The following is a 109,635-nucleotide window of genomic DNA, read 5'->3' on the forward strand; positions in this document are numbered from 1 at the left end:
TTTAATACCATTCACCAAATAAATAGAAACCGGAACACGCTCCCGACGCAATGCGTTCAGGAACGGATCTTGTAAAGATTGCCCCTTAGCCATTCTCTCTTTTCCTTATATGCTTGTTTTGTACTTAGAACCCTGTGGTTCTGAAAATTGCGCACGATACGGTTCAATTGTACACATTCAGCCTGCACTCGCACCAACTACCTGTAACACTTCGTTGAGCGCCTGTTGCGGTTGTTCGCTATCAAGCCAGTGAACACCGTCCCAACCGCGCAACCAGGTCACCTGGCGCTTGGCGAGCTGCCTCGTGGCGCAAACACCTCGATAAACCATTTCATCATATGAAATCTCGCCTTCAAGATAAGACCACATCTGGCGGTACCCCACACAACGAATGGAAGGCATATCCTTATGCAAATCTCCACGGGCAAAAAGCGCCCGCACTTCTGCTTCAAAACCTGAAGCTAACATCTGATGAAAACGCTGCTCGATGCGCTGATGGAGCAGTTCACGGCTCGCCGGGGCGATGGCGAACTGATGCACCTGATACGGCAAAGCGTCTCCTGACGTTTGCGTCAGTTCCGTTAAAGTTTTACCCGAAATGAAAAAAACTTCCAGTGCTCGGGAAAGTCTTTGCGGATCATTCGGATGAATACGCGCAGCAGCAACCGGATCTATCTCCTGAAGCTGCTCATGCAAGGTATTCCATCCGCGCTCTGCGGCATCCTGCTCAATTCTGGCTCTGACCTTCGGATCCGCCGATGGTAACGGCGATAACCCTTCCAGCAAGGCCTTGAAATACAACATCGTTCCACCCACCAGCAACGGGATCCGTCCTGCTGCGGTGATCTCTGCCATTTCCGCTAACGCATCGCGACGAAAATCTGCCGCCGAATACGCTTGCGCCGGATCGAGGATGTCCAGCAACCGGTGTGGCGCGGCGCGAAGCTCTTGCGCATCAGGCTTTGCCGTTCCGATATCCATCCCCTGATAGATAAGGGCAGAATCGACGCTTATCAACTCTACTGGCAAAACTTTACGCAATTCGATCGCTAATGCGGTTTTGCCGGAGGCCGTTGGCCCCATCAAAAAAATCGCCTTTGGCAGGCTGGTTTCTACTACTTCACTCATCTTTCAGGGCGTTCATCGCCGAATGCAAATCAACGGATTGTAACAGGCCACCCGGCGGCGCCTTGACCAGTTGCGGGCATAAACGCTCCACATCGGCCAGGACGGCTATCGCCTGCGCCATATTCCAGTGGTCATGTTCACTCGCCAGATTGCGGGAAATCCACTGGGCAACATCGCCCGCGACCACCGTTTTTTGCAGCGCAAGGTAGCCTATCAGTTCAGGAATCAAGTTTTGTAAATTTTGTTGTCTTAAGGGTAAAGGCACCGCTCTGACAGTGACGTGCTGCGCATCGGATTGAATGTCGATGCCCAGCTCAGTCAGCACCGTCAGGTGAGTTTTCAGCGCCTGTTGTTCTTCTGCGGAGACTTTTAACCGCAGCGGGATCAGCAACGGCTGCGCGCAGATCGGTTCTTTGCCTGGCATAAGCTGCGCCTGGCGCAGCCAGCGTTCCGCTACCGGCAGCGCCAGCAGGCTCAACCGGCCATCCCGCTCCAGCAGCGCGCAATCCCCCGCCACGATGGTCAGTACCCGGCCAAAGCTCTGGCTGTGTCCATCGAGAGTCGCCTGTACCGGCTGCGGTGTCGGTGCTTTGTGCGTGGCAGCGGGCGTATCGAGCAGTTGGCGATAGAGCGCTCCCTGCTGCTTTTGATATCCCGGCTGCGCGTTCGGCCACGATGCCCCGCCCTGCCCGCGGCCTGCGCCGCCAGACGACGGTGCAGTATACGTGGGCGCCGCGGGTTCACGCGCCGTAACAGGTTCGGCAAACTGGTTGCGTCCGGCGGCCACCCGGTTTTCGGGGATCTGCCGGGGCGCGGGCGCGTCGTCTTGCGCCAATGGTAACGGCGCATCCAGTTGCTGTTGCAGTACGCTCAGCACACCCTGATAGATAAAATCATGCACCAGCCGCGACTGATGGAAACGCACTTCGTGCTTCGCCGGGTGAACGTTAACATCCACCTGATGTGGATCGATCTCCAGATAAAGCACAAACGCAGGCTGCTGCTCCGCGCCCAGTTTGTCTTCGCAAGCCTGGCGAATCGCATGATTGATCAGGCGGTCACGCATCATACGGCCATTGACATAGCAGTACTGAATTTCCGCCAGCGCGGAAGTGGTGTGTTTCGGATCGGCGACCCAACCGCGCAGCGACAGATCGCCATGCTGCCACTCAATCGTCAGCGCCTGTTCAAGAAAAGGCGTTCCGCAGATGGCGCCCAGACGGCGTTCCTGCTGACCGTCCGGCTGAACCGCGCGGTACTGGCGCACCATTTTGCCGTTGTGATTGAGGTTGATGGTGACGTCAAAACGCGCGAGTGCGATGCGGCGAACCACCTCATCAATATGACCAAATTCGGTTTTTTCGGTGCGCATAAACTTGCGGCGTGCCGGGGTGTTATAAAAGAGATCAAGCACTTCCAGCGTCGTACCGACCGGATGCGCGGCGGGTTTTACCGTCACGTCCATGTCGCGCCCTTCCGCATAAGCCTGCCAGGCTTCCTGCTGATCGGCGGTGCGGGAGGTCAACGTAAGACGAGAAACCGAGCTGATACTGGCCAGCGCTTCACCGCGAAAACCGAGGCTGATGATCGCTTCCAGATCGTCAAGGGTGGCGATTTTGCTGGTGGCATGCCGCGCCAGCGCCAGCGCCAGCTCCTCTTTTTTAATGCCGCCGCCGTTATCGCGAATGCGGATAAGCTTCGCGCCGCCGCGTTCGATATCGATATCAATCCGCGTGGCGCCTGCATCGAGGCTGTTTTCTATCAGTTCCTTCACCACCGATGCCGGACGCTCTACCACCTCGCCTGCGGCAATCTGGTTCGCGAGCTGTGGCGGCAGAATCTGAATCGGCATGATCGCTCCTTAATTCACCAGCGCGCCCGGCGATGCGGCGCTGGCGGTTTGCGCGCTCTCGCCCTGCGGCGCTGACTGTACCGGATGGGCCGCGAAATATTTCCGCAGACCGCTGTATATCGCATCGGCGATTTGCTGCTGGAATTCATCGCTCGCGAGCAGACGTTCTTCGCTGGTATTACTGATGAAGCCCGTTTCAACCAGAATCGACGGGATATCAGGGGAACGCAATACCCCGAGGCTGGCATGTTCCGGGTGACGTTTATGCAGGTTACCCACGCGCTGCATCTGCCCCAGCACATTTACCGCGACATCATACCCGACGCGCTGAGAATGGCCGAACTGTAAATCCAGCACCGCCTGACTCAGATAGGGATCGGACTGACTGTTCGCCAGCACGTCGCCCGCGCCACCCAGCAGTTCCGACTGCTTCTCATGTTGTTCCAGCCAGCTCGCCATTTCACTGTTAGCGCGACGGTTTGAAAGCACCCACACCGACGCGCCGGTCGCATCGCGATTCGGCGCGGCATCAGCATGAATCGACACCAGGAAATTGGCGTTCTGCTTACGCGCCACATCAGAACGCCCCATCACCGAAATAAAGTAGTCACCGTCGCGGGTCATCACCCCTTTGAACATCGAGTCAGCGTTCAATAGCGTGCGCAGCTTACGGGCAATGGCAATGGTGACGTTTTTCTCGCGCGTGCCGCCAGGGCCAATCGCGCCAGGATCCTGGCCGCCGTGGCCCGCGTCAATGGCGATAATGACTTTATCGCCAGGCGCCACCGGGCGGGCAGATGCCGCAGGGCGAGTCACCGTATTGCTGCTGGTCGCCGCCGTGATGCGATCATTATTGGCTTTAAACGGATTCCGCGCCGGCTCTGATGGACGCGAGACCACCGCAGGCGCTTCGACGCGCTTCGCGACCATGCGCGGTGGCGGCGGTGGCGGCGCGTCTGCATTAATGGTAAAGACGACGGTATAGTTCGCGCCGTTCTGCTGCTTCGCCACGCGTGTCTTACCGTTTTCTGTCAGATCGACCACCAGCCGCAGAGACTGGCTGTCCTTCGGCGTTCCCGAACGGATACTTCGAACCAGGTTATTCCCGCTGAACTGCAGCGGCAGCCCCTGGATAACACCAGTCTGCTTGATATCGAGCGCCACGCTGCGCTTGCCGTCCTGGCTGAAGGAGTATTGCGGATCGCCCATAAAACTGAAGGTGATCCGGGCTTGTTTGTCGCCATTCGACACCTGAATGTCGGATAAACTGGCCGCGGTTGCATGCAGGGTCAGCAGCATCAGTGCAGCCATCAACGCACTTTTAACGCGAAACATCATCCCGCCATCCCTTTTAAATTAACTGGCTAAACGCGCCAGTAATGACTCGCCCAGCGTAGAGACGGCGGTCACCCGCGCCTCCCGCCCTTGTGCCTGGTAGTCTATGTGAATTTCGACATCCGGGTCAGGCAGCACACCCGCGCCCTGTTGCGGCCATTCCACCAGGCAGATGGCATCATCGGTAAAATAGTCGCGGATCCCCATAAATTCGAGCTCCTCTGGATCCGCAAGTCGATAAAGATCAAAGTGGTATACGTTCAACTGCTCAAGCGTGTAGGGTTCGACCAACGTGTACGTCGGGCTTTTTACGTTACCCTTATGCCCCAGCGCCTGCAAAAAACCACGGCTGAACGTGGTTTTACCCGCGCCTAAATCACCGTACAGATAAATCACTGTTGCGCCTGTGCAGGCCTGCGCGATGCGGTGACCCAGTGCTAAAGTTGCCTGCTCGTCGGGTAAAGAAATCACTCGATTAATCATGGTTTACGTCAATTACATCCGGGTTAACAACACGCCTCAGCGTGGAAAAAAGATCAGTCGCCAGCATGCCGCGGGTACCGGAACGCTCAGCCAACACGTCAGCGGCAGCGCCGTGCGCCACACAGCCCGCGCAGGCTGCATCATAAAGCGTCAACGCCTGTCCCAGCAATGCGCCGATAATGCCAGACAGCACATCGCCCATCCCGCCGCTGGCCATTCCGGCATTGCCGGCGTCAATAATACCAAGGTGGCCTTCCTCGTCCGCCACCACGGTGCCCGCCCCTTTCAGCACCACCACGCCCCCGTAGCGTTTTACCAGACGCTGTGCAGCATTTAAGCGATCGTGTTCAACATCTGCCACACGACAACCGAGCAAACGAGCGGCTTCGCCGGGGTGCGGCGTTAATAACCGATTGTGACGTTTATCGGGATTGATTGCCAGAAGGTTCAGCGCATCGGCGTCCCAGAGCATCGGCTTGCGAACGTTTTCGACTTTGCGCAATGCCTGCTGCCCCCATGATTGCTGCCCAAGCCCCGGCCCAATGACCACGACATCGGCCCATTCCAGGCTCTCATCGAGCGATTGCGGCGTCAGTTCATGGACCATTAATTCTGGTCGGGCGGTGATAATGGGAGCGATGTTTTCGACACGCGTCAATACGCGTACCAGGCCAGCGCCCGTGCGCAATGCGGCTTCTCCGGTCATCCGAATCGCGCCGGCGGTGCCGTGATCACCGCCGATGATCACCAGTCGTCCGTGGTCGCCCTTGTGCGACGTCGGGCGGCGAGGCGGCAGCCAGTGCGCCAGTTGTGACGCATCAAAACGGGAAAGGGTGGTCGGTTGACCGGCAAGCCAGCTATCCAGCCCCAACGAATGGTGATGCAGTTTTCCCACCACGTCGCGCGCTTTGCCAGTGAGCAGCCCGGGTTTCAGGGCGATAAACGTCAGGGTATGCGCGGCATGAATCACCGCGCCCGGCGTCGCGCCGGTCTGGGCGATAAGTCCGGAAGGAATGTCGAGCGCCACCACCGGTGCGGAGGATTTATTCGCACGCTCAATAAGACCAGCCACATCGTCACGGGGCGCATTGCTGAGACCGGTGCCGAGCAGGCCGTCGATAATCACATCAATATCCTCCGGCCAGAGAATATCCGGGGCATGGATCACGCCGCCAGCGTTCAGCCAGGCCTCGCGCGCCTCGTGGGCTTCGTCCGGCAGCGGTTTGTCGCTTTCCAGCGCCAGCAGCGTCACGCGAATGCCCTGCGCGGCCGCCAGTCGCGCCACTACATAACCATCGCCACCGTTGTTGCCGTGACCGCATAACACCAGCCAGTGCTGTGCGTCAGGATAAGTGTCGCGAGCAAGGGTAAAAGCCGCCTCGCCCGCACGGAACATCAACTCGTGCAGGGTCAGCCCCAGACTGTCCGCCGCGGCTTTTTCGGCGCGACGCAGGTCATCCGCAGGCCAAATGGAATGTGGTATACTTGCGAGGTTCCTCGTCAATGTATGGTCCGTCATGTCACAGCCCCTCGATCTCAATCAGTTAGCGCAACAAATCAAACAATGGGGCACTGAACTCGGCTTTCAGCAGGTCGGTATTACCGATACCGATCTCAGCGCCAGCGAGCCAAAACTGCAGGCATGGCTGGATAAACAATACCACGGCGAGATGGAATGGATGGCGCGTCACGGCATGATGCGCGCCCGCCCTCATGAACTCGTCCCCGGTACGTTACGCGTGATTAGCGTGCGGATGAACTATCTGCCCGCTAATGCCGCCTTTGCCCGTACCCTGAAAAATCCCGCGCTCGGTTACGTCAGCCGTTATGCCCTTGGGCGTGATTATCATAAGCTTTTGCGCAACCGTCTCAAAAAGCTCGGCGAAAAGATTCAGGAACAATATGCTTCGCTGAATTTTAGACCGTTTGTGGATTCCGCGCCTGTTCTGGAGCGTCCGCTGGCAGAAAAAGCCGGGCTCGGCTGGACAGGTAAGCATTCACTTATCCTCAACCGGGACGCGGGCTCCTTTTTCTTTCTCGGTGAATTGCTGGTGGATATCCCCTTACCGGTGGATAAACCCATTGAGGAAGAATGCGGTCGCTGTGTCGCCTGTATGACCATCTGCCCGACCGGAGCCATCGTGGAGCCCTACACTGTTGACGCCCGCCGCTGCATTTCGTATCTGACTATTGAACTTGAAGGCACCATTCCTGAAGAATTTCGCCCGCTGATAGGCAATCGCATCTACGGCTGCGACGACTGTCAGCTCATCTGCCCGTGGAATCGTTATTCGCAGTTAACCGATGAAGACGACTTTACCCCGCGGAAAGCGCTGCATGCGCCGGAGCTGGTAGAACTGTTCGGCTGGAGCGAGGCGTGGTTCCTGAAAGTGACGGAAGGTTCGGCAATTCGCCGGATTGGTCATTTGCGCTGGCTGCGCAATATTGCGGTTGCGCTGGGGAATGCGCCCTGGGATGAAGCAAACATACATGCGCTGGAAAGTCGGCGAGGTGAACATCCACTTCTTGATGAACATATTGAGTGGGCGATCGCCAGACAGATCGAGAAACGAAATGCCTGCGTTATCGAGGTGCAGCCGCCGAAAAAACTGCGGTTGGTTCGTGTTGTAGAAAAAGGTTTGCCGCGTGACGCCTGATTCATTCACAGCATGTGAATAAAATTAAAAAGGCATTGCGATTCAAGGCTCAGAAAATCGTCAAGTGATCGCAGTAACACTTTGCAATCAAATTTTATCTTTATATATCAATGGAATAGTAATATATAATTCACCCTGCTAACGATTAGTTATTACAGGTCGAGATCTTTTTTCTGTGGATAACTCTGTTCACAAGAGTGTTTCAGGCACGAAACAAAACGCCGCCAGCCGCTAACTGCGCTGTGGATAATCGTAACGAAAAGAAATTTGGAGCGGGAAACGAGACTCGAACTCGCGACCCCGACCTTGGCAAGGTCGTGCTCTACCAACTGAGCTATTCCCGCTTAGGGCGATCTGTATCTTGCGATACTTTCAAATTTTGGAGCGGGAAACGAGACTCGAACTCGCGACCCCGACCTTGGCAAGGTCGTGCTCTACCAACTGAGCTATTCCCGCATAATCTTCGTCTTTCACGCTGCCATTCATTGCAACCTGAAATCCTGTGATTAGGATGGTCTGTATCTTGCGATACTTTCAAATTTGGAGCGGGAAACGGGACTAGAACCTTGTCCACAACTCTTTGATTTGAAAAGAGTTTTCGTTTTTCCCGCAACAGGAATGGACAAGATTATGGACTTATTCTTTCGCGGTGGCAAGTGTTGTGACAACTTTTTTTCTACCGCAGGCTGCTGACGTCCATCGACATCTGGTCTCCCCCCCAGAGCCCTCAGTACCAATCAGGGTGATCGTGCCAGGAAAGCCTAGTACAAGCTACGCTCATACAACCAGCCCGGTCCGCTATCAACCGGGCAGAACACAAGCCAGGCAAGCGCCCGCGCCACAAAGCCGCGCTTCTGAACGCAACACGCAGGGCCTGCCCAAGACAGGCCCTCTGCACGAGCCTTGCCGTTCGCGAACACCAGATCAATGGTCGACTGGTGACTGTGTATGCACGTGAACCTTCGCCCCGTGGCAACGATGATCAACCGTCGTACGATCGTCCAGGAGGCAGGCCGATTCGTTGGTCCTATGTGCAGGCATGAGCAACGATCGGGCGTCAATGATGGAAGTACCCAAGCATGGGAGACCTTCACGACATGGTGTTCTTTCCGGTTCGTTTTCAAGCTCGAATAACAGTGTTCTGTCCGCTGCCGGAGAAGCATTTCAACAACCAAAGGAAGACACACCATGAGGATACGACACCTGCACTATTTTCTGATCGTCGCCGAAGAGCAGAGCTTCGCTCGCGCTGCAGCAAGGGTCCACATCGAACCCTCGCCGCTGTCGCGCGCCATCAAGGAGCTGGAAACCCAGCTTGGCGTCAGGCTTCTCGACCGCACCAAAGGGCGGATACGACTGACCTGGCCTGGAGAGGTTTTCCGTGAAGAAGCGCGCCGCATGCTTGCTTTCATGGACAACGCCCAGACACGCGTTAACTCGGCCTCACAGGGCTACCGCGGCAGGTTGCGAATAGGCCTGGCCGATAGCCTGGCCCAACCGCGGCTTACACGATTGCTCGCCCGTTGCCGTGAGGAAGAGCCTCGTACCGAGATCCGGATCGACGAGATGACGGTGAACGAAATGCTCCAGGCTCTTCGTCATGATCAGATTGACGTCGGCTTCACGGTAGATGGCGAGGCCACCAACGGATGCGTTAAGGAAATGGTATGGACCGAGCGTCCAGCAATTGCCATTCCCACTCACCATCCCTTACTTTCCTTCGATAAGGTTCCCCTTGGCGAAGCCCTTCGTTATCCCATGATTCTTTACCATCCGGAACGATGCGCAGGTGGACATAACGTCGTTCGTCGCTGGCTCAATGATGGCGCATTGATCTCGCCGTCTGTTGCCGAGTATGTTTCAGGTCACGAGCCGATGATCATGCTCGTCGCAGCAGGATACGGCATTGGGCTAGGCCTGGAGTCGCAGATCGCGCTTTACAGTCATCCGGATGTCATCATCAGACCGGTTGCAGACGAGGTTCCCAATACAGCGACGTTCATCGTGGTGCCGGAGAGGCCTGTCTCCAGGGAACTGGAGCGCTTCATAAAGCGAGCACAAGAAATTGGCAGAAGCGGTATCAGCTGATGGTCAGGGCTGCACCGTAAGGCATGGCACCATCAATGGTGCCATGCCTTTTTTGTCCGTTACTCGACCAAAAAAGTCACTTCCGTCAGCATCAGAAAGCCAGAGCAAGACAGGCACTTGACATAAGACACGTCATTTCAAGGACTGAAGCGCAGCACCCGTATGTCAATACCTGCCTGAACATTTTGTCGGACTTTTTTGGTCGCCCCCAAGACGAAAAACACCAGATCTCCTCTGCACAATAAATAAGCAGAGTGATATCCGCTGTCCTTCCCCTTTATCAAGCTGTCACATTTCAGAATATTGGCATTTCCAGGGATCGAGTTGGCAGCGATGAGTTCTGAAATATCACCAGGTTAATTACAACCCATGAATGCGGTGGTCAGCACGATCCTATTGTTTGATGTGTTCTGACGGTGACGCTCTTCTAATGCGGCTGAGACCCAAGAAGATCCACCGAGCATCAAGGAGTGACCATCATGTTTCAACAGAACCCCGCTCCGGCACCGGAGCGGCGCATACTGCGTCGCGCAGAAGTTGAGGCAAAGACGGGCTTCAAACGCGCCCACATCTACAGCCTCATGAAAGAGGGCAAGTTTCCCAAGGCCATGCGACTTGGCGTTCGCGCCGTGGGCTGGGATTCCGCCGAGATCGACCAATGGATCACCGACCGCCTTAAAGAGCGCGTCTGACCCTGCTCCCCATTTCCTTCACGAAGAGGAGCACGTCATGCAGGTGATTTCTGTCATCTCTACAAAAGGCGGGGTCGGTAAAACGACAATCGCCGCAAATCTCGGTGGCTTCATCGCCGACGCCGGACTGCGGGTGCTGCTTCTCGATCTCGACATACAGCCCACGCTTTCGTCGTACTACGAGCTGGCTCATCGCGCACCCGGCGGCATCTACGAGTTGCTGGCATTCAACGAGCGCGACATTTCGCAGTTGGCATCTCGTACGGCCGTCGAACGCCTGGACGTCATTCTGTCCAACGACCAGCATCACCAGTTGAACACCCTGCTGTTGCATGCACCGGATGGCAGATTGCGGCTGCGCAACCTCCTGCCGGCGTTCGAGCCGCACTATGACCTGGTTTTGATTGACACCCAGGGTTCCCGCAGCGTGCTTCTCGAAATGGCCGTGCTGGCATCCAGGTTGGCGGTTTCGCCGGTCACGCCCGAAATTCTCGCCGCTCGGGAAATGCGGCGCGGCACCCTGCAACTCATCCAGGATATCGCCCCGTATCGCCATCTCGGCATTGAACCGCCACCCTTGCAGCTGCTGATCAATCGGGTGCCGGCCGTCTCATCCAATGCCCGCCTGATCCGACAGACATTGCGGCGGATCTTCCGTGAGCAGACGGGCGTCCAGGTTCTGGATACTGAGGTCCCGGCAATCGAAGCCTTCCCGCGAGCGGCAACGCAGAGCATGCCTGCTCATCGCGTCGAGTACCGGCGTCCGACAGGCAGGATTGCCCCTGCCGCACTGGACATCGTTCGGGCTCTGGCGACCGAGTTATGCCCGCACTGGCATGAGCGCTTCGGTCTGGTCACAGGCAAGATCGGGAGGAGACATTCTCATGTCGAACGTCCATGAGCTTGCACGAGGCCACAAGCAACTCCTGCCTCTCATTGAATTTGCACTGAGCGAAGGATGGACCGTTTCCCGCACCGCAGGCGGTCATCTCAAATTCCTCAAACCGGGATTGCCGCCGATATTCACGAGTTCGACGGCCAGCGATCACCGCGCCGGGCGCAACGCCCGCGCCATGTTGCGCCGCGCGAAGCGCCAGAGCGCCGAAGCCCAGCCTGTTGGAAAGGAGACCGGCCATGGCTGATATCTCCGAACAGGAAATGGCTGCCAAGTTGATGAGCGACGGGTTCGGCCGCACAGGTCCGGTGGCCGGCGCATTGACCGATCCGGTCGCAGACACCCCGATGGTCGTAACCCTTGATGAGTTGCGTCCGTACGAGCTTGATCCGCGCCTTACCCGCAACCCACTCTACGATGAAATCAAGGCCTCGATCCGCGAACGCGGCCTGGACGCTCCGCCGCCCATCACCCGAAGGCCGGGTTCAGACCACTACATCATCCGCAACGGCGGCAACACCCGGCTGGCCATATTGCGTGAATTGTGGGCCGAGACCAGGGATGAGCGGTTCTTCCGTATCGGTTGCCTGTTCCGCCCCTGGCCCGAGCGCGGCGAGATTGTTGCCCTGACCGGGCACCTCGCAGAGAACGAACTGCATGGCAGCCTGTCGTTCATCGAGCGCGCCCTCGGCGTCGAGAAAGTACGCGAGCTCTATGAGCAGGAAGATGGCAAGTCGCTGTCGCAATCGGAGCTTGCCCGGCGCCTCAAAGCCGATGGCTATCCTGTGCCTCAGCCCCACATCAGTCGCATGCAGGAGGCCATCCAGTACCTGCTGCCGGCGATCCCGAACGTTCTTTATGGAGGGCTGGGGCGCCACCAGGTCGAGCAACGGCACTGTTGCAAAGTTAGCGATGAGGCAGCCTTTTGTCTTATTCAAAGGCCTTACATTTCAAAAACTCTGCTTACCAGGCGCATTTCGCCCAGGGGATCACCATAATAAAATGCTGAGGCCTGGCCTTTGCGTAGTGCACGCATCACCTCAATACCTTTGATGGTGGCGTAAGCCGTCTTCATGGATTTAAATCCCAGCGTGGCGCCGATTATCCGTTTCAGTTTGCCATGATCGCATTCAATCACGTTGTTCCGGTACTTAATCTGTCGGTGTTCAACGTCAGACGGGCACCGGCCTTCGCGTTTGAGCAGAGCAAGCGCGCGACCATAGGCGGGCGCTTTATCCGTGTTGATGAATCGCGGGATCTGCCACTTCTTCACGTTGTTGAGGATTTTACCCAGAAACCGGTATGCAGCTTTGCTGTTACGACGGGAGGAGAGATAAAAATCGACAGTGCGGCCCCGGCTGTCGACGGCCCGGTACAGATACGCCCAGCGGCCATTGACCTTCACGTAGGTTTCATCCATGTGCCACGGGCAAAGATCGGAAGGGTTACGCCAGTACCAGCGCAGCCGTTTTTCCATTTCAGGCGCATAACGCTGAACCCAGCGGTAAATCGTGGAGTGATCGACATTCACTCCGCGTTCAGCCAGCATCTCCTGCAGCTCACGGTAACTGATGCCGTATTTGCAGTACCAGCGTACGGCCCACAGAATGATGTCACGCTGAAAATGCCGGCCTTTGAATGGGTTCATGTGCAGCTCCATCAGCAAAAGGGGATGATAAGTTTATCACCACCGACTATTTGCAACAGTGCCCGCCGGCAACCGCTTCATACCGCTCGCCTTAGTTCTGTTAACGCTGGCGCTGGCATCACCTTTCTTTGCCACATTTTATACGATGAGCCGTTCTGATTTCATGGCGACGACGGCCTGCTACATGGCTGCGTGTGGCAGGTCTTAAACAACTGAACTGGGCTAGCGAAGGAGTGGGGGCAACAGCAGCTGCGCTGGTAGACTTATCCACAGTTGCTGGTAACAAAATCAGCAATCCGCCCTGGGTCAAATTTCAATCGGCAGGGTGGGTCAATTTTCCATCAGCGCCAACAAATGGTGGTTTCGTCGGGGATGCGCTCCAGGTTCAGCCCGGCAAACTGGCGCAGGATCGTGGTTTCGTACAGCGCTTCCTCCATCGCTGGATCGCTGTAGCCGAACCAGTTCTGCAGCAGATGCACACGCAGCATCGCCATCAACGGGTAGGCCGGACGGCCACCTTCACCCTTCGGATAATGTGGCTCGATCAAAGCAATCAAGCCCTTCCACGGCACCACCCGATCCATCTCGATCAGGAACAACTCCTTGCGGGTTTGCTTGCGCTTGCCAGCGTACTCGGCGTCGGCGAAGGTCATCTGCTTCATCGGGAAACTCGGTGGGTGGGGGCGCGGTATTTTGCCAAATCAGAAAGTCTTTTTCAGAGTTTCCCTAGTGTGCGCTCTCTTGCTTGGATGGCATTACGTTCTGGCCCAACGTTACTGTAGCGAATCCGCAGCAGTATCAATCAAAGCCTCCTGTATCCCGCGTGAAGAAAGACGCTACGTTGCGCCCGTTCTTCCACGGCTTCGCTTGCCGCCCCGCTACGGCAGATTCGAAGTATTCATCGAAATGTCATCCTTTAGAAACAGTGCGTTAACAAGGAATTTCTATCCTTTGCATCGCGAACCGCAATTGTGCGGCCAGCAATATTGCAAAAGGTGATCAAATGATGCCCCATCCAATACAGGACGCCGTGCTGCGGGTCGACCGGTTGAGCGTCGTCTATCCAGGCGGCGTGACAGCCCTACGCGATACCTCGATTGCATTTCGGCGTGGTGAGTTCACCGTGCTGCTTGGTCTCTCGGGCGCAGGCAAGTCGACCTTGCTCCGTAGTCTCAATCGACTCGTCACGCCCACTGGCGGCAGTGTCACCAGCGAACTCGGTGAGCTCGGCAGCGGCTCGGCCTTGCGTCAGCATCGTCGGCGTACCGCCATGATCTTTCAGCACCACCAGCTAATCGAACGTCAAAGCGCACTGGCTAATGTGCTTACCGGTCGGCTGGCCTTTCACAACACGCTCCGCTCGCTGTTTCCTCTGCCGCGTGCCGATCAGGAGATTGCGCTCAGTTGCCTCGCTCGGGTCGGTCTGGCAGACAAGGCGCTAAGCCGGGTGGACAAACTGTCCGGTGGCCAGCAGCAGCGGGTAGGCATCGCGCGTGCGCTAGCGCAACAGCCGGCGATCATTCTGGCCGATGAGCCGGTAGCCAGTCTCGACCCGGCCACTTCGGTCCGTGTTCTCGGATTGCTGCGCGACATCTGCAAGGAAGACGGCATCACCGCCATCGTTTCGCTGCATCAACTCGAATATGCCCGCCGCTTCGCCGATCGCGTCGTCGGGCTGGCCGATTCTCAGATCGTTTTCGATGCCGCGCCCTCGGAACTCACCGATGCGCAGCTTGAGCGCATCTATGCAGGCCGCTCTACGACTCAGCCAGCGAATGCTCCGGCTGAACCACCTGTCATGCTCGAACCTTCACTGGAGATGTCCCGATGAAACGCTTATCCGCGCTCTTATTGACTTGCTTGCTGTCCGCTGTTTCAAGTTTGTCCGCCCTAGCGGCCGATGCCGATCCGGATGTGCTAAAGGTTGCCCTGCTGCCGGACGAAAACGCCTCCGAGCTGATCAAGCGTAACCAGCCGCTGAAGGATTATCTGGAAGAGCATCTGGACAAGAAGGTGCAGCTGATCGTAACCACCGACTATTCCTCGATGATTGAGGCGATGCGCTTTGGCCGTATCGACCTGGCGTATTTCGGTCCGCTGTCCTACGTCATGGCCAAAAGCAAAAGCGACATCGAGCCCTTCGCTGTCACGGTCATCGACGGCAAGCCGACCTATCGCTCGGTGATTATCGCCAATGTGGCGTCAGGCGTGAATGAGTATGCCGACCTTAAGGGCAAGAAGATGGCCTATGGTGACCGGGCATCGACGTCCAGCCATTTGATTCCCAAAACCGTGCTTCTTGAGACGGCCGGTTTGACGGGTGGGCGGGACTACGAAGAATATTTTGTGGGCACGCATGACGCCGTTGCCGTCAACGTGGCGAACGGCAACGCCGATGCGGGTGGGCTGTCGGAGGTAATTTTCAATCACGTAGTCGAACGTGGCCTAATCGATCCGAGCAAGGTGAAAGTACTTGGTTACAGCGGCGAATACCCCCAGTACCCCTGGGCGATGCGCTCGAACCTGAGCCCCGAGCTGAAAACCAAGGTGCGGGATGTATTCGTCGGTATCGACGATCCCGAAGTGCTGCGCAACTTCAAGGCCGAGGCCTTCGCGCCAATCACCGACGCCGACTACGATGTGATCCGCAAAATGGGATCGCTGCTCGGCCTCGACTTCGCCACGATGTGAGCACCGATATGTCTACTCATTACGACGTGCAGGCGCTGCCTGCAGAGCAACGCGAGCACATCCTTCGAGGCTTCGGCCTCGGTTGGTGGCGCCAGCTGGGGCAGGTGGCGATTGTATTCGGAGTGGTGCTGTTGGCCTGCTGGTACGTGGGGCTGCTCGATGCCACCACGCTGCTGAACGGGCTGCCCTCCATCGCGACCCTGGCAGGCGAGGCCATGCCGCCAGACTTTTCGGGCTATCGAAGCTGGATTCGCCCCTTGATCGACACCTTGGCGATGAGCATCGCCGGTACGGCCATCGCAGTGGTGTTCTCGCTGGTGGTGGCCTTCGTTGCAGCGCGCAATACGGCGCCGCACCCCCTTGTGTTCGGTGTTGCCCGGGTGCTGCTCAATGCCCTGCGGTCGGTGCCGGAGCTGATCATGGGCATCATCTTCGTTGCAGCCGTAGGGTTCGGCGCCTTGCCGGGCGTGCTTGCCCTGGGTCTGCATTCGGTCGGCATGGTCAGCAAGTTCTTCGCCGAGGCCATCGAGCACGTCGACGAAGCGCCGGTGGAAGCCGCTCGGGCGGCGGGGGCTACGCCGATGCAAGTGCTGCTGCACGCGGTTTTGCCACAGGTGACGCCGCAGTTCGCCGACGTGGCGATCTACCGCTGGGAATACAACTTTCGCGCCTCCACCGTGATGGGCATGGTTGGCGCCGGCGGTATCGGCTTCGAACTCATGGGCTCGCTGCGCATCATGCAGTACCAGGAGGTTGCAGCAATCCTGCTGGTCATCCTGGCCATGGTCACGCTAGTAGACGCCTTCAGTGGCGTGCTGCGCAAACGTTTCAAATAGGACAAAACATGCTGCCGAAACTCGTTATAACTCACCGAGTACACGATGAGATCCTGCAACTGCTGGCGCCACATTGCGAGCTGGTGACCAACCAGACCGACAGCACGCTGACGCGCGAGGAAATTCTGCGCCGCTGTCGCGATGCTCAGGCGATGATGGCGTTCATGCCCGATCGGGTCGATGCAGACTTTCTTCAAGCCTGCCCTGAGCTGCGTGTAGTCGGCTGCGCGCTCAAGGGCTTCGACAATTTCGATGTGGACGCCTGTACTGCCCGCGGGGTCTGGCTGACCTTCGTGCCTGATCTGTTGACGGTCCCGACTGCCGAGCTGGCGATCGGACTGGCGGTGGGGCTGGGGCGGCATCTGCGGGCAGCAGATGCGTTCGTCCGCTCTGGCGAGTTCCAGGGCTGGCAACCACAGTTCTACGGCACGGGGCTGGATAACGCTACGGTCGGCATCCTTGGCATGGGCGCCATCGGACTGGCCATGGCTGAGCGCTTGCAGGGATGGGGCGCGACCCTGCAGTACCACGAGGCGAAGGCTCTGGATACACAAACCGAGCAACGGCTCGGCCTGCGCCAGGTGGCGTGCAGCGAACTCTTCGCCAGCTCGGACTTCATCCTGCTGGCGCTTCCCTTGAATGCCGATACCCAGCATCTGGTCAACGCCGAGCTGCTTGCCCTCGTACGGCCGGGCGCTCTGCTTGTAAACCCCTGTCGTGGTTCGGTAGTGGATGAAGCCGCCGTGCTCGCGGCGCTTGAGCGAGGCCAGCTCGGCGGGTATGCGGCGGATGTATTCGAAATGGAAGACTGGGCTCGCGCGGACCGGCCGCGGCTGATCGATCCTGCGCTGCTCGCGCATCCGAATACGCTGTTCACTCCGCACATAGGGTCGGCAGTGCGCGCGGTGCGCCTGGAGATTGAACGTTGTGCAGCGCAGAACATCATCCAGGTATTGGCAGGTGCGCGCCCAATCAACGCTGCGAACCGTCTGCCCAAGGCCGAGCCTGCCGCATGTTGAATCCGGTCTGGCTGAAGAGCCTGGTAGCGATCGTTCAAACAGGCAGTTTTCAGAGCGCGGCGAGGGCGTTGGGGCTGGCCCAGCCGACGGTGTCGCAGCACTTGCAGAAGCTTGAAGAGCAGGTCGGCGTAACGCTGGTGCAGCGCAGTCGTAGCGGCTGCCAGCCTACCACACGGGCGCTGGCCTTCATGCCGCATGCGACCGCCTTGCTCGACATGCACGCCCGGGCGCTAGAAGCCCTGCATGGCAATCGTGAGCGCGTCGGGGCCAGCACCAACATCGGCACCTACCTTCTCCAGCCATTCGTGCGCAACTATCTGACGACCGCAAATGAGAGGGGCGAGGTGGATCTGCGCATCGCCGCCAACCCGGATGTGGCCGACCAGCTACTGGCGGGCCAGCTCGACGCCGCGATCATGGAATGGTGGCTACCTCACCCCGACTTCGAACACCGCCTCTGGCGGGTCGAGCCGCTGGTGCTTATCGTCAGCCCCGACCATGCGCTGGCTGAAGCAGGGTGCATAGAACGTGATCGTCTGGTGGACCTGCCGATGCTGGGAGGTGAACCGGGTAGCGGTACCGGACGGCTTCTGACCGAATACTTTGGCGAACTGGGCGTGCCTCGCAGCGGTATGCAGCTAGGCAGCACCGAGGCAGTCAAACAAGCAGTGAGGGCGGGACTCGGCGTGTCGTTGGTGATGGCTTCCGCAGTACAAGACGAAGTTCGCAGTGGCGCGCTGGTAGCTCTTCCCATCCCGGGGCTTGAAAAGCGTCTCCAACTGATCTGGCGCAAACCTCCCGGAAATCTGCACCCGCCGGGATTTGTGCGGCACTTATTGGAGGAGGCAGATCTAGCTGGATAAGGTGATGGATGGTTGCGATCCAGCGCTTGGCTTGTCAGCCTAGGGAAACTCTGAAAAAGACTTTCTGATTTGGCAAAATACCGCGCCCCCACCCACCGAGTTTCCCGATGAAGCAGATGACCTTCGCCGACGCCGAGTACGCTGGCAAGCGCAAGCAAACCCGCAAGGAGTTGTTCCTGATCGAGATGGATCGGGTGGTGCCGTGGAAGGGCTTGATTGCTTTGATCGAGCCACATTATCCGAAGGGTGAAGGTGGCCGTCCGGCCTACCCGTTGATGGCGATGCTGCGTGTGCATCTGCTGCAGAACTGGTTCGGCTACAGCGATCCAGCGATGGAGGAAGCGCTGTACGAAACCACGATCCTGCGCCAGTTTGCCGGGCTGCACCTGGAGCGCATCCCCGACGAAACCACCATTCTCAACTTCCGCCGCTTGCTGGAGAAACACGAGCTGGCGGCCGGCATCCTCGCTGTCATCAATGGCTCTGGGCGACCGCGGCCTGTCGCTGCGCCAGGGCACCATCGTCGATGCAACGCTGATCAATGCGCCCAGTTCGACCAAGAACAAGGACGGCAAGCGCGACCCGGAAATGCACCAGACCAAGAAGGGAAACCAGTATTATTTCGGCAGTGCGACCTGAAAGTCGCATGGGTTTCTGTTCCGCAGGTTAACGCCCGACGGAACCGACTGTTCCACCACTCGTTCCCTACCCAGACAGGCGTGGCCGGTAACAGCCGGGTCTGAAGCTCTGGGGACAATGTAACCGCCGATATTTCGGTAGGTCGAACCGCGAGGCCAGACTGAATCTGCCAGCATCAAGGCGGAGAGGCGCCAGGGATGAACAGGTACCCGCCAACTGCACGGGGGTGATGGTGCTCGCTTGGCGACTGGCTTCTTGCTGGAGGTTAGAGATTGCTTCGGCAATTGCCTTGGTCTGAGCCACATAGCTGCCGGATAGGTTGGCAATCACAATGCAGCAACGCGGTAACTCCAGAGCGGCGCTCATCAGGCAGCTGAGTGTGTAGGTGCTCACGGTAGCCAGCGTACCGCCGCCGATGACAGGGAAGGTGCGAATAAGCAGGTCATTTCTTCCCAAGCTGACTCGCTGATTAAAATTTCGCGGATCTGGGCCGATTTTTTTCCCGCAAACACATCGAATCAGCCTATTTAGGCTATTTTTTCCACCATTTCTGGCGTTATTTCCGGTTTTTACTGAGATCTCTCCCACTGACGTATCATTTGGTCCACCCGAAACAGGTTGGCCAGGGTGAATAACATCGCCAGTTGGTTATCGTTTTTCAGCAGCCCTTTGTATCTGGCTTTCACGAAGCCGAACTGCCGCTTGATGATGCGAAACGGGTGCTCCACCCTGGCACGGATGCTGGCTTTCATGTATTCGATGTTGATGGCCGTTTTGTTCTTGCGCGGATGCTGCTTCAAGGTTTTTACCTTGCCGGGACGCTCGGCGATCAGCCAGTCCACATCCACCTCGGCCAGCTCCTCGCGCTGTGGCGCTCCTTGGTAGCCGGCATCGGCTGAGACAAATTGCTCCTCTCCATGAAGCAGATTACCCAGCTGATTGAGGTCATGCTCGTTGGCCGCGGTGGTGACTAGGCTGTGGGTCAGGCCACTCTTGGCATCGACACCAATGTGGGCCTTCATGCCAAAGTGCCACTGATTGCCTTTCTTGGTCTGATGCATCTCCGGATCGCGTTGCTGCTCTTTGTTCTTGGTAGAGCTGGGTGCCTCAATGATGGTGGCATCCACCAAAGTGCCTTGGGTCATCATGACGCCTGCTTCGGCCAGCCAGCGATTGATGGTCTTGAACAATTGACGGGCCAGTTGATGCTGCTCGAGCAGGTGGCGGAAATTCATGATGGTGGTGCGATCCGGCAGGGCGCTATCCAGGGATAATCGGGCAAACAGGCGCATGGAGGCGATTTCGTACAGGGCATCTTCCATGGCACCGTCGCTCAGGTTGTACCAATGCTGCATGCAGTGAATACGCAGCATGGTCTCCAGCGGATAGGGCCGTCGGCCATTGCCCGCCTTGGGATAAAACGGCTCGATGACTTCCACCATGTTTTGCCATGGCAGAATCTGCTCCATGCGGGAGAGGAAAATCTCTTTTCGGGTCTGACGGCGCTTAGTGCTGAATTCACTATCGGCGAAGGTGAGTTGATGGCTCATGATGTCCCTCTGGGATGCGCTCCGGATGAATATGATGATCTCATATCAGGAACTTGTTCGCACCTTCCCTAATAAAAAGAAAGAAATCTTTAAAAGTCATAAGGAATACAGCTTTCATATGGCTGAAAATAATACTAGTGTTAGCAACCTTGGGAGAGAATTTAATCGCAGCAGATGTTACATTAAAACACTTATTTATAAAAAATACCTGAGGGCGTTTAAGCGAAACACAAAAATTAATATATTCACTGAATTGCTTATCAAGTCTATGGCTGTAAGGGGGTTTAGTCTGGCATCCATAGCTGAGAAAAACTCATTATCGGAAGGAACTGTATCCTCTGTAATTTCATCTTGTTACGGTTTATGCTCATGGCGTAAAAAATGTAAAAAAGATTCTTTAAGACGGCGTCATAAGCAGAAAATATTAAGATTTATACATAATCAATCCATTTCTGTAACGCGAAAGTTAGTCAAGGAAAGTTGTTATGCTAGTTTCTTTTGGCTAAATAAACATGAAAATGGCTGGCTTAATTCCTGTCTTCCTAAAGCAGTACGATGTTATAGAAATAAAAGAGTAGACTGGAGCGAGAGAGATATAATCTCATCATCATTAATAAATGTTGTTTTATCTCAGGGGCAATACCCGATGTCACTTACAAGCCTGGATGCTTTACTGGGGGGGCATAACTGGCTTTTGAAATACAGAGATAAACTACCAATGACAATGACACTTCTCAGGAAAAAGAATCTAATTAAATAAGAGGGAGTGATATGGTTTACGAAAATGAATTGTGGCACAGTTTTCTTCTGCGTTCACAGATAATGTATAACTTATCCAATTGCAGGAACATAATATCTAAGCATGGTGAACTAAGGTACGATGCCTTTCCTCGGCTCGAACTGATTGATATGTACAAATTGCATAGTTTGCAGGATATATATGACATTCTTGCCACAAGAAATGGTTATATACTAACTTCCAATATAGTGTCGTTATCTTCTGGTGTTTACGGGTATTTCAACGCTGTTGAAGATGCCTGTCGAAATAATTTACACATAACTAATTCATATCCATTGGTAAACATCTCAAAGATTCGTTACTGCCATAAATGTATTATTGAAGATATACACTCTAAAGGCATTGGTTATCTTCGTCATAGATGGTTGTTTGAATCTAAATGTGCAGCTCATAGTACCTGTTTATATGAGGTTTGTTTTGACAACTATTTGGATGCAGTGAAAGGACTTAGTGACTTAATTATAAGTGGAATAAATCCTCATGGTTATTGTTCCCTTGTGGTTGACATTTCAAATCCTTTCAAAACTCCAGTGTATTTATTGCCATGTGCCAGGGATAAAATTTTAAAATGGATTTCTGACAATAAAAATGAGCTGGTTTACTTTCTCTTTGACCTCTTTAAAAGTAAATCGCATTCTAGTTTATTAAAGGTTATTGAAGTCAGGATAATGCATAGTAGTTATATTTCTGCGGTGTTCAGGATATTGAGTGAGGTTAATTTTTGTAATTTCAACTCATTTATTACCGATTTATTCGAGGACGTAAGTTATGCCTCTGTTGGACTTGATGATTATTCTGTTAATGTGGATTTTCTCAGGCTAAAAGCCGCAGATTGCAAATTTTGCCGGTTCAATGGTAAAAATTTTTGCTCACTTTTTAATGTAAAGCTTCTTCGCTAATTTTTACTTCATTTATAAACTACTAAGAAAGCTAATAAGATAGGGTTATATATTTTGATTAGGGCGGGAATAAATTATCACTTCCCGAGTATCCCTGGGGGTTACCACCTGAGTATGATGCCGGTTAGCAACAACGTCTAAAAGACCTACGATCACGATAAATGTCACTGGGTCACTCTCAAGCAAAGTGGTCAGGGGTGCTAGATACCAGTACTGCTTACTCAACACGGCCTTGTTTTTGAAAGATGCCGAATCTTGGCAAGAGGCGTATTACAGCCTATAGTCTGTTAATGAGTATTACAGCTTATCTGCTGTAAATCCATTCGTTGTGCTTGTTAACCCGTCGATACGGAAGATCACTTATGAACACTCAATACGCTTTGAAGACCTTGAATCAGTTGCGTCCTGTTTTAATCGGCTTTCGCAAAGCCAATGGACTGACGCAAAGAGATGTTTCTGAACGTTTGGGTGTAACACAGCAAACTTATGCCCGACTGGAGGCCAACCCTGCAAGTGTGGGTTTTGAGCGTTTGTTTAGGGAAGGTGCGAATAAGCAGGTCATTTCTTCCCAAGCTGACTCGCTGATTAAAATTTCGCGGATCTGGGCCGATTTTTTTCCCGCAAACACATCGAATCAGCCTATTTAGGCTATTTTTTCCACCATTTCTGGCGTTATTTCCGGTTTTTACTGAGATCTCTCCCACTGACGTATCATTTGGTCCACCCGAAACAGGTTGGCCAGGGTGAATAACATCGCCAGTTGGTTATCGTTTTTCAGCAGCCCTTTGTATCTGGCTTTCACGAAGCCGAACTGCCGCTTGATGATGCGAAACGGGTGCTCCACCCTGGCACGGATGCTGGCTTTCATGTATTCGATGTTGATGGCCGTTTTGTTCTTGCGCGGATGCTGCTTCAAGGTTTTTACCTTGCCGGGACGCTCGGCGATCAGCCAGTCCACATCCACCTCGGCCAGCTCCTCGCGCTGTGGCGCTCCTTGGTAGCCGGCATCGGCTGAGACAAATTGCTCCTCTCCATGAAGCAGATTACCCAGCTGATTGAGGTCATGCTCGTTGGCCGCGGTGGTGACTAGGCTGTGGGTCAGGCCACTCTTGGCATCGACACCAATGTGGGCCTTCATGCCAAAGTGCCACTGATTGCCTTTCTTGGTCTGATGCATCTCCGGATCGCGTTGCTGCTCTTTGTTCTTGGTAGAGCTGGGTGCCTCAATGATGGTGGCATCCACCAAAGTGCCTTGGGTCATCATGACGCCTGCTTCGGCCAGCCAGCGATTGATGGTCTTGAACAATTGACGGGCCAGTTGATGCTGCTCGAGCAGGTGGCGGAAATTCATGATGGTGGTGCGATCCGGCAGGGCGCTATCCAGGGATAATCGGGCAAACAGGCGCATGGAGGCGATTTCGTACAGGGCATCTTCCATGGCACCGTCGCTCAGGTTGTACCAATGCTGCATGCAGTGAATACGCAGCATGGTCTCCAGCGGATAGGGCCGTCGGCCATTGCCCGCCTTGGGATAAAACGGCTCGATGACTTCCACCATGTTTTGCCATGGCAGAATCTGCTCCATGCGGGAGAGGAAAATCTCTTTTCGGGTCTGACGGCGCTTAGTGCTGAATTCACTATCGGCGAAGGTGAGTTGATGGCTCATGATGTCCCTCTGGGATGCGCTCCGGATGAATATGATGATCTCATATCAGGAACTTGTTCGCACCTTCCATAATTCAATCGCCCGGTTCCTGGCGTGATGATCAACCAGCCCTGAGATCAAATGCTTTCTCTGTTATAAGCATTGATTGTTCGGGTATGAAAACACCGGAGACCCAACCATGAAAAAGATCCTTGTATCCTTTATTGCCATGATGGCTGTCGCTTCATCTGCCTGGGCTGCAGAGACAATGAACATGCATGACCAGGTAAATAATGCCCAGGCGCCTGCCCATCAGATGCAATCATCCGCTGAAAAAAGTGCAGTTCAGGGGGAGAGCATGAAAATGATGGATATGAGCGGTCACGATCAGGCCGCAATGTCCCATGAAATGATGCAAAACGGCAATTCTGCTGCCCATCAGGACATGGCTGAAATGCATAAAAAAATGATGAAATCCAAGCCAGCAGCTTCTAACGAAACAGCAAAATCATTTTCCGAAATGAACGAGCATGAGAAAGCCGCTGTTGTGCATGAGAAGGCGAATAATGGTCAATCTTCCGTTATTCATCAGCAGCAGGCTGAAAAGCATCGCAGCCAGATCACCCAGAATTAACCCGCAGCTCCACTTGTTAGACCCTCATTTGACGCCGAAGTCACTGGCTTACGCTCCCGTCCGGGAGCGTTTTTTTCCCATATATCAAACTTTAACTCTGAAGAGGTGGAAGTATCTGACCAACACTGTCACGTAACGCCAGATAACTACAAAAACACCTTTTTCCTCCTGTAAATTGCAGTTCCTGCAAGAACATCAAGGCATAATGTTGGAACAGCGTGTGATACACACTTAGTATCATGTTTTGTATGTGTTTTTTTTAAAAGTTTACAACTTTAAAGTCTTTTTCAGGTTAAAGGATACAACTTTAATGTCTCTACACAGCTCCAGTAGGTGCCGAGCAGGCGGTTGATGATCCGGGTGACCTCGGTGTCCTCGGTCGGTTTCTGCGAGAGCTGGTTTGACATGGGTTCGATTCCTTATCTATCTCTGCGGGTCGGTGGTGAAGGCGGCAAGATCGCCTTGGGCGAGGCTGCCGATCTCCATGGACGTTGGGCTATTCCTGCCGCGCGAGCGCGGCCAGTGCGTCGCGTACCGGGGCAGTGCCCTGGGTCAGCTCGATGATGGCCCGGTTGATTGTGGGTTGATCGATCAGTTCGGCGAGCGTCGCCGCCACGTCGTCTCTCGGCACGTCGCCATAGGGGATCGCCGGTCCGGCGGTGATCCTGCCGGTGCCCGCGGTATCCACCAGCGTGCCCGGACGCAGGATGACCCAGTCCAGACCACTCTGCGCCAGATATACGTCGGCCTGTTTCTTCACCTTCATGTAGTTCTCGAAGGTATCCGAGACGTGCCTTCCGCGGCCGGCCTCGGGAAAGGCCGATACCAGCAGGAAACGCCGGATGCCTGCCGCCTGCGCCGCCGCGACGGCCAGTTCCAGACCGCGTCCGTCGATGGCATCGGTGCGCTGCGGCCCGCCCTTGCCGCCCGCGCCGGCAGTGAACACCACCGCGTCGCTGCCGGACAGCAGCGAGGCCAGCGCGTCAGCGTCCAGCCCGGTCAGGTCGCCGGCCACCGGCGTTGCGCCCAGCGCGGCAAGCTCGTCGGCCTGATCCGGGTGGCGGTGCATCGCGATGGGCCGATGGCCTCGCGCGGCCAGCAGCCGGGTCAGGCGGCTCCCGACCTTGCCCGCCGCGCCGATGATGAAGACCTTGCTCATATCTTTCTCCCGGGTTTGGGCTGCCGGATCTATCGTGACAGCCCGGACATCGCATTCAAGGCACCATGACCACGCGGCCGATGCGGCCGCGCTCTTCTGCCCGTCGATGAGCGGCCGCCGCGTCGGCAAGTGCGAAGGTCGCGTCGATCGGCACCTTGATCTCGCCGCGCAGGGCCTGCTGGAGCAGATCGTCGATCAGTGCATGGACCTCGGGCTCGCCCATGACGGGGCCGAGCAGGCAGCCGATCACCGTTTGCCGATGGACCAGAAGATGCCCCGCGTCGATCGGCTGGTTGCGGCCACCGAACACGCCCACGATGATGGCGCGTCCGCCGTCCCTCACGGCCTGGAGGCCATCGACCAGCGCCGGCCCGCCGATATTGTCGATCAGAAGGTCGACCTTGTTGCCGCCGAGCAGCGCGCGGATCTGGTCGCTGGCGGGCTGGTCGGTGGTGACGATGGCGTCGGAGAGCCCGTATGCGCGGAGTTCCTCCAGCGTGTCTGCACGCGTGCCGGTGCCGATGACCCGCGCGCCCGCCCTGGCCGCGAGCTGGACGGCGGCCAGCCCCACGCCGCCCGCCGCGCCCTGGATCAGCACGGTCTCGCCCGACCTGAGCGCCCCCAGTTGCAGCGTGTAGGCGGCGGTGCCCGGACCCGACGGGATCGCCGCCGCGACCTTGATGTCGAGGCCATCCGGCACGAGCCAGCTGGTCGCCGCGGGCACGGCGCGCAGTTCGGCGTGCGATCCCTTGAAATTGAACCCTGTGACCTTCTGGCCGACCTTGAAGCCGGTCACCGACCGACCCACCTGCAAGATTTCGCCAGCGGCGGCGTAGCCAAGGATGTCGCTCGGGCCGGACGAGGTGCTGCTGCGGCGCCCGATGAGATCGCCACCTTCAATGCTGATGGCCTCGACGCGGATGAGCAGGTCGTCGTCGCCCGCGACCGGGTCCGGAACCTCGGCCAGATGCAGGACGGAGGGATTTCCAGGTTGTTCGTAGATGGCTGCTTTCATGTCATGCTCCTTTCTTGTGGTATGTCCGGGCACTCACCGTTCGGTGCGCTCATGCCGCCCCAAGCGGGCGGCGTGAAACGGAAAATAATCGCGCCATTCGGCAATTGTGCCGTCGGGCGCGATGAAGAGGCCCATCAGGCGGATCGTCGTCAGCACCGCGCCATCGGTCGGGCGCCGGTGGTCCACGCGCTCAGATCTCCACCACGACCTTGCCGAAATGGCGGCCGCTTTCCTGGAAGCGGAAGGCCTCGGCGAGCTGTTCCAGCGGGAAGCTGCGGTCGATCACCGGGCGGATGCCGGTCTGTTCCATCGCCGCGATGTATTCCTGTTGCAGGCGCCGGCTGCCGACGATCAGGCCTTGAAGCCGCGCCTGCTTTGCCATCAGCACGGTGGTCGGCACCTCGCCGGCGTGTCCGGTCAGCACGCCGATCAGCGCGATGTGGCCGCCCACGCGCACCGCGCGGATGGACTGCGCCAGCGTGCCCGGGCCGCCGACCTCCAGCACGTGATCGACGCCGCGCCCACCGGTGATCTCCAACACCCGTGTGCCCCACTCCGGCGTCTGCCGGTAGTTGATCAGGTGGTCGGCGCCGAGCGCGCGCAGGCGTTCGAGCTTCTCATCCGATGAGGAGGTGGCAATCACGCTCGCGCCCATCGCCTTGGCGATCTGCAACGCCGCCACCGAGACCCCTCCGCTGCCCAGCACCAGCACGCTCTCGCCGGCCTTGAGCGGGCCGTCGGCCACCAGCGCGCGCCATGCCGTCAGCCCGGCGGTGGTGATGGTTGCCGCCTCGGCATGGCTCCAGCCGCGCGGCGCCAGGGTGAAATCGGTGGCCGCGCGCACCGCGACCTCGGTGGCGTAGCCGTCGATGCCGTCGCCGGGCGTGCCCTGGAAGTTGCCAACACTGCCGAACGGCAGGCCATCGGCCCAGTGCGGGAAGAAGACGGAGACCACGTGGTCGCCGGGCTTGAATTCCGTGACGCCTTCGCCCACCGCCTCGACCACGCCGGCGGCGTCGGACAGCAGCACCCGCTCGTCGGCGGCGGGAAAGCCGCCGTTGGCCACCAGCAGGTCATGGAAATTGAGCGAACTGGCGTGTAGCTTCACTCGGATCTGCCCTGGCCCCGGCTGGCCGGGATCAGGCAGGTCGCGTACTTCGAGGCGGTCGAGTCCGCCGGGCGCGCGTATGACAATGACTTTCATCTTGAATCTCCTGCTTCAACACGCGGGCCGCCTCGCCGGGAAGCGGCCCGCAACGGTTAGGCTGTTTCGCCTCAGGCGGCGGCCAGGCTCGCGCTGTCGATCACGAAGCGGTACTTCACGTCGCTCTTGAGCATGCGCTCGTAGGCGTCGTTGATCTGCTGGATGGCGATCATCTCGATCTCGGCGACGATGCCTTTCTCGGCGCAGAAGTCGAGCATCTCCTGGGTCTCGGCGATGCCGCCGATCAGCGAGCCGGCGATGCTGCGGCGCTTGAAGATGAGATTGGCGATGCTCGGCGACGGGTGCGGGTGCTCGGGTACGCCGACCAGGGTCATGGTGCCGTCGAGTTTGAGCAGGCCAGTGAAGGCGTCGAGGTCGTGGCTGGCTGCGACCGTGTTGAGGATGAAGTCGAAACTGTTGGCGTGCGCCGCCATCTCTTCAGCGTTACGCGAGACAATGACTTCGTCGGCGCCCAGTTCCAGCGCAGCGGCGCGCTTGCTCTCGCTGGTGGTGAAGGCCACGGTGTGTGCGCCCAGGGCATGTGCCAGCTTGATGCCCATGTGGCCAAGCCCGCCGATACCCACGATGCCCACTTTCTGGCCAGGACCGACCTTCCAGTGGCGCAACGGCGACCAGGTGGTGACGCCGGCGCACAACAGCGGCGCCACGGCGGCCAGTTGCGCCTCGGGGTGCGAAACCTTCAGGACGAAGTCGTCCTTGACTACGATCTGCTGCGAATAGCCGCCCAGGGTGTGGCCGGGCGCATCATGCGTCGGGCCATTGTAGGTGAAGACCTGGCCGTGCTCGCAATACTGCTCCAGGCCCGCGTCGCAGGCCGGGCAATGATGGCAACTGTCGACCAGGCAGCCGACGCCGACCGTGTCGCCGATCTTGAACTTGGTCACCGCACTGCCGATGGCCGAAACGTGGCCGACGATTTCGTGCCCGGGCACGCAGGGGTACAGCGTGTTGGCCCACTCGTTGCGGGCCTGGTGCAGGTCGGAATGGCAGACGCCGCAGTAGGCGATGTCGATCTTGACGTCGTGCGGCCCCGGCTCGCGGCGAACAATGTCGAGCGCCGCCAGCGGCGTGTCAGCGGCGTGGGTGCCATAGGCTTTTACTGTCATGGTGTTTCTCCTTGGGTTTGATGTGTTTCAGGCGACGCTGGTGTGCAGGCGCACGTCGACGTTGCCGCGGGTGGCGTTGGAGTACGGGCAGACCTGGTGGGTGGTCTCTACCAGCTTGTGCGCGTCGGCTTCGCTAAGGCCCTGGACTTCCACGTAGAGGTCGATGTCCAGGGCATAGCCGCCCTCGGCGGTCTGGCCGATGCCGACCTCGACCGAGGTCCTGGTGGCGGTGGGTGCCAGCTTCAATTGCTTGGCCGCCACCGGCAACGCGTTGTCGAAGCAGGCGGCGTAGCCCATGGCGAAAAGCTGTTCGGGGTTGGCGCCAGCCTTGCCGGAACCGGGCTGGGACATGTCCAGCGCAAGGCTGCCATCGTCCAGCGTGGTGCGTCCGGAACGGCCGCCGACGGCGGTGGCGCGGGTCTTGTAGAAAATCTTCATGATGTCAACTCCTAAGGGTCAAGGGATCGGAAAAGAGCGGACCGGAGTGGTCCGCGACGAATTTCAGGAAGAAAGGCCGGACCAGCGGTCCACGGGGCCGAGCCGATCCGCGTTCTGCACTTCCAGCACCCAGCCGGGGTACTCGCGCAGCAAGGCGCTGGCCGCATCAAGCGCGGTCAGCTCCACCTCGCTCAGCGCCAGTTCGACGGCGGCAAGATTGTCGTGCAACTGCTCCAGGCGCCGGGCGCCGACGATCACCGAGGTCACCACCGGCCGCGACAGCAGCCAGGCCAGCGCGACGCGGGCGACACTGCAGCCGTGCGCCGCAGCTATCGGTTTCATCGCCTCGACGACGTTCCAGGCCCGTTCCTTGTCGACGAACGGGAAGTCGAACTCCGAGCGACGCGCGCCTTCCGGCTTCTGGTGCTCGCGGTCGAACTTGCCCGAGAGCAGCCCGCCGGCCAGTGGACTCCACACCAGCAGCCCGATCTTCTCGGCCTGCAGCAGCGGTACGAGTTCGCGTTCGATGTCGCGCCCGGCAATCGAGTAGTACGCCTGCAGGGTATCGAAGCGGGCCAGGTTGCGCGCTTCGGAGACGCCCAGCGCGCGGGCGATCTTCCACGCCTGCCAGTTGGAGACGCCGACGTAGCGGACCTTGCCCTGGCGCACCAGGTCATCGAGCGCGCGCAGGGTTTCCTCGATAGGCGTGACCGGATCGTTGGCATGGATCTGGTAAAGGTCGATGTGATCGGTCTGCAGGCGCCGCAGGCTGGCCTCCACCGCATCGAGGATGTGGCCGCGCGAAGCGCCCACATCGTTGCGCCCGGGGCCGGTGCGGGTATAGCCCTTGGTCGCCAGCACCACATCCTTGCGGGCGATGCCGAGGTTGCGCAGCGACTGGCCAAGCACCTGCTCGCTGCTGCCGGCCGAATAGGCATCGGCGGTGTCGAAGAAGTTGATCCCGCCGTCGACGGCAGCCTTGACTATCGCGTCGGCCTCGTCCTGGCCGGCGCTGCCGATGTGCCGGAAGATGCCCTGGCCGTCGCCGAAAGTCATCGTGCCCAGGCACAGCGAAGAGACCAGCAAGCCGGTGTTCCCCAGCGTCTTGTATTCCATCGCGATGTCCTCTGTGGTGAGGGCGGCCATGGCTGCCCGGTGGGTGATGCGACGCGCGCCGGCTAGCCGGCGTGGACCGGATAATCCGTGTAGCCTGCCGTACCGCCGCCATACATGGTGGCGGGGTTCAGCGCATTGAGCGGCCAGCCGTGCGCGATGCGCGCCGGCAGATCAGGGTTGGCGATGAACGGGCGACCAAAGGCGATCAGATCGGCCAGCCCCGCCTCAAGCAGGCGCTCGCCGCGCTCGGCGGTGTAGCGACCGGCGACGATGATGCGTCCGCTGAACGTCTGGCGCAGGTCGCGACGAAAGTCCTCGGGCAGTTCCGGGGCGTTGTCCCAGTCGGCCTCGGCGATCGAGACATAGCCGATTCCCGCCTCCTCCAGCACCCTGGCGGCAGCGATGTAGGTCGCGTGCGGATCGTCCTCGACCAGGCCCAGGTAGACGCGATCCTCATCGGTCGTGGTGAACAGCGGCGAGAAGCGCACGCCCAGGCGCTGCGGGCCGACCACGCCGGCCACCGCCTGGACCACCTCGCGCAGAAAACGCAGGCGGTTGTCCAGCGAGCCACCATACTCGTCGTCGCGCTGGTTGGTACGGGCGGAGATGAACTGGTTAACTAGGTAGCCATTGGCGGCGTGGATCTCCACGCCGTCGAAGCCGGCGTCCAGCGCGTTGCGGGCAGCCTGGGCATAGAGCTGCACCAGCTCCTTGACTTCGGCGGTGCTCAGGGCGCGCGGCACTGACGGCGGCACCAGGGTACCGGCGCCGGGGGCAGTCTCTATGAACACGCTGACCCGGTCGGCCGGGATCGCAGAGGGAGCGACGGGGGCCGCGCCCCCCGGCTGCAGCGCGCTGTGGGAGACGCGACCGACGTGCCAGAGCTGGGCGAAGATGATCCCGCCTTCGGCGTGTACGGCCTCGGTGACCTTGCGCCAGCCCTCGACCTGGGCCGGGCTGTAGATGCCCGGGGTCCAGGCATAGCCCTCGCCGCGCGGCTCGATCTGGGTGCCCTCGCTGATCAGCAGGCCGGCACCGGCGCGCTGCTGGTAATAAGTGGCCATCAGCTCATTGGCGGCATTGCCGGGCTGGGTGCTGCGTTGCCGGGTCAACGGCGGCAGCACGATACGATTCTTCAGTGTGTAGCTGCCGAGTTGCAAGGGCCGGAAAAGGCTTCGGTTGCTCAAGATGTTTTCCTTCATGTTGTGAGCAGAACGGGGTTGGGCGCCGCCAATCGTTCCCGCGATGAGAGCGGGAGCGACTGGCCGCCGGCCGGCCCGCATCAGAACGGCGCGTCGATATCGACCACGTCGATCAGCTTGTGGTTGACGAACTCCTTCAGGCCCAGGCCTAGCAGCTCGCGGCCGTAGCCGGAGCGGCGCACTCCGCCGAACGGCAGGTCGGCCTTGGCCATGGTCGGGTGGTTGACGAACACCATGCCGGTGGAGATGCGCTTGGCGACTTCCGCGCCATGTTTGGCGTCGGCGGTGAACACCGAGCCACCCAGGCCGAACGGCGAGTCGTTGGCGATGGCGATCGCCTCTTCCTCATCGGCGGCGCGGTAGATCAGCGACACCGGCCCGAAGAACTCCCAGTAGTAGGCTGGGTTGTCCGGGGTCACGCCGGTGAGGATGGTCGGCTGCACGAAGGCGCCTTGGGTCGGCACCTTGGGTCCGACCTCAGTGGCGGTAGCGCCGTGGGCGACAGCTTGACGAATCTGCTCCTTGATGTCGTCGGCGGCTTTCTGCGAGGACAATGGCGCCAGGGTGGTTGCCGCATCGAAGGGGTCGCCCGCCTTGAGCGCGGCCACGCCCTCGGTGTAGCGGCGCAGGAACTCGTCGTAGATGGCCTCGACCAGGATGATGCGCTTGGAGGACACGCAGACCTGGCCGGCATTCCAGTGGCGACCGAACACCGCCCACTTCACGGTCTTGTCCAGTTCGGCGTCGGCCAGTACCACGAAGGCGTCGGCGCCCCCCAGTTCCAGCGTCGACTTCTTCAGCGCCTTGCCGGCCTGGGCGGCGACCACTGCGCCGGCACCCTCCGAGCCGGTCAAGGCCACGCCGTGCACGCGCGGATCGTTGATGATGGTCTCGATCTGCTGGCGCGTGGCGTAGAGGTTCTTGAAGGCGCCTTGCGGCAAGCCCGCGTCGAGCATCAGTTTCTCGAAGGCGTCCGCGCTCTGCGGCACGTTGGCGGCGTGCTTGAGCAACAAGGTATTGCCAGCGGCCAGCTGCGGAGCCAGGATGCGGGCGATCTGGTAGTAGGGGAAATTCCACGGCTCGATCGCCAGGATCACGCCCAGCGGCTCGTGCACCAGCAGCGCGTCGCCTTCGGCCGGATCGGCCACCGGCAATTTCTCCGGTGCCAGCAGGGCTTCGGCGTGCTTCACGTAGTACTCAAAGATGCGCGCGGACAGCTCGACCTCGGCCAGCGCTTCGGCGGTGATCTTGCCCATCTCCAGGGTCAGCAGCCCCGCATGCGCCTCGGCATTCTCGCGCAGCAGGTCGGCGGCGCGCTGCAGGATCGCACCGCGCTCTTCGAACGAGCGCTCGCGCCAGGCCAGGAAGGCTTCATGGGCGGCGCCGATGGCCTGGGAGACTTCGGCGTCGGTAGCGTCGGGGAAGGTCTTGACGACTTCGCCGGTGTAGGGGTTGGTGGTGGCGTAGGCCATAGCTATGACTCCTTGCAGCAGTGAACGAACAAGTTGCGTTCGGCTCGACACGAGCCGGACGCGGTGGGTTTCAGCGCAGGGCGAAGCCGAGCGCGTTCAGGGCCTCGCGCAGGCGGTGGCGGCCCATCAACGCTTCGGCACTGCCGACGCGCTGCAATGACGTCTGCGACCAGGGCCGGTCGTCGCGTTGCTGGTCCTGCTGGAAGCGGCGCATCAGCGGGTCGTAATGCCCCACCGCGACCGCCTCGCCCGCGGCGTCGTAGTGCTCGCGGTGCAGCACCGCCGCCTGCGCCAGGCGCGGCTTGATCTCGGCCGGGCGGGCCTGATCGGGATGGCCCACGCACATGCCGAACACCACGAAGCTGTCCTGCGGCAGGCCCAGTTCGGCGGCGGCCGCCTCCGGCTGGTTGCGCATGCCGCCGATATAGACGATGCCCAGCCCCTGGGCCTCGAAGGCGACCACGGCGTTCTGCGCGGCCAGCGCGGTGTCGACCACACCGACGGTGTAGCTCTCCAGGTAGTCGATACCGTCGGTCGCCACGCCTTGCGCGGCACCGAGCCGGCGCAGCCGCGACCAGTCGGCGACCCAGGCCAGGAACAGCGGGGCCTCGGCCACGTGCCGCTGGCCGCCTGCCAGCTCGGCCAGCCGCGCCCGCCGCGCGGGGTCGCGCACGGCGATCACGCTCCATGGCTGCAGGTTGGACGAACTGGAGGCCGATTGCGCGGCGGCGATGGCGAGTTCAAGCGCCTCGTCGTCGACCGGCTGATCGGTGTAGGCGCGCACCGAGCGGTGCGCCAGCAGCGCCGCCAGGACGGCGGGAACGGGCGGCAACGGTCGGGTGGCAACCTCCCCGTAGCGGGCCTGCCACGCAGTGGCGGGATCAATTTGTTGGGATGTCATGCCAGATTCCTGTGCGTGTGTGGGAGCGTCGACTCAGGCCGCAGGCGGCGCATCGATACCGTCGAGCAGGACCACGCGGTATTCCGCGCCCTTGAACCGGTGCGCTCGTGCCGCCTGGTAGGCGGGGCTGTGATACCAGGCGCGCGCGGCCTGCATATCGGGAAAGCGCAGGATCACGCCGCCCTCGATCGTCGGGCCTTCCAGCACTTCGAAATCGTCATAGAACGCCAACGGCGTCAGGTCGTGCCCTTCGCGCGCGGCTGGAGCTTCCTTGGCGTAGGTGTCAAGTTCGCCGGCGTCGAGGGTGCGTTCTCGCAGGAAAACCACATAAGCGGACATGTTCAGACTCCTCACAGAAGGGAAAGCAGGGCCTTGGCGGCGTCGGCGGACGAGGCCGGGTTCTGGCCGGTGACCAGCAGGCCGTCGGTCTGCACATGCGAGGCCCAGTCGGCGCCCTGGCTGTAGTGGCCGCCATTGGCCTTGAGCACGTCTTCGACCAGGAACGGCACCACCTCGGTCAGGCCGACCGCTTCCTCCTCGCTGTTGCTGAAGCCGGTCACCCGCTTGCCGGCGACCAGCGGCTTGCCGTCGACGCCCTCGGCGTGGCGCAGCACGCCCGGCGCGTGGCAGACCGCACCGACCGGCTTGCCGGCCCTGACCGCCGCCTCGATCAGGCCGATCGAGGCGGGGTCTTCGGCCAGATCCCAGAGCGGGCCGTGGCCGCCGGGGTAGAACACCGCATCGAATTCGCCGATGGCGACTTCGGACAGCTTGCGGGTGTTGGCCAGCGCCTTCATCGCGTCGGCGTCGGACTGGAAGCGGCGGGTGGCCTCAGTCTGGGCGTCGGGTTCGTCGCTCTTGGGGTCGAGAGGCGGCTGGCCGCCCCTGGGCGAGGCCAGTGTCAGGGTCGCGCCGGCATCGTGGAAGGCGTAGTAGGGTGCGGCCAGTTCCTCCAGCCAGAAACCGGTCTTCCTGCCGGTGTCGCCGAGCTGGTCGTGAGAGGTGAGGACGACGAGAATGTTTGCCATGTGGAAGTTCTCCTTGGAATGATGAAGATGGAAAGATTCAGGCGCCGGCCACGCGCACCACGACCTTGCCGAAGTGCTTACCGGCCAGCAGGTCGATCAGCGCCTGCGGCGCGCGCTCCAACCCCTCGACGAAGTCCTCGCGGAGCTTGACCTTGCCCGCGGCGACCCAGCCGCCCATGTCGCACTGGAAGGCTGTGAAGCCGTCGGCGTAGTGATCGCTGATGATGAAGCCCTGGAGCAGCAGGCGCTTGCGCAGCACCAGGCCCAGCAGCTGCGGCATACGGTCCGGGCTGGGCGGCAGGCCGGTGTCGTTGTAATGCGCGATCAGCCCGCACACCGGCACGCGGGCGCCGACGTTGAGTCGCGGCAGCACGGCGTCGAGCACTGCACCACCGACGTTCTCGTAGTAGACGTCGATGCCCTGCGGCGTGGCGGCCGCCAGTTGCTCGGCGAAGTCAGGCGCACGGTGGTCGAGGCAGACGTCAAAGCCCAGCGCTTCCACCGCGTAGCGGCATTTCTCCTCCCCGCCGGCGATGCCGATGGCGCGCGCACCCTTGAGCCTGGCAAGCTGCCCGACCACCGAGCCGACCGCGCCGGTGGCCGAGGCGACGACCACGGTCTCGCCCGCTTGCGGCCGGCCGATGTTCAGCAGGCCGTGGTAGGCGGTGAACCCCGGCATGCCCAGCACGCTCAGCGCCAGCGAGGGCTGCGCCAGGCTGCGGTCGAGCAGGCTCAGGCCATGCCCGTCGGACAACGTGTGGCTCTGCCAGCCGGTATCGCCGAGCACCAGATCGCCGGGTTGAAAATCGGGGTGATGCGAGACCGCCACCCGGCTCACCGCGCCGCCGCTCGGCACCGCGCCCAGTTCCCACGGCGGCGCGTAGGACGGTGCATCGCTCATCCGCCCGCGCATGTACGGGTCGAGCGAGAGATAGAGCGTCTCCAACAGCAATTGACCCGCGGCGGATTGAGGCAGCGGCCCCTGCTCCAGCCGGAAGTCTTCCGGCTTCGGCTCGCCCACAGGGCGCGAGGCAAGCACGATGCGGGTCTGGGTGATCTCAGTCATGAGTGAGCTCCTTGAGGATGTGAGGTAAAGGCGGCCAAACAAAACAGATACATTGCTTGATTAGACCGGTCGTATAGCTCCCGGACAAAAAAACTGGTGTTTCAGGTGCCGACCGCAGCAGGCAGCCCCAGCAACCCACGCGTAGCGGTCAATGCGGACTCAAGAGGTACGCGGTCGCGCGTAATCTTGGCGCGCAAGCTCGCCCCTAGCCACAATTGGTACAGCGTGGTCGCCATGGCGCTGGCATCCGGCTGCGAGGCAAGGGAGCCGTCTGCTACGCCAGCCTCGATGGCACGGGTCAGGCGCGCAATGATGCGTGCAGTACCATAATCGAGGACGGAACGCATCGCTTCGGAAAGGTCGCTGACCTCGGCGGCCAGCTTGACCGCCAGGCACTTGCCTTTCGGATCGCAGGTTGCCTGGGTCTCCAGCCAGTGCTCGAAATAGGCCATCAAGCGCTCCCCGGCCGACACGTCGGACCGAGCCAGCACGGCATCAAGCGCAGCCAGGTAATCGGTGAAATAGTTTTCCAGCAAGGCCTCACCAAACGCCTCCTTCGACCCGAAGTAATGATAGAACGAGCCCTTGGGCACGCTCGAGGCATGGAGGATTTCATTCAGGCCAACGGCACTGAAGCCCTTACCGCCAATGATGCTTTGCGCGGTAGTCAGGATGTGTTGGCGAACGTCGTTCGTAGTATTGGTCATGCGATGCAGTATATTCCAAATTAGACCAGTCGGCTAGTCCTTAAATGCTCCTGCTCCAAATCACACGCCGATCAGTGGCTAAAAATGGAACATCTCCAACCTAATGTCTTCAGTTTTGCGATATCGGGAGCCCTCTTGTTGCATGGACGCGGGATACGCGCATCGCTGTAGTGCCTGCCCCGGCGGATCCGGACACTCTGCCGCTAAGAATCGGGTTGACCCGGACTGGAACCGCCCCTTTAGCGTTTCTTGGCGGCTTGGGCATGACGTTCTGGTACCACGACTGTCTGGCGACGCGCTACCAAGGGAGCCAGGAAAATGGCCTCCGGGTTGCAGTCGCTGACCTTCCACCGCGACGGCGTGGTCGGCACCAAGGTGCTGGAGGCCGGCGGCTTCTTTGACACCGATCGCGGCGGCGGCCTGGACACCCAGCGCATGGTGGTGTGACTCAGGCCCAGGCTGCGCAGCGACATCGCAGATGACTTAAATAGGGAGAGCCAGCAAATCCCTTTGTTTGCTGATGCTCCCGCCATCAACAGCGATGGTGTCGGTTCAACGTCCCAGAGAACCGACACATGCAACCACTCAGCCACTTTCATCGCCGTCTGGCGGGCGGCGGCCTGCTGATCGCCGCCGTACTGATGAGCGGCTGCGCGACGACAACGCCTCCGCCCAAGGCCGCCCCGATCGCAAAGCCGGCGATCGCACCGACGAAGCCGAATCCGGAATTCGTGCCCGTCGTTCGCTATGGCCGTTACACGCTGGTCGAACTGGCGCCGGCATCGGCACAGCAAGACCTGTTGCTGCAGGTTGTCGATGTCTCCATTCCCGACACGCGCAGCGCGACAGTGGGCGATGCACTGCATCACGTCTTGCTGCGTTCCGGCTACCAACTTTGCCCGGTGGGCGACATCACCGCACTCAACTCATTGCCGCTGCCAGCATCCCACTATCGGCTGGGGCCGATGCTGCTTCGCGATGCCCTGCTGACGTTAGCAGGTCCTGCGTGGGATCTGAAAGTCGATGATGGCGCTCGCCGAATTTGCTTCAACCGCGCTCAGCAGCCGTCATCAAGTCAGACCCAATCCCCCCCGCAGTCAGCCTTGAAGGCTGCCGATCATGTCGAAAGACGTCCGCTCACAACGGAGGTGCGGCCATGACCACCATCCCCGGCTCTCCCCGTCGGTCGCGGGTACCGCTGCTGCGCGTGGCCACCATCACCTGGGTCTTGCTGATCAGCACGGGAGTGGTGGTGAATCACGTGGCGTTGTCCAACCTTGCCACCGAGGCAGGCGGCAGCGCACAGAGCACACAAGTCGCAGCCCTGGAGGCCCGGCTGGCAGAACTGAGTCAGCAGCTCGAAGCGCAGCGTCAGCAGCCCGACATGTTGACGACCACGCAATTCGAGATCGAGCGTCAGGCCATCGAGCAATGGGCTTCCAGGATCGAGCAGGCCCTCGGCGAACGGCTGACGGCCGAGAGCCTTGCCCCGTTGCATAGCCGCATCGAGCAACTGGAAGCCCGCCTGGCGAAAGCCGCTCAGGTCGCACCCGCCCCAACCCGCGCGCAGAAAAACCAGGCCTCCAGGCGCAAGGCGGCGGTGCCTCCATTCAAGGTCGTTGGTCTCGAAATGCGGGGCGGTGAACGCTTTTTGTCGATTCAGCCCGCGAGGGGAGCTTCCTCGCCACTGACCGGCGTTTTGCGGCCCGGTGAATCCGAGGCTGGCTGGCGGCTGGAAACCATCGAAGACCGCACCGCCGTGTTCCAGAACAACGGTCAGGTTCTTCGCGTGGTAGCGCCATAGGAGGGCCAGATGAACCGCATGATCATTTCGCTTGCCCTGGCTACCAACCTTGCCGTTGGCGTCATCTCCCCCGTATCAGCACAGAACACCCGCACGTCCACGTCACCTGCTGTACCTGATCAGGAACAGGCGACAACTGCGAGCAACAGCGAGGAGAAAAATGCTCGCGACTGGGGGCTGCGCCTGGAGGAATGGACACGTTACCGGGAGGTGATGCGTGGTCCGCTGGGCATTTTTTCCCCCAATCTCGATCCGCTTACCGCGCTCGGCATCGAGGCGCGTTCAGATGAAGAGCGCCGGCGCTACGCCGAACTGCAGGTTCAGGTCGAAGCGCGGCGTGTCGAGAAAACACTGGCTTACCAGCGTGCTTATGACGCTGCCTGGCAACGCCTGCATCCGGGCATGCAGCGCGTCAATCTGCCGGGGGCCAACCAGACTTTCAGCGCAACCGGTGTGCCGGGCGATGCGAACCGGTTGGCCGTATTCATCAAGGACGGTTGTGCCTCATGCGGCCAGCTTGTCCAGCAATTGCAGACCTCCGGGGCTGAATTCGACCTCTACATGGTCGGCAGCCGCCAGGATGATGCCCGCATCCGCGATTGGGCCAAGCGCGCCCGGATTGACCCCGCCCGTGTTCGTAGCGGCTCCATCACCCTCAACCATGATGCAGGCCGCTGGTTGTCGCTGGGCCTGCAAGGGGATCTGCCAGCCGTCGTGCGGCAGATCGGCGGCGAATGGCAAAGGCAATGAACCGCTATGCACGCCTGCTTGCAGTTCTGGCCGCCTCGATCGCCGGAACCGCGCTCTCCAGGGCACAGGAGATACCGCCTCCTGCCTACCAGGTCGCGGCGCAGCGTGCGGAAATTCCGTCCCCGGTGCTCTATGCCGTTGCGCTGCAGGAGAGCGGCTTGCGGCGTGGTGGCCGACTGGTCCCATGGCCCTGGACCCTGAACGTCGCTGGAACCGCCCGCCGTTTCGGTAGCCACGCCGAGGCATGCAACGGGCTGAACAAAGCGTTGCGCGAAGTGCCGCCAACCCGCATCGACGCGGGACTGGCTCAGATCAACCTGGGTTATCAGAAGCATCGCTACAGCCACCCCTGTGACCTGCTCGATCCATATCGCAACCTCGCGATCGCGGCCGAAATCCTGCGTGAACAACATACGCCGGGCGAAGACTGGTTGCTCGCGATCGGCCGCTATCACCGCCCGGCTGGCGGCGCTCCCGCCGCGCGCTACCGGCGCAGCGTCAGCCAGCACCTGGCGCGCGTGGTCGGTCCTTCCCGTGCTGACGCTTCCACCAGGAGGAATACCCCATGAAGCATACCTTCACTGCCGTTGCCGCGAGGCCGATTCTTTGCGCCCTGTTATGTGCCGGTGGTCTGCCAGCCCTGGCAGGCCAACCGCCTCTCGTGGTAGTCGAGGACCATGGAGGCAGGTCGGCCTTGCCTTATTACCAGGCGCTGGACCTGCCACCACGCCAGGGTCAACCGGACCCGCCGCGGATCTCTGTGCCGCCGTCCGCAGACAAGACCTTCAGCGAAGCCGATATGCTGCCCGTGCGCTCGGAGCGGCTGTCGCCCGGCGATGAACCTCGCAGGGTGATCCAGGCACCAGGCCTGGCACCCGTTTTCCTCATCGGTGATGACAAACGCTCCCGCGCCTGGCTGATTGAGCGCAAGGCGGCGCTGCACGAAATCAGCGCCGTCGGTCTCGTGGTCAATGTCGGATCGGCGGAGACACTTACTGGGTTGCGCAAGCTGGCTCCCGAGCTCACGTTGTCTCCGGTATCGGGTGACGACCTCGCGCAGCGGTTGGGACTGCGGCATTACCCGGTCCTGATCACCGCCACCGGCATCGAGCAGTGAGTGCGCCATCATGGCCCAGCCTCATGCGGTGGAAGTGCTGCTGCGGCCAGCGGTGGAGCTATACACCGTTGCGGTTTGCGCCGGCGCCGCGTTGGTGTGCATGGTGGCACCCTGGTCGCTGGCGTTAAGCCCGCTGCTGGGCTTCGCCAGCGCTATGGCATTCCTCGTGTTCGGCGGCATCCGCTTGCGCGAGGCGATGGCTATCTTGCGATACCGCCGCAACATCCGCCGCCTGCCTCGCTATGTCATGACCAGCCGGCAGGTGCCGGTCAGTCGGCAACGCCTGTTTATCGGCCGCGGTTTTCGCTGGGATCAACGCCACACTCACCGGCTGATGCAAACCTATCGACCGGAGTTTCGGCGCTACGTCGAACCCACGCCGATCTACCGCCTTGCCCGGCGCGTCGAAGAGCGTCTGGAGTTCGCGCCGTTTCCGCTTTCAAAACTCGCTCGGGTGATTGCATGGGACAGCCCATTGAATCCCGCGCGACAGCTGCCCCCAGTGGGAGGCACGCCACGCCTGCACGGCATCGAGCCGCACGAGATCGACGTCACCCTGCCGCTCGGCGAACGCGTCGGCCACTCGCTTGTGCTGGGAACCACCCGCGTCGGCAAAACTCGCCTGGCCGAATTATTCATCACGCAAGACATCCGTCGGCGCAACGCCTCCGGTGAGCATGAGGTCGTCATCGTCTTCGATCCAAAGGGTGACGCAGACCTGTTGAAACGGATGTACGTCGAGGCCAAACGCGCCGGGCGTGAGGGCGAATTCTATGTGTTTCATCTCGGATGGCCCGACATTTCGGCCCGCTACAACGCTGTGGGACGCTTCGGCCGCATCAGTGAAGTGGCGACCCGCATCGCCGGGCAGCTTTCCGGGGAAGGCAATAGCGCTGCATTCCGTGAATTTGCATGGCGGTTCGTCAACATCATCGCCAGGGCCCTGGTGGAGCTGGGGCAGCGGCCGGACTACCTGCTGATCCAGCGGCATGTCGTGAACATCGACGCGCTGTTCATCGAATATGCCCAACGCTACTTCGCAATCCATGAGCCGAAGGCCTGGGAGATCATCGTTCAGTTGGAGGGCCGGATCAACGACAAGAACACTCCACGTCACATGATGGGCAGGGAGAAGCGCGTGGTGGCGCTCGAACAGTATCTGTCTCAGGTGCGCGTGTACGACCCCGTGCTTGATGGCTTGCGGTCGGCAGTGCGTTATGACCGCACCTATTTCGACAAGATCGTCGCGTCGTTGTTGCCGTTGCTTGAGAAGCTCACCACCGGCAAAACCGCACAGCTGCTCGCCCCCAACTATTCCGACCTGAACGACCCGCGGCCGATCTTCGACTGGATGCAGATCATCCGCAAGAGGGCGGTCGTTTACGTTGGCCTGGATGCCTTGTCGGATGCAGAGGTTGCGGCGGCGGTCGGAAACTCGATGTTCAGCGACCTGGTATCCGTCGCTGGACACATCTACAAATTCGGGATTGATGACGGCCTTCCCGGCGCGGCTACCGGGGTGAAAATTCCCATCAACGTCCACGCGGACGAATTTAATGAATTAATGGGCGATGAGTTCATTCCCATGGTCAACAAAGGTGGCGGCGCGGGACTCCAGGTCACGGCCTATACCCAAACGTTGAGCGATATCGAAGCACGCATCGGCAACCGCGCCAAGGCTGGCCAGGTCGTCGGCAACTTCAATAATCTCTTCATGCTGCGGGTACGCGAAACGGCCACGGCAGAGCTGTTGACCAAACAGCTTCCCAAGGTCGAGGTTTACACGACTTCGCTGATGAGCGGTGCCACCGATAGCTCGGATATTCGCGGCCAGACGGACTTCACCAGCAACACCCAGGATCGCATCACCACGACAAGCGTGCCGTTGATCGAACCCGCGCATGTGGTGTCTCTGCCCAAAGGTCAGGCGTTCGCATTGCTGGAGGGCGGCAACCTGTGGAAAATCCGCATGCCGCTCCCGGCTCCCGACCCAGACGAGGAGATGCCGCGGGATCTACAGCAACTCGCCGGGTACATGCGTCAGCACTACGTCGAAGCCGGCGACTGGTGGGAAAACCAGGGACTTCCCGGCCTTCAGGATGAGCCCTTGCCGGACGACCTTCTCGACGGTTTCCGGCACATTGCCACAGCTGAAGACGAAGCGGCTCTGCCATGAGCGATCCGGCCGCGACAGTGCAACGCCAGCAGAACCGCCAGCAGGGGCTGATCGCCGGCATCATCACGCTGCCGTTTCGCCTCTTCGGCGTACTGTGCGGCTCGCTCCTTCTGTGCATCGTCATCGAGTGCGTGGGCATGCACCTGTTCTGGCCGGAACAGGGATGGCGGCACGCACAGGGAATGCTGGACTACGAGCTGGCGCAGCTCTCCGGCCACTTCACCCGTAGCGCTCTCGTACAGGAGCCGGGGCGCACTGCCCATTGGCTGGTCGAACAGGCCCACGAGTGGATCTTCGTCAAAACCGGCCTGCTGGAATGGATGCGCAATGCGGCGAACCAGGCCAGCGCTCCCAGCCATGGCGCAGCGCGGGATTTTCGCTACTACATCAGCCAAGCCTATGTCTGGGTGGAAAGCTACCTGATCGCCGCGGCGTTCACGACCCTGGTGTTCATCGTGCGCCTGATGGTACTGGTGCTCACCTTGCCGCTGTTCCTGATGGCGGCCTTCGTCGGGCTGGTCGACGGCCTCGTGCGCCGCGACATCCGCCGTTTCGGCGCCGGACGCGAATCCGGCTTCATCTATCATCGCGCCAAAGCATCGCTGATGCCGCTGGCGGTGCTGCCATGGGTCATCTACCTGGCGCTCCCATTGAGTGTGAGTCCCTTGCTCATCCTGTTGCCCAGCGCGGTGCTGCTGGGACTGGCGACGGACATCACAGCCAGCAGCTTTAAGAAGTATTTATAGGTGTATTGCCACGATGCAAACTGACACTCAGGTCCGCAAATGTTGATCGGCAATAACGATCAATATTCAATTATTGATCTGCAAAAACATTTATGAAAACCGAAATACTTCTGCCATGATGAAATTTCCACACGGTGCTATCAAAAATAGGGAGCCCGGAGTGGAATAGCGACCAACACCATGGAAATCCGCCCGCGCTGTCATTGGTGGGCTTTCCCCTCCGGCCATTGATGGCCTTTCCGGCAGACAAAAAGAACGCCAGCAAGGAGGGCAAATGCTCATTCTGACGCGCCGCGTCGGTGAAATCATCCGTATTGGGGACGATATCACCGTCACCGTCCTGGGGGTCAAAGGCCAGCAGGTGAAGTTCGGAACCTCTGCGCCGAAGGACGTGAATGTTCACAGAGAGGAAATCTATGACCGGATTCACGGCGAAAGAGTTTCGGCTCTTTCTGGAAAGAACCTCTATTAGACAGAAGCTATGAATACAGGCGCAATTTTGCGCCTGCTTCTCTTTTCAGTTCGTGGGTCGATCAACCCAGCAGCGTTTTCGCAAGCGACATCTGTTCATGTTCGAAGGCAGGCGCGAAATCGTCCAGCTCGTTCGAGCGCAACCCCACCGCGGCACTGAGCGCGACCTTCCGCCAATCCAGAACGGCTGCATGCACTTCGGCCAGCACGGCCAGTGCATCGCTCCTGCTCAACGAAAAATACGCGCTTCGGGCCAGCAGCATCTCAAGATCGGTGATCGGCCCATCCTCTTCTGACAGCCAGGTCTTGGATTCCCTGTCCTTGTCGGGGAAGGGATTGACGTCGAAGGCCGGCGCCAGTCGCCAGAGCCCCCGTTCGACATGCAGAAAACCATGGTTCTGCAGGTGGTCATCCACATTGGTGATCAACAGGTTGAAGACCAGGCGCCGCCACAATTGCTGCACATCGGCGGTCGGCGCATGTCCCAGCGAGCGGATAACGTCCGCGATCTCGGTGTAGCTTCGATCCTCTTCGCGCGAAGCCTGCAACAGGGATGCGGCCGACTGATACGGTATGCGCCCGTCGGCACCATCGCGATCGAAGCGGCGGATGATCGCGACCGGTATGCCGTCGAGTTCCACGATACGGGCAGGCGCAGCGTCGATGCCGACACGTTGCGCCAGGCACAGGGCCAGCACCTCTCCGCGTGTCACGCTGCGCGTATCCCCCACGCTCGGGAATTTTCCGATGGCCAGCGCGCCATCCTCGTCGACCACAGTGCTCTTGGGCCGCATGCCGCCAAGAGACGTGCCCTTGCCCTGCAGGTAACGCAGATCCTCGGTGCTTTCCTGGCCTTGCTCGACCGCACGGCTGGCGCTGTAGATGCGTTGCAGTTCCAGAAGCGGCGGTGTGCTGCGCCTGCCGTCCTCCACCGTCCGACAATAGCGGCCATCCTGGTCGCGCAGACGTAAGGCGCCAACCCGACTGAAGTCGTCAACCGCAAGCAGGTAGTCCAGCTCGGTCAACGGGGCGAGCGCTGCGTTGTCCTTGCGGCGCCTGGCGTGGTCCCGCGCGATGACCCTGCGTCCCCATGCGTCCGGAGCCGTATCGGCAAGGGCGAAGTGAAAGACGGAATCATGTGCTGACGGTGCCCTGCGCGGTTGATACCCGGCGTGAAGACCGAGATCGGCGGACACATTGAAGCCGGTCGGGTTTGCCAGCCAGTTCTGGTCGTAGGCGAAGGTGGTGTTTTCGCGGCGGCCCTGCTTGACGTAGACGAGGGTGCCGACTGGCGTGCCCGCCTTGCCGATGCAGACCTGAATCTGCTGACGTATCGAAACAGCCGATTTCATAGCGCCCCCGATTTGCCCGGCTTGCTACGCACACGCTGGGGCAGGTTTTCGTCCATCAGCGTCAGGCCGATGTCGTCACGCGCCGTATCCAGCAGGCCAGCCAGCGCCTGTATCTCACCGAAGACATGCAGTGCGCGGGCAAAGAAGTGGATGGGCACGCGCACATCACCTTTTTCCATGCGCCGGACGGTGGACACGGATGCGCCCATTCGCTCGGCCAGCGAGGCCTGCGAAATCCGGCGGCGCCTGCGTGCCAGCGCGACGTCGCTGCCGAGCTTGCGGATAGCACGCTCGACAGGCAGCGGCAATGGAACATCTACTTTACCACTCTCAACGGAGTGACTATCTGGTTTATGTGTTTTCATGAGGCGGATTATTGCATTCCACCGCCTAATTTTCAATAACCGCTCTCAAGGGAGCGCAATTGTCAGATTTGCACTCCTGTCGGGATGCTTATCTGCGGTGGAAGCACCTTTCCCCCTGGTATTCCGCAAGCGGTTCCGGAGCAAGCGAACACGCCACATTCGATCCCTGTTGACCCCCAGCGAGCACCCACAGCCGACAGCGGCCGATACCACGTGGGCACGTCCGGACAGGCATATCCCCCGCATCCCAAGAATGTGGTGAGCCGGCAGTTCTCATTGTTTGCGGCTTTCACACGCTCACCGCCGCAGCATCAAGCCATTACGCATCAACGGGGAATGCACGATGGCACGGTCCTACCGCCCGGCACTTGCAAGGCGCAGCACGCTCGCAGCACTGCTGATTGTCGGCCTGTCGACGGCTCTACCGGCAGTCGCGGCCGACGACAGCACTGAGAAGGAGCACCTGGCGGCAGTCGTTCGCCAGCTGGACCTGCTCGATCGTCTCGCGAAGCAGTCCGCTGCGACCGCATCGCAGGAGCGCGCCCGCTATCACTTCGACTACACCCGCCTCACGGCTGACCTGCAGCGCATGCGGACCGGCATCAATGACTACCTGACGCCGCAGCGCGCCCAACCGCGCGACCCCGCGGCGTTGCAGGGCGACTACCGACAGGACTCCGAACAGGAGCCGAAGAAATGAATGCCAGCCAGATCACCGCCTTTCAGGCCAACGGCGGCTTCACCCCATCCGCCGTCTCCGTCGTGCTGGTCGGCGCTGTGTTCGCGGTCCTGCTGCTGTGGGGCGCGTGGGCACTGCGTACCGCCTATGTCGGCTGGTCGGAGCAGCGGATTTCCCAGCGTCAGTTCCTCGGCGTCGCGGTGCGTTTTGTCGCGATGTACGTCGTGCTGACTTTTTTCCTCCTCTCGTAACGCAAAGGCTCACATCATGAATCCGGTTTCGCACCCCTTCCGCTCCGCACGCATCGCCGCCCTGGCGTCCCTGCCGGCGTTTGCCATGCTGAGTTCGCTCGCTCAGGCCCAGGGCCTGCCCACGCTTGAAGACCCGTCGCGCGGCACGGGCTCGGGCATCATGGATACGCTGCGCAACTACGGCTACGACATCGTGATGCTGATCGCCTTGCTGGTGGTCGCATCGATGTTCGTCGGCGTTTGCTATCACGCTTACGGCACCTATGCCGAAATCCACACGGGCCGCAAAACGTGGGGCCAGTTCGGTCTGACAGTCGCGGTAGGCGCCGTCCTCCTGGTCGTCGGCATCTGGCTGCTCACCGAAGCCACCGGCGTTCTGTGAGGTACGAGCATGCCTGAGCATCAGGACGTCCGGCCTGACGGAACGGTAGCGTTCCTGCCGCATCGCCTCAACCGCCATCCCGTGGTCGTTCGCGGCCTCACGGCCGATGAACTATGGGTGTGCGCGGGCCTGTCGGGCGCGGCCGGCCTGTCGGTGGGCATTCCGATGGCGATCATCTTCTCGATGATCGCCATCGCGCCCACCGCCATCGTGCTTGGCATCGCCGCCGGCGTCTTTGCCGGCGGCGGCATGTTGCGCCGCCAGAAACGCGGCAGGCCCGACACCTGGCTTTACCGGCAGATCCAATGGTGGATCGCACGACGGCATCCGGGCATTGCCCAGTTCGTCGGCGGGCGGGACCTGGTGACCCGTTCGGGCTACTGGACAACCAGGCGGAGGGCCGCCTCATGAGCCGGTTCAAGAACGAGATCACCCATCTGCAGGCGCATATCAAGACCCTGCGCCTGGGAGCGGGCGCTTTGCTGCTGGTGGCCCTGGTCATGGGGATCGGCTGGTGGAATGCGCCGCGCGACCTGACCATTCACGTGCCGCCGGACCTGCGCTCGGGCAGCACCAGGAAATGGTGGGAAGTGCCGCCAGAGTCGGTTTATTCGTTCTCGTTTTATATCTGGCAGCAACTCCAGCGCTGGCCCGTCAATGGCGATGAAGACTATTCCCGCAACATCCATGTGCTATCGCCTTACTTCACGCCATCCTGCCAGAGCTTCCTGCGCCACGACTACGAATATCGCCGCACGGCCGGCGAGCTGCGTCAGCGCGTGCGCGGTATCTACGAGATCCCCGGCCGGGGCTACGGAGAAGACCCCACGCTGCGCGTCAAGGCCGTCTCGGACCGCGACTGGATCGTCACGCTGGATGTGACAGCAGATGAATATTACGGCTCCGAACAGGTCAAGCGGGCGCTGGTGCGCTACCCCCTCAAGGTCGTGCGCTCGGATGTCGATCCGGAACGCAACCCGTTCGGTCTGGCCATCGACTGCTACAGCGGCGCGCCGCAGCGCATCACCACCCCTGACCCTGTGCCCCCGACCGGAGCGACATCCGGCGGCCTCGGCGGCCCATTGGGAGACACGCCATGAAACACGTCCTCTATCTCCTCGGCATCCTGGTCACCGCGGGACTGCCCACTGCGGTCCAGGCGCTGGAAATCCTGCGCTGGGAGCGACTGCCGCTGGCTGTGTCCCTGCATGTGGATCGGGAGCGCGTCGTCTTTATCGACCGCAACGTCCGTGTCGGCGTCCCGGCATCGCTGGCCGGCCGCCTGCGTGTCCAGAGTGCCGGTGGCGCGATCTACCTGCGTGCCAGCGAACCGATCGAGCCCACGCGACTGCAATTGCAGGACGCCGATAGCGGTGCGTTGATCCTGCTGGACATTGCCGCCGAAGCTGCACCGGCAGGTCAGGCACCGCTGGAGCCCGTGCGCATTGTCGAGGCCGAGGGTGCGCCCACCCGTTACGGCGACCTGACAGTGGCAGCAACGGCTGACGACGACACGCAGGATACGGTGTCTCGCACAGCTCGCGAGACGCCGGTGCCCGTAGTGCTGACACGCTATGCCGCCCAGAACCTCTATGCGCCCCTGCGTACTGTCGAACCGGTATCCGGCATCACGCGCGTCAATCTGAAACGCAACCTGCCGCTGGATACCTTGTTGCCGACCCTGCCGGTACGCACCCGGGCGCTCGCCGCTTGGCGGCTCGATGGCCTTTGGGTCACGGCTGTGCGCCTCACCAACACCTCGAAACGCTGGCTGTCTCTCGACCCACGCGATCTGCAAGGCGACTTCGTGACGGGGGCCTTCCAGCACAACACGCTGGGGCCGGCCGGCACGCCCGATGACACGTCCGTGGTTTATCTGGTGACCAAAGGACACGGCCTGGCTGAATCGCTGCTGCCAACGATCAGTCCCGTCAACGCGGCGCTGAACCTGCCGGAGCCGAAGGCACCGACCGCCAAGAATGGAGGCCGTCATGAAAGGTAATGGCCTGCTCAAGTGGCTGATGATCCCTATGGCGCTGTTGCTGGTCTTTGTCGGCGTGAAGCTGTTTTCCGGCGGGGGTAGCCAGCCCGGCCGCGATGGCGGAACACAGCTCACGCCGGAAGAAGCCAGGGCGCTTGGCATCGAAGGCGACACGCCGCGGGATACGGTGGCGACCTTGGTCGGCCAGGTCCGGCAGCTGCGTACCGAACTGCAAACCGCGCTCACCGACAACAAGACCCAGAAAGCGGAGAACGAGCGCCTGCGCCAACGCGAGGGCGCCATCGATCGCCGTATCCAGAGTGCCCTGGAAACTGAGCGCAATCAGTTGAAGAACGACCGCGAGCAGGTCGCCAGCGAACGCCAGCAAACTCAGGGTCTGCTGCAGGATCTCCAACGCCAGTTCGAGAACCTGAGCAACAAGAGCGGACATGCCGATCTGCCGGTCGGGCTGGGACTGGAGCCTGGTGACGGCCCCGGAGCCGATGGCGTGCGCTGGATCGAGCCGGAAGATGCCCGCAGCGACGACAAAAGCCGCACCCCTGGCACAGCCGGGAACTTCACATTCCCGACCAGTTTCGGCCCGGCACAGAAAACGCTGGATACGACGAGGGATGCAGTCGTCGACGCCGGCAGCAAGGCAACCGGCGTCTCCACGGCGAAGCCCGTCTATACCGTACCTACGAACGCCACGTTGATGGGGTCGATTTCGATGACGGCGTTGATCGGGCGTGTGCCTGTCGACGGGACCGTGAACGATCCATACCCCTTCAAGGTCCTGATCGGTCCGGACAACCTTACCGCCAATGGCATCGATATTCCCGATGTCGCCGGTGCGGTCGTCAGCGGAACGGCGTCGGGCGACTGGACGCTCTCCTGCGTGCGCGGGCAAATCCGTTCGGTCACTTTCGTGTTCCATGACGGCACCATCCGCACGGTGCCCGAGGATGGCGAGCGTGGCGGCAACCGCCAGCAGAGCAACAACGCCAACGGCAACAGCACGCAGGACGGCCTCGGCTGGATCAGCGATCCCTACGGCATTCCCTGCGTGAGCGGTGAACGGCGCAGCAATGCCCAGCAGTATCTCGGCACTCAGGCACTGATCACCGCTGCCGGGGCAGGTGCGGCATCGCTGATCAAATCCGACAACGGCAGCGTGGCGGTAGTCGCCAACAACAACGGCTCGCTCGGCACGGTCGGCATTTCCGGCAACGAAGCGATGGGCCGCATCCTCGCCGGTGGCGTCCAGGACATGTCGCAGTGGGTGAACAAGCTCTATGGCCAGGCGTTCGCGGCGGTGTACGTCAAACCCGGCGCCAGGGTCGCGGTTCATCTCGAACAACCCCTCACCATCGATTACGACCCGAAGGGGCGCAAGGTCGATCATCGTCTCGGAGGTGCTTCTGATGCACAGGATCTGGATTAACGGCCTGGCGGTGCTGGTCATTGCCGTAGCGCTTGGCGGCTGCTCGACCAGCAAGGAAAAACTGCTGCCCCACGATGGTCAGACCATGATGGACATCTGGAACGAGGAAACCGGCGGCAGCGCCCGCGGCGGTCAGGCCGCACGGCAGTTGCTCGACGCCAGACAATCGCTGCGCCGTCCGCTGACCGAAGTCGATGTGAAGGCCGCACCTGCGGTCAATGCCAGCTATACCCGCACGGCGCAAAACGAGATCTACCGGCAGTTCCAGCGCCTGCCGAACCCCGATCTCACCCTGTACGTGTTTCCGCATCTCGCGGGCACCGATCCGGTGCCAATTCCCGGCTACACCACTGTCTTCCCGCTGTACCAGCGCGTGCAATACGCCATGCCGGGCGAACGGACCGAGGACTACTGATGGGACCGTTTTTCAAACGCCGCGCTACGGCGACAGAGGTCAATAGCGGCTCCTCGCCAGATGCTCCATCGGATGCCTGGGCTCGCTATCTTGCGTCACTGGAGGCACACGGAATCCCTGAACCCGGCAAGCGGGACACAGCCAGGCACAGGCCAGCGACACTGGCCGATGAGCAGGCGCTGTACGACGTTTCGCCGTCCTTTGCCGACCTGCTGCCGTGGGTGGAGTATCTGCCGGAATCCAGGTGCATGCTTCTGGAGGACGGTGTTTCCGTCGCGGCATTTTTCGAGTTGATGCCGATCGGCACGGAAGGACGGGAAGCATCCTGGCTGGCTCAGGTCCGGGACGCGCTGGAAAACGCGCTGCAGGACAGTTTCGACGAGCTGGACGAGTCACCATGGGTGGTGCAGTTGTATGCCCAGGATGATGCCGACTGGAACCGCTATCTTTCCACGCTTGAAAACTACCTTCAGCCCCGGGCCAGGGAAAGCGAGTTCACGAAGTTCTATCTCCGTTTCTTCGGCCACCATCTGCGCGCCGTCTCCCGGCAGGGAGGGCTGTTCGAGGACCGCACGGTCACGCGCTTGCCCTGGCGCGGGCAGACGCGACGTGTCCGGCTGGTCGTCTATCGGCGCGTCGGCAATGCGCCGGCCCGGCGCGGGCAATCCCCCGAGCAGGCGCTGAATGTCGTCTGCGAACGCCTGGCTGGCGGCCTCGCCAATGCCGGTGTGCAGGCGCACCGCCTCGATGCCGCCGCGATCCACGCCTGGTTGCTGCCCTGGTTCAATCCAGGACCGGCGCTGCTGGGTCCGACAGACGAAGACCGCGAGCGCTTCTATCGCCTGGCTTCCTATCCTGAAGACACCGAAGAAGGCGAACTGGAACTTGCCAGCGGCACTGACTTCGCGCAGCGGCTGTTTTTCGGCCAGCCGAGATCCGATGTCGAGAACGGCCTCTGGTTCTTCGACGGCATGCCCCATCGAACCATCGTGCTCGACCGTTTGCGCACGCCGCCGGCAACCGGCCATCTGACCGGAGAAACCCGCAAGGGGGGCGACGCCATCAATGCCCTGTTCGACCAGATGCCCGAAGACACGACCATGTGCCTCACCCTGGTGATCACGCCGCAGGACACTCTCGAAGCCCATCTGAACCATCTGGCAAAAAAAGCGGTCGGCGAAACCCTGGCATCGGAGCAGGCGCTCAAGGACGTGCAACAGGCACGCGGTCTGATCGGCAGTTCGCACAAGCTCTACCGCGCTTCGCTGGCGTTCTACCTGCGCGGCCGCGACCTGGCCGATCTCGATATGCGCGGCCTTCAGCTCGGCAATGTCCTGCTCAATGCGGGCCTGCAGCCCGTGCGTGAGGAAGACGAAGTTGCCCCGCTCAACAGCTACCTGCGCTGGCTTCCTTGCGTCTACGACCCCGGCAAGGACAAACGGCAGTGGTACACGCAACTGATGTTTGCCCAGCACGCGGCCAATCTGGCCCCGGTCTGGGGGCGCAGTCAGGGAACAGGCCATCCCGGCATCACCTTCTTCAATCGCGGCGGTGGCACCGTCACCTTCGATCCGCTAAACCGCCTCGATCGGCAGATGAATGCGCACCTGTTCCTGTTCGGGCCCACCGGCTCGGGCAAGAGCGCCACCCTGAACAACATCCTCAACCAGATCACCGCGATTTATCGCCCACGGATGTTCATCGTGGAAGCAGGCAACAGCTTCGGCCTGTTCGGCGATTTCGCGGCGCGGCTGGGCCTCACTGTGCATCGCGTCAAGCTGTCGCCCGGCGCTGGCGTGAGCCTCGCACCGTTTGCCGATGCCTGGCGACTGGTGGATACGCCAAGCCAGGTGCAGACGCTCGATGCGGATGCGCTGGACGACGACGCAGCAGAAGAGGAATCGGCGGAAGGCGACGAACAGCGTGACGTGCTCGGGGAACTGGAAATCACTGCGCGGCTCATGATCACAGGCGGCGAGGACAAAGAGGAAGCCCGAATGACGCGGGCCGATCGCAGCCTGATCCGACAGTGCATTCTTGAGGCCGCACAGCGTTGCGTGTCGGAGAAGCGCACGGTGTTGACCCGCGACGTGCGCGATGCGTTGCGTGAGCGCGGCCGTGATTCCACGCTGCCTGAAACCCGCCGCACGCGCTTACTGGAAATGTCGGATGCCATGGATATGTTCTGCCAAGGGATCGATGGCGAGATGTTCGACCGGCCCGGGACACCGTGGCCGGAAGCGGACATCACCATCGTCGACCTGGCGACGTTCGCGCGCGAGGGCTACAACGCGCAGCTTTCGATCGCGTACATCAGCCTCATCAACACGGTCAACAACATCGCTGAACGCGATCAGTTTCTCGGCCGCCCCATCATCAACGTGACAGATGAGGGCCATATCATCACCAAGAACCCGTTGCTCGCGCCCTATGTCGTGAAAATCACCAAAATGTGGCGCAAGCTGGGGGCCTGGTACTGGCTAGCTACACAGAACCTCGACGACCTGCCGAAAGCGGCCGAGCCCATGCTCAACATGATTGAATGGTGGGTCTGCCTCAGCATGCCCCCCGACGAGGTAGAGAAGATCGCCCGTTTCCGCGAACTCAACCCGTCACAGAAAGCCCTGATGCTCTCAGCCAGGAAGGAGGCAGGCAAGTTCACGGAAGGGGTGATCCTGTCCAAGTCGATGGAACTGCTGTTCCGCGCCGTCCCGCCCAGCCTGTACCTGGCGCTTGCCATGACTGAGCCGGAAGAGAAAGCGGAGCGCTACCAGCTGATGCAGCAGTTCGGCATCAGCGAGCTCGATGCCGCCTTCAAGGTCGCGGAAAAAATCGACCGGGCGCGCGGCATCAACTCTTTGCCCCTGGACGCATTGGAGTGAACCGGGAAGTGGCCGGCGTGTTTCCGTTGGAACGGCCGGTCAGACCAGTTCCATTTCATCCGGTGCCGCGGGCCTGTCATCAGACACCTTGCCGATATCCGGCAGGGCAATCACTTCATCCGCCTGCATGGGATACGCCAGTAGATACCCCTGAAGCGTATCGCAGCCGAGGCTGGTCAGAAATTCCTGCTGCTCGGCCGTCTCCACGCCTTCGGCTACGACCCGAAGATCAAGCGTCTGTCCCAGGGCGACGATGGCCGAGACGATGGCGGCATCCTCTGTGCCGCAAGCAAGGTCGTGTACGAAGCAGCGATCGATCTTGAGTTCCGTTGCGGGCAAGCGCTTGAGGTACAGCAGGCTGGAATAGCCCGTCCCGAAATCGTCGATGGAGATGCGGACGCCGATGTCATGCAGCTTCTGAAGGATCGCCTGACTGCTATCGACGTCACGCATGGCGGTCGACTCGGTGATTTCCAGCACCAGCCGGTGCGGTTCCAGCCCATGGCGATCCAGAGCGCCGCGCACTGCGTCCACCAGACCCGAATGCGCGAGCTGCACCGCAGACAGGTTGACCGCGATAGTCCAGTCCTCACGTCCTTCATCCCGCCACGCGGCCATCTGCCGGCATGCCTCGTTCAGCACCCACTCGCCGATCGGCACGATCAAACCTGTCTTCTCGGCCAGCGGAATGAAGCTCGCCGGGCCGAGCATGCCATGGGCGGGATGCATCCAGCGCAGCAGCGCCTCCAGGCCGGTAATCGGACCGTGGGGCGCGGTGAACTTGGGCTGGTAGTAGAGAGCCAATTGGTTGCGCTTCAGCGCCATACGCAAGTCCTGCAGCAGTTGCACCTGACCGTGCGCATTGGCGGTCATCGACGCCTCGAAGAAGCAGTAGTCGTCGCGACCTTTCCCCTTCACGTGATACATCGCCGCATCGGCATTGCTCAGCAGTTCGTCCTGGTTTTCGCCGTTGCCCGGATAGATGGCGATGCCGATGCTGGTCGAGACATGAAGCTCATGCCCTTTCACCAGGTACGGTTCTCCGATCGCCGCCACCAGCTTGCTGGCCAACACTCCGGCATCGGTTGGTTCGTCCACCTGAGCCAGGACCACGAACTCATCACCGCCGACGCGCGCAACGGTGTCACTGCCGCGGGTGTTCTCCACAATGCGTCCGGAAGCCGCGACAAGGAGCATATCGCCCAGCAGATGACCGTAGGCATCGTTGACCGCCTTGAAGCCGTCCAGATCCATGAACATCAGCGCGAAGCGGCTTTTCTCGCGGCGCGCCCGCTCCATGGCCTGGTTCAGTCGATCCTCAAGGAGGACGCGATTGGGGAGCTTCGTGAGGTTGTCGTGCAGGGCGAGGTACGTCAGCTCCTGATTGGCTTCTGCCAGTTCTTTCGCCAGCAATGCCGTCCGGGATTCCATGCGCTGCTCGAGCACCGAGACGATCAGCGCGATGGCCAGTACGGCCAGCACCGCGAGAATGATGGTCAGGGCGAGCCAGTGTGCATGCACACCGCCTTGCGCCGCGCCGCAAATGCTGCCTGCAGGAAAGTTCGCGGCGGCCATGCCGATGTAATGCATGCCCGCGATCGCCAGCCCCATGACGATCGCCGCGAGGAGGCGAAACAGAGTGGCCTTCGCGAAACGATGGCGCAGTACGAACTTACACCATATCGCCACTGCAGACCCGCAAATAGCAACGAGAACAGACAGTCCGAGCAGCGTCGGGTCATAAACGATGCCAGGCATCATCCGCATGGACGCCATGCCCGTGTAATGCATGCCCGCTACCCCGCCACCCATAACAATGGCACCGGCGGCAAGTAGCCGGTGGGTCAACGTTTCTTGCGTGACGATCCAGAGAGCAAAGGCGGACGCGGCGACTGCGAACAGGAGTGACAACAGCGTGATCAGCAAGTCGTAGCCGAGATCGATCGGCAGATCGAAGGCCAACATGCCAATGAAGTGCATGGACCAGATCCCGATCCCCATGGTGCAGGCACCGCCTGCCAACCACCATCGGGCGGGACGCCCGGAAGATGTCGCGATACGGCCTGCAACAACCAATGTGGTATAGGATGCCAATATGGCAACCGCCAACGAGAACAGCACTAATGGGCTGTCATAGCTGCCATGGAGCATCTAAATAATTCCCCTTCTTGAAATTAATTCATCACGGCAATTCAACTAATTCCGTAATGCCACTACAAAGTCTCCCACTTTAAGAAGGGATCGAGCACCAACCAAGTGCATTTCCAGCCATCTGAGTGTTATAATAATAAGAACAGGTGATTCTCATCACACACCGCCCAAGATGCGGTCGCGCTTCCCAGCGCCGTTTTTCCCTCCTCGCCGTTGTCGGATTTCAGCGCCGCCAGGCCACATGACCGGAACTGGATATTCAAAATATATCGACGGGTTCGGCCCGAACTTGAATCGCAGCCCAATCCAGTCAGACAGCACCGGCACCTGACCCGGACACAGCGGCACCGAGCCATTTGGACATCGGCTTTCTGCATCGTGACCAGATAGACGCACCGGGCCAACCAACAACCCGGTTCGGTCAAGTTCGCTTTGTTTGCACCAGGAACGGGACGGTTGTGTTCGACTGTGGTGACGAACCGGTGTGAAGCAACCCGACCTTGCGGTGGGCGATCAGGAACCTGTCATGCAATCTTCTCTTTTCTCTCGTTTTCCCCTTCGCCGCATGCTGGGGCCCCTGATGGCTCTCGCGCTCACCTTGTTGCTTGTGGCGACCTGGTATTTGACGAGCCAATCCGGCTCACCTGCAAAGACCGGTGCGGGCAACGCCGTCTCGCAAAGTTTTCAGGCGGGACCGCCATGGCGTTACGGCAAGGCCGACGCGCGCTTTACGCTGGTGCTGTATGCCGATCTGGAATGCCCATACTGCAAGAGCTACTACCCGCTGCTCAGGGCATGGGTCGACCGGAATCCGGAGGCGAACCTGCAATGGCACCATCTGCCGCTCCCCATGCACGAGCCCGCCGCAACACGACAAGCCCGGCTGGCCGAATGCGCGGGAGAGGCCGGGGGCCACGCCGCGTTCTGGCAGGCGGTTACCTGGATCTATCAACAAACCCGCAGCGACGGGGCCGGCATACCTGAAAACATGCAATACCCGGCACTCACCCCGGAAATCCAGGCCTGCCTGGACAGCACACGCACCGAGGCAATCATTCAGGCGCAGGCGAACGAAGGTTCGCGTGAAGGCGTTACCGCGACCCCGACGCTGAAGCTCAGCGACAACCAGAGCGGCCATACACTTGTCCTGCCCGGTCCCGTCGAAGGCGACGCACTGTTGTCAGCCCTGGATTTGCTATCAAGCGATCGCGACACCGGCCAGGGAAAGAATGCCGGGACACCCGACGACGGCGTTGGCAACGCCCCCAGATAGCTTGCGGCTCTCAAGGAAAAGCGAGATCTAATCCCATGACTTCGAATAGTCATGGTCCTTGAACAGACCAGGCAGGCCGGACACCTGCTTGAACCGCAACACCTCATCATCATCCATGCCCAACTCGCGGGCCACATCGCCCTCAGTCCATCCTGTCTGCAGAAGCCTGACCACGATGTCGGTCATCGGCAGCACGGAATAGACACCGCGAGCGCGGTTGTGACGGATGGTGGCGGCGATCCGGTCTGCCGTTGCCGCGCGCCCGCTTCTGATCGAAACCACCGGCAGGTAGCCGTGCAATCGTTTCCTGATCGGCCCCTGCTTCTTGCCGATCTTCTGACGGTGGAAACCATCGACCACGACATGGCTTTCTTCCTGCTCGCGATGCGTGACGATGGGCTGGGTGAAGCCATCGGCGTCGATCGACAATTCGAGCAGCTTCATTTCCGGCGTCGCGACGGAATTCGGGTTGTAGTCATTGGCCTCAACCTGTTCGCCCCGGACCCATTGAACGCAGTCCACCGGCTCATCGGCGAACGGGCTATGCTCGTGCAGCCGCAGCCGGATCTGGTTGATGGCTTCGACTCGCTTCGCCAGCGGCAGGCTGTCCAGTTCGGTGAACAGGGCTTCGGCCCGGTTCGTCAGGTTGATTACTTGTGGCATATTTCTGTCTCTCCAAAGTCACCCAGCTTCCGCGGGAGGACTGAACGTTGAATCCGTGCGGTTCGAGGAACCTTGCAGCAGCCTGCTGCACGCGCGCCGTGCAGATCAGACCCAGGCCATCGACATGTTCCAGAACCTGGCGGCGCAGTTCACCGAACAAACCCCGGCCGCGCGCCTCAGCGCGCAGGTAGCCTTCGCGCAGGCGCACGATATCGGAGCGCTGCTCGATGCTGATGAAGCCCAGAACGCGAGCCTCGCCCTTGCGGCGGACGATGAACCAGCGGTACAGCGGCCCATCGTTGAGCGGATAGCCTCCGCATTCGCGCCGCACGCTTGGGCTGGCGAAGAAGTAGCCCATATGGGAAAAGAACGCCGCCTCGCCATCGGCCGAGCGTATCTGGGCGAATTCGTATTTTGCGAAGGGCTTCATGATGATTGCCCCTCGATCAGCGCCAGCGTGTCGATGTCCTGACGAGCGAAACCGAAGGACAGTGAGCGCGCCATGTCCTGCTTGAGCAGCGACAGGGCGACACGACGCCAGGAGGGTTGGGCCTTGCGGTTTTCCAGCTCAGGAATGCCGGCATCGGGCCAGGAAGACAGCGGGTAGTTGTGCTTCTCCCACCAGTCGATGAAGACCCCGATACGACGCTGATAGACCTGACGCAGCGGCCCCGGCATGCTTCGCAGCAGGAATTCACAGTATTGCCGCCAGGTATCGAAAGTCGGCGGCAACCCCATCCCGCCTCGATAGCCGAGGAAACGCTGGCGGCTGTACCGCGCGGCGTAGTTCGCGCCGGCGACACGCTGCACGACGCGGAACCAGGTCTCGGGCTCCAGCTTGTGGAACAGATCGAGTCCCTTGCGCTAGTCGTCTCCGTAAGGCTGGCAAATACGCATTTGCGAAAACGGCAGGTCCGCCAGATGCATGCGATCGTAGAGCCGGTTGAAGGCATGGCCATGATCTGCGACGTACCGCCAGAGGTCCTCGAACCGCCAGTCGTAGATCGGAAAGAAGGTAACGGCGCGGCTGTCCGGCTGGTCCTTTGCGCTCCACTGGACCGGCGTATGCGTACCAGGCGGCGTCCAGGCGCGCTTCTTCACCCTGGCACGGCGTTTGACCGCCAGAAAGCGATTGAGCGCTTCATCGGACCGGATGCCGACCAGAAAGGCGGTAGGCACATCCCTTGCGAGCCACTCGTTGAATTCAGGAACGAATTCCTCGAACTCCATCCGATGGCGATAGAAAGGGAACCGCGTAGGATCGCTGATGACGGATGGATGGGTTGGCATCGGCCTGATCCAGTCCGCCTCACGCCCCGGTTCCCATGCGCACCAATAGGGCTCCTGCAGGCTGGAAGCATTGCGCAGATTGATCGGCAGGCAGATCCAGGTCAAGGTCTTGTCGAATGGTGAGATCCGCAGTTCTTCCGTCATGTGCATTCCTCTGGGAGTTTAGCCGTGTCCGAAACCTCAGCAGGCGCCGATGCTACGCATGGCTCCGAAGTGCTGCTTCGCGAAGATATACTATTGACAATTAAATTGGTAACAATACAATTTTAGGCAATCTTTGCAAACCCGCCACATCAGGAGAAACACCATGAGCGCACTGTATTCCACCCGTGTCACCGCCAACGGCGGTCGCAATGGCACCGTCCGCAGCGAGGACGGCCTGCTCGACCTGCAATTGTCTCTTCCGCCGGCACTGGGCGGCAAAGGCGGCGCGACCAACCCCGAGCAACTCTTTGCCGCCGGCTATGCCGCTTGCTTCGGCAACGCGGTCATCCACATCACTCGCAACCAGGACGCGAAAATCCGCGACAACGACGTGGACGTGGTGGCCCAGGTCGGCATGGAGCCCAATGGCAGCGGCGGTTTCGCCCTGACGGTGGCGCTGGAGGTGACGCTGGCCGGGGTCGACCAGGCCAAGGCCGAGGCGATCGTCGCCGAGGCGCACAAGGTCTGCCCCTACTCCAATGCCACACGCGGCAACATCGAGGTGGCGCTGTCGGTGCGTACACGCTGAAACGCCATGACGACGAAGACAGGCAGGTGCGCCGATGAACGCGGAGTGAGCGGAACTACCTCCCCCAAGGAAGACGACCCGCTACTGTTGGATCGTCAGATCTGCTTTCCGATCTATGCCGCCTCAAACCTGCTCACCAGGGTCTACCGGCCGGTACTGGCACCACTGGGTCTGACCTATTCGCAGTACCTGGTCATGCTGGTGCTGTGGGAGCGTTCGCCGATCAGTGTCGGTGAACTGGGCGAGCAACTGCATCTGGACAGCGGGACGCTGACGCCGTTGCTCAAGCGCATGGATCGAGGCGGATTCGTCAGCCGGCATCGTGATCCCGAGGACGAGCGGCGGGTCCTGATCACGCTGACGCCGCACGGAGCCGATCTACGCCACGCTGCGCTGGCTGTCCCGGAGACGCTCTCCAGGCAACTAGGCCTCGAACCGGAAGCCATTGATGGTCTGCGCGATGCCGTGAAGGTGCTGGTGCGGGTGCTGGCCAGCCAGTAACCCGCCCGGGACATCCCGTGCAGATCCACTGCACTTCATTCTTCAACACCAAAGGAACACAACATGGGTACTTCCAACAACATCCAGGACCAAGTCGTGGTCATCACCGGCGGCAGCAGCGGGCTGGGCGAAGCCACCGCGCGCCATCTCGCTGGGCTGGGCGCCAAACTGGTGCTGGGCGCACGCCGGCAAGACCGACTCGACACCATCGTCACAGACATCGTCGCGGCGGGCGGTCAGGCTATTGCGGTGAAGACCGACGTGACCCGCCGTGACGACCTGGAGGCGCTGGTCGCTGCCGGCGTCGAAAAGTTCGGTCGCATCGACGTGCTGATCAACAACGCCGGCACCATGCCGCTGGCGCCACTGAACAAGCTCAAGGTCGATGAGTGGGAAAGCATCATCGACATCAACATCAAGGGCGTGCTCTACGGCATCGCTGCGGCGCTGCCGCGCTTCGAGGCGCAAGGCAGCGGCCACTTCATCAACCTGTCTTCGGTGGCCGGGCACAAGGTGCTGTCGCCTATGGGGACGGTCTACAGCGCCAGCAAGTTCGCTGTGCTCGCGCTGTCGGAAGGCTTGCGCGCCGAAGTCGGCAGCCACATCCGCACCACGGTGATCTCGCCGGGCGCGGTCGATACCGACCTCAAGTTCCACACCACCGATCCGGAGACCGCCAAGGGGATACAGGCGTTCTACGAGGCCTCGCAGATTCCAGCGGACGCCGTTGCCCGAGCGATCGCCTATGCCATCGAACAGCCGGACGAGGTGGACATCAACGAAATTCTGCTGCGGCCGACCGCGCAGGAGCTGTGACCCGGCAGGCGCCACGACAAGGTCTTGCGGCACACCGTTTCACGGTGCTGCCGCAGGGGCCGCAAGGCGACTACGCGCCTGCGGAGATCCCGTTTTTTTGCAACCGCGCACTGCGCGATTAGCCCCCTGATGTCGGCCCAGAGGAACTTGACGGCCGGCATGCGGGAGAAAGCCGCCCGCCCGGGCCATTGATTGGCTGCTGCATCCCGGCGACGCGACAGCGTCCGTATCAGCTCGCATCGCCCGCTGATCGAGGCGCAGCCCGCCTGCTCGATGGGCGGCGCGTTGTTCTCCAACGCCCGCCAGAACTGGCCGCCACTGCGGGCACCGGTGGCATCGGCTCAATTTTCGGCCTGACTTTGCAAGTCGGTTACGCAGTTTTACCGAGGAGGATCCACACATGATCACCATATATCACCTGGGCGTTTCGCAGTCGGAGAGAGTCGTCTGGCTGTGCGAGGAGCTTGGACTTGCCTATGCGCTTCGTCGCTTCGAGCGCGACCCCATGACACGGCTGGCCCCGCCCGAATACAAGTCCATCTCGCCAACCAGAACGTCACCGGTCGTGCGCGATGGCGACATCGTGCTGAGCGAATCGGGAGCCATCATGGAGTACCTCATTCACCGGCACGGTGGCGGCCGCCTGGCGGTTGCGCCGGAGCATGCGAACTACCCCGTGTATCTGTTCTGGTTCCATTTCGCCAACAGTTCGCTCACCGCGATGGAGATGGCCAGAATGATGCTGGTCGCAGCGGGCGGGCGCGATGGCGAAGGGAGTCTTGCGTTCGCGGAGGAGCGGATCGATACCGCCTTCGGGTTGGTCGAAAACCAACTCGGGCGCACCGCCCATATTGCCGGCGAAGCCTTCACGGCCGCCGACATCATGCTGCTATTTCCGCTCACCACCATGCGGCATTTCATGCCCAAGGATCTTGCAGGCTATCCGAACATTCTCGGCTACCTGAAGCGGATCGGCGAGCGGGAAGCCTACCGGCGAGCCATGGCCAAGGCAGACCCTGGCATGCTGCCCCTGCTCGCCTGACGCCGTGATCAAGCCGCTCGGCGCCCCGCCAGCGGCCACGACGCTCTCAGTGCGGCAACCAACCCCGGAGGAACGGCCCCATGACCAATACGACGACAGGCCGCTACCGCGCCAATCTGCAGGGCGAGGTGGACGGCGCCGCGATCTACACTGCGCTTGCAGAGAGCGAATCCAATCCCGACCTGGCCGGCGTGTTCCGGCGACTGGCGGCTGTGGAAGCGGCTCATGGCGAATTCTGGAAGAAACGGATGGAGGCAACCGGGGATCACTTCTCACCCCGCCCCTCTCGCCGTGCCCGATTCGTGGCCTGGCTGGTGCGCAGGCATGGCGCCGCCACCCTGCTGCCGATACTTGCTGCCGCGGAAACCCTGGGCAGTCGGACATACGACGATCAGCCCGAGGCGCGCGCGGCGGGGCTCGCCCAGGACGAGCGTTCTCACGCGCTGCTGATGCGGGAAGCCGCCGGGAGCGGAGGACTTTCCGGTCCCATTCTTGCGATACTGGAAGGTCGCCATCGCGGTGGCGGCAACACCCTTCGCGCCGCTGTACTGGGCGCCAACGACGGACTGGTGTCCAACCTCAGCCTGGTGATGGGCGTGGCAGGCGCCGCGGCGCCGGGCTCGGCCATCCTGTTGGCGGGCCTGGCCGGACTTATCGCCGGCGCCGGCTCGATGGCCATGGGCGAGTGGCTGTCGGTGACCAGCTCGCGGGAGTTCTACCGCAGCCAGATCGCCATCGAGGCCGACGAACTGTACGAGTTTCCGGATGAGGAACGCGAGGAACTGACCCTGATCTATCAGGCCAAAGGCCTGACGGAGCTGCAGGCGCGCGCACTGGCCGACAAGCTGTTGGGCACACCAGGGGCCGCACTGGACACCCTGGCCCGCGAGGAACTCGGAATCGACCCCGAGGGGCTTGGCGGCTCGGCGACCGCCGCGGCCGTATCATCCTTCATGTTGTTCGCGGCTGGCGCCATCGTCCCGGTGCTGCCGTTCATGTTTCTATCGGGTATACCAGCATTGGTTTCCAGTCTGGCCACCAGCGGTTTAGCACTCGGCCTGCTGGGTGCAGGTACCAGCCTGTTCACCGGGCGCGGCACGCTGTTCTCCGCCGCCCGCCAGGTCGCCATCGGACTGGCCGCCGCCGCGGTCACCTATGGCATCGGCGCCATTTTCGGCGTGACACTCGGCTAAGGCACCATCGAGCTTTTGGCCGCTCATCCTTGCCGCGGTCCATCGAGGCGGACTTCAACTCCAGCGATGCCTTGGTTTGTTCAGCGAGCACAATGCGGATAAGGCGGGTTTCCGATTGTTGGCTGACCCGCGGGCACGTTCCGGATGAACTCTGAGACTCCACAACAGCAATCTGTTTCAGGAGTCCGGACATGCTCAACCCGTTTCGCACCCAATCCGGGCCGATACGCTTTCCATCGGCGGTAGCCAGCGCCTTGTGCGTAGCATTGGGCCTGGCCAATCAGGCGACCAGCGCCGCAGAAGTGACCGTTTTCACCGACCGATCCGTCACGCTGACATCGGCGGATAACGCCAATGTCGTTCACCTCGACACTGCACAGGAAATCGAGGCCAGCCTCGCGGCCGATCTGCCCGCCGATCCCCATCGTGCCCAGGCCATCGTCCAGGGACGCCTTCAGCAGGGCGGCTGGCAGCTGCAACGCGCCCTTGCTTCCGCCTGGCAGGGCGTGGCCGATGCCTGGGGCCTCAGCGTTTCAACCGTTCCTGCAGTCGTGGTCGACCGGCGCTACGTCATTTACGGTGAGTCGGACGTAGCGAGGGCGGAAGCCCGTATCGAGGCATACCGGAGGGCGCAGCCATGAAGCGCGCCCGTCGTCTCCGCGCCGCGATCGCGGCCCTGATGCTTGGAACCGCATCGTCGGCCTTCGCGCTCAACACCGCATCGATCACAGCCTCGGCCCTATCCCCCGATTGCCTCGAATACCGGGTCGTCGGGATCTGCTACTGGCTCTTCTGCACCACCTTCGGCTGCTCGGTGCGGACCTCGGTGAAAGTTAGCCATTACGTGCCCGATGCCGTGGTTTCCAGCTACGCCAATACTGGCGAGAACCCGTGGGTAGAAGTGCGTGCCATGAGCATGCCGAACACCACGGCACAGGCCGGCGGCGATGGCACAACGAACCAGGACCACGAAAACAACCTGTCAAAGTTCAAAAACGCTGACGTGATCGGTCACCCCGGCGGGGCTGTCCTGGGTCAGCTCGCCAGTGCTTCGGGCTATTCCTGCGAAGGTGCAGGCACGGCCTTCATGCCATACCTGCTGAGCACGCTCGACACGGTGGCATGGCGCTATAACGTGCCGGAGGCCGTCTATCCGGAAGCACTGATCCCTGGCATGCGCGAGATCGGAGCTCGGACCTCTCTCAACCTGTGGGGCGCCGTCTACCCGAGGGGCGGATTCCTGCATCAGACCGACGACTACAAGAGCGGTGCCGTCGTCGCGCAGCGCGCCGGCGATATCGTCACCCGCCGCGGCCAGATTCACGTCTACCAGCCGCTGCTCGCTACCGCGCGCGACGGCTACTGGCCCGCAGGCGAGCTCGCCGAAGGCGACGCCTCCACCGGCAAGTGGCAGGAACTCACCCCCACGATGTCCAGTTCGTGCGCCGTCTTTCCCCATTCGAACCAGCGCGTCCAGGCCCAGCAAGGCGACTATGCCTGGGCGCTTTGGCGGCCCTACAGCTGCTGCCAGCGCCGCGGACAGACCTTCCTCGGCAGCGTCGACTTTAGCGGAGGGAGCGCACGATGACTTCATCCTCCACTCTCGCACTCAGCAAGCACTTCCGCCGGGGCCTGCTTGTTTGCGCCCTGACGGCGGCATGCTCTGGTGCTGCCGCCCAGACGAGTGTCAACGAATATGGCCTGCAGCATCGCGGCAGCGTCATTGGCGACGATGTGCTGTACAGCATCGGCGGCGGACGGGCGGTATCCATGACGGGCGCGGCAAACATGCGCTCGATCGGCGTCGGCGTTGGCTGGAACAGCAACCTCATTTGCGGCGACATGAGCCTCACCACCACGTTGCAGAACCAGTTGAACGGCATCACCAACGGGTTCCAGACCATCATGTCGAATGTGATCCAGAACGCCACCAGTGCGGTGGCTTCGCTGCCTGCGCTGATCATCCAGCGCGCTGATCCCGGTCTCTATAACCTGCTCACCAACGGTGTCCTGCAAGCCAGGCTCGATTTCGACCGCTCGAAACTCACCTGCAGGGCGATCGCGAACAGGATGGCCGACATGGCCGGTGGCCAGCTCGGCTGGGACCAGCTCGCGGAAGGCATGGCGCTCAAGAAGGCGGTTGCCAGCACCGATGCGGTTTCCGCGATCGAGGAGGCAGAAAGCAGCAAGGGCAATGAAGGCGTGCCCTGGGTCGGAGGCGACAATGCCGGCGGCTCGGGCCAGGCGCCTATCCGCGTGGTCGCTGACGTGACGCGCGCCGGCTACAACCTGGTCAACGGGCGCAGCGTCGATGACACCTCATCCATCGATTCCGGCAGTTGCGGCGACCGACTGGCGTGCCAGACCTGGACCTCTCCGCAGGCTGCCGTCACCTGGGCTACGCGTGTGCTGGGCGAGCAGGAACAACGCACCTGCGAGAGCTGCACCAAGACGCAGACCACGCCCGGCGTCGGTCTGACACCGCTCATTCAGGAAGAGTACGAGACCAAGCTGGAGAGCTTGCAGGAACTGATCTCGGGCAGCAAGTCGATGAGCTTCGACAACCTGCAGGCGGCCAGCAGCACCTCGTTGCCGATTACCCGTGGCGTGATCGAGGCGCTGCGTGATGAACCCGATCAGGACATCCTCGCAAGGCGTCTCGCTTCCGAGGTTGCGCTCGCCAGCGTGCTGGAAAAAGCATTGCTGCTTCAGCGCACGCTGCTGACCGGGCGGATGGAGCCGAATGTGGCCGCGAACGAAATGGCCCAGGAGGCGGTCACGCAGGAGAGCAACATTCTCGACCGCGAGATCAACAACCTCAAGACTGAGCTCGAACTGCGCCGTGAGCTGGCCAACAACTCCCCGATGCAGATCATCCAGCGCCACAGCACCCGGGCTGCGGGTTCGCGGGGTGTGTACCAGGGCGATCCCATCCCCAATCGCCTCGATGAATTGCAGCGCTCGCAATCGGGAGGAAGCAATCCATGATCCCGGCCTGGCTTCGCATGCGGTGGTTGTTCAATCGCCGTGTCGGCTTCGCGTTGCTGTGGACGATCCTGCTGCTTGTTGTGGCGATCTCCATCAACCTGATTGGCATCCGTGTGCTTGGCAGTATCGAAGGCTGGCAGCGCTGGATGGACGACCATACGGGCTATTTCCTGGCCTGGCGTCTGCTGCTTTATGCGGGCCTCGCCTGGGGTTGGCTCTGGATGCGTAAACGGGTCCTGGCTCGCGAACCTGGTACGGAACCACACCAGCGCCTCATCCGTGTCGAAATCGCCGGCGTGGTGGCTCTGGCCGTTCTGGAAGGCAGCCTGCTGCTGCAGTCCACTTGATGAGCGGAGGACACGATGACGCTCTATACGTCCGATTATCTGGAGTATTACCTGACACTGGTTGGGTGGATCGTTCATAACGGCATCTGGTCGGTCCTGGTCGCCAGCGGCTTGTTTGCGCTCCCGTTTATCGCGATCGTCATTCAGGAATGGCTGAAAGCACGCGCGGAGGGAGCTGACGAGGGCAACAAGGGCGTGCTTTCCTCGATGCGGATCGAAAACCGGGTGTTCGTCGCCATCGTGGTGATCATGTTCGCCGGCATTCCGTTCATCGATGTGGATCTCAACACCATCAGCTTCGATCAGTCCCGCTCCAGCCAGTGCCAGGTGAACGTTCCCGCGCCCAGCGATACAGGTTGGGGCCAGTCATTCACCACGCTCAACAACCAGTCGGCCAAGGTGCCGGTCTGGTGGTTTTTCATGCACTCGATCTCCAAGGCTGTCACCGGTGCCGCCGTCGCGGCGATCCCGTGCGGAACCGACCTGCGGCAGATGAGGATGGACATCGACAACACCCGTATCGACGACCCCTTGCTGGCTCAGGAAGTGACAGATTTCGCGCTCAATTGCTACGGTCCCGCCCGAGCCAAGCTGTTCATGAACCGCCCGACTCTGAGCGAAGAGCAGATGGCGGACGTCAGCTGGATCGGCTCCAATTACTTTGTCGACACGCCCGGCTACTACGACACTTATCGCTCAAGCACGCCTCGCGAGTCATGGCCGTACGATGACAGCCGTGATGCGGGGCTGACCGAGGTGCCTAGCGGCGCCGGTTACCCGAACTGCCGGGAATGGTGGTCGGATGGTTCAACCGGACTACGTGCGCGCCTGCTGGCTCAGGTCGATCCCAATCTGCTTTCACGCATGGCGAACTGGGCTGGCTTCATCTCCAGGACCGAGCTGGACGATTCCGTGATCCGCGCCATCGCGGCCCCGCGGCAACAGAAACTGAACCAGGGCGCCGTCTACACCGACTACGGCGGCCAGATCGACAAGACCTTGCCGAATGTCGTTACCCGAGCCGCGGGCGATGTGGGGATGGCGGTGGGTGCCGTGGGGTTCTTCCCGGCGATGGACGTCATGCGTCAGGCTTTGCCCATGGCGTTGTCACTGCTCAAGATGGCGCTGGTGATTTGCATTCCGCTCGTGCTGGTGATCGGCACCTACGACCTGAAGACCGTGGTGACCGTCAGCGTGATCCAGTTCGCCCTGTTCTTCGTGGATTTCTGGTTCCAATTGGCAAGGTGGGTCGACTCCACGATCCTGGACGCGCTCTATGGCTGGGGATGGGGCTACAACCGTCCGATGACCTATTTCGACCCGGTGATGGGGCTGAACAATGCATTCGGGGATCTGCTGCTGAACTTCGTGATGGGAATGATGTTCCTTGTGCTACCAACTTTTTGGGTTACTACGCTTACTTGGGTGGGAATTCGAGCTGCTGGCGTAGTTGCTGGATTGGCAAGCGCAACGAAAGATGCCACTGCGGCTGGAGGAAAAGGACCTAGCGTTATCTCCAGCAAGCTGAAATAACTTAACGCTTACAGATCTTTTTCATCAGGGAAATCGGGGTGGTCCGTGTCGTTATAAGGCACAGGATCGTACCAGGGCATTTCCCTGAGATCATCATGCCTAGTGGATGGCCACTTATCTTCCTCTGCATCAGCGCCTTGTCCGGCTGACCAGGCAACTGCGACAACGAACAGGAGCAGCAAGGCCAGCCAGAAGGCGACGCAGAGGAGAACGCCAAGCACCGCGAGCCTGGCAAGCCATGGGAGAGCCGACGCCACCAGTCCGGGGACGCCTTGCGCAACCAGCCAGCGAGCAGCCTTCTTTTCCAACCGTGTATAACCACGCCAGGCACGCCCCATGCCGCTACCGAGCCGATAGGCCCATCCCTTGTTGTGTGCGTGCGTTGCCATGGTCATATCCTCGCTTCTCACTGTTGCATTAGTTCATCGTCGAAATATCTTCCTGTGTCGTTCGCAGACGGGTTGGAGGCACTGCTTTCTTACTTCAGACCTCCACAAGGGAGCTTTGTTCGTTCTAGTTTCTCAAGCACCTGGATCAACGCTTCCACGGATCGATCACTGTGATGCCACAGTCCACGAAGTCCTTGACGTTGCGGGTTGCCAGGCTGGCGCCTCGCGACTTTGCGATCGCCGCGATCATGGCGTCGAACTGGCTGATCGGCTTGCCCGCCAGTTTGCGTGACGCTGCGATTTCGGCGTAGGCATCGGATGCGTCATTGTCGAAGCCCAGCACCTGTCCGGCCATATCCGAAGCAAAGATGCCGTGAATCGCCTCCATGAGCGCGGCCTTGCGTTGGCCGTCCGGCAGCAGGCGCACGCCATACAGCAACTCCGCCCGCGTGACTGTCGTGGTGAACAGCGCTGAGCGAGGTTGCTGAGCCAGCCAGGTCAGCGCAAGTGCATCGGGAGCTGGGCGAAGTGTCTCGGACAGAACGTTGGTGTCGAGGACGATCATGCATCAAACTCCGGCGGGTTACGAATGGCATCCCGCGCCGGCAGGTCTAGCTCGATCCCGCCTAGCGGCTCTACCCGCGCACGAATAGCCTCGATCAAAGAATTGCCGCGTGCAGTCTCGGTCGATAAAGCCGCCCGCAAGATGTCGCGAGCCTCATCTTCCATCGAACGGCCATGCTGAGCGGCTTGCACGCGCAGACGCGCTTTCAGCCCCTCGTCAATGTTCCTGATGGTCATCGTGGTCATTGCCATGTCGCACCTCCATTAGTCATTGATGACATATTAGTCACCGACTAACGGAAACGCAAGGTGGCAGCTCTCACATCGGCCTGCTTGTGCGACAGCAGGGATCGCATCGGCCGTAGGCGGATATCAATGCTGTGTGGCAGGCATCAGGTCGCCCGCAGTATCGAGATCAACGCGCCTCAACTTCTCCAGCAGATCAAAAAATTCGCGTTCGCCCCCAGAATGCGGGTGAACACCGCACACTGGCAGATGAGAGAGTCGAGCAATAGGCGCTGGTCCAGTGCGGTATCGCATTCCGCTACGCCCGACATGATGAGCGCATACGCGCGTTGCGCGTGAATGCTGGTTCTGTTGTTGTCTGAATGATCCATGTTGTCCCCTCCGTGGCCTTGTTCCCCTGCGCCGCCCGGAATGGAATCCGATAGATGGCGGCGACCCGCAGGGGTGAGAAACCGGCTGATACCAGACCGGCCAGACGCGAACGTCTGCCCTACGGATCGCCATAACGCGACCCGCTGGTATCAAGTTCGGGTTCTCACACCCGGCGCCTATGAGTGGCGCACCGCAAGGATTGCACATCGCAATTTGCTGGAGCAATAAAAAGATCAATTTTTTCCGCTAGATAAGGCCAAATTCTGTCGCAGCCTAGAACTGCCGTACGAAGGCATCTTGGACGACGACAAAGGGACTGCATCCGTGCCGCATTCCTGCTCGCTGGAACTGGCCCAGAGGGCTATATCAAAGGGTTTCGGCAAGGGCAAAAGGTCGTCAAGGGGCAAGGGAATGGGGCCCAAGGGGAATGGGCCTATCCGGAAAAGGAAAAGGCTCCCCGCCGACCGCAATTTCAGGTGCTTTCATGTTCGCGCTGTTCCAACGAAAACGACCCGTGCAGGCCGCTACCACAGCGCCCGCCACTGCAACAAAGGCCAAAGGGCTGATGCGACCGGAACCGGCCGCATCGCTGCTGGCCACCGCGCGCCGGCAGAAGCTGCTGGAGCACATATGGCAGCGAACATCACTCTCGCGTCAGCAATTCGCAGTGCTGTACCTCGGCCCGTTGGAACGGTACGCCGAGTTGGTCCAACAGTTTCCAGCGTCGGAATCGCACCACCACGCCTATCCCGGCGGCCTGCTTGACCACGGGCTTGAGATCGTCGCCTACGCACTCAAGCTGCGACAGTCCCACCTTCTCCCAGCCGGGGCGACACCGGAAGATCAAGCCGCGCAGGCCGAGGCCTGGACAGCCGCTACAGCCTATGCGGCGCTGCTGCATGACATCGGCAAAATTGCAGTCGATCTGCACGTCGAGATGAACGACGGCAGTTTGTGGCACCCCTGGCATGGACCGTTGCAGCATCCATACCGCTTTCGCTATCGGAAGGATCGCGAGTACCGCCTGCACAACGCCGCGAGTGGATTGCTTTACAACTGCGTGCTCGATCGCGAGATCCTGGACTGGCTCAGCAGCTACCCCGAACTGTGGGCGGCGCTGCTTTATGTCCTGGCCGGCCAGCATGAGCACGCCGGAGTATTGGGCGAACTGGTCACGAATGCCGATCGGGCTTCCGTGGCGCAGGAACTCGGCGGAGATCCCGCCAAGGCGATGGCTGCACCGAAGCATACATTGCAGCGCAAATTGTTGGAGGGGCTTCGCTACCTGCTCAAGGAAGAGTTAAAGCTGAATCAACCACAGGCCTCGGACGGTTGGCTGACGCAGGATGCCTTGTGGCTTGTTTCCAAGACTGTCTCGGACAAGCTGCGCGCACATTTGCTGTCTCAGGGCATCGAGGGTATTCCGGCCAACAACACGGCCGTCTTCAATATCCTGCAGGACCACGGCATGCTCCAGGCCACGCCGGATGACAAGGCTATCTGGAAAGCGGTCGTCACCAGCGACACTGGCTGGACCCACACGTTCACTCTGCTTCGGCTTGCACCAGCATTGATATGGGAAGGCAGTGAACGCCCGCCGGCGTTTCAGGGAACCGTGGAAGTGGTGCAGGATGACACCTCTACGGCGGATGCATCCCCCGCTTCACCAAACGTTGCGGAGCAGCCTTTGCCGTCCACCGGCTCGGCAGCTGCTCCAGCGCTCTCCGCTCCTGGACCTGGTACGCAGGCGGCCAGCGTGGATGGCGTCGATGCGTTGCTCGATCTGCTCGGGACACCGGACGTGACGCTGCCGTCGACCACAGCATCTCCGAACGAACCAACTGAGACAGGCACCACGCAGGATCAGGAGCCTGAGCTGCCGCCTGCCGCTCCTTCAACTGCCGAAGTGAAAAACGAAACTCAGGTGCCTCCATCTGGCGAACACTTCATCGCCTGGCTGCGTCAGCATATCAGCACCCGCAAGCTGATTATTAACGACGCTAAAGCCCTGGTGCATACCGTCTCCGATACCGTTTACCTGGTCAGCCCAGGATTGTTTCAGCGCTACGCACAAGAGCATCCCAAAACGGCATTTCTGGCAAAACAGGAAAATGTTGCGGATTGGCAGTGGATTCAGAAAGCGTTCGAAAAGCTGCAATTGCATCGTAAACAGGATAGCGGCCTGAATATCTGGACTTGCGAGGTCACCGGGCCACGGAAATCAAGGCGATTGCATGGCTATCTGTTGGCTGATCCCACACGTCTTTTCGATGAAGTTCCGCCTAACAATCCATACTTGACTTTGGCAACGACCACATCACCAACGGCATCAGGCGTATATTGAGGCGCTGCAAATTGAGTTTGGCGAAATCTACCTTTTTTCAGGTACGGTAATCAAGCTCGGCATGCTGCGCGGCCTTCCATGCCCAGCGGATGAGGATATCCAAAAGCGCAGCCAGCGCCCATCTCCTGGAAAATCAACGAACGAGGAACGAATTTCGGCTGCAACCTGGATCGCCTCCAGCGCACCTTGTAGACCATCACATTGAGGCAAATACCTGCCGCGGGATTTGCCTTCCACCTATGTCGTTCGCCTAACGAAAATCCTGCTCAAATCGAAACCTGAAAATCTTATGAGCACACGTCAACAATTCGGTGTGAATGCATTCACGAAAATATAATCTTTAAGCACATTCTAATAACAATTTCCACCGAGTTACATTTAAACCAAACACCAGAAGCGTCTCCCTCAATTGTCAATTCGGATAAATGCAAGCGACAATCAATGATAAGAAAAAGATATTTAATGCAGTTCAGAAAATGCCAGACCTTGCACACCTTGGAACAGGTCTACAGTCATATGAAAGACCGCGTTCCATCTTCTGAACTAGGAGAATTTGAAGGGGCATGCGACCACCGCCGCGCAGAAATCACCCATGGTCAACTGTGGGACAGAGTTCCCGCATCCGCCTGGAAGAATGTCGAGTAGATGCCACCGATGTAATCTGATGGTGAGCATCAAACGCGATCGGCCTGTCCTTCATTCGCCATGACGCCGGCGCGAACAAGCTTCAGGCACTTCTCTGTCTCTTCGATAAGCAGAGCCGCGCTGCATTCCAGCGCATCTGCAATGCGCAGGATCAGCGCCAGGGTGGGCATGTGCTCACCCCGCTCGATTCTGCCCATGTGCGCGCGTTCGATTCCGGCCATGTTTCCCAGTGCCTCCTGGGCCGTTCCGCGCTCCGTCCTCAACGCCTTTACCGCCATGCCAAACGCCTTGGCCGGCTCCGCCTCAAAACTTGTACTGCCTGTAGGCCGGCCTCGCCTTATTTCACGCTTTTGCATCTACAAAAGCGTGAAATAAGAGCATAAATTAAACCACGTTTAATTAAACGCGGACTGCTATTATCTGGCATTGTCTACCGCATCCTTCTTTACAGGAGAGCCAGCCATGCAATGCCAGCAACCCCCTGAATCGGTACGGATCGCCGTCTCCTTCGGAGCCTTCACCGCAACATTGACGCACCTCTTGGCGAAGCAGCGCGCAGAGGAGCCCGGCACGGCGATATGCCTTACCGAGACTTTGTTTTCCGAGCAGGTCAGCGGGGTGAAGGATGGTCGTTACGATCTTGGATTTGCTGTCGCACCGCCCGCTGAGGCCAAGCTGCAAAACGAGCTGCTGTGGCATGATCCCGGCTTATTCATGAGGCCGGCCCGAAAACGAAGATAGCGGATGGTATTCTCTTGAAAATTCAGTGTGTTCCGCCAAGAATCTGAACCAAGAGAGCCATCCGCTATGGGTGAAAGCCTATCCACCTGGACGCCCTCATGCAACGGCGCTGTCCGTGTTGAGCTGAGCGGCCAGCGCACTACCAGCGACAGCGGCGCTCTGCTGTTGCGTGAGGCCCTCGACAACAGCGGCGTGATTGAGGCGCTGGAAGACAATCTGGTCGATCGACGCCACCCGCTGCGCATCCTTCATTCGCTGGCCAGCCAGTTGCGTACCCTGGTGCTGCAGCGTGCGATGGGCTGGATCGACCTCAGCGATACCGACACGCTGCGCCGTGATCCGCTCTGGCAGCTGGCCTGCAGCGATGCGCGCGGGACAACGCCCCTGGCCCAGGACCGGCCGTCTCAAGCCACGCTGTCGCGGCTGCTGACCTGCCTCGGGCGCTGCGACAATATCGATGCCGTGCACGAAGGCCTGCTGCGACTGGTGATCTGGCGCCTGACCGCGCTGAAGAACGGCGAGCGCCCCAAGCAGCTGACGCTGGACATCGACGGCCTGCCGATCGAGGTCCACGGCCACCAGGGCGGCTCGGCCTATCATGGCCTGTACGGCGCGCGGATCTATTCACCGCTGGTCGCCTCGCTGGCAGAAACCGGCGACATGGTGGGCGGCCTGCTGCGCGAGGGCAACGCCGGCCCGGCCGAGAACGCCGACACCTGGATCCCGCATCTGGTGCGGCGACTCAACGAGAGCACCGGCGCCCAGGTTCGGGTGCGCATCGACGCCGGTTTCACCGACAACGCGACGCTGGAGGCCCTGGAAGAGTGCGACATCGAGTACCTGGGCCGACTGCGCAGTCACTCCGGCCTGCAGAAACTGGCGGCACCGCACCTGAAGCGGCCACCTGGCCGGCCACCCGAGCAGCCTCGCGAGTGGTGCCACGATCTGGAGTATCAAGCGGGCTCTTGGTCGGCACCGCGTCGCGTCGTGCTGGTGGTGCAGGAACGCCCCGATGACCTGCTGCTGCATGCCTTCTTCCTGGTCACCAACCTCGGCAAGTTCGACTGGCCGCCGGAGAAGGTCCTGGCGCTCTATCGCAAGCGCGGCAGCGCCGAGGCCCACATGGGCGAGGTGAAGTCGGCGCTCGACGTGCACCTCTCGTCGACGGATCGCGGTGCCTCCACCGTTCAGGACGTGATGGCCCGCAACGAGGTGAGCCTGCTGCTGAGCCTCTACGCCTACCAGATTCTGCATGGCCTGCGCTGCCTGCTGGAGCGGCAGACTCGGCACGGCTGGAGCCTGAGCCGGATGCGCGAGCAGGTGCTCAAGGTGGCCGCCACACTGAGGCTGCACGCTCGGCGAATCACCGTTCATCTCGGTGCCGCGGCCGACAAGTGGTGGCCGACGCTGCTGAAGGGGCTGCCGAAGCTGACCGCACTGAGCTGACGCTCCTGCGAGACCACCACAGCATCAGTAAGCGAGCGACCGGAGCGGCGGTCGGCGATCACGGCTGCTTGGACGGCCGCAATTGATTCCAAAGAGCTATAAGAAAGCGGGAAAGGGGCCGCATTCTGGCATTACTCAACGACCATTCGCGCTGAAGAAGCCAATCTTGATGAGCGATGCCGCCAGCCAGCACTTTCAGACCGCCCGATCAACGCCCTCGTGAATGAGGCGGGATGATGAGATTGCCGTGGCGGTTCCAGCGCTCTCACCGCTCCTGGAGTTCCCGGAAATCACGCTGGAAAAGGCCGTGCAGTACCCCCTGGTGCTTTGGTCAGCAGAGCACTGTGAGCCCCTTAGCCATCAGATCATGGAATTGTTGAGCTCGGCCACGTCGAAACTCAACGTGGTCGACCACGCGAAATCTTTCGAACTGATGGCCGTTCTGGTCGCTGCGGGCTACGGAATCGGCTTCGCGGGAAAATCACGCATCGATACGGCACGAAAGCTTGGCATCGTGATGCGGCCGCTGGCGGGATCGCCGAACGATCTGAGCACGTATTTGCTACGCGCTCAAAACGCGCCTTCACCATTCACCGAACGGCTGATCGAGCGAGCGCGCAAGCTCGATCAGTCTCGATCAGTCGGTATCACTTAGTTGACCGCCGCAAGTTCTTAAATGGCCTGACTTTGAGCGCAGCCCGCCAGGTCTCAACACAGCGTTGCCAGCAGGCCACTACGCCAGCCGAAGCATCGCCTGGCTGTCCTTCAGCGAAAAACACACCACCATAACGACTTCGTGCAGGTTCTCTGCGGTCACCGCTTCGATGGGGGCAAGCCCCTTGAAGTCATCGTGCGGTCCAGAAAGCGCGCGGTAGATCTCCCACGAGTCCGCATCACGCGCGAACTTGAGAACCGCCTGTATCAGCTTGTGCTTGAGGGGCGTGAAGTGCCAATCCGGGACGCGCTGACCGAGGTTGCCGAGGCTCAGCGCCAACATCTTGCGTCCGCTGATCTCGTAGCTGATCCACCGCCGCGACTTGCCAGCCATTTTTGCAAAATCGGCCGCAGAAAGCAGGTGTGGCGAATTGAAGATATCCAACCGCTCCAGTTGCTCGCGCTGGCTTTCCGACAAGACCGGTGGTGTACGCGGCCCCGTGATCGCGGACAGTCGATGCACCGTGTCCGGCAGCGCAGGCATGCCGACTCCAGGCTTCGAGACCAACACGATAGGGGCAGGTGCAATGGCGACCTCCGCCCCCTCTGGAACTTCATCAGGAACCTCCGGAACACCTTCCAGATGGACGGTCAGGTGCATGCTCGCGGCCTCCACCTGATGCTGTTCGAACAGATCGAGCCGGTCAGCCCAATCCTGCATCATGCGTCGGCGCTGCTCCACGTATTCCGCATGGTTGTAGGCGGCGCTCACCTTGTCAGGATCTGAATGCGAAAGCTGCGCGTCTACCCAGACTTTCGGATAGCCGATTTCATTCAGTGCAGTCGAAATCGTCGCCCGAATGCCATGCCCCGTCAATTGATCCGTATAGCCCATGCGCTTGAGAGCCTGATTGAGTGTGTTCTCGCTGATGCGCTTCTTCAGGTCCCAGCCATGTGAGAACAGGTAGCGCTGAGCAGGTTTGAACTGCTCCAGCATGTGCTGAACGATCTCCATGGCCTGTGCCGACAGAGGAACGATGTAGGGAGGAATGTCGCCGGGCCGCTTGCCCTCCTTGCGCATCTCAAGCTGCAACTGTTTCACAACCTCCGGGGGGATGATCCATAGACCCTGATCGAGATGAAACTGATCAGGTGTCGCCAGCCGAAGCTCCCCCGTACGCACGCCGGTCAGGAGCAGCAGTCGAAGCCCCAGCTGTGTCTGAAGCCGACCATGGTACTTTCTCAGCCGTGACAGCATTGCCGGCAACTCATCCATTCGCAGGAACGGGTTGTGACGAACGGGCGGCATCGGCAACGCCACCACATCCAGATCGAACGCCGGGTTCTGCGGCAGGCCAGGCACGATGATCAGCGCGTATCGGAACATCTGCCTGAACCAGGTACGCACCTTCTCCGCCACGCTGAGCGCCTTCCGACGCTCAATCCTGGCTACGACCTCCAGAAGGTCCGGACGCTGAATTTCGTAGACGGGGCGTTTCCCGAGTGTGGGCAGGATGTCTTTTTTAAAGATGCGAAGGATCTGCGTCAGAGTGCTCTGACGCCCTTCCTTGAGGACGAGCCTGCGGTGCTCGACCCACTTGTCGAACACGGCCTGGAAGGTGTGTTCGTCGGCCAGACGGACAGCCTGGCGCTTCTGCTTGCGATCTGCTCGGGGATTGATGCCCTTGGCCAGCAACGCGCGGGCCGCATCGCGGAGGGCGCGCGCTTCCCGAAGGCCAACCTCCGGATAGGTGCCCAGCGACATGCGCTTCTGCTTGCCAGCCCAGTAGTAACGGTAGTGCCAGGTCTTACCTCCGGTCGGAGAGACCGCGAGGGAGAGGCCGTCGATGTCGCTGACGGTGTAAGCCTTGCCGGTCGCCTTGGCGTTCCGGGCAGCCATATCTGAGAGTGCCATGCTCCAGCTCCTGAACTATGAGTCAGGACTAGATGCTTGTCTCGTTGGCCTCGCTCCTCCAGCAACAATCCGGAAAGCGCCTCATCCGTATTCATGGACTTAAAAATGGACTTAAAAGTCCCGGATGTTGGCGGTTTCCAGCGGACGTCACTGGAATGAAAAAAGGGCCTTTCGGCCCTGTTTTCAATGGCTTGCAGAATTCAGTGGAACTCTACAGAACCAAAATTGGAGCGGGAAACGAGACTCGAACTCGCGACCCCGACCTTGGCAAGGTCGTGCTCTACCAACTGAGCTATTCCCGCATAATCTTCGTCTTTCATGCTGCCATTTATTGCAACCTGAAATACTCGATTAAATTTGACTGCCGTAACGCAACAAATCTGTGTCGTTACGGGAGGCGCATTATACGAGAAAACCGTGGAGCTGCAACCCCCTCAACCGCAATTTTTTGTGTTTTCCGTTTGAGTGATGTTTTTATCAGCAAGATGCACAATTTAGCGCCAAATGCCCGGCGGCGCAAGCAGACCGGGCTTTCGGACCGCGGTGTTACAACTGAATAAAATGCTCGCGATAGTACGCCAGTTCGGCCACGGACTCGCGGATGTCATCCATCGCTTTATGCGTTCCCTGTTTCTTAAAACCATCGAGAATTTCCGGTTTCCAGCGACGAGCCAGCTCTTTCAGCGTGCTCACATCAAGATAACGATAGTGGAAATACGCTTCCAGCTCCGGCATGTATTTAAACAGGAAACGACGGTCCTGGCCGATGCTGTTGCCGCAAATGGGGGATTTACCGGCAGGCACCCACTGTTTGAGAAATTCAATGGTTGCCAGTTCTGCCGCGTGATCATCCTGAGTGCTCGCTTTAACCCGCTCCACCAGTCCACTGCCCGTGTGAGTGCGCACGTTCCACTCGTCCATCAACGCGAGTTGATCGTCAGACTGGTGAACAGCGATGGTCGGCCCTTCCGCCAGAATGTTCAGATTCGCATCGGTCACCAGCGTCGCGATTTCAATGATACGATCGCGCTCAGGATCAAGCCCGGTCATTTCAAGATCGATCCAAATCAGGTTGTTTTCATCTGCACTCATGCTATTTTCCACCATAATTTCACAATCCAGACCCATCAGTGTCCTGAAAGATGACGGGTCGATATTCATCAAAGATAGCGTGTATCATAGAGGTTTTGCCCGTACAGGGCGACCAGGAGCCAGAACGATTGAGTAAAAATAAACTCTCCAAAGGTCAGCAGCGCCGCGTGAAAGCGAATCATCAGCGCCGTCTCAAAACGACTTCGGAGAAGATCGATTTCGATGACAACCTGTTTGGCGAACCGTCCGAAGGGGTCGTCATTAGTCGTTTTGGCATGCATGCTGACGTGGAATCCGCCGATGGAAACATTCACCGCTGCAATATTCGCCGTACGATCCGCTCCCTGGTGACCGGGGATCGCGTGGTCTGGCGACCAGGCAAAGCCGCGGCAGAAGGGGTCAACGTCAAAGGCATCGTCGAAGCGGTGCATGAGCGAACCTCTGTGCTGACGCGTCCGGATTTCTACGATGGCGTCAAACCGATCGCCGCCAATATCGATCAGGTCATTATCGTCTCCGCGATTTTGCCGGAGCTGTCGCTGAATATTATCGATCGTTATCTCGTGGCCTGCGAAACCCTGAACGTCGAACCGCTTATCGTGCTGAACAAAATCGATCTGCTGGACGATGACGGCATGGACTTCGTCAATGAGCAAATGGATATCTATCGCCACATTGGCTATCGCGTACTGATGGTCTCCAGCCGCACCCAGAACGGTTTACAACCGCTGGAAGAGGCACTGACGAATCGCATCAGCATCTTTGCCGGGCAGTCCGGCGTGGGCAAATCCAGCCTGCTTAACGCGCTACTGGGGCTGCATGACGATCAGATCCTGACCAACGACGTCTCCGACAACTCGGGTCTGGGGCAGCACACCACCACCGCCGCCCGTCTGTATCACTTCCCGCACGGCGGTGATGTCATCGACTCACCCGGCGTTCGGGAATTCGGGTTGTGGCATCTTGAGCCGGAACAAATCACTAACGGCTTTGTCGAATTCCATGATTATCTGGGCCGTTGCAAATATCGTGACTGTAAGCATGATACCGATCCCGGCTGCGCTATCCGTGAAGCGGTAGAAAACGGGGAAATCGCGGAGAGCCGCTTCGACAATTACCACCGCATCCTTGAAAGTATGTCGCAGGTAAAAACGCGTAAAAACTTTTCGGAAACCGATAACTGAGAATTATGCTTGCGATGACTGACATTTACGTCCGTCATCGTTAAAATCGGCCACTTTTCTGTAAGATCCGCTGAAAAACGCGGCGGATTGGGAATGATAAAATCATGGCCTGGAGGCTACCTTGTTAAACGATCTTAAACTTTCTCTGCAATACATTCTGCCGAAACTGTGGCTCACTCGCCTGGCAGGCTGGGGTGCGAGCAAACGAGCAGGCTGGTTGACCAAACTGGTCATCGATTTGTTCGTAAAGTACTACAAGGTCGACATGAAAGAGGCGCAAAAGCCGGATACCGCCAGCTATCGCACCTTTAACGACTTCTTCGTGCGCCCGTTGCGTGATGAAGTCCGCCCGCTGAATACCGATCCGAACGTACTGGTGATGCCCGCCGACGGCGTTATAAGCCAGCTTGGCAACATCGAAGACAACAAAATTCTGCAGGCCAAAGGCCACGACTACACGCTGGAAGCGCTGCTCGCGGGTAATTATCAGATGGCAGCGCTGTTCCGCAACGGGACTTTTGCCACGACCTATCTTTCGCCACGTGACTATCACCGTGTCCACATGCCGTGTAACGGCATTCTGCGTGAAATGATTTATGTGCCTGGCGATCTGTTCTCCGTGAATCACCTGACGGCACAGAACGTACCGAATCTGTTTGCCCGCAATGAGCGCGTGATCTGCCTGTTTGATACGGAATTTGGCCCGATGGCGCAGATTCTCGTTGGCGCAACCATTGTTGGCAGCATTGAAACCGTCTGGGCAGGCACTATCACGCCGCCGCGCGAAGGCATCATCAAGCGCTGGACGTGGCCGGAAGGTGAGAGCGAAGGTTCCGTGGCGCTGCTGAAAGGCCAGGAGATGGGCCGTTTCAAACTGGGCTCCACCGTGATCAACCTGTTCGCGCCGGGTAAAGTCGCGCTGGTTGAGCAACTGCAAAGCCTGTCGGTCACTAAACTGGGTCAACCGCTGGCGTTCTCCACCGAAACGAGGGCCACGCCGGATGCAGAGCCTGCGCCGCTGTCTGCCGACGAAATTAAAGCCGAACATGACGCCAGCCCGCTGGTTGATGAAAAGAATGACGAAGGTTAATTCCTGACAAAAAAGGTATCCCGTGCGCCTGATTATCACTTTCCTGATGGCCTGGAGCCTCAGCCTGGGGGCGTACGCAGCGACGGCCCCCGATGCCAAACAAATCGCCCAGGAACTGGAGCAGGCGAAAGCGGCGAAGCCCGCTCAGCCGGAGACTGTCGAAGCGCTCCAGGCTGCGCTGAACGCGCTTGAGGAGCGAAAAGGCTCCCTTGAGCGCGCGAAGCAATATCAGCAAGTAATCGACAACTTCCCCAGACTTTCCCAGACGTTACGCACCCAGCTCAATAACCAGAGCACGGAACCCCGCCAGGTGCCCGTTGGGATGACGAGCGACGCGCTGAATCAGGAGATCCTGCAGGTCAGCAGCCAGTTGCTGGAAAAAAGCCGCCTGGCGCAGCAGGAGCAGGATCGCGCCCGCGAAATCGCCGATTCCCTCAGTCAGCTTCCCCAGCAACAAACCGATGCCCGTCGCCAGTTGAATGAAGTGGAGAGACGCGTCAACGCGCCTGCCGGTAACACCTCGCTGGCGCAGGCGCAAAATCTCAATCAACAGGCTGAATCCGCCCGTCTGAAAGCTTTGGTCGATGAACTGGAGCTGGCGCAGTTGTCTGCCAATAACCGCCAGGAGCTGTCACGACTGCGCTCGGAACTGGCGCAAAAGCAGAGCGAACAGCTTGATGCTTACCTGCAGGGGCTGCGTAATCAGCTTAACAACCAGCGTCAGCGTGAGGCGGAACGCGCTCTCGAAAGCAGCGAGCTGCTGGCGGAAAACAGCGCCAACCTGCCCGCCGGGATCGTTAAGCAGTTCAAAACGAACCGCGAGTTGTCGCAGGCGCTGAATCAACAGGCGCAGCGGATGGATCTGGTGGCCTCGCAGCAACGTCAGGCGACTAATCAGACGCTACAGGTTCGTCAGGCGCTGAATACGCTGCGCGAGCAATCGCAATGGCTCGGCTCCTCAAACCTGCTGGGGGAAGCGCTGCGCGCTCAGGTGGCGCGTTTGCCGGAAATGCCCAAACCGCAGCAACTGGATACCGAAATGGCGCAGTTGCGCGTGCAGCGTCTGCGTTATGAAGAGCAGCTCAACAAGCAGCCGCAGCTTCAGCAAATTCGTCAGGCCGATGGTCAGGAGCTGACCCGCGAGCAAAGCCGCATTCTGGATGCACAACTGCGCACTCAGCGCGAACTGCTGAATTCCCTGTTGCAGGGCGGCGATACGCTGATCCTCGAACTGACCAAGCTGAAAGTCTCTAACGGTCAGCTTGAAGATGCGCTGAAAGAGGTGAATGAAGCCACCCACCGCTATCTGTTCTGGACGTCAGATGTCAGCCCCATCACTTTCAGTTGGCCGATTGAAATCGTGCAGGATCTGCGTCGGCTGATCTCACTCAATACCTTCAGCCAGTTGGGCAAAGCCACGGTGATGATGCTCACCAGCAAAGAGACGCTGTTCCCACTGTTTGGGGCGCTGATTCTGGTCGGGTTCAGCATCAGCTCGCGCAAGCATTTCACCCGTTTTCTGGAGCGTTCCAGCGCCCGCGTCGGCAAAGTGACGCAGGACCATTTCTGGCTGACGTTACGCACCGTGTTCTGGTCGATTCTGGTAGCCTCGCCACTTCCCGTGCTGTGGATGACGCTGGGTTATGGATTGCAGGAAGCCTGGCCTTATCCGCTGGCGGTAGCGATTGGCGATGGCGTGACCGCCACCGTGCCGCTGCTGTGGGTGGTGATGATTTGCGCCACCTTCGCTCGACCCAATGGGTTGTTCATCACCCACTTTAGCTGGCCGCGCGAGCGCGTGGCGCGGGCGATGCGCTACTACCTGATGAGCATCGGGCTGATTGTGCCGCTCATCATGGCGCTGATCATGTTCGATAACCTTAACGATCGTGAATTCTCCGCCTCGCTCGGCAGGCTCTGTTTTATCCTGATTTGCGGTGCGCTGGCGGTGGTCACGCTGAGCCTGAAGCGCGCGGGCATCCCCCTTTATCTCGATAAAGAGGGCGAAGGGGACAACATGGTTAACCGCCTGCTCTGGAACCTGTTGTCAGGTGCGCCGCTGGTGGCAATACTGGCCGCCGGCGTGGGTTATCTGGCAACATCTCAGGCGTTACTGGCGCGTCTGGAAACCTCTGTCGCCATCTGGTTCCTGTTGCTGGTGATCTACCACGTTATCCGCCGCTGGATGCTGATCCAGCGGCGCCGTCTGGCCTTCGACCGCGCCAAACATCGCCGTGCTGAGATGCTGGCGCAGCGCGCCCGTGGCGAGGATGACCACCACGCTTCAAGCCTTGAGGGTTCCGCTGAAGTGGAGGTGAGCGAGGTCGATCTTGATGCCATCAGCGTGCAGTCACTGCGGCTGGTACGGTCGATACTGATGCTGATTGCTCTGGTGTCGGTCATTGTCCTGTGGTCTGAAATCCATTCCGCTTTTGGCTTCCTGGAAAACATTTCGCTGTGGGATGTGACTTCAACGGTACAGGGAGTGGAAAGTCTTGAGCCGATCACCCTCGGCGCGGTGCTGATCGCAATTCTGGTGCTGATCATCACCACGCAACTGGTGCGTAACCTCCCTGCGCTGCTGGAACTGGCGATCCTCCAGCATCTGGATCTAACGCCGGGTACGGGCTATGCCATCACTACCATCACCAAATATTTGTTGCTGCTCGTCGGGGGGCTGGTCGGCTTTTCGATGATTGGCATTGAGTGGTCAAAACTGCAATGGCTGGTGGCGGCACTCGGTGTTGGTCTCGGTTTTGGATTACAGGAGATTTTCGCCAACTTTATCTCCGGCCTGATCATCCTGTTTGAAAAACCGATTCGTATTGGCGATACCGTCACGATCCGCGATTTAACCGGCAGCATTACGAAGATCAACACTCGCGCGACGACGATCAGCGACTGGGATCGCAAAGAGATCATCGTGCCGAACAAAGCCTTCATCACCGAGCAGTTTATTAACTGGTCGCTGTCTGATTCGGTGACGCGTGTGGTGCTGACGGTCCCTGCGCCGTCGGATGCTAACAGCGAAGAGGTGACACAGATCCTCTATACCGCCGCTGAGCGCTGCTCGCTGGTGATCGACAACCCGGCGCCGGAAGTGTTCCTGGTGGATTTACAACAAGGTATCCAGATTTTCGAGCTGCGTATTTACGCGGCTGAGATGGGTCACCGTATGCCGCTGCGCCATGAGATCCACCAGCTGATTCTGGCCGGTTTCCGCGAGTACGGCATCGAGATGCCATTCCCGCCCTTCCAGATGCGCGTCGAAACGATGGGCGGTAAAGCGTCAGGGAAAACCATTGCGTCGGCAGGAAGACGTTCGAGAACGCCGGGGAGTTTGTAAGCGACAACCCTCTCCTGCCAGGGAGAGGGTAAAACAACCACAATTACGCGCGGTCGACCGTAAACGCGATGACATCGCCGATGGTGTCGGCGCCCAGCGCCAGCATGACCAGACGATCCACACCTAACGCCACGCCGGAGCTGTCCGGCATACCGGCACTCAGCGCGTCCAGCAGGTTGTGGTCGATCGGTTGCTGCGGTAAACCTCGTGCGGCGCGCTTGCGGTTATCCTGTTCAAAACGCTGCTGCTGTTCGCGCGCATCGGTCAGTTCGTGGAAACCGTTCGCCAGTTCCAGCCCTTTGTAGTAGACCTCGAAGCGCTCGGCGACACGGTGGTCTTCCGTACTGATCTGCGCAAGAGACGCCTGGCTTGCCGGGAAGTGGTAGATCACCGTCGGGCGATCCTGACCAATGTGCGGTTCAACCCCGGTGACAAACAACAGTTGCAGTAATGTATCCCTGTCTTCTTCGGTGTCGGCGATATTACTCAGATCGAGTTTCGCCGCCGCTTCGCGCAACTGCGTTTTATCCGCCGAGAGCGGGTCGATTTCCAGATGACGCTGGAACGCCTGCTGATAGGAGAGACTTTCCGCGGGTGAACATTCAAGAACCTGCTGCAACAGATCGTCAATTTCGTTGATCAGACGATACATGTCGAAATGTGGACGATACCACTCCAGCATGGTGAATTCCGGGTTGTGGTGGCGGCCCATTTCTTCGTTGCGGAAACTCCGGCAAAGCTGGAATATCGGCCCGCAGCCTGCGGCCAGCAGACGCTTCATGTGATATTCCGGGCTGGTCATCAGATACAGGCTCATCCCCTGCGAATGCCCGGGGCCGACGAAACGGGTCTCAAACGGGAACAGGTTAACGTCTGTGACCGTTGCCTGGCTCATACAGGGCGTTTCCACCTCCAGCACGCCGCGATCAGCGAAGAAGCGTCGAATTTCCGCCATAATTGCTGCGCGTTTTAACAGGTTAGGGATGGATGCGCTCGGCTGCCAGGTTGCCGTCTCGCTCATGAGTTTTTCTCCGGTTGGTGTTAAGGGCACGAAGTCTACTCGCAACCGTCCGGGGAGACAAATTTTGTCCAGCGAAGGTGGGCCAATCCATAAGTGCAGGTGATTTCCGTACGAAATTCATCAAAAGGTGTGATAAATACCCGCACAGATCCCCAAAAAAATCGAACGCATCAAATTTCCCCTGTCGCCATGCGGTTATACTGCCGTCCCATAAAGGAGTAGTGGATACGCTTTCGCAATGGCGGCTTGTTACCGATGAACTACCTTTGGTTAAGCGCATTGCGAAAAAACAATAAACTGGAGGAATGTCGTGCAAACCTTTCAAGCCGATCTTGCCGTAATAGGCGCTGGCGGAGCGGGATTACGGACTGCTATTGCAGCAGCTCAGGCAAATCCTAACGCTAAAATCGCTCTGATTTCAAAAGTCTATCCCATGCGCAGTCATACGGTAGCCGCTGAAGGCGGTTCTGCAGCGGTCGCGCAGGATCACGATAGCTTTGAGTATCATTTTCACGATACGGTTGCTGGTGGCGACTGGCTTTGTGAACAGGATGTCGTGGATTACTTTGTCCATCATTGTCCGACCGAGATGACCCAACTTGAGCAATGGGGTTGTCCGTGGAGTCGCCGCCCTGACGGTTCTGTCAACGTGCGTCGCTTTGGTGGTATGAAAATTGAACGTACGTGGTTCGCCGCTGATAAAACCGGCTTCCATATGCTTCATACCCTGTTCCAGACCTCTCTCCAGTTCCCGCAGATCCAACGTTTCGACGAGCACTTCGTTCTCGACATTCTGGTTGATGACGGTCAGGCCCGCGGTCTGGTCGCGATGAACATGATGGAAGGCGAGCTGGTGCAGATTCGCGCGAACGCCGTGGTGCTTGCCACCGGTGGTGCGGGTCGTGTTTATCGTTTCAATACCAACGGCGGCATCGTGACCGGCGATGGTATGGGCATGGCGCTCAGCCACGGTGTTCCGCTTCGCGACATGGAATTCGTTCAGTATCACCCGACCGGCCTGCCGGGTTCAGGGATCCTGATGACGGAAGGCTGTCGTGGCGAAGGCGGTATCCTGGTTAACAGAAACGGCTACCGTTATCTGCAGGATTACGGCATGGGCCCGGAAACCCCGCTTGGCGAGCCGAAGAACAAATACATGGAACTCGGCCCGCGCGACAAAGTGTCTCAGGCGTTCTGGCACGAGTGGCGTAAAGGCAACACCATTCCGACACCGCGCGGTGACGTTGTGCATCTCGACCTTCGCCATCTCGGTGAGAAGAAACTGCTTGAGCGTCTGCCGTTCATCTGTGAACTGGCAAAAGCTTATGTGGGTGTGGATCCGGTTAAAGAGCCGATTCCGGTGCGCCCGACCGCGCATTACACTATGGGCGGTATCGAAACTAACCAGCATTGCGAAAGCCGCATTAAAGGGTTGTTCGCCGTCGGTGAATGTTCGTCCGTGGGTCTGCACGGTGCCAACCGTCTGGGCTCCAACTCGCTGGCTGAGCTGGTGGTGTTTGGCCGTCTGGCCGGTGAACAGGCGATGGAGCGTGCGTCAACCGCAGGCCCGGCCAACAGCGCGGCGCTTGATGCGCAGGTCGCTGACGTCGAAAACCGTCTGAAAGCGCTGGTCAACCAGGAAGGCAACGAAAACTGGTCGAAGATCCGCGACGAAATGGGTATCTCCATGGAAGAAGGTTGCGGTATCTACCGTACGCCGGAACTGATGCAGAAAACCGTCGACAAACTGGCGGAGCTGCAGGAGCGCTTCAAGCGCGTTCGCATCACCGATACTTCCAGCGTCTTCAACACCGATCTGCTGTACACCATCGAGCTGGGCCACGGTCTGAATGTTGCCGAGTGTATGGCGCACTCCGCCCTGGCGCGTAAAGAGTCACGCGGCGCGCATCAGCGTCTCGACGAAGGCTGTACCGAGCGTGACGACGTCAACTTCCTCAAGCATACCCTCGCTTTCCGCGATGCTGACGGGACAACCCGCCTGGATTACAGCGACGTGAAAATCACCACTCTGCCACCGGCGAAACGCGTATACGGTGCAGAAGCGGAAGAAGCCGAGAAGAAGGAGACGGCGAATGGCTGAGATGAAAAACCTGAAAGTTGAGGTGGTGCGTTATAACCCGGAAGTGGACTCCGCACCACACAGCGCTTTCTATGAAGTGCCTTACGATGAGCAGACCTCGCTGCTGGACGCGCTGGGCTACATCAAAGATAACCTGGCACCGGATCTGAGCTACCGCTGGTCCTGTCGTATGGCGATTTGTGGTTCCTGCGGCATGATGGTCAATAAAGTGCCGAAGCTGGCCTGTAAAACCTTCCTGCGTGACTACCCGAAAGGGCTGAAAGTCGAAGCGCTGGGCAACTTCCCGATTGAACGCGATCTGGTGGTCGATATGACTCACTTTATCGAAAGTCTGGAAGCGATTAAGCCGTACATCATCGGCAACCCGCGTACGCCGGATCAAGGGCCAAACACCCAGACCCCGGCGCAGATGGCGAAGTATCACCAGTTCTCCGGCTGCATCAACTGTGGTCTGTGCTATGCCGCCTGCCCGCAGTTTGGCCTGAATCCAGAATTCATCGGCCCGGCGGCGATTACCCTGGCGCATCGTTACAACGAAGACAACCGCGACCACGGTAAGAAGGAGCGTATGGCGCAGCTTAACAGTCAGAACGGCGTATGGAGCTGTACTTTCGTGGGCTTCTGCTCTGAAGTCTGTCCGAAGCACGTCGATCCGGCTGCCGCCATTCAGCAGGGTAAAGTGGAAAGCTCGAAAGACTTTCTTATCGCCACCCTGAAACCACGCTAAGGAGTGCATTATGACGACTAAACGCAAAGCCTATGTACGGCCGATGCCGTCCACCTGGTGGAAAAATCTGCCGTTTTATCGCTTCTATATGCTGCGTGAAGGGACGGCGGTACCGGCAGTCTGGTTCAGTATTGTCCTGATTTACGGCCTGTTCGCATTGAAAAACGGTCCTGAATCCTGGGCAGGTTTCGTGGGCTTCCTGCAAAACCCGGTGGTGGTGATCCTTAACCTCATCGCCCTGGCTGGCGCATTGCTGCACACCAAAACCTGGTTCGAACTGGCGCCAAAAGCGGCGAATATTATCGTAAAAGATGAAAAAATGGGGCCAGAGCCGATCATTAAAGGGCTTTGGGTGGTAACGGCGGTGGTCACCGTTGTCGTGCTGCTTGTCACCCTGTACTGGTAAGGAGGCTAACGTGATCAATCCAAATCCAAAACGCTCTGACGAGCCCGTATTCTGGGGTCTGTTCGGCGCAGGCGGCATGTGGAGCGCCATTGTTGCACCGGTGATGGTGCTGCTGGTGGGGATCCTGCTTCCGTTGGGACTCTTTCCGGGCGATGCGCTGAGTTATGAGCGCGTGCTGGCGTTTGCTCAGAGCTTTATCGGTCGCGTGTTCCTGTTCGTGATGATCGTGCTGCCGCTGTGGTGCGGTTTACACCGTATCCATCACGCAATGCACGATTTGAAAATCCATGTGCCAAGCGGCAAATGGGTCTTCTACGGTCTGGCCGCTATCCTGACGGTAGTGACGCTGGTCGGCGTGATCTTCCTGTAATCTCCCTGCCCTCTTACGTCGCAGTAAGAGGGCAAATTTCTTCTGCCATCACCTCTTTTTTCCCTATTGCGTTCTACACTTAGCTAAAAACCTCGCAAGGAAGAAATCATGCGTGTGCTCTCTGCCATCATGTCCGTTGCCGTTGCGTTTTTGGTTGTTGCCTGTAGTAACCCGACACCACCGCCTGGCGTCACTGTCGTCGCCCCCTTCAACGCCCAGCGCTACCTCGGCACCTGGTATGAAATCGCCCGTCTCGATCACCGTTTCGAAAGCGGCCTGCAAAAGGTCACCGCGACTTACAGTCTGCGCAATGACGGCGGGCTGAACGTGATCAACAAGGGATATAACCCGGACCGCGGCATGTGGCAAAAAACCGATGGCGTGGCATATTTCACCGGATCGCCGGACAGAGCCGCGCTGAAGGTGTCCTTCTTTGGCCCCTTCTATGGCGGCTATAACATCATTGCGCTGGATAACACCTACCAGCATGCGCTGGTCTGTGGACCGGATCGCGACTATTTGTGGATCCTCGCCCGCACGCCCACCATATCAACAGAGATGAAACAGCAGATGCTGGATGTCGCGACCCGGCAGGGTTTTGATGTGAGTAAGCTTATCTGGGTAAGACAGACGCCTTAGTGCGCACTGAGCTTCAGGCCGATAATCCCGGCGACAATCAACACCAGGCTCGCGATGCGCGCCACGCTTGCGGATTCACCAAGCAGGATGATGCCAGTGATTGCCGCGCCGACTGCGCCAATGCCCGTCCAGACCGCATATGCCGTACCGACCGGCAGCGTTTTCATCGCCCAGGAGAGCAGCGCGACGCTGGTAATCATCGCCACGGCGGTGATGACGCTCGGCACGAATCGACTAAAACCATGAGTATATTTCAGGCCGACGGCCCAGACGACTTCAAGAAGACCTGCAACAACAAGAATTAACCAGGACATAGTGGCTCCAGTGTGGGGCCGTCCCCGTAATGAGATACGCTTACGGGTCGTCCCGTAAGGTGGTTGAAGTGGTTCATTTTACCTCGTGAACGCAGAGATTCAAGACGTTTGACTTAAGTCACGGAATTTTAGCGTTATACCCGGAAATGGGCCTGTTTAGCGGCTTAGATTCCGCCTTTATTCCGCATCGACTTCTTTATGATGGAAACTTCGTCAGTCAGCCTCATTCATTTCATTACGAAGCCAGAATGTACAAGATTCTATTACTTGATCGATGCCACTTCAGCCGTCAGGGGCTGGAATCCTGGCTGATGCAGGTCAATGCTTTTGCGGCCCCGCTTTCCATCACCAGCCTGAGCAGTTTATTGCTGGCAAAAGAACATATTGAAGGCTGGCAGCCGCATTTAATTATTGCCGACCTCAGCGGTTTTGCGGCCGAGCGCCATCAGATCCCGTTGATCTCTTCACTGATCCGTAGCTCCTCTCCCCGCTCGCGGCTGGTGCTGTTGCAGTACGATGATTTTACGTCGACAGATCTGCACGACGCCTCATGGGCGATCCTCGACAAGAAAATCGCCCTGACCGATATGATGAACATTGTGGATGGCGCGTTACGCTCAAGCCCTGGTATTAACCATGCACGCACCGTTGCCCCGCTGCTGACGCGGCAGGAAGAGAAAGTGCTGTCGTTGTGGATGGAAGGAACGAGCCACGGTGCCATTGCCCGGATGCTGAACATCAACGGGAAAACGGTCTATACCTATAAACGCAATATTCGGCTCAAACTGAAGGTCGAGAACCGGTTTTCACCGTTTCTTTCCGCCGCCGAAAGAAGAGGATAACGGCACGGCAGAACCGCCGCACCGCTTGCTGCCGGTACTACTGCTGCGCCTTCGTCGCCGCACCAGAGATCGCGCTCCCGCCTTCAGAAATATCCTGTCCGACGCCGCGCGTTGTATTACATGCAGTCAAGAGTGAAGAAAGCACTAAAACAGAGAAGATTGCTGCAATTGTTTTCTTAACCATAATATCTTCCTTTTATAGCCCGTGTTATTTGTGCCTTATAAGCATAGACAAAATCCCGGAAAAGAAAGAGAAAGGCGTAGATTTTAGGAGAATGAGAGGGGTCAGGCGCAGCACGGGGCTACGCCTGATAATACATCACATGAATTACTTCACGCGGGATACGTATTCGCCAGAACGGGTATCCACTTTGATGACTTCGCCAATCTGGACGAACAGCGGCACTTTCACCACAGCGCCGGTGCTCAGGGTTGCCGGTTTGCCGCCGGTACCTGCGGTATCACCTTTCAGGCCAGGATCGGTCTCAACGATTTCCAGCTCGACGAAGTTCGGCGGGGTCACGGAGATAGGCTGACCGTTCCACAGGGTCACGATACACTCAGCCTGGTCCAGCAGCCATTTTGCGTTATCACCAACGGCTTTCGCATCTGCAGCCAGCTGCTCGAAAGTCTCGTTGTTCATGAAATGATAGAATTCGCCGTCGTTGTACAGGAAGGTCAGGTTCATATCGACAACGTCTGCGCCTTCGGCAGAATCAGTAGACTTGAAGGTTTTCTCTACGCGGGTACCGGTCAGCAGGCGGCGCAGTTTAACGCGCGCAAATGCCTGGCCTTTACCGGGTTTCACGAATTCACTGGATTCGACCGCATAAGGTTCGCCGTCCATCATGATTTTAAGACCGGCACGAAAATCGTTGCTATAGTAAGTCGCCATAAGGCCCTCTGAATTTGAAAACTTGGTAGCTTAGCCAAAAAATGGCAGACATTGTAACCCTAAACACCCTTTCCAGAGAAGATTGGTTATCGCAACTTGCCGATGTTGTAACCAATCCGGATGAACTTCTGCGTCTTTTAAATGTAGACGCTGATGCACAGTTGTTGGCCGGACGGGACGCAAAACGCCTGTTCCCGCTGCGTGTTCCGCGTGCGTTCATCGCCCGCATGGAGAAGGGAAACCCCAACGATCCGCTTTTGCGTCAGGTACTTACCTCAGAAGAGGAGTTTGTCGCCGCCCCTGGTTTCTCCACCGATCCGCTGGAAGAACAACACAGCGTAGTTCCCGGACTGCTGCACAAATACCAGAACCGGGCATTGCTGCTGGTAAAAGGCGGTTGCGCGGTAAATTGTCGTTATTGTTTCCGTCGGCACTTTCCCTACGCCGACAATCAGGGCAACAAGCGCAACTGGCAGACCGCGATGGCGTATATTGAGTCTCACCCGGAGCTGGATGAGATCATTTTCTCCGGCGGCGATCCGCTCATGGCGAAAGATCATGAAATGGACTGGCTGTTGACACAACTGGAGGCGATCCCGCACGTGAAGCGCTTACGCATTCACTCGCGCCTGCCGGTGGTCATTCCTGCGCGCATTACGGACGCGCTCACGGCCCGCTTTGCACGCTCTTCGCTGCAGATATTGCTGGTCAACCACATTAACCACGCCAACGAAATTGACGATACGTTCCGTGCCGCAATGGCCCGACTGCGCGAAGCGAAGGTGACGCTGCTGAACCAGAGCGTGCTGCTGCGCGGCGTGAACGATAACGCCAGAACGCTGGCCGATCTCAGCAACGCGCTGTTCGATGCGGGTGTCATGCCCTATTACCTTCATGTGCTCGATAAAGTACAGGGCGCCGCGCACTTCCTGGTCAGCGATGACGAAGCCCGCCGTATCGTCCGCGAACTGCTGACGCTGGTCTCAGGCTACATGGTGCCAAGACTGGCGCGGGAAATCGGCGGAGAGCCGAGCAAAACGCCGCTCGATCTCCAGCTTCGCCAGCAATAACCACCCACTGCTTTTTGCAAAAATAAATTCATGGGAAATTCTTCCATGAATTTATTTTGCATCCCGCTTCAATATGCTATTTTACCGTCACTGTAATACAGTATCACTTCATTAATTTAATCTATATATAACGCCTACATTATTTATTTAAATAATGTTCAGGGAGTAACCATGCTGCTCATGATAAAAGGAATTAACACTGGTGTTATTCGTCACGATAATAACTTTCTGGCTCTTGCGCTCAAAGTTAAATATCAAAGAAATAAAGAGGCGATATTTTTCTTTCCGCCGCTGGTTCTGAGAGACGTGTTGATTGCGCTCGAACACCGTCTCTTTCAGCACGCCAGCCTTACCGGCTTGCCGCAGGAGCAGCTGGAAAGAGCAAAACGCAGCGCCGTGAAGAAGATGCACGGCCATATTCCTGAACTGACCGGGCCAGAGCTTGCGCAGGCGGATATTTCACGGCGTGTGGAATCTGTCGCGTTGACAGAAAATAGTGAAAGCCGTTTATTATTCACGTTAACGATGAATGACGAAGCGCAAACGCAATTATGCGTTGAAGAAACACAAATTGAACTGCTGGTCATTGCCATCGTTCAGGCGATTAATAATGCAGGAATGCATGAACTGGCGATACGCCTTTCCTCGCTACTCGATTTCCTGCCATTATATGATGTGGATTGCCGTGAAACGGGCGAACTGGAATATGACAGCTACGATCAACCCGACTGGAAACAGACGCTGTTCAGCCACTATCTGGCGTTGATATACCGGTTTTCTGATCATGAGGGCAAAGACTTCACCTGCGGCGCAGTCATTAAAACGCGCAGCAACCCGGATTCCGAAGAGGCAAAAGCGATATCACGCCGGTTGATGAATTTCAGCCCACGGCTGAGTAAACTGAAAGGTCGTGCCTGTCAGGTCTTTATTCGCGCCATCCCTCACACGCCACAACAGGCATTGAGTCTGGAGCAGTGTTTACGCGCACTGCATCACCTGCGGGCCAGCATTCCGCAAAACTAACGGCGAACAGTAACCGATGCGCCCTCAAGCGTGAGAGGGCGCAGCATCTGCATTACCCAAAAATCAGTTCGGGCATTTATAAACCTGACCAATCATCTCGCTGTCGGTCGGCACAAAGCTTGAGAGCATGCCTTGCGTCGGGCTGCTGACGCCATAAATCACATTGCCGCCCATTACCGCGGCCTGGTTACGCAGCGCGTTTGCCGCACCGCGCATAGAGCCGCCCTCTTCGCCATGCTGACCAGAGAGCCAGTTGCTCTGCTTACCGGTCGCCGTTCCTAACAGCTGACAATCCGCCGCCGGTTTATCTTCAACAAAGCGAACGTTCTGCCCGCCTGCGGTCAGTTCACTGCTGGAACTGCAACCTGCCAGCAGCAACGCGGCACCGACGATCCCTGCACAGACTTTTACGCGCATGTTATTCCTCGTTATCAATGAGCTGGACACAACTTGTCCGTGTTGAACGTTATACTAAAAAGATGACCAAAAGAAAAACCCCCAGCCATTTCTGACCGGGGGTTTTTCAATTCTCTGTGACAGAGTGAGCACCCAACGCATCTGCAGCCTGAAGGATGCCGGGTGCGAGGGGGGCATGATTACATCATGCCGCCCATACCACCCATGCCACCCATACCGCCAGCAGCACCTAAGTCAGGCGCATCGCCTTTCGGCAGGTCGGTCACCATGCACTCGGTGGTGATCATCAGACCAGCCACAGAGGCCGCATACTGCAGCGCAGAACGGGTCACTTTGGTTGGATCCAGGATACCGAAGTCGATCATGTTGCCGTATTCTTCAGTAGCGGCGTTGTAACCGTAGTTACCTTCACCCGCTTTTACCGCGTTCGCCACAACAGACGGCTCTTCACCGGCGTTGGACACGATCTGACGCAGCGGCGCTTCCATTGCGCGCAGCGCAACTTTGATACCGACGTTCTGATCTTCGTTCTGAGCAGTCAGGTGAGCCAGTTTCGCTGCAACGCGAACCAGCGCCACGCCACCACCGGCAACCACGCCTTCTTCTACCGCCGCACGGGTCGCGTGCAGGGCGTCGTCAACGCGTGCTTTCTTCTCTTTCATTTCCACTTCAGTCGCTGCACCAACTTTGATGACAGCAACGCCGCCTGCCAGTTTCGCTACGCGCTCCTGCAGTTTTTCGCGGTCGTAATCAGAAGTCGCTTCTTCGATTTGTTTGCGGATCTGACCAACACGGCCCTGAATAGCCGCTTCGTCGCCCACGCCATCGATGATGGTGGTGGTGTCTTTGTTGATCACAACGCGTTTAGCCTGGCCAAGATCTTCCAGGGTCGCTTTTTCCAGCTCCATACCGATCTCTTCAGAGATGACGGTACCGCCAGTCAGGGTAGCGATATCCTGCAGCATCGCTTTACGACGGTCGCCGAAGCCCGGTGCTTTCACCGCAGCCACTTTCACGATACCGCGCATGGTGTTAACCACCAGCGTCGCCAGTGCTTCGCCTTCAACGTCTTCAGCGATGATCACCAGCGGCTTGCCTGCTTTCGCAACAGCTTCCAGCACTGGCAGCATTTCGCGGATGTTGGAGATTTTTTTATCAGCCAGCAGGATGAACGGGCTTTCCAGTTCTACGGCGCCAGTTTCCGGCTTGTTGATGAAGTAAGGAGAGAGATAACCGCGGTCGAACTGCATACCTTCAACTACGTCCAGTTCGTCTTCCAGGCCAGTACCGTCTTCAACGGTGATCACGCCTTCTTTACCGACTTTGTCCATCGCTTCTGCGATCAGTTTACCTACGGTTTCGTCGGAGTTCGCGGAGATAGTCCCTACCTGAGCGATGGCTTTAGAGTCAGAGCACGGTACGGACAGTGCTTTCAGTTCTTCAACCGCAGCAACGACGGCTTTGTCGATACCACGTTTCAGATCCATCGGGTTCATGCCCGCCGCAACGGCTTTCAGACCTTCTGCGATGATGGCCTGCGCCAGAACGGTAGCGGTGGTGGTACCGTCGCCTGCAGCGTCGTTCGCTTTAGAGGCAACTTCTTTCACCATCTGTGCACCCATGTTTTCGAACTTGTCTTCCAGTTCGATTTCACGTGCTACGGAAACGCCATCTTTGGTGATGGTCGGTGCACCGAAAGATTTATCCAGAACCACGTTACGGCCTTTCGGGCCGAGGGTAACTTTCACTGCATCTGCCAGTACGTTTACGCCGCGGAGCATTTTCACACGAGCGTCGTTACCGAATTTTACGTCTTTAGCTGCCATGTTCTTATTTCCTCAAATTCTCGTGCGGAATTACGCTTCAACAATTGCCAGAATGTCGCTTTCAGACATGATCAACACTTCTTCATTGTCGATCTTCTCAGATTTCACACCGTAGCCATCATTGAAAATCACGATGTCGCCGACTTTAACGTCCAGTGGCTGCACAGTACCATTTTCCAGGATGCGGCCCTTACCGACAGCGATGATTTCGCCACGCGTTGATTTACCTGCTGCAGAACCGGTCAGAACGATGCCGCCAGCGGATTTAGATTCAACTTCTTTACGTTTGACGATCACACGATCATGTAACGGACGAATACTCATTGATAGCTCTCCTTTGAGAAAGTCATTATCAGTTATGGATGGCGCCGGGCCGTAAACGGTTTTCCGGCTAGTGACCAGAGAGATGGGGATAAGTTTTTAGGCCTTCAAGGGGCAACAGGAAAAAAATTTTTCTTAATGTTTCAGAGATCCCATTTCATTGCACTGAAGAAAGAAATATCCGCTTAAAGCCTGAGGCCAATGGGATGTGATACGCTTTATCTTCTTTGTTTTTTGCAGGACCTGGGTGGTCGATTAGCATGGGTGGATTAAAGCAGGAGCTTGGTCTCGCGCAAGGGATTGGTTTGCTGGCAACATCGCTGTTGGGGACCGGCGTTTTTGCTGTTCCGGCGCTGGCGGCACTGGTTTCCGGGGATAACAGCCTGTGGGCCTGGCCGGTGCTTATCGTTCTGGTTTTCCCCGTCGCCATTGTGTTCGCTATTCTCGGACGTCATTTTCCCAGCGCCGGCGGCGTGGCGCACTTCGTCGGGCTGGCGTTCGGCCCTCGTCTGGAAAGGGTCACCGGCTGGCTGTTTCTCTCGGTCATTCCTGTCGGTTTACCGGCTGCCCTGCACATCGCTACTGGCTTTGGTCAGGCGCTGTTTGGCTGGCATGATGAGCAACTGCTGTTTGCGGAGTTCGGCACGCTGGCGATTGTCTGGTGGGTGGGCTCTCGCGGCGCCAGCTCCAGCGCCAATTTGCAAACGGTAGTCGCTGTGCTCATCGTCGCGCTCATCGCCGCCATCTGGTATTCCGGCGGTCTTTCCGTCGCGGCGATCCCCTTCCCGGCGGTCAATGAAATCAACGTCCCGCAGCTGTTTTCCGCCCTGTCGGTGATGTTCTGGTGCTTTGTCGGGCTGGAAGCCTTCGCGCATCTGGCGTCGGAATTTAAAAACCCGGAGCGGGACTTCCCGCGTGCGCTGATGATCGGCCTGCTGCTGGCCGGCACCGTTTACTGGGCCTGTACGGTCGTCGTGCTGCATTTCAACGCTTATAGCGCGGATCGCGCGGCGGCGGCCTCGCTTCCGGGAATTGTCGTTGACCTGTTCGGCGTTAAGGCCTTGTGGATTGCCTGCGTGATCGGGTATCTCGCCTGCTTCGCCAGCCTGAACATTTATATTCAAAGCTTCGCCCGTCTGGTGTGGTCGCAGGCGATGTACTCACCGCAAAGCCGCCTCGCCAGGCTCTCCCGTCGGCATCTGCCGATCAACGCGCTGAACGCTGTGCTGGCCTGCTGCGCGCTGAGCTCGCTCTGCGTCTACTGGCTGAAAATCAATCTCGATGCGCTCATCGTCTACGCCAACGGTATTTTTATCATCATCTATTTGCTGTGCATGGTGGCGGGGTGTCGGCTGCTGACAGGGAAATACAAACTGCTGGCGGCGGTTGGCGGCGCGCTGTGTCTGCTGTTACTGGTGATGGTGGGCTGGAAGAGTCTCTACGCCATTATCATGCTGGTCGTGCTGTGGTTCGTGTTACCGAAGCGTATAAAAATGCCCGGCTGAGTGCCGGGCAGTTACTGTCAGCGGTCGTCTTTATGGTCGAGGCGATCGCGATCGTCATCTTTGCGCTGATATTCCCCTTCAAAGGTGTTTCCTCCGTCATTTCCGCCGCTAAAACCGCCAGCGGACATCGCGGAAAAACGCAGGTAAGGCATCAGTTTCACCGTCAGATGGTTCTGTACTGGCGGCAGCAACAGCAGCAGCCCCAGGAAATCGGTGAAGAAACCCGGCAACAGCAGTAACAGACCAGCGATGATGATCGACACGCTTTTAATCATCTCTGCTGCCGGGCTCTCACCCGCCGCCATTTTCTGCTGCATCAGCATGAAGTTCTTGAAGCCCTGGTTACGCACCAGCGACATCCCGATCACGGAAGTGAAAATCACCAGCACCAGCGTCAGCAGGACGCCCAGGGTATGGGCCACCTGGATAAAAATAGATATCTCAACGTAAACGTAGAGAAAGAAGGCAATAAACGGTATCCAGCGCACTGGCTTCTCCTTTAAAAATAGGGGCGATGTCGCCACTGCCGGTATGGGTTTGCGATTCGCATTGACTTGTAGTGGTGGTGAAGTGGCGGATTTCAAGCGGTTCGCAACGTTATTTTTGCCGAAAATCATAAAGCGGTGACTCATTTCACAGATTAATGATTCTTATGCGAAACAAGCCACAATAAGTGATCCAGATTACTGCAATTCGCTATCATCAGCATATGATCGTGGGCACCAGACCGATTAAGGAAATAATCGTCGGTCAGAAAACGCACATAGTCTCATTAATTTTGTGTGTTTGGTGAATTCATTGGCAGCTTGAAAAAGAAGGTTCACATGTTAAACAACATTCGTATCGAAGAAGATTTGTTGGGCACCAGGGAAGTTCCAGCGGACGCATATTATGGGGTCCACACTCTGAGAGCGATTGAAAACTTCTACATCAGCAACAGCAAAATCAGCGACATTCCTGAGTTTGTACGTGGCATGGTGATGGTTAAGAAAGCCGCTGCGCTGGCTAACAAGGAACTGCACACCATTCCTAAAGGCATCGCGAACGCCATTATTGCCGCATGTGACGAAGTTCTGAATAACGGAAAATGCATGGATCAGTTCCCGGTTGACGTCTACCAGGGCGGCGCAGGAACCTCCGTAAACATGAATACCAATGAGGTGCTGGCAAACATCGGTCTGGAACTGATGGGACACCAGAAAGGTGAATACCAGTACCTGAATCCGAACGATCACGTCAACAAATGCCAGTCGACGAACGATGCGTACCCGACCGGCTTCCGTATTGCGGTTTACGCGTCCATTCTCAAACTGGTCGACGCGGTGAATCAACTGGGCGATGGTTTCCAGAATAAAGCCGTTGAATTCCAGGACATCCTCAAAATGGGTCGTACCCAGTTGCAGGATGCGGTACCGATGACCCTCGGTCAGGAATTCCACGCCTTTAACGTTCTGCTGAACGAAGAGACCAAAAACATTCTGCGTACCTCTGAATTGCTGCTGGAAGTTAACCTCGGCGCAACGGCGATCGGTACCCGTCTGAACACGCCGGATGGCTATCAGCACCTGGCGGTGCAAAAGCTGGCCGAAGTCAGCAACCTGGCGGTGATTCCGGCAGAAGATCTGATTGAAGCCACGTCTGACTGCGGCGCTTATGTCATGGTTCACAGTGCGCTGAAACGTCTGGCGGTGAAACTGTCCAAGATTTGTAACGACCTGCGCCTGCTCTCTTCGGGTCCGCGTGCGGGTCTGAACGAAATCAACCTGCCGGAACTGCAGGCAGGCTCCTCTATCATGCCAGCGAAAGTGAACCCGGTGGTGCCGGAAGTGGTCAACCAGGTGTGCTTTAAAGTTATCGGTAACGACACGACCGTCACCATGGCCTCTGAAGCCGGTCAGCTGCAGTTGAACGTGATGGAGCCAGTGATTGGCGAAGCGATGTTTGAATCCATTCACATCCTTACCAACGCCTGCTACAACCTGCTGGAAAAATGCATTAACGGTATTACCGCGAACAAAGAGGTGTGCGAAGGTTTCGTCTACAACTCTATCGGTATCGTCACCTACCTCAACCCGTTCATCGGTCACCACAATGGCGACATTGTCGGTAAAATCTGTGCCGAAACCGGTAAGAGCGTCCGTGAAGTGGTGCTGGAACGCGGTCTTTTGACCGAAGCCGAACTGGATGACATCTTCTCTCCGCAGAACCTGATGCATCCGGCATACAAAGCAAAACGTTATACAGACGAAAATGAACAGTAATTTTAGTTCAGAGTAAAATGAGAGAGGCATGTCAGAAATGACATGCCTTTCTCGCTTTTATTGGATACTAAAACACAACATTTAATTATCCAACGCTCAACAATCAAGGAAGCAGTTATGTTAGTCATCGAACTCATCATCGTGTTAGCGGCAATCTTTGTCGGCGCCCGGCTGGGGGGAATTGGCATAGGTTACGCAGGAGGACTAGGGGTTTTAGTCCTGGCGGCCATCGGCGTGAAACCGGGGAACATCCCGTTTGACGTTATTTCCATCATCATGGCCGTTATCGCGGCTATTTCGGCAATGCAAGTGGCAGGGGGTCTTGATTACCTCGTTAATCAGACTGAAAAACTTCTTCGTAGAAATCCCAAATACATTACTATTCTGGCGCCGATCGTCACCTATTTTCTGACGATTTTTGCCGGTACTGGTAATATTTCTCTGGCAACGCTGCCGGTTATCGCTGAAGTGGCGAAGGAGCAAGGGATTAAACCTTGCCGTCCGCTCTCCACCGCAGTGGTTTCGGCGCAGATCGCTATCACCGCATCGCCGATCTCCGCGGCTGTGGTGTATATGTCTTCCGTCATGGAAGGTCATGGCATCAGCTACATCCATTTACTGTCCGTGGTCATTCCGTCCACGCTGCTGGCAGTGCTGCTGATGTCCTTCCTGGTCACCATCCTGTTCAACTCTAAACTGTCTGACGACCCGGTGTATCTGAAGCGCCTGGAAGAAGGGCTGATTGAACTGCGTGGCGAAAAAGAGCTGGTTATCAAACCGCGCGCGAAACTCTCCGTACTGCTGTTCCTGCTGGGTGTGGTCGGTGTGGTCATTTACGCGATTATCAACAGCCCGAGCCTCGGACTGGTGGCAACGCCGCTGATGAACACCACCAACGCTATCCTTATCATCATGCTGAGCGTGGCAACCCTGACCACCATTCTGTGTGGCGTGGAAACCGACAGCATCCTGAACTCCAGTACCTTTAAAGCCGGTATGAGCGCCTGTATTTGTATCCTGGGCGTGGCGTGGCTGGGCGATACGTTCGTTTCCAACAACATTGACTGGATCAAAGACACAGCGGGTACTGTGATTCAGGGCCATCCGTGGCTGCTGGCGGTGATCTTCTTCTTTGCTTCCGCGCTGCTCTATTCTCAGGCAGCAACGGCTAAAGCACTGATGCCGATGGCGCTGGCGCTGAACGTCACTCCGCTGACGGCAGTGGCGTCTTTCGCAGCGGTATCCGGTCTGTTCATTCTGCCGACTTACCCGACGCTGGTCGCGGCGGTACAGATGGACGACACCGGGACGACCCGTATCGGACGCTTTGTCTTTAACCATCCGTTCTTTATTCCTGGCACCATGGGCGTGGTCTTCGCCGTGTGCTTCGGCTTCCTGCTGGGAAGCTTCATGCTGTAATCTCACCCCTACGGGACGCTCCGGCGTCCCGTTTTCTTAGCTTTACACGTCACCGCTTAGTCGTTTTCCTCTCTCGCTGGTATAGTAATCTCCTGTTCTTTTTCAGGCTGTTCGCTCTGATGAGGTGTCTATGCCCGGTGAAAGCCATGGTACTGCTGTCGTAGTTGTTCTCTGCACTGCCCCCGATGAAGCCACCGCGCAGGATCTGGCGGCGAAGGTGTTAACTGAAAAGCTGGCTGCCTGCGTTACGCTGCTGCCAGGCGCCACGTCGCTGTACTACTGGGAAGGAAAACTTGAGCAGGAATACGAAGTTCAGATGCTGCTGAAGACCAACACGGAACATCAGCAGGCGCTGCTGGATTGCCTGAAATCTCATCACCCGTATCAAACCCCTGAATTACTGGTTTTGCCCGTCACCCACGGAGATAACGATTACCTCTCATGGCTCAACGCATCTTTACGCTGATCCTGCTGCTGTGCAGCACGTCCACTTTTGCCGGGCTGTTCGATGCGCCCGGCCGTTCTCAGTTTGTACCTGCCGATCAGGCGTTCGCCTTTGATTTTCAGCAGAACCAGCACGACCTGACGCTCTCCTGGCAGATAAAAGACGGTTATTACCTCTATCGCAAACAGATCAACATCGAGCCGGCCGACGCCAGTATCGCGCCGCCGCAATTGCCTGCCGGTGAGTGGCATGAAGATGAGTTCTACGGCAAAAGCGAAATCTACCGCGAACAGTTGAATCTGCCGCTAACCCTCACTCAGGCCGCGAAAGGCGGTACGCTCACGGTCACGTATCAGGGCTGTGCCGATGCCGGTTTTTGCTATCCGCCAGAGACTAAAAAAGTGCCGTTGAGCGAAGTGGCGCCGCTGTCCGCCACGCCGCCCGCCAGCACGCAACCGCAACCGGCGGTGAAGACTGAACTTCCCTTCTCCGCCTTGTGGGCGTTGATTATCGGCATTGGTATCGCCTTCACCCCTTGCGTGCTACCGATGTACCCATTGATTTCCGGGATTGTGCTCGGCGGCAAAGAACGCCTTTCTACCGCTCGCGCGCTGCTGTTGGCGTTTGTTTATGTGCAGGGAATGGCGCTGACCTACACCCTGCTCGGGCTGGTCGTCGCCGCGGCCGGGCTTCAGTTTCAGGCGGCGCTGCAACACCCTTACGTGTTAATTGGGTTGTCGGTGGTGTTTATCCTGCTGGCGCTGTCGATGTTTGGCCTGTTCACGTTGCAACTGCCCTCAGCGCTGCAAACTCGCTTAACGCTGATGAGCAACCGCCGTCAGGGTGGCTCTCTGGGTGGCGTTTTTGCGATGGGTGCCATTGCCGGGCTTATCTGCTCGCCGTGCACCACCGCGCCGCTGAGCGCGATTCTGCTCTATATCGCCCAGAGCGGGAATTTGTGGCTCGGCGGCGGCACACTCTATTTGTATGCGCTCGGCATGGGGCTACCGCTGATTTTGGTCACTGTGTTTGGCAACCGTCTGCTGCCGAAAAGCGGTCCGTGGATGGAGCATGTCAAAACCGCATTTGGCTTTGTGATCCTCGCCCTGCCGGTTTTCCTGCTCGAACGCGTCATTGGTGAGGTCTGGGGCTTGCGGCTGTGGTCGATACTCGGCATCGCCTTCTTCGGTTGGGCGTTTATTACCTCGCTCAGCATCAGCAAACCGTGGGTCCGCGTCCTGCAAATTTTGCTGCTGGCGGCGGCGCTGGTTGGCGCGCGTCCGTTGCAGGACTGGGCGTTCGGGACGTCCACCGTTCAGCAGCAGGCGCACCTGAACTTTACGCGCATCAGCACGGTTGAGGATCTCAACCAGGCGCTAACTCAGGCGCAGGACAAAACCGTCATGCTGGATCTCTACGCCGACTGGTGCGTGGCCTGCAAAGAGTTTGAGAAATATACCTTCAGTGATAAATCCGTGCAGCAAGCGCTTGAAAACACAGTTCTGCTGCAGGCGGACGTGACCAAAAACACGCCGCAGGACGCAGCACTGCTCCGCCATTTACAGGTACTCGGGCTTCCCACCATTTTGTTCTTTGACGGAGCCGGAAAGGAACTGACCGGACAGCGCGTGACCGGATTTATGGACGCTGAGGCCTTTCGCGCGCATTTGCAGAAACTGCCTCAGTAAACGACACTTTGAGTGAGATATAGGGAGGAATGTGCCGTGCAACGTGAAGATGTGCTGGGAGAAGCCCTGCAATTACTTGAAATACAAGGGATTGCCAACACCTCGCTCGAAATGGTGGCCGACCGCGTTAACTACCCGCTCGACGCGCTCATGCGTTTCTGGCCAGACAAAGAAGCGCTGTTGTATGACGCGCTGCGCTACCTCAGCCAGCAAGTGGAAACCTGGCAGCGCCAGTTGCTCTTGAATGAAGAGCTGAGCATTGAGCAAAAACTGCTGGCGCGCTACGCCGCGCTGACCGAGTGTGTCAGCAACCACCGTTATCCGGGCTGTTTGTTTATCGCCGCCTGTACGTTTTACCCGGATCCTGAACACCCTATCCATCAACTGGCGGATCAGCAAAAACGCGCCGCGCATGACTACACGCATGAGTTACTGACTCAGCTTGAAGTCGATGACCCGGCGATGGTCGCAAAGCAGATGGAACTCATTCTGGAAGGCTGTTTAAGCCGGATGCTGGTGAACCGCAGCCAGGCGGATGTCGACACCGCACAACGTCTTGCAGAAGACATTTTACGCTTTGCCCAATGCCGCCAGAGCGGTGCCCTTACCTGAAATGCGCGGTTTGCGGCCAAACTGCCGCAAAGTTAAGCAAACGCGCTGTTTTTGCTGAATTTGGGTTGACGAGGGGCGCTGATTACGGTTTAATGCGCCCCGTTGCCCGGATAGCTCAGTCGGTAGAGCAGGGGATTGAAAATCCCCGTGTCCTTGGTTCGATTCCGAGTCCGGGCACCACTATTTAGAGAAACCAGCCTTAGGGCTGGTTTTTTGCTTTCTGAGGTACGGACTCTCCATCGAACGTCGTTCGATTATTCGCCGCTCGCGGCTCACCCCTTCGGGGCCAGCGCGCAAGCGCGCTGTTCAACGCCTTCGGCGTTAGTCCGAGTCCGGGCACCACTATTTACCACCGGGCGGCGAGAAGCCAATGTCATTGAAGAGTTGAAGGGGTAGCTCGTGAAAAAAATATAGAAATAACGAAAAATAGTTTCTTTGAAATATATCCCGGTGAAATAACTCTTTATGAACTATCAGCAACCGAACAAAAAAAAAATCAAATCAGCCCCCCATATTATTCCATTCTGTAGTGGGTTGGAAACTCTCATATAGAACATACTTCACTATGCACGGCATAAGCAAAATGAACCACCACGGCTATTGTAATCACCTTTCAATCAGACAGTTGTAATCATTAATGACAGGCGCCCACTTCCACTCCCGGCTGACCATCATTAGTAATCAAGCCATCACTCAAATTGATATTAGAGCCAATTTAATACACTCCTTCAATAATATCACCTTAGCAATGCAAAATTTTATTTTCCATTCCAAACTATCCATGTTATTTTTTTGCACTGAGGACACTGATTAACCACAGAGAAAAGGTATGTATGAGAGTAATTTGATTATTAACGAAATACAAGCGGATAAATTGATGGCATTGCTGCTCGACAAAGCAGTTGTTGGTGTTAAGGATCAGATTTTAGAGTCAATTGCCAGAATAGAAGATGGTGCTACACGCCTGACTTATTATACTTCATGTTTTACTGATAACTATCAGGATGTTTGTTCGAAGTTAAAGTTCGAGGATGCACGTTTTGCTGAGGGGCTATATCAGTTAATCAGGGATCGCCAGATTGTTTACGATTTGATGAGTATATATTTCAAAGAAATATTCAAATATAAAACATATCAGCAACTGGAATTTATAAAGGAACAATTGATTCAGATGGGGTTAAACGTTTCCGCCAATAGCTTGACAGCTGAATCCTTCACATTCGGGATCACCTCTTCGGTTTGCCTGGGTCTGGGATTTAGCCCTGTTGTTGTTGGAAGAGTTCGCGCTCTGGCGGGCGGTGTAGTAGGTGTTGCAGGGCTTTATGGTTATGTACAACAAGCAGCGGAAAGCGCGGACAGGCTTAAGCTTCAAAGCCCAATATACTACAACGCTCTCTCTCTCAGAAAGTTAGATATGATGTATTTTATTGTGGAACCTGTGTTCATAAAAGCACGAGCCTTTCAACATCAATCTTTCTCAGATGTTCAGATAGTGAATATAATTTCCAACATGATGAAATAACATGATCAACTTTCTGAAAAAATTACTAAGATCCCAGAGTTCATTCTTTGTAAGAACGTATTTACCTGCAATCATCATACTTATATTTCTGATGTTTGCAGTTAATTTATTTCCCTCATTCGCCATAGAAGCTACCGGAATATTTGCTGTCATTGTTTTTATTTTTATATTCATTACAGCCAAACCTTCCAAATGAAAATTTAAAACCTCCCCATTATCAGGGAGGTCTGGCATTACAAAGTTAACATCGTATCCATATCACCTCTTCAACCGACATCACCCCTTCACTCGTCCGTATCCAGCGCGGTTTTTTAGTATCCGCCGCGAAGAACCAGACCAGTTCACACAGTAAGCCGGTTAAGGTCTTTTCTATCTCGGGTACCAGTACCTGCCCGGACAGCAGTTTTGCCAGCGTCAGACAATAATCACAAAGCAACTCAGAATCGGGGTCAAACGCGGGTTTCAGGGGTGGAAGCGTATCAATCGTCAGACTTTCAAGCAGATGGTGCGGCACAGGGTCGTTCAGCGTTGGTTGTAACAAGGTCAGGCACGCGCTGAGGCGCGCGCACAGCGCCATTTTCAGCGCCGGATCGTCGTTTTCAATCAGGGTTTCGGCGAATTTTTCACAGTGATCGGCAAGGACAGTGAAATCCGTCCGCGTGCTGAAAGGAACAGAAAGTAACGGGTGAGTCTGGGCAGGGATCGTAGCCATCGTGGCAGCCTCCTGTAACGGGTGTATACCCACCACCAGAGGTTCCAATCTCATTGGTGGTGGACTGAACGAGGTTGGAACTACCGGCGTTACAGGAAACCGGCGCACCTTGCGGTGCCCCCGCCCAGCCCACCATTGGAGTGTAGCCGTGCGCACGACACAAAAAAGACGCTGGCGCGTCATGTGTCGCCTGTAACACTATTCCAGGGTTCCAATCCCGACACCTGATTTTGCAGGTGCGGAGGAAAGATACTGTTATCGGTTACAGGTCGCAAGCGGTTTCATGACGGCAAGCGGAGCAGAGTACAGATCCGGAATGCTGCTCGCAAAACACATGAAATCCCCTTAATCCTTATCCGTATACCGATATCCGTACTGGTTATACCCGTAGCCATAATAATCGCTGGCGCGCCTGACCACGCCGTTCAGAATCGCTCCTTTGATATTGATCCCACTCTGCTCCAGGCGTTGCACACAGACGCTGATCTCTTTGACGCTATTCAGGCCAAAGCGCGCAACAACCAGGCTGGTGCCGGCTGAGCGGCCAATCACGGCGGCATCGGTCACCACGAGGATCGGCGGCGTATCGATAATCACCATGTCGTAATGTTCGTTGGCCCAGGTCATGAGCTGGCGGAAACGGGCGCGCATCAGCAGCTCTGCCGGGTTGGGGGGAATCTGGCCGCGGGTGATCACGTCAAATCCCCCTTTGTGAAACCGCTGCACAGCCTCTGTCATTTCCACCTGACCGGAAAGCACCTCTGACAGGCCGACCTCGTTCCTGATGTCAAACATGTCGTGGACGTATCCCCGGCGCATATCACCATCAATAAACAGGACTTTCAGGTCAGACTGCGCAATTACCGCCGCCAGCGCCGTGCTGACGAATGTTTTACCACTGTCCGGCGTGGCGCCGGAGATCATCAGGATATGACTGGTGGTTTCCATCATCGCGAAATGCAGGCTGGTGCGCAGACCGCGGATTGCCTCGACCGACAGATCGATCGGATTATCGACCGGTAAAAACGGAACGTTGCGGGTGTGGTGACGTAAGCGCGATGAGAAAAAATGCTTGCGCCGCACCTGAGCTTTCTTCACCAGCCACTCTGACAACGGCACGGTGGCGTACACGTTAATCCCCTGCTCTTCGAGTTGCTCGGGTGATTCAATTCCCCGGCGCAACAATGTGCGCAGCAGCACCAGCCCCATAGAGAAAAACAGGCCCAGCAGCAGACCCAAAATCACAATCAGCGCTTTTTTCGGCTGGATGGGTTCCGGCTGGGCCATCGCCGGATCTATGATGCGGACGTGACCAATCGCGCTCGAGCGGGCAATGCTCAGCTCCTGCTGGCGGTTAAGCAGTTGCAGATACACAATGCGGCCAGACTCAACATCCCGGCTGAGACGCAGCACTTCCTGTTGCGTCTGCGGCATCGCCGACACGCGTTTGTTGAGGCGCGTTTTCTCCTGCTCAAGCGTCTGGCGCTTTTCCAGCAACGCGCGGTAGGTCGGGTGATCTTTCTTGTAGAGTTGGGAAATCTCCGCTTCGCGGAAGGTCAACTCGTTCAACTGGTTATCGACATTGACGATCTGCTCAAGCACGCTTTTGGCTTCAAGGTTAAGATCGACCGAATCCTGCTGTTTACGGTAGGCGTTGAGTTTACTCTCCGCCTGATCCAGTTCGCTACGCACCTGCGGCAGTTGCGCCTGCAGAAACTCCAGACTCTTTGAATCCTGCGCCGCCTGGCGAGCGATATTCTGCTGCAGATAGTTACTGGCGATGCTGTTAAGAATACACACAATGTTATCCGGGTCGTCCCCGGTGATGGTCAGCCCCAGCATGCCGCTGTCTTTGCCGCGCTCTTTCACCGAAAAACGCCGTTGCAGGGCGTTAATCGCTTCCAGTTCAGTCAGTTGCGTTAGCATAAATTCGGTTCCGGACGCGGCCTGAATCTCCGACACGTTCAGAGCGAGCTCACCCTGAACGAGCAGTTCACCCACCACGCCCGTGGCAGAGAAATCCGCGCCTTCCAGCCGATAATGCGCACTGTCTTCCACCGTCAGCACGATCCGCTCCGCGCGCCCCTCACGGCGCGGAATACTCATCCCGCGCAATGCAAGCCGACCGGGGATTTCCCCCGTCAGCCGCGCCCAGCCACGGCCCACCAGCGGGAAATAGCGTTGCGCCACGACGTTACGCAGGCTCAAATCATCAATGGTCTTGCCCAGAATCATGCGCGACTGCAGGAGTTCGATTTCCGGTGCGGAATCCGGCGATGAACCGGGAAAATCCTGACTCAGGCTGTCCAGCAGCGCATTCCCCTGCTTTTGTTCCACCTGCACCAGCGCATCTGCCTGGTAAACGGGCGTGGCAAACAGAGCGTATGCCAGCGCGCACAGCGTGAACAGCATGGTCACACCGGCAATCAGTTTCCAGTGATCGAGCAGTTCGAAAAACAAGCGAACCAGATCGATCTCATTGTCGCCCGCAGGCGTAGTCTGAGGGTGAAGGTTTTTCGTCGACATAAAACAACGTATCTCGTGTGATTAGCTGAGCCGCTTCGCCCATTCCTGAGAGGCCTGCGCCAGCAGACCGTAAACATGCTCAAACGCCTCACGGCTTTTGCCGTAAGGATCGGGAATTTTTTTACTGTCCAGCCACTGACCAAAAAGCAGCGTTTTTCCCCGCACGTCGGGGGCCATTACCGTTACCTGCTCAATATGCGCAGGCTCCATTACCAGGATCAGATCGGCATCGCGCAACATGCCTGCCGTGACTTTGCGGGTGACATGCCCTGCCAGCGACAGTCCATGACCCGCAGCCACCGCCATCGCGGCAGCGTCTGCCGGTTGCCCGCTCACGCCATAAGTGCCTGCCGACTCCACGTTCATCATCGGCAGAGCCTGTCGCAACAGCCGTTCGCCGATGGGCGAGCGACAGAGATTTCCGGTACACAGCACCAGAATGGAGCGGAACCTTAGTTTGGCCATGCGCGGACGTACCGTACGGTTTCCGTCAGGTCATGAACGCCGGTGATGGTCGGCACCAGTTGTGAAATCACGCGGTTCCAGCGCACGATCGGCGCGGCGGTCACATAGACGATGTCGTAAGGCTCCAGCTGGAATTCCGTACTCAGCACCATGGCGGAAGCGTCCTGTGCATTGAGCTGATAAATGCTGGCGATTTTTCCACTGGCGGAATTTCTCACCGAACGGATAACAAAAATGCCGGTGGCGTCAGACATGTCCTGCCGCAGGCCGTCGGCGTTGCCGAGCGCTTCCGCCAGCGTCATGCCGCTGCGATCCATCTTCAGCGTGCTCTGCTTACCCACTTCGCC

114 protein-coding genes, 4 tRNA genes and 5 pseudogenes (2 of these 123 cut by a window edge) are annotated in these 109,635 nt (G+C 58.7%); 69 read left to right on the forward strand and 54 right to left on the reverse strand.

From position 1 onward, the window contains the following. The 6 genes from hfq to nnr form a co-directional block, all read right to left on the reverse strand. A protein-coding gene (gene hfq / locus QMG90_RS19595) for an RNA chaperone Hfq (RefSeq protein WP_283281375.1) crosses the window boundary here: on the reverse strand, window positions 1-93 show its 5' end (the start). The gene continues 219 nt to the left of window position 1, outside the view; only the first 93 of its 312 coding nucleotides appear in the window; it begins with the start codon at window positions 91-93; its stop codon lies off the left edge, out of view. 84 nt (window positions 94-177) lie between these two features. Continuing rightward, entirely contained in the window at window positions 178-1,128 is a 951-nt protein-coding gene (gene miaA / locus QMG90_RS19600) for a tRNA (adenosine(37)-N6)-dimethylallyltransferase MiaA (RefSeq protein WP_283281377.1), read from the reverse strand. Next, on the reverse strand, window positions 1,121-2,980 hold the full coding sequence (gene mutL / locus QMG90_RS19605) for a DNA mismatch repair endonuclease MutL (RefSeq protein ID WP_283281379.1): 1,860 nt from the start codon (window positions 2,978-2,980) through the stop codon (window positions 1,121-1,123). The genes miaA and mutL overlap by 8 nt, the downstream gene beginning before the upstream one ends. A gap of 9 nt (window positions 2,981-2,989) precedes the next feature. Continuing rightward, window positions 2,990-4,318 carry an N-acetylmuramoyl-L-alanine amidase AmiB gene (amiB, locus tag QMG90_RS19610; protein ID WP_283281380.1) on the reverse strand — a complete coding sequence of 443 codons (1,329 nt, stop codon included), beginning with the start codon at window positions 4,316-4,318 and terminating at the stop codon, window positions 2,990-2,992. 18 nt (window positions 4,319-4,336) lie between these two features. After that, complete coding sequence (tsaE, locus tag QMG90_RS19615; RefSeq protein WP_283281382.1) at window positions 4,337-4,798, reverse strand: tRNA (adenosine(37)-N6)-threonylcarbamoyltransferase complex ATPase subunit type 1 TsaE; 462 nt, start codon at window positions 4,796-4,798, stop codon at window positions 4,337-4,339. Continuing rightward, a complete protein-coding gene (gene nnr, locus QMG90_RS19620) occupies window positions 4,791-6,317 on the reverse strand; it encodes a bifunctional ADP-dependent NAD(P)H-hydrate dehydratase/NAD(P)H-hydrate epimerase (protein ID WP_283281383.1) in 1,527 nt (508 codons plus the stop codon). Before nnr ends, tsaE begins: the two co-directional genes overlap by 8 nt. Here nnr and queG point away from each other — a divergent pair. Then, entirely contained in the window at window positions 6,316-7,455 is a 1,140-nt protein-coding gene (gene queG, locus QMG90_RS19625) for a tRNA epoxyqueuosine(34) reductase QueG (protein ID WP_283281384.1), read from the forward strand. The genes nnr and queG overlap by 2 nt on opposite strands. Window positions 7,456-7,723: 268 nt before the next feature. Here the strand turns inward: queG and QMG90_RS19630 are convergent. Then, window positions 7,724-7,799: transfer RNA gene (locus tag QMG90_RS19630), tRNA-Gly, on the reverse strand. Window positions 7,800-7,835: 36 nt separating this feature from the next. After that, window positions 7,836-7,911: transfer RNA gene (locus QMG90_RS19635), tRNA-Gly, on the reverse strand. 732 nt (window positions 7,912-8,643) lie between these two features. Here QMG90_RS19635 and QMG90_RS19640 point away from each other — a divergent pair. From QMG90_RS19640 to QMG90_RS19660, 5 genes and pseudogenes are all read left to right on the forward strand, one after another. Further along, a complete protein-coding gene (locus QMG90_RS19640) occupies window positions 8,644-9,543 on the forward strand; it encodes a LysR family transcriptional regulator (protein ID WP_023102554.1) in 900 nt (299 codons plus the stop codon). A 479-nt stretch (window positions 9,544-10,022) separates the two neighbouring features. After that, window positions 10,023-10,235: an AlpA family transcriptional regulator gene (locus QMG90_RS19645; RefSeq protein WP_012248278.1), complete on the forward strand. Its 213-nt coding sequence runs from the start codon at window positions 10,023-10,025 to the stop codon at window positions 10,233-10,235. A 37-nt stretch (window positions 10,236-10,272) separates the two neighbouring features. Then, on the forward strand, window positions 10,273-11,136 hold the full coding sequence (locus QMG90_RS19650) for a ParA family protein (RefSeq protein WP_023102553.1): 864 nt from the start codon (window positions 10,273-10,275) through the stop codon (window positions 11,134-11,136). Further along, the gene (locus tag QMG90_RS19655) at window positions 11,120-11,377 is read left to right on the forward strand and encodes a hypothetical protein (protein ID WP_023102552.1); all 258 of its coding nucleotides are present in this window, start codon (window positions 11,120-11,122) and stop codon (window positions 11,375-11,377) included. The genes QMG90_RS19650 and QMG90_RS19655 overlap by 17 nt, the downstream gene beginning before the upstream one ends. Further along, window positions 11,370-12,020: pseudogene (locus QMG90_RS19660) on the forward strand (ParB family protein); the annotation flags it as partial. The gene QMG90_RS19655 and the pseudogene QMG90_RS19660, both read left to right, overlap by 8 nt. Window positions 12,021-12,073: 53 nt before the next feature. Here the strand turns inward: QMG90_RS19660 and QMG90_RS19665 are convergent. Both QMG90_RS19665 and QMG90_RS19670 read right to left on the reverse strand, forming a co-directional pair. Next, window positions 12,074-12,778 (reverse strand): IS6-like element IS26 family transposase, encoded by a 705-nt coding sequence (locus tag QMG90_RS19665; RefSeq protein ID WP_001067855.1) that lies wholly within the window; start codon window positions 12,776-12,778, stop codon window positions 12,074-12,076. Window positions 12,779-13,131: 353 nt separating this feature from the next. Beyond that, window positions 13,132-13,440: pseudogene (locus tag QMG90_RS19670) on the reverse strand (IS5/IS1182 family transposase); the annotation flags it as partial. Between the two features lie 341 nt (window positions 13,441-13,781). On the opposite strand from QMG90_RS19670, the gene phnC reads away from it, so the two are divergent. The 6 genes and pseudogenes from phnC to QMG90_RS19700 all read left to right on the forward strand — a co-directional run. After that, a complete protein-coding gene (phnC, locus tag QMG90_RS19675; protein ID WP_012637488.1) occupies window positions 13,782-14,609 on the forward strand; it encodes a phosphonate ABC transporter ATP-binding protein in 828 nt (275 codons plus the stop codon). Beyond that, window positions 14,606-15,469, forward strand: coding sequence for a phosphate/phosphite/phosphonate ABC transporter substrate-binding protein (phnD, locus tag QMG90_RS19680; protein ID WP_004152695.1), 864 nt, complete (start codon window positions 14,606-14,608; stop codon window positions 15,467-15,469). The genes phnC and phnD overlap by 4 nt, the downstream gene beginning before the upstream one ends. An 8-nt stretch (window positions 15,470-15,477) precedes the next feature. After that, window positions 15,478-16,305 carry a phosphonate ABC transporter, permease protein PhnE gene (gene phnE / locus QMG90_RS19685; RefSeq protein WP_004152694.1) on the forward strand — a complete coding sequence of 276 codons (828 nt, stop codon included), beginning with the start codon at window positions 15,478-15,480 and terminating at the stop codon, window positions 16,303-16,305. A gap of 8 nt (window positions 16,306-16,313) precedes the next feature. Further along, window positions 16,314-17,324 carry a phosphonate dehydrogenase PtxD gene (gene ptxD / locus QMG90_RS19690; RefSeq protein WP_004152693.1) on the forward strand — a complete coding sequence of 337 codons (1,011 nt, stop codon included), beginning with the start codon at window positions 16,314-16,316 and terminating at the stop codon, window positions 17,322-17,324. After that, window positions 17,318-18,187 (forward strand): LysR family transcriptional regulator, encoded by an 870-nt coding sequence (locus QMG90_RS19695; RefSeq protein WP_004152692.1) that lies wholly within the window; start codon window positions 17,318-17,320, stop codon window positions 18,185-18,187. Before ptxD ends, QMG90_RS19695 begins: the two co-directional genes overlap by 7 nt. A 107-nt stretch (window positions 18,188-18,294) precedes the next feature. Continuing rightward, window positions 18,295-18,814 (forward strand): annotated as a pseudogene (locus QMG90_RS19700) (IS5-like element ISPst7 family transposase); the annotation flags it as partial. Window positions 18,815-19,395: 581 nt separating this feature from the next. On the opposite strand, the gene QMG90_RS19705 reads toward QMG90_RS19700, so the two are convergent. Further along, on the reverse strand, window positions 19,396-20,376 hold the full coding sequence (locus QMG90_RS19705) for an IS5-like element ISKpn26 family transposase (RefSeq protein WP_000019473.1): 981 nt from the start codon (window positions 20,374-20,376) through the stop codon (window positions 19,396-19,398). A 70-nt stretch (window positions 20,377-20,446) separates the two neighbouring features. Here QMG90_RS19705 and QMG90_RS19710 point away from each other — a divergent pair. From QMG90_RS19710 to QMG90_RS19720, 3 genes and pseudogenes are all read left to right on the forward strand, one after another. After that, window positions 20,447-21,136, forward strand: a pseudogene (locus QMG90_RS19710) (TnsD family Tn7-like transposition protein); the annotation flags it as partial. Window positions 21,137-21,147: 11 nt separating this feature from the next. After that, window positions 21,148-22,074, forward strand: coding sequence for a hypothetical protein (locus tag QMG90_RS19715; RefSeq protein ID WP_000262426.1), 927 nt, complete (start codon window positions 21,148-21,150; stop codon window positions 22,072-22,074). A 362-nt stretch (window positions 22,075-22,436) separates the two neighbouring features. Then, window positions 22,437-22,613: pseudogene (locus tag QMG90_RS19720) on the forward strand (helix-turn-helix domain-containing protein); the annotation flags it as partial. A 146-nt stretch (window positions 22,614-22,759) separates the two neighbouring features. Here the strand turns inward: QMG90_RS19720 and QMG90_RS19725 are convergent. Then, window positions 22,760-23,740, reverse strand: a complete 981-nt coding sequence (locus tag QMG90_RS19725; protein ID WP_000019473.1) for an IS5-like element ISKpn26 family transposase — start codon at window positions 23,738-23,740, stop codon at window positions 22,760-22,762. A gap of 178 nt (window positions 23,741-23,918) precedes the next feature. Here QMG90_RS19725 and pcoE point away from each other — a divergent pair, with 178 nt between their 5' ends. Continuing rightward, complete coding sequence (pcoE, locus tag QMG90_RS19730) at window positions 23,919-24,353, forward strand: copper resistance system metallochaperone PcoE (protein WP_004388336.1); 435 nt, start codon at window positions 23,919-23,921, stop codon at window positions 24,351-24,353. 496 nt (window positions 24,354-24,849) lie between these two features. On the opposite strand, the gene QMG90_RS19735 is transcribed toward pcoE, so the two are convergent. The 14 genes from QMG90_RS19735 to QMG90_RS19800 form a co-directional block, all read right to left on the reverse strand. Further along, window positions 24,850-25,512 (reverse strand): SDR family oxidoreductase, encoded by a 663-nt coding sequence (locus tag QMG90_RS19735; protein WP_023102508.1) that lies wholly within the window; start codon window positions 25,510-25,512, stop codon window positions 24,850-24,852. A 55-nt stretch (window positions 25,513-25,567) separates the two neighbouring features. Further along, window positions 25,568-26,527, reverse strand: a complete 960-nt coding sequence (locus QMG90_RS19740) for a quinone oxidoreductase family protein (RefSeq protein WP_023102507.1) — start codon at window positions 26,525-26,527, stop codon at window positions 25,568-25,570. 33 nt (window positions 26,528-26,560) lie between these two features. Then, a complete protein-coding gene (locus tag QMG90_RS19745) occupies window positions 26,561-26,713 on the reverse strand; it encodes a nuclear transport factor 2 family protein (protein ID WP_158443159.1) in 153 nt (50 codons plus the stop codon). Between the two features lie 4 nt (window positions 26,714-26,717). Continuing rightward, a complete protein-coding gene (locus tag QMG90_RS19750; protein ID WP_023102506.1) occupies window positions 26,718-27,731 on the reverse strand; it encodes a zinc-dependent alcohol dehydrogenase family protein in 1,014 nt (337 codons plus the stop codon). 71 nt (window positions 27,732-27,802) lie between these two features. Next, window positions 27,803-28,858, reverse strand: a complete 1,056-nt coding sequence (locus tag QMG90_RS19755) for an NAD(P)-dependent alcohol dehydrogenase (RefSeq protein ID WP_023102505.1) — start codon at window positions 28,856-28,858, stop codon at window positions 27,803-27,805. Window positions 28,859-28,885: 27 nt separating this feature from the next. Further along, window positions 28,886-29,296, reverse strand: a complete 411-nt coding sequence (locus QMG90_RS19760; RefSeq protein WP_063977413.1) for an organic hydroperoxide resistance protein — start codon at window positions 29,294-29,296, stop codon at window positions 28,886-28,888. 63 nt (window positions 29,297-29,359) lie between these two features. Continuing rightward, window positions 29,360-30,412: an aldo/keto reductase gene (locus QMG90_RS19765; RefSeq protein WP_043086373.1), complete on the reverse strand. Its 1,053-nt coding sequence runs from the start codon at window positions 30,410-30,412 to the stop codon at window positions 29,360-29,362. Window positions 30,413-30,474: 62 nt separating this feature from the next. Next, complete coding sequence (locus QMG90_RS19770) at window positions 30,475-31,614, reverse strand: alkene reductase (protein WP_023112348.1); 1,140 nt, start codon at window positions 31,612-31,614, stop codon at window positions 30,475-30,477. An 80-nt stretch (window positions 31,615-31,694) separates the two neighbouring features. Then, entirely contained in the window at window positions 31,695-33,086 is a 1,392-nt protein-coding gene (locus tag QMG90_RS19775) for an NAD-dependent succinate-semialdehyde dehydrogenase (protein WP_023102500.1), read from the reverse strand. Between the two features lie 70 nt (window positions 33,087-33,156). Continuing rightward, window positions 33,157-33,987, reverse strand: a complete 831-nt coding sequence (locus QMG90_RS19780) for an NADPH-dependent oxidoreductase (RefSeq protein ID WP_023102499.1) — start codon at window positions 33,985-33,987, stop codon at window positions 33,157-33,159. Between the two features lie 33 nt (window positions 33,988-34,020). Further along, complete coding sequence (locus QMG90_RS19785; protein WP_023102498.1) at window positions 34,021-34,326, reverse strand: DUF1330 domain-containing protein; 306 nt, start codon at window positions 34,324-34,326, stop codon at window positions 34,021-34,023. An 11-nt stretch (window positions 34,327-34,337) separates the two neighbouring features. After that, the gene (locus QMG90_RS19790) at window positions 34,338-35,015 is read right to left on the reverse strand and encodes a type 1 glutamine amidotransferase domain-containing protein (RefSeq protein ID WP_023102497.1); all 678 of its coding nucleotides are present in this window, start codon (window positions 35,013-35,015) and stop codon (window positions 34,338-34,340) included. Window positions 35,016-35,052: 37 nt separating this feature from the next. Continuing rightward, window positions 35,053-36,081 (reverse strand): NADP-dependent oxidoreductase, encoded by a 1,029-nt coding sequence (locus tag QMG90_RS19795; RefSeq protein ID WP_023102496.1) that lies wholly within the window; start codon window positions 36,079-36,081, stop codon window positions 35,053-35,055. A gap of 101 nt (window positions 36,082-36,182) precedes the next feature. Next, window positions 36,183-36,788 carry a TetR/AcrR family transcriptional regulator gene (locus tag QMG90_RS19800; RefSeq protein WP_023102495.1) on the reverse strand — a complete coding sequence of 202 codons (606 nt, stop codon included), beginning with the start codon at window positions 36,786-36,788 and terminating at the stop codon, window positions 36,183-36,185. A 318-nt stretch (window positions 36,789-37,106) separates the two neighbouring features. On the opposite strand from QMG90_RS19800, the gene QMG90_RS19805 reads away from it, so the two are divergent. The 9 genes from QMG90_RS19805 (at window position 37,107) to csrA (ending at window position 43,853) form a co-directional block, all read left to right on the forward strand. Beyond that, window positions 37,107-37,235 carry a hypothetical protein gene (locus QMG90_RS19805; RefSeq protein ID WP_257719772.1) on the forward strand — a complete coding sequence of 43 codons (129 nt, stop codon included), beginning with the start codon at window positions 37,107-37,109 and terminating at the stop codon, window positions 37,233-37,235. Between the two features lie 128 nt (window positions 37,236-37,363). Next, the gene (pilL2, locus tag QMG90_RS19810; RefSeq protein WP_023102493.1) at window positions 37,364-37,948 is read left to right on the forward strand and encodes a PFGI-1 class ICE element type IV pilus protein PilL2; all 585 of its coding nucleotides are present in this window, start codon (window positions 37,364-37,366) and stop codon (window positions 37,946-37,948) included. Continuing rightward, window positions 37,945-38,592, forward strand: a complete 648-nt coding sequence (locus QMG90_RS19815; protein ID WP_023102492.1) for a hypothetical protein — start codon at window positions 37,945-37,947, stop codon at window positions 38,590-38,592. The genes pilL2 and QMG90_RS19815 overlap by 4 nt, the downstream gene beginning before the upstream one ends. 9 nt (window positions 38,593-38,601) lie before the next feature. Next, on the forward strand, window positions 38,602-39,342 hold the full coding sequence (locus QMG90_RS19820) for a TIGR03759 family integrating conjugative element protein (protein WP_023102491.1): 741 nt from the start codon (window positions 38,602-38,604) through the stop codon (window positions 39,340-39,342). Beyond that, on the forward strand, window positions 39,339-39,911 hold the full coding sequence (locus QMG90_RS19825) for a lysozyme family protein (protein ID WP_023102490.1): 573 nt from the start codon (window positions 39,339-39,341) through the stop codon (window positions 39,909-39,911). The genes QMG90_RS19820 and QMG90_RS19825 overlap by 4 nt, the downstream gene beginning before the upstream one ends. Then, entirely contained in the window at window positions 39,908-40,459 is a 552-nt protein-coding gene (locus QMG90_RS19830; RefSeq protein WP_023102489.1) for an integrating conjugative element protein, read from the forward strand. The genes QMG90_RS19825 and QMG90_RS19830 overlap by 4 nt, the downstream gene beginning before the upstream one ends. A 10-nt stretch (window positions 40,460-40,469) precedes the next feature. Next, the gene (traD, locus tag QMG90_RS19835) at window positions 40,470-42,635 is read left to right on the forward strand and encodes a type IV conjugative transfer system coupling protein TraD (protein WP_023102488.1); all 2,166 of its coding nucleotides are present in this window, start codon (window positions 40,470-40,472) and stop codon (window positions 42,633-42,635) included. Beyond that, window positions 42,632-43,381 (forward strand): TIGR03747 family integrating conjugative element membrane protein, encoded by a 750-nt coding sequence (locus QMG90_RS19840; RefSeq protein WP_033938196.1) that lies wholly within the window; start codon window positions 42,632-42,634, stop codon window positions 43,379-43,381. The genes traD and QMG90_RS19840 overlap by 4 nt, the downstream gene beginning before the upstream one ends. Window positions 43,382-43,655: 274 nt before the next feature. Continuing rightward, window positions 43,656-43,853 (forward strand): carbon storage regulator CsrA, encoded by a 198-nt coding sequence (gene csrA / locus QMG90_RS19845; protein WP_010427565.1) that lies wholly within the window; start codon window positions 43,656-43,658, stop codon window positions 43,851-43,853. Between the two features lie 61 nt (window positions 43,854-43,914). Here the strand turns inward: csrA and QMG90_RS19850 are convergent, their stop codons facing one another. Both QMG90_RS19850 and QMG90_RS19855 read right to left on the reverse strand, forming a co-directional pair. Continuing rightward, entirely contained in the window at window positions 43,915-45,204 is a 1,290-nt protein-coding gene (locus QMG90_RS19850) for a type II toxin-antitoxin system HipA family toxin (RefSeq protein WP_033938200.1), read from the reverse strand. Then, window positions 45,201-45,569: a helix-turn-helix domain-containing protein gene (locus QMG90_RS19855; RefSeq protein ID WP_049874857.1), complete on the reverse strand. Its 369-nt coding sequence runs from the start codon at window positions 45,567-45,569 to the stop codon at window positions 45,201-45,203. The genes QMG90_RS19850 and QMG90_RS19855 overlap by 4 nt, the downstream gene beginning before the upstream one ends. Before the next feature lie 343 nt (window positions 45,570-45,912). On the opposite strand from QMG90_RS19855, the gene QMG90_RS19860 reads away from it, so the two are divergent. From QMG90_RS19860 to QMG90_RS19900, 9 genes are read left to right on the forward strand one after another with little or no spacing between them, the layout of a single operon-like run. After that, the gene (locus tag QMG90_RS19860; protein ID WP_023102483.1) at window positions 45,913-46,269 is read left to right on the forward strand and encodes an integrative conjugative element protein, RAQPRD family; all 357 of its coding nucleotides are present in this window, start codon (window positions 45,913-45,915) and stop codon (window positions 46,267-46,269) included. Next, the gene (locus tag QMG90_RS19865) at window positions 46,266-46,499 is read left to right on the forward strand and encodes a TIGR03758 family integrating conjugative element protein (protein WP_023102482.1); all 234 of its coding nucleotides are present in this window, start codon (window positions 46,266-46,268) and stop codon (window positions 46,497-46,499) included. Before QMG90_RS19860 ends, QMG90_RS19865 begins: the two co-directional genes overlap by 4 nt. A gap of 16 nt (window positions 46,500-46,515) precedes the next feature. Then, window positions 46,516-46,881, forward strand: a complete 366-nt coding sequence (locus tag QMG90_RS19870) for a TIGR03745 family integrating conjugative element membrane protein (protein ID WP_023102481.1) — start codon at window positions 46,516-46,518, stop codon at window positions 46,879-46,881. A gap of 9 nt (window positions 46,882-46,890) precedes the next feature. Beyond that, window positions 46,891-47,292 carry a TIGR03750 family conjugal transfer protein gene (locus QMG90_RS19875; RefSeq protein WP_023102480.1) on the forward strand — a complete coding sequence of 134 codons (402 nt, stop codon included), beginning with the start codon at window positions 46,891-46,893 and terminating at the stop codon, window positions 47,290-47,292. Next, window positions 47,289-47,981 (forward strand): PFL_4703 family integrating conjugative element protein, encoded by a 693-nt coding sequence (locus tag QMG90_RS19880; RefSeq protein ID WP_023102479.1) that lies wholly within the window; start codon window positions 47,289-47,291, stop codon window positions 47,979-47,981. Before QMG90_RS19875 ends, QMG90_RS19880 begins: the two co-directional genes overlap by 4 nt. Further along, a complete protein-coding gene (locus tag QMG90_RS19885) occupies window positions 47,978-48,883 on the forward strand; it encodes a TIGR03749 family integrating conjugative element protein (RefSeq protein WP_283281402.1) in 906 nt (301 codons plus the stop codon). Before QMG90_RS19880 ends, QMG90_RS19885 begins: the two co-directional genes overlap by 4 nt. Continuing rightward, window positions 48,873-50,306 carry a TIGR03752 family integrating conjugative element protein gene (locus tag QMG90_RS19890; protein ID WP_023102477.1) on the forward strand — a complete coding sequence of 478 codons (1,434 nt, stop codon included), beginning with the start codon at window positions 48,873-48,875 and terminating at the stop codon, window positions 50,304-50,306. Before QMG90_RS19885 ends, QMG90_RS19890 begins: the two co-directional genes overlap by 11 nt. After that, window positions 50,287-50,721 carry a TIGR03751 family conjugal transfer lipoprotein gene (locus QMG90_RS19895; RefSeq protein ID WP_023102476.1) on the forward strand — a complete coding sequence of 145 codons (435 nt, stop codon included), beginning with the start codon at window positions 50,287-50,289 and terminating at the stop codon, window positions 50,719-50,721. Before QMG90_RS19890 ends, QMG90_RS19895 begins: the two co-directional genes overlap by 20 nt. Further along, window positions 50,721-53,603, forward strand: coding sequence for a conjugative transfer ATPase (locus QMG90_RS19900; RefSeq protein WP_033938203.1), 2,883 nt, complete (start codon window positions 50,721-50,723; stop codon window positions 53,601-53,603). Before QMG90_RS19895 ends, QMG90_RS19900 begins: the two co-directional genes overlap by 1 nt. Before the next feature lie 39 nt (window positions 53,604-53,642). Here QMG90_RS19900 and QMG90_RS19905 read toward each other — a convergent pair whose 3' ends face one another. Then, window positions 53,643-55,754: a putative bifunctional diguanylate cyclase/phosphodiesterase gene (locus QMG90_RS19905; protein WP_033938205.1), complete on the reverse strand. Its 2,112-nt coding sequence runs from the start codon at window positions 55,752-55,754 to the stop codon at window positions 53,643-53,645. 526 nt (window positions 55,755-56,280) lie between these two features. Here QMG90_RS19905 and QMG90_RS19910 point away from each other — a divergent pair. After that, entirely contained in the window at window positions 56,281-57,027 is a 747-nt protein-coding gene (locus QMG90_RS19910) for a DsbA family protein (RefSeq protein WP_023102473.1), read from the forward strand. A gap of 27 nt (window positions 57,028-57,054) precedes the next feature. Here QMG90_RS19910 and QMG90_RS19915 read toward each other — a convergent pair whose 3' ends face one another. Genes QMG90_RS19915 through QMG90_RS19930 form a run of 4 tightly spaced genes read right to left on the reverse strand, consistent with a single transcriptional unit; the run spans window position 57,055 to window position 59,124 of the window. Beyond that, window positions 57,055-57,678 carry an IbrB-like domain-containing protein gene (locus tag QMG90_RS19915; RefSeq protein WP_234009660.1) on the reverse strand — a complete coding sequence of 208 codons (624 nt, stop codon included), beginning with the start codon at window positions 57,676-57,678 and terminating at the stop codon, window positions 57,055-57,057. Beyond that, complete coding sequence (locus QMG90_RS19920; protein ID WP_228379834.1) at window positions 57,569-58,120, reverse strand: GNAT family N-acetyltransferase; 552 nt, start codon at window positions 58,118-58,120, stop codon at window positions 57,569-57,571. Before QMG90_RS19920 ends, QMG90_RS19915 begins: the two co-directional genes overlap by 110 nt. After that, entirely contained in the window at window positions 58,117-58,500 is a 384-nt protein-coding gene (locus tag QMG90_RS19925) for a DUF3440 domain-containing protein (protein ID WP_231115650.1), read from the reverse strand. The genes QMG90_RS19920 and QMG90_RS19925 overlap by 4 nt, the downstream gene beginning before the upstream one ends. A gap of 54 nt (window positions 58,501-58,554) precedes the next feature. Further along, the gene (locus QMG90_RS19930; RefSeq protein ID WP_199533723.1) at window positions 58,555-59,124 is read right to left on the reverse strand and encodes a phosphoadenosine phosphosulfate reductase domain-containing protein; all 570 of its coding nucleotides are present in this window, start codon (window positions 59,122-59,124) and stop codon (window positions 58,555-58,557) included. A gap of 163 nt (window positions 59,125-59,287) precedes the next feature. Between QMG90_RS19930 and QMG90_RS19935 the strand changes: the two genes are divergently transcribed. From QMG90_RS19935 to QMG90_RS19980, 10 genes are all read left to right on the forward strand, one after another. Next, window positions 59,288-59,713, forward strand: a complete 426-nt coding sequence (locus tag QMG90_RS19935; protein WP_023102469.1) for an organic hydroperoxide resistance protein — start codon at window positions 59,288-59,290, stop codon at window positions 59,711-59,713. 45 nt (window positions 59,714-59,758) lie between these two features. Then, window positions 59,759-60,214 carry a MarR family winged helix-turn-helix transcriptional regulator gene (locus tag QMG90_RS19940; RefSeq protein ID WP_031633154.1) on the forward strand — a complete coding sequence of 152 codons (456 nt, stop codon included), beginning with the start codon at window positions 59,759-59,761 and terminating at the stop codon, window positions 60,212-60,214. A 63-nt stretch (window positions 60,215-60,277) separates the two neighbouring features. Beyond that, window positions 60,278-61,030 carry an SDR family oxidoreductase gene (locus QMG90_RS19945; RefSeq protein ID WP_023102467.1) on the forward strand — a complete coding sequence of 251 codons (753 nt, stop codon included), beginning with the start codon at window positions 60,278-60,280 and terminating at the stop codon, window positions 61,028-61,030. A 400-nt stretch (window positions 61,031-61,430) separates the two neighbouring features. Then, window positions 61,431-62,072 carry a glutathione S-transferase family protein gene (locus QMG90_RS19950; protein WP_033938206.1) on the forward strand — a complete coding sequence of 214 codons (642 nt, stop codon included), beginning with the start codon at window positions 61,431-61,433 and terminating at the stop codon, window positions 62,070-62,072. Between the two features lie 80 nt (window positions 62,073-62,152). Beyond that, window positions 62,153-63,265, forward strand: coding sequence for a VIT1/CCC1 transporter family protein (locus QMG90_RS19955; protein WP_023102465.1), 1,113 nt, complete (start codon window positions 62,153-62,155; stop codon window positions 63,263-63,265). A gap of 191 nt (window positions 63,266-63,456) precedes the next feature. Further along, window positions 63,457-63,906 carry a TIGR03757 family integrating conjugative element protein gene (locus QMG90_RS19960; protein WP_052157204.1) on the forward strand — a complete coding sequence of 150 codons (450 nt, stop codon included), beginning with the start codon at window positions 63,457-63,459 and terminating at the stop codon, window positions 63,904-63,906. Then, window positions 63,903-64,853: a TIGR03756 family integrating conjugative element protein gene (locus QMG90_RS19965; RefSeq protein WP_023102463.1), complete on the forward strand. Its 951-nt coding sequence runs from the start codon at window positions 63,903-63,905 to the stop codon at window positions 64,851-64,853. The genes QMG90_RS19960 and QMG90_RS19965 overlap by 4 nt, the downstream gene beginning before the upstream one ends. After that, a complete protein-coding gene (locus tag QMG90_RS19970) occupies window positions 64,850-66,253 on the forward strand; it encodes an integrating conjugative element protein (protein ID WP_023102462.1) in 1,404 nt (467 codons plus the stop codon). The genes QMG90_RS19965 and QMG90_RS19970 overlap by 4 nt, the downstream gene beginning before the upstream one ends. Before the next feature lie 17 nt (window positions 66,254-66,270). Further along, entirely contained in the window at window positions 66,271-66,600 is a 330-nt protein-coding gene (locus tag QMG90_RS19975; protein ID WP_430381666.1) for a hypothetical protein, read from the forward strand. A 15-nt stretch (window positions 66,601-66,615) separates the two neighbouring features. Beyond that, window positions 66,616-68,133 carry a conjugal transfer protein TraG N-terminal domain-containing protein gene (locus tag QMG90_RS19980; RefSeq protein ID WP_023102460.1) on the forward strand — a complete coding sequence of 506 codons (1,518 nt, stop codon included), beginning with the start codon at window positions 66,616-66,618 and terminating at the stop codon, window positions 68,131-68,133. A gap of 8 nt (window positions 68,134-68,141) precedes the next feature. Here the strand turns inward: QMG90_RS19980 and QMG90_RS19985 are convergent, their stop codons facing one another. From QMG90_RS19985 to QMG90_RS20000, 4 genes are all read right to left on the reverse strand, one after another. Next, window positions 68,142-68,522 (reverse strand): DUF3742 family protein, encoded by a 381-nt coding sequence (locus QMG90_RS19985; protein WP_049874861.1) that lies wholly within the window; start codon window positions 68,520-68,522, stop codon window positions 68,142-68,144. 145 nt (window positions 68,523-68,667) lie between these two features. After that, entirely contained in the window at window positions 68,668-69,087 is a 420-nt protein-coding gene (locus QMG90_RS19990) for a type II toxin-antitoxin system VapC family toxin (protein ID WP_023102459.1), read from the reverse strand. Continuing rightward, window positions 69,084-69,338, reverse strand: coding sequence for a FitA-like ribbon-helix-helix domain-containing protein (locus tag QMG90_RS19995; protein ID WP_023102458.1), 255 nt, complete (start codon window positions 69,336-69,338; stop codon window positions 69,084-69,086). Before QMG90_RS19995 ends, QMG90_RS19990 begins: the two co-directional genes overlap by 4 nt. A gap of 173 nt (window positions 69,339-69,511) precedes the next feature. Further along, window positions 69,512-69,703: a hypothetical protein gene (locus QMG90_RS20000; RefSeq protein WP_023102457.1), complete on the reverse strand. Its 192-nt coding sequence runs from the start codon at window positions 69,701-69,703 to the stop codon at window positions 69,512-69,514. Window positions 69,704-70,188: 485 nt separating this feature from the next. Here QMG90_RS20000 and mobH point away from each other — a divergent pair, with 485 nt between their 5' ends. Together mobH and QMG90_RS20010 are read left to right on the forward strand one after the other, a co-directional pair. After that, window positions 70,189-72,048, forward strand: a complete 1,860-nt coding sequence (gene mobH, locus QMG90_RS20005; protein WP_023102456.1) for a MobH family relaxase — start codon at window positions 70,189-70,191, stop codon at window positions 72,046-72,048. Between the two features lie 516 nt (window positions 72,049-72,564). Beyond that, window positions 72,565-72,693 (forward strand): Hha/YmoA family nucleoid-associated regulatory protein, encoded by a 129-nt coding sequence (locus QMG90_RS20010; RefSeq protein WP_233509265.1) that lies wholly within the window; start codon window positions 72,565-72,567, stop codon window positions 72,691-72,693. Between the two features lie 29 nt (window positions 72,694-72,722). On the opposite strand, the gene QMG90_RS20015 is transcribed toward QMG90_RS20010, so the two are convergent. Continuing rightward, window positions 72,723-73,049: a helix-turn-helix domain-containing protein gene (locus tag QMG90_RS20015; protein ID WP_031633150.1), complete on the reverse strand. Its 327-nt coding sequence runs from the start codon at window positions 73,047-73,049 to the stop codon at window positions 72,723-72,725. 106 nt (window positions 73,050-73,155) lie between these two features. Here QMG90_RS20015 and QMG90_RS20020 point away from each other — a divergent pair, with 106 nt between their 5' ends. The 3 genes from QMG90_RS20020 (at window position 73,156) to QMG90_RS20030 (ending at window position 75,535) form a co-directional block, all read left to right on the forward strand. Next, window positions 73,156-73,434 carry a LysR substrate-binding domain-containing protein gene (locus QMG90_RS20020; RefSeq protein ID WP_033938207.1) on the forward strand — a complete coding sequence of 93 codons (279 nt, stop codon included), beginning with the start codon at window positions 73,156-73,158 and terminating at the stop codon, window positions 73,432-73,434. Window positions 73,435-73,500: 66 nt separating this feature from the next. Further along, window positions 73,501-74,880 (forward strand): IS1380 family transposase, encoded by a 1,380-nt coding sequence (locus tag QMG90_RS20025; protein ID WP_033938208.1) that lies wholly within the window; start codon window positions 73,501-73,503, stop codon window positions 74,878-74,880. Window positions 74,881-75,127: 247 nt separating this feature from the next. After that, window positions 75,128-75,535 carry a LysR substrate-binding domain-containing protein gene (locus QMG90_RS20030; protein ID WP_213381573.1) on the forward strand — a complete coding sequence of 136 codons (408 nt, stop codon included), beginning with the start codon at window positions 75,128-75,130 and terminating at the stop codon, window positions 75,533-75,535. A gap of 78 nt (window positions 75,536-75,613) precedes the next feature. Here QMG90_RS20030 and QMG90_RS20035 read toward each other — a convergent pair whose 3' ends face one another. From QMG90_RS20035 to orn, 3 genes are all read right to left on the reverse strand, one after another. After that, the gene (locus QMG90_RS20035) at window positions 75,614-77,449 is read right to left on the reverse strand and encodes a tyrosine-type recombinase/integrase (RefSeq protein ID WP_023102453.1); all 1,836 of its coding nucleotides are present in this window, start codon (window positions 77,447-77,449) and stop codon (window positions 75,614-75,616) included. Between the two features lie 226 nt (window positions 77,450-77,675). Further along, window positions 77,676-77,751: transfer RNA gene (locus tag QMG90_RS20040), tRNA-Gly, on the reverse strand. Window positions 77,752-77,995: 244 nt separating this feature from the next. Further along, entirely contained in the window at window positions 77,996-78,541 is a 546-nt protein-coding gene (gene orn / locus QMG90_RS20045; RefSeq protein WP_283281410.1) for an oligoribonuclease, read from the reverse strand. Between the two features lie 128 nt (window positions 78,542-78,669). Between orn and rsgA the strand changes: the two genes are divergently transcribed. The 3 genes from rsgA to mscM all read left to right on the forward strand — a co-directional run bounded on the left by rsgA (window position 78,670) and on the right by mscM (window position 84,161). Further along, complete coding sequence (gene rsgA, locus QMG90_RS20050; RefSeq protein WP_283281411.1) at window positions 78,670-79,725, forward strand: small ribosomal subunit biogenesis GTPase RsgA; 1,056 nt, start codon at window positions 78,670-78,672, stop codon at window positions 79,723-79,725. A gap of 121 nt (window positions 79,726-79,846) precedes the next feature. After that, window positions 79,847-80,815, forward strand: coding sequence for an archaetidylserine decarboxylase (gene asd / locus QMG90_RS20055; protein WP_283281412.1), 969 nt, complete (start codon window positions 79,847-79,849; stop codon window positions 80,813-80,815). A gap of 22 nt (window positions 80,816-80,837) precedes the next feature. Further along, window positions 80,838-84,161, forward strand: a complete 3,324-nt coding sequence (mscM, locus tag QMG90_RS20060; protein WP_283281414.1) for a miniconductance mechanosensitive channel MscM — start codon at window positions 80,838-80,840, stop codon at window positions 84,159-84,161. A gap of 43 nt (window positions 84,162-84,204) precedes the next feature. Here the strand turns inward: mscM and epmA are convergent, their stop codons facing one another. Further along, on the reverse strand, window positions 84,205-85,182 hold the full coding sequence (gene epmA, locus QMG90_RS20065) for an elongation factor P--(R)-beta-lysine ligase (RefSeq protein WP_283281416.1): 978 nt from the start codon (window positions 85,180-85,182) through the stop codon (window positions 84,205-84,207). Between the two features lie 310 nt (window positions 85,183-85,492). Here epmA and frdA point away from each other — a divergent pair, with 310 nt between their 5' ends. The 5 genes from frdA to QMG90_RS20090 all read left to right on the forward strand — a co-directional run bounded on the left by frdA (window position 85,493) and on the right by QMG90_RS20090 (window position 89,425). Further along, window positions 85,493-87,283, forward strand: a complete 1,791-nt coding sequence (frdA, locus tag QMG90_RS20070) for a fumarate reductase (quinol) flavoprotein subunit (RefSeq protein ID WP_283281417.1) — start codon at window positions 85,493-85,495, stop codon at window positions 87,281-87,283. Continuing rightward, a complete protein-coding gene (locus tag QMG90_RS20075; RefSeq protein WP_038156317.1) occupies window positions 87,276-88,010 on the forward strand; it encodes a succinate dehydrogenase/fumarate reductase iron-sulfur subunit in 735 nt (244 codons plus the stop codon). Before frdA ends, QMG90_RS20075 begins: the two co-directional genes overlap by 8 nt. A 10-nt stretch (window positions 88,011-88,020) precedes the next feature. Next, window positions 88,021-88,416, forward strand: a complete 396-nt coding sequence (frdC, locus tag QMG90_RS20080) for a fumarate reductase subunit FrdC (RefSeq protein WP_283281419.1) — start codon at window positions 88,021-88,023, stop codon at window positions 88,414-88,416. A 10-nt stretch (window positions 88,417-88,426) separates the two neighbouring features. Further along, entirely contained in the window at window positions 88,427-88,786 is a 360-nt protein-coding gene (gene frdD, locus QMG90_RS20085) for a fumarate reductase subunit FrdD (RefSeq protein ID WP_054179682.1), read from the forward strand. 108 nt (window positions 88,787-88,894) lie between these two features. Next, the gene (locus QMG90_RS20090) at window positions 88,895-89,425 is read left to right on the forward strand and encodes a lipocalin family protein (protein ID WP_283281422.1); all 531 of its coding nucleotides are present in this window, start codon (window positions 88,895-88,897) and stop codon (window positions 89,423-89,425) included. Here QMG90_RS20090 and sugE read toward each other — a convergent pair. Next, window positions 89,422-89,739 carry a quaternary ammonium compound efflux SMR transporter SugE gene (gene sugE, locus QMG90_RS20095; RefSeq protein ID WP_283281423.1) on the reverse strand — a complete coding sequence of 106 codons (318 nt, stop codon included), beginning with the start codon at window positions 89,737-89,739 and terminating at the stop codon, window positions 89,422-89,424. The genes QMG90_RS20090 and sugE overlap by 4 nt on opposite strands. A 248-nt stretch (window positions 89,740-89,987) precedes the next feature. Between sugE and QMG90_RS20100 the strand changes: the two genes are divergently transcribed. Next, a complete protein-coding gene (locus QMG90_RS20100; RefSeq protein ID WP_283281424.1) occupies window positions 89,988-90,581 on the forward strand; it encodes a helix-turn-helix transcriptional regulator in 594 nt (197 codons plus the stop codon). A 37-nt stretch (window positions 90,582-90,618) separates the two neighbouring features. On the opposite strand, the gene ecnB is transcribed toward QMG90_RS20100, so the two are convergent. Both ecnB and efp read right to left on the reverse strand, forming a co-directional pair. Beyond that, window positions 90,619-90,765, reverse strand: coding sequence for a lipoprotein toxin entericidin B (gene ecnB / locus QMG90_RS20105; protein ID WP_038156326.1), 147 nt, complete (start codon window positions 90,763-90,765; stop codon window positions 90,619-90,621). A 144-nt stretch (window positions 90,766-90,909) separates the two neighbouring features. Next, complete coding sequence (gene efp / locus QMG90_RS20110; RefSeq protein ID WP_054179685.1) at window positions 90,910-91,476, reverse strand: elongation factor P; 567 nt, start codon at window positions 91,474-91,476, stop codon at window positions 90,910-90,912. Between the two features lie 41 nt (window positions 91,477-91,517). Here efp and epmB point away from each other — a divergent pair, with 41 nt between their 5' ends. Both epmB and yjeJ read left to right on the forward strand, forming a co-directional pair. After that, window positions 91,518-92,546 (forward strand): EF-P beta-lysylation protein EpmB, encoded by a 1,029-nt coding sequence (epmB, locus tag QMG90_RS20115; protein WP_283281425.1) that lies wholly within the window; start codon window positions 91,518-91,520, stop codon window positions 92,544-92,546. Window positions 92,547-92,717: 171 nt separating this feature from the next. Beyond that, window positions 92,718-93,569, forward strand: coding sequence for a YjeJ family protein (yjeJ, locus tag QMG90_RS20120; RefSeq protein ID WP_283281426.1), 852 nt, complete (start codon window positions 92,718-92,720; stop codon window positions 93,567-93,569). 63 nt (window positions 93,570-93,632) lie between these two features. Here yjeJ and QMG90_RS20125 read toward each other — a convergent pair whose 3' ends face one another. The 3 genes from QMG90_RS20125 to QMG90_RS20135 form a co-directional block, all read right to left on the reverse strand. Continuing rightward, a complete protein-coding gene (locus tag QMG90_RS20125) occupies window positions 93,633-93,986 on the reverse strand; it encodes a DUF4156 domain-containing protein (RefSeq protein WP_283281427.1) in 354 nt (117 codons plus the stop codon). 179 nt (window positions 93,987-94,165) lie between these two features. Next, window positions 94,166-95,812 carry a chaperonin GroEL gene (groL, locus tag QMG90_RS20130; protein ID WP_049857140.1) on the reverse strand — a complete coding sequence of 549 codons (1,647 nt, stop codon included), beginning with the start codon at window positions 95,810-95,812 and terminating at the stop codon, window positions 94,166-94,168. Between the two features lie 30 nt (window positions 95,813-95,842). Continuing rightward, window positions 95,843-96,136: a co-chaperone GroES gene (locus tag QMG90_RS20135; protein ID WP_013367964.1), complete on the reverse strand. Its 294-nt coding sequence runs from the start codon at window positions 96,134-96,136 to the stop codon at window positions 95,843-95,845. A gap of 257 nt (window positions 96,137-96,393) precedes the next feature. On the opposite strand from QMG90_RS20135, the gene yjeH reads away from it, so the two are divergent. Continuing rightward, on the forward strand, window positions 96,394-97,638 hold the full coding sequence (gene yjeH, locus QMG90_RS20140; RefSeq protein ID WP_283281431.1) for an L-methionine/branched-chain amino acid transporter: 1,245 nt from the start codon (window positions 96,394-96,396) through the stop codon (window positions 97,636-97,638). 17 nt (window positions 97,639-97,655) lie between these two features. Here yjeH and QMG90_RS20145 read toward each other — a convergent pair whose 3' ends face one another. Then, entirely contained in the window at window positions 97,656-98,126 is a 471-nt protein-coding gene (locus QMG90_RS20145) for an FxsA family protein (protein ID WP_283281433.1), read from the reverse strand. 336 nt (window positions 98,127-98,462) lie between these two features. On the opposite strand from QMG90_RS20145, the gene aspA reads away from it, so the two are divergent. The 7 genes from aspA to QMG90_RS20180 all read left to right on the forward strand — a co-directional run bounded on the left by aspA (window position 98,463) and on the right by QMG90_RS20180 (window position 105,585). After that, window positions 98,463-99,899 (forward strand): aspartate ammonia-lyase, encoded by a 1,437-nt coding sequence (gene aspA / locus QMG90_RS20150; RefSeq protein ID WP_283281435.1) that lies wholly within the window; start codon window positions 98,463-98,465, stop codon window positions 99,897-99,899. A gap of 117 nt (window positions 99,900-100,016) precedes the next feature. Then, window positions 100,017-101,318, forward strand: coding sequence for an anaerobic C4-dicarboxylate transporter (locus QMG90_RS20155; RefSeq protein WP_283281437.1), 1,302 nt, complete (start codon window positions 100,017-100,019; stop codon window positions 101,316-101,318). Between the two features lie 130 nt (window positions 101,319-101,448). Continuing rightward, on the forward strand, window positions 101,449-101,784 hold the full coding sequence (cutA, locus tag QMG90_RS20160; protein WP_283281439.1) for a divalent cation tolerance protein CutA: 336 nt from the start codon (window positions 101,449-101,451) through the stop codon (window positions 101,782-101,784). Beyond that, window positions 101,760-103,451: a protein-disulfide reductase DsbD gene (locus QMG90_RS20165; RefSeq protein WP_283281440.1), complete on the forward strand. Its 1,692-nt coding sequence runs from the start codon at window positions 101,760-101,762 to the stop codon at window positions 103,449-103,451. Before cutA ends, QMG90_RS20165 begins: the two co-directional genes overlap by 25 nt. A 36-nt stretch (window positions 103,452-103,487) precedes the next feature. Beyond that, window positions 103,488-104,063, forward strand: a complete 576-nt coding sequence (locus tag QMG90_RS20170) for a transcriptional regulator (protein ID WP_283281443.1) — start codon at window positions 103,488-103,490, stop codon at window positions 104,061-104,063. 104 nt (window positions 104,064-104,167) lie between these two features. Further along, a tRNA-Phe gene (locus QMG90_RS20175) sits at window positions 104,168-104,243 on the forward strand. A 649-nt stretch (window positions 104,244-104,892) separates the two neighbouring features. After that, window positions 104,893-105,585 carry a hypothetical protein gene (locus QMG90_RS20180; RefSeq protein ID WP_283281446.1) on the forward strand — a complete coding sequence of 231 codons (693 nt, stop codon included), beginning with the start codon at window positions 104,893-104,895 and terminating at the stop codon, window positions 105,583-105,585. Window positions 105,586-105,826: 241 nt separating this feature from the next. On the opposite strand, the gene QMG90_RS20185 is transcribed toward QMG90_RS20180, so the two are convergent. The 5 genes from QMG90_RS20185 to QMG90_RS20205 all read right to left on the reverse strand — a co-directional run. Next, window positions 105,827-106,297 carry a hypothetical protein gene (locus QMG90_RS20185; protein ID WP_283281448.1) on the reverse strand — a complete coding sequence of 157 codons (471 nt, stop codon included), beginning with the start codon at window positions 106,295-106,297 and terminating at the stop codon, window positions 105,827-105,829. Beyond that, on the reverse strand, window positions 106,209-106,433 hold the full coding sequence (locus QMG90_RS20190) for an ash family protein (RefSeq protein ID WP_283281449.1): 225 nt from the start codon (window positions 106,431-106,433) through the stop codon (window positions 106,209-106,211). The genes QMG90_RS20185 and QMG90_RS20190 overlap by 89 nt, the downstream gene beginning before the upstream one ends. A 209-nt stretch (window positions 106,434-106,642) precedes the next feature. Next, a complete protein-coding gene (gene etk / locus QMG90_RS20195) occupies window positions 106,643-108,823 on the reverse strand; it encodes a tyrosine-protein kinase (protein ID WP_283281450.1) in 2,181 nt (726 codons plus the stop codon). A gap of 21 nt (window positions 108,824-108,844) precedes the next feature. Then, a complete protein-coding gene (locus tag QMG90_RS20200; protein ID WP_283281451.1) occupies window positions 108,845-109,288 on the reverse strand; it encodes an arsenate reductase/protein-tyrosine-phosphatase family protein in 444 nt (147 codons plus the stop codon). Then, window positions 109,276-109,635, reverse strand: partial view of a polysaccharide export protein gene (locus QMG90_RS20205; protein WP_283284011.1) — the final stretch only. It continues 747 nt past the right edge of the window; the window shows 360 of its 1,107 coding nt (coding positions 748-1,107); its start codon lies off the right edge, out of view; its stop codon occupies window positions 109,276-109,278. The genes QMG90_RS20200 and QMG90_RS20205 overlap by 13 nt, the downstream gene beginning before the upstream one ends.

Origin of the sequence: Trabulsiella odontotermitis (assembly GCF_030053895.1) — a bacterium.
Classification (GTDB): domain Bacteria; phylum Pseudomonadota; class Gammaproteobacteria; order Enterobacterales; family Enterobacteriaceae; genus Trabulsiella; species Trabulsiella odontotermitis_C.

What these genes read in the sequence shown, in the direction of transcription:
- miaA (WP_283281377.1), bottom strand. Translation starts at nt 1,128, where the DNA reads ATGAGTGAAGTAGTAGAAACCAGCCTGCCAAAGGCGATTTTTTTGATG.
- mutL (WP_283281379.1), bottom strand. Translation starts at nt 2,980, where the DNA reads ATGCCGATTCAGATTCTGCCGCCACAGCTCGCGAACCAGATTGCCGCA.
- amiB (WP_283281380.1), bottom strand. Translation starts at nt 4,318, where the DNA reads ATGATGTTTCGCGTTAAAAGTGCGTTGATGGCTGCACTGATGCTGCTG.
- tsaE (WP_283281382.1), bottom strand. Translation starts at nt 4,798, where the DNA reads ATGATTAATCGAGTGATTTCTTTACCCGACGAGCAGGCAACTTTAGCA.
- queG (WP_283281384.1), top strand. Translation starts at nt 6,316, where the DNA reads ATGTCACAGCCCCTCGATCTCAATCAGTTAGCGCAACAAATCAAACAA.
- nnr (WP_283281383.1), bottom strand. Translation starts at nt 6,317, where the DNA reads ATGACGGACCATACATTGACGAGGAACCTCGCAAGTATACCACATTCC.
- QMG90_RS19640 (WP_023102554.1), top strand. Translation starts at nt 8,644, where the DNA reads ATGAGGATACGACACCTGCACTATTTTCTGATCGTCGCCGAAGAGCAG.
- QMG90_RS19645 (WP_012248278.1), top strand. Translation starts at nt 10,023, where the DNA reads ATGTTTCAACAGAACCCCGCTCCGGCACCGGAGCGGCGCATACTGCGT.
- QMG90_RS19650 (WP_023102553.1), top strand. Translation starts at nt 10,273, where the DNA reads ATGCAGGTGATTTCTGTCATCTCTACAAAAGGCGGGGTCGGTAAAACG.
- QMG90_RS19655 (WP_023102552.1), top strand. Translation starts at nt 11,120, where the DNA reads ATGTCGAACGTCCATGAGCTTGCACGAGGCCACAAGCAACTCCTGCCT.
- QMG90_RS19665 (WP_001067855.1), bottom strand. Translation starts at nt 12,778, where the DNA reads ATGAACCCATTCAAAGGCCGGCATTTTCAGCGTGACATCATTCTGTGG.
- phnC (WP_012637488.1), top strand. Translation starts at nt 13,782, where the DNA reads ATGATGCCCCATCCAATACAGGACGCCGTGCTGCGGGTCGACCGGTTG.
- phnD (WP_004152695.1), top strand. Translation starts at nt 14,606, where the DNA reads ATGAAACGCTTATCCGCGCTCTTATTGACTTGCTTGCTGTCCGCTGTT.
- phnE (WP_004152694.1), top strand. Translation starts at nt 15,478, where the DNA reads ATGTCTACTCATTACGACGTGCAGGCGCTGCCTGCAGAGCAACGCGAG.
- ptxD (WP_004152693.1), top strand. Translation starts at nt 16,314, where the DNA reads ATGCTGCCGAAACTCGTTATAACTCACCGAGTACACGATGAGATCCTG.
- QMG90_RS19695 (WP_004152692.1), top strand. Translation starts at nt 17,318, where the DNA reads ATGTTGAATCCGGTCTGGCTGAAGAGCCTGGTAGCGATCGTTCAAACA.
- QMG90_RS19705 (WP_000019473.1), bottom strand. Translation starts at nt 20,376, where the DNA reads ATGAGCCATCAACTCACCTTCGCCGATAGTGAATTCAGCACTAAGCGC.
- QMG90_RS19715 (WP_000262426.1), top strand. Translation starts at nt 21,148, where the DNA reads ATGGTTTACGAAAATGAATTGTGGCACAGTTTTCTTCTGCGTTCACAG.
- QMG90_RS19725 (WP_000019473.1), bottom strand. Translation starts at nt 23,740, where the DNA reads ATGAGCCATCAACTCACCTTCGCCGATAGTGAATTCAGCACTAAGCGC.
- pcoE (WP_004388336.1), top strand. Translation starts at nt 23,919, where the DNA reads ATGAAAAAGATCCTTGTATCCTTTATTGCCATGATGGCTGTCGCTTCA.
- QMG90_RS19735 (WP_023102508.1), bottom strand. Translation starts at nt 25,512, where the DNA reads ATGAGCAAGGTCTTCATCATCGGCGCGGCGGGCAAGGTCGGGAGCCGC.
- QMG90_RS19740 (WP_023102507.1), bottom strand. Translation starts at nt 26,527, where the DNA reads ATGAAAGCAGCCATCTACGAACAACCTGGAAATCCCTCCGTCCTGCAT.
- QMG90_RS19750 (WP_023102506.1), bottom strand. Translation starts at nt 27,731, where the DNA reads ATGAAAGTCATTGTCATACGCGCGCCCGGCGGACTCGACCGCCTCGAA.
- QMG90_RS19755 (WP_023102505.1), bottom strand. Translation starts at nt 28,858, where the DNA reads ATGACAGTAAAAGCCTATGGCACCCACGCCGCTGACACGCCGCTGGCG.
- QMG90_RS19760 (WP_063977413.1), bottom strand. Translation starts at nt 29,296, where the DNA reads ATGAAGATTTTCTACAAGACCCGCGCCACCGCCGTCGGCGGCCGTTCC.
- QMG90_RS19765 (WP_043086373.1), bottom strand. Translation starts at nt 30,412, where the DNA reads ATGGAATACAAGACGCTGGGGAACACCGGCTTGCTGGTCTCTTCGCTG.
- QMG90_RS19770 (WP_023112348.1), bottom strand. Translation starts at nt 31,614, where the DNA reads ATGAAGGAAAACATCTTGAGCAACCGAAGCCTTTTCCGGCCCTTGCAA.
- QMG90_RS19775 (WP_023102500.1), bottom strand. Translation starts at nt 33,086, where the DNA reads ATGGCCTACGCCACCACCAACCCCTACACCGGCGAAGTCGTCAAGACC.
- QMG90_RS19780 (WP_023102499.1), bottom strand. Translation starts at nt 33,987, where the DNA reads ATGACATCCCAACAAATTGATCCCGCCACTGCGTGGCAGGCCCGCTAC.
- QMG90_RS19785 (WP_023102498.1), bottom strand. Translation starts at nt 34,326, where the DNA reads ATGTCCGCTTATGTGGTTTTCCTGCGAGAACGCACCCTCGACGCCGGC.
- QMG90_RS19790 (WP_023102497.1), bottom strand. Translation starts at nt 35,015, where the DNA reads ATGGCAAACATTCTCGTCGTCCTCACCTCTCACGACCAGCTCGGCGAC.
- QMG90_RS19795 (WP_023102496.1), bottom strand. Translation starts at nt 36,081, where the DNA reads ATGACTGAGATCACCCAGACCCGCATCGTGCTTGCCTCGCGCCCTGTG.
- QMG90_RS19800 (WP_023102495.1), bottom strand. Translation starts at nt 36,788, where the DNA reads ATGACCAATACTACGAACGACGTTCGCCAACACATCCTGACTACCGCG.
- QMG90_RS19805 (WP_257719772.1), top strand. Translation starts at nt 37,107, where the DNA reads ATGGCCTCCGGGTTGCAGTCGCTGACCTTCCACCGCGACGGCGTGGTC.
- pilL2 (WP_023102493.1), top strand. Translation starts at nt 37,364, where the DNA reads ATGCAACCACTCAGCCACTTTCATCGCCGTCTGGCGGGCGGCGGCCTG.
- QMG90_RS19815 (WP_023102492.1), top strand. Translation starts at nt 37,945, where the DNA reads ATGACCACCATCCCCGGCTCTCCCCGTCGGTCGCGGGTACCGCTGCTG.
- QMG90_RS19820 (WP_023102491.1), top strand. Translation starts at nt 38,602, where the DNA reads ATGAACCGCATGATCATTTCGCTTGCCCTGGCTACCAACCTTGCCGTT.
- QMG90_RS19825 (WP_023102490.1), top strand. Translation starts at nt 39,339, where the DNA reads ATGAACCGCTATGCACGCCTGCTTGCAGTTCTGGCCGCCTCGATCGCC.
- QMG90_RS19830 (WP_023102489.1), top strand. Translation starts at nt 39,908, where the DNA reads ATGAAGCATACCTTCACTGCCGTTGCCGCGAGGCCGATTCTTTGCGCC.
- traD (WP_023102488.1), top strand. Translation starts at nt 40,470, where the DNA reads ATGGCCCAGCCTCATGCGGTGGAAGTGCTGCTGCGGCCAGCGGTGGAG.
- QMG90_RS19840 (WP_033938196.1), top strand. Translation starts at nt 42,632, where the DNA reads ATGAGCGATCCGGCCGCGACAGTGCAACGCCAGCAGAACCGCCAGCAG.
- csrA (WP_010427565.1), top strand. Translation starts at nt 43,656, where the DNA reads ATGCTCATTCTGACGCGCCGCGTCGGTGAAATCATCCGTATTGGGGAC.
- QMG90_RS19850 (WP_033938200.1), bottom strand. Translation starts at nt 45,204, where the DNA reads ATGAAATCGGCTGTTTCGATACGTCAGCAGATTCAGGTCTGCATCGGC.
- QMG90_RS19855 (WP_049874857.1), bottom strand. Translation starts at nt 45,569, where the DNA reads ATGAAAACACATAAACCAGATAGTCACTCCGTTGAGAGTGGTAAAGTA.
- QMG90_RS19860 (WP_023102483.1), top strand. Translation starts at nt 45,913, where the DNA reads ATGGCACGGTCCTACCGCCCGGCACTTGCAAGGCGCAGCACGCTCGCA.
- QMG90_RS19865 (WP_023102482.1), top strand. Translation starts at nt 46,266, where the DNA reads ATGAATGCCAGCCAGATCACCGCCTTTCAGGCCAACGGCGGCTTCACC.
- QMG90_RS19870 (WP_023102481.1), top strand. Translation starts at nt 46,516, where the DNA reads ATGAATCCGGTTTCGCACCCCTTCCGCTCCGCACGCATCGCCGCCCTG.
- QMG90_RS19875 (WP_023102480.1), top strand. Translation starts at nt 46,891, where the DNA reads ATGCCTGAGCATCAGGACGTCCGGCCTGACGGAACGGTAGCGTTCCTG.
- QMG90_RS19880 (WP_023102479.1), top strand. Translation starts at nt 47,289, where the DNA reads ATGAGCCGGTTCAAGAACGAGATCACCCATCTGCAGGCGCATATCAAG.
- QMG90_RS19885 (WP_283281402.1), top strand. Translation starts at nt 47,978, where the DNA reads ATGAAACACGTCCTCTATCTCCTCGGCATCCTGGTCACCGCGGGACTG.
- QMG90_RS19890 (WP_023102477.1), top strand. Translation starts at nt 48,873, where the DNA reads ATGAAAGGTAATGGCCTGCTCAAGTGGCTGATGATCCCTATGGCGCTG.
- QMG90_RS19895 (WP_023102476.1), top strand. Translation starts at nt 50,287, where the DNA reads ATGCACAGGATCTGGATTAACGGCCTGGCGGTGCTGGTCATTGCCGTA.
- QMG90_RS19900 (WP_033938203.1), top strand. Translation starts at nt 50,721, where the DNA reads ATGGGACCGTTTTTCAAACGCCGCGCTACGGCGACAGAGGTCAATAGC.
- QMG90_RS19905 (WP_033938205.1), bottom strand. Translation starts at nt 55,754, where the DNA reads ATGCTCCATGGCAGCTATGACAGCCCATTAGTGCTGTTCTCGTTGGCG.
- QMG90_RS19910 (WP_023102473.1), top strand. Translation starts at nt 56,281, where the DNA reads ATGCAATCTTCTCTTTTCTCTCGTTTTCCCCTTCGCCGCATGCTGGGG.
- QMG90_RS19920 (WP_228379834.1), bottom strand. Translation starts at nt 58,120, where the DNA reads ATGAAGCCCTTCGCAAAATACGAATTCGCCCAGATACGCTCGGCCGAT.
- QMG90_RS19930 (WP_199533723.1), bottom strand. Translation starts at nt 59,124, where the DNA reads ATGACGGAAGAACTGCGGATCTCACCATTCGACAAGACCTTGACCTGG.
- QMG90_RS19935 (WP_023102469.1), top strand. Translation starts at nt 59,288, where the DNA reads ATGAGCGCACTGTATTCCACCCGTGTCACCGCCAACGGCGGTCGCAAT.
- QMG90_RS19945 (WP_023102467.1), top strand. Translation starts at nt 60,278, where the DNA reads ATGGGTACTTCCAACAACATCCAGGACCAAGTCGTGGTCATCACCGGC.
- QMG90_RS19950 (WP_033938206.1), top strand. Translation starts at nt 61,431, where the DNA reads ATGATCACCATATATCACCTGGGCGTTTCGCAGTCGGAGAGAGTCGTC.
- QMG90_RS19955 (WP_023102465.1), top strand. Translation starts at nt 62,153, where the DNA reads ATGACCAATACGACGACAGGCCGCTACCGCGCCAATCTGCAGGGCGAG.
- QMG90_RS19960 (WP_052157204.1), top strand. Translation starts at nt 63,457, where the DNA reads ATGCTCAACCCGTTTCGCACCCAATCCGGGCCGATACGCTTTCCATCG.
- QMG90_RS19965 (WP_023102463.1), top strand. Translation starts at nt 63,903, where the DNA reads ATGAAGCGCGCCCGTCGTCTCCGCGCCGCGATCGCGGCCCTGATGCTT.
- QMG90_RS19970 (WP_023102462.1), top strand. Translation starts at nt 64,850, where the DNA reads ATGACTTCATCCTCCACTCTCGCACTCAGCAAGCACTTCCGCCGGGGC.
- QMG90_RS19975 (WP_430381666.1), top strand. Translation starts at nt 66,271, where the DNA reads ATGCGGTGGTTGTTCAATCGCCGTGTCGGCTTCGCGTTGCTGTGGACG.
- QMG90_RS19980 (WP_023102460.1), top strand. Translation starts at nt 66,616, where the DNA reads ATGACGCTCTATACGTCCGATTATCTGGAGTATTACCTGACACTGGTT.
- QMG90_RS19985 (WP_049874861.1), bottom strand. Translation starts at nt 68,522, where the DNA reads ATGGCAACGCACGCACACAACAAGGGATGGGCCTATCGGCTCGGTAGC.
- QMG90_RS19990 (WP_023102459.1), bottom strand. Translation starts at nt 69,087, where the DNA reads ATGATCGTCCTCGACACCAACGTTCTGTCCGAGACACTTCGCCCAGCT.
- QMG90_RS19995 (WP_023102458.1), bottom strand. Translation starts at nt 69,338, where the DNA reads ATGGCAATGACCACGATGACCATCAGGAACATTGACGAGGGGCTGAAA.
- QMG90_RS20000 (WP_023102457.1), bottom strand. Translation starts at nt 69,703, where the DNA reads ATGGATCATTCAGACAACAACAGAACCAGCATTCACGCGCAACGCGCG.
- mobH (WP_023102456.1), top strand. Translation starts at nt 70,189, where the DNA reads ATGTTCGCGCTGTTCCAACGAAAACGACCCGTGCAGGCCGCTACCACA.
- QMG90_RS20010 (WP_233509265.1), top strand. Translation starts at nt 72,565, where the DNA reads ATGAAAGACCGCGTTCCATCTTCTGAACTAGGAGAATTTGAAGGGGCA.
- QMG90_RS20015 (WP_031633150.1), bottom strand. Translation starts at nt 73,049, where the DNA reads ATGCAAAAGCGTGAAATAAGGCGAGGCCGGCCTACAGGCAGTACAAGT.
- QMG90_RS20020 (WP_033938207.1), top strand. Translation starts at nt 73,156, where the DNA reads ATGCAATGCCAGCAACCCCCTGAATCGGTACGGATCGCCGTCTCCTTC.
- QMG90_RS20025 (WP_033938208.1), top strand. Translation starts at nt 73,501, where the DNA reads ATGGGTGAAAGCCTATCCACCTGGACGCCCTCATGCAACGGCGCTGTC.
- QMG90_RS20035 (WP_023102453.1), bottom strand. Translation starts at nt 77,449, where the DNA reads ATGGCACTCTCAGATATGGCTGCCCGGAACGCCAAGGCGACCGGCAAG.
- orn (WP_283281410.1), bottom strand. Translation starts at nt 78,541, where the DNA reads ATGAGTGCAGATGAAAACAACCTGATTTGGATCGATCTTGAAATGACC.
- epmA (WP_283281416.1), bottom strand. Translation starts at nt 85,182, where the DNA reads ATGAGCGAGACGGCAACCTGGCAGCCGAGCGCATCCATCCCTAACCTG.
- QMG90_RS20075 (WP_038156317.1), top strand. Translation starts at nt 87,276, where the DNA reads ATGGCTGAGATGAAAAACCTGAAAGTTGAGGTGGTGCGTTATAACCCG.
- frdC (WP_283281419.1), top strand. Translation starts at nt 88,021, where the DNA reads ATGACGACTAAACGCAAAGCCTATGTACGGCCGATGCCGTCCACCTGG.
- QMG90_RS20090 (WP_283281422.1), top strand. Translation starts at nt 88,895, where the DNA reads ATGCGTGTGCTCTCTGCCATCATGTCCGTTGCCGTTGCGTTTTTGGTT.
- sugE (WP_283281423.1), bottom strand. Translation starts at nt 89,739, where the DNA reads ATGTCCTGGTTAATTCTTGTTGTTGCAGGTCTTCTTGAAGTCGTCTGG.
- QMG90_RS20100 (WP_283281424.1), top strand. Translation starts at nt 89,988, where the DNA reads ATGTACAAGATTCTATTACTTGATCGATGCCACTTCAGCCGTCAGGGG.
- ecnB (WP_038156326.1), bottom strand. Translation starts at nt 90,765, where the DNA reads ATGGTTAAGAAAACAATTGCAGCAATCTTCTCTGTTTTAGTGCTTTCT.
- efp (WP_054179685.1), bottom strand. Translation starts at nt 91,476, where the DNA reads ATGGCGACTTACTATAGCAACGATTTTCGTGCCGGTCTTAAAATCATG.
- epmB (WP_283281425.1), top strand. Translation starts at nt 91,518, where the DNA reads ATGGCAGACATTGTAACCCTAAACACCCTTTCCAGAGAAGATTGGTTA.
- yjeJ (WP_283281426.1), top strand. Translation starts at nt 92,718, where the DNA reads ATGCTGCTCATGATAAAAGGAATTAACACTGGTGTTATTCGTCACGAT.
- QMG90_RS20125 (WP_283281427.1), bottom strand. Translation starts at nt 93,986, where the DNA reads ATGCGCGTAAAAGTCTGTGCAGGGATCGTCGGTGCCGCGTTGCTGCTG.
- groL (WP_049857140.1), bottom strand. Translation starts at nt 95,812, where the DNA reads ATGGCAGCTAAAGACGTAAAATTCGGTAACGACGCTCGTGTGAAAATG.
- QMG90_RS20135 (WP_013367964.1), bottom strand. Translation starts at nt 96,136, where the DNA reads ATGAGTATTCGTCCGTTACATGATCGTGTGATCGTCAAACGTAAAGAA.
- yjeH (WP_283281431.1), top strand. Translation starts at nt 96,394, where the DNA reads ATGGGTGGATTAAAGCAGGAGCTTGGTCTCGCGCAAGGGATTGGTTTG.
- aspA (WP_283281435.1), top strand. Translation starts at nt 98,463, where the DNA reads ATGTTAAACAACATTCGTATCGAAGAAGATTTGTTGGGCACCAGGGAA.
- QMG90_RS20155 (WP_283281437.1), top strand. Translation starts at nt 100,017, where the DNA reads ATGTTAGTCATCGAACTCATCATCGTGTTAGCGGCAATCTTTGTCGGC.
- cutA (WP_283281439.1), top strand. Translation starts at nt 101,449, where the DNA reads ATGCCCGGTGAAAGCCATGGTACTGCTGTCGTAGTTGTTCTCTGCACT.
- QMG90_RS20165 (WP_283281440.1), top strand. Translation starts at nt 101,760, where the DNA reads ATGGCTCAACGCATCTTTACGCTGATCCTGCTGCTGTGCAGCACGTCC.
- QMG90_RS20180 (WP_283281446.1), top strand. Translation starts at nt 104,893, where the DNA reads ATGTATGAGAGTAATTTGATTATTAACGAAATACAAGCGGATAAATTG.
- QMG90_RS20185 (WP_283281448.1), bottom strand. Translation starts at nt 106,297, where the DNA reads ATGGCTACGATCCCTGCCCAGACTCACCCGTTACTTTCTGTTCCTTTC.
- QMG90_RS20190 (WP_283281449.1), bottom strand. Translation starts at nt 106,433, where the DNA reads ATGGTGGGCTGGGCGGGGGCACCGCAAGGTGCGCCGGTTTCCTGTAAC.
- etk (WP_283281450.1), bottom strand. Translation starts at nt 108,823, where the DNA reads ATGTCGACGAAAAACCTTCACCCTCAGACTACGCCTGCGGGCGACAAT.
- QMG90_RS20200 (WP_283281451.1), bottom strand. Translation starts at nt 109,288, where the DNA reads ATGGCCAAACTAAGGTTCCGCTCCATTCTGGTGCTGTGTACCGGAAAT.